This is a genomic window from Sporosarcina sp. SAFN-010 (assembly GCF_059415065.1).
Map to the genome: position 1 here is coordinate 57,672 of NZ_JBPFDS010000002.1, position 95,885 is coordinate 153,556.

At 42.6% G+C, this 95,885-nt stretch carries 81 protein-coding genes and 2 pseudogenes (1 of these 83 only partly in view); 13 read left to right on the forward strand and 70 right to left on the reverse strand.

Features of this window, described 5'->3' with window-relative positions:
* Positions 1-1,312: the 3' portion of an S-layer homology domain-containing protein gene (locus tag ACR65F_RS03235; protein ID WP_440503263.1), read on the forward strand. 356 nt of this gene lie to the left of the window's left edge; the window shows 1,312 of its 1,668 coding nt (coding positions 357-1,668); its start codon lies beyond the left edge, outside the window; its stop codon occupies positions 1,310-1,312.
* A 609-nt stretch (positions 1,313-1,921) separates the two neighbouring features.
* Here the strand turns inward: ACR65F_RS03235 and ACR65F_RS03240 are convergent.
* From ACR65F_RS03240 to ACR65F_RS03265, 6 genes and pseudogenes are all read right to left on the reverse strand, one after another.
* Positions 1,922-3,376 carry an S-layer homology domain-containing protein gene (locus tag ACR65F_RS03240; protein WP_440503264.1) on the reverse strand — a complete coding sequence of 485 codons (1,455 nt, stop codon included), beginning with the start codon at positions 3,374-3,376 and terminating at the stop codon, positions 1,922-1,924.
* 153 nt (positions 3,377-3,529) lie between these two features.
* Positions 3,530-4,390, reverse strand: a complete 861-nt coding sequence (locus ACR65F_RS03245) for an immunoglobulin-like domain-containing protein (protein ID WP_440503265.1) — start codon at positions 4,388-4,390, stop codon at positions 3,530-3,532.
* A gap of 785 nt (positions 4,391-5,175) precedes the next feature.
* The gene (locus ACR65F_RS03250; RefSeq protein WP_440503266.1) at positions 5,176-5,703 is read right to left on the reverse strand and encodes a hypothetical protein; all 528 of its coding nucleotides are present in this window, start codon (positions 5,701-5,703) and stop codon (positions 5,176-5,178) included.
* A 446-nt stretch (positions 5,704-6,149) separates the two neighbouring features.
* A pseudogene (locus ACR65F_RS03255) lies at positions 6,150-6,649 on the reverse strand (transposase); the annotation flags it as partial.
* 209 nt (positions 6,650-6,858) lie between these two features.
* On the reverse strand, positions 6,859-7,302 hold the full coding sequence (locus tag ACR65F_RS03260) for a hypothetical protein (protein ID WP_440503267.1): 444 nt from the start codon (positions 7,300-7,302) through the stop codon (positions 6,859-6,861).
* A 1,040-nt stretch (positions 7,303-8,342) separates the two neighbouring features.
* Positions 8,343-9,422: a hypothetical protein gene (locus ACR65F_RS03265; RefSeq protein WP_440503268.1), complete on the reverse strand. Its 1,080-nt coding sequence runs from the start codon at positions 9,420-9,422 to the stop codon at positions 8,343-8,345.
* Positions 9,423-10,775: 1,353 nt separating this feature from the next.
* Here ACR65F_RS03265 and ACR65F_RS03270 point away from each other — a divergent pair.
* From ACR65F_RS03270 to ACR65F_RS03280, 3 genes are all read left to right on the forward strand, one after another.
* Positions 10,776-11,156, forward strand: coding sequence for a hypothetical protein (locus tag ACR65F_RS03270; protein ID WP_440503269.1), 381 nt, complete (start codon positions 10,776-10,778; stop codon positions 11,154-11,156).
* Between the two features lie 564 nt (positions 11,157-11,720).
* A complete protein-coding gene (locus ACR65F_RS03275) occupies positions 11,721-13,097 on the forward strand; it encodes a gluzincin family metallopeptidase (RefSeq protein ID WP_440503270.1) in 1,377 nt (458 codons plus the stop codon).
* 12 nt (positions 13,098-13,109) lie between these two features.
* The gene (locus ACR65F_RS03280) at positions 13,110-13,991 is read left to right on the forward strand and encodes an ATP-binding cassette domain-containing protein (protein WP_440503271.1); all 882 of its coding nucleotides are present in this window, start codon (positions 13,110-13,112) and stop codon (positions 13,989-13,991) included.
* 787 nt (positions 13,992-14,778) lie between these two features.
* Here the strand turns inward: ACR65F_RS03280 and ACR65F_RS03285 are convergent.
* The 7 genes and pseudogenes from ACR65F_RS03285 to ACR65F_RS03315 form a co-directional block, all read right to left on the reverse strand.
* Positions 14,779-15,456, reverse strand: coding sequence for a hypothetical protein (locus ACR65F_RS03285; RefSeq protein WP_440503272.1), 678 nt, complete (start codon positions 15,454-15,456; stop codon positions 14,779-14,781).
* Positions 15,457-15,507: 51 nt separating this feature from the next.
* Positions 15,508-15,678: pseudogene (locus ACR65F_RS03290) on the reverse strand (copper resistance protein CopC); the annotation flags it as partial.
* Between the two features lie 522 nt (positions 15,679-16,200).
* On the reverse strand, positions 16,201-16,932 hold the full coding sequence (locus ACR65F_RS03295; protein WP_440503273.1) for a hypothetical protein: 732 nt from the start codon (positions 16,930-16,932) through the stop codon (positions 16,201-16,203).
* A 14-nt stretch (positions 16,933-16,946) separates the two neighbouring features.
* Positions 16,947-17,852: a tyrosine-type recombinase/integrase gene (locus tag ACR65F_RS03300; protein ID WP_440503274.1), complete on the reverse strand. Its 906-nt coding sequence runs from the start codon at positions 17,850-17,852 to the stop codon at positions 16,947-16,949.
* Positions 17,853-17,903: 51 nt separating this feature from the next.
* Complete coding sequence (locus ACR65F_RS03305) at positions 17,904-19,724, reverse strand: DUF927 domain-containing protein (RefSeq protein WP_440503275.1); 1,821 nt, start codon at positions 19,722-19,724, stop codon at positions 17,904-17,906.
* Positions 19,725-19,782: 58 nt separating this feature from the next.
* The gene (locus ACR65F_RS03310; RefSeq protein ID WP_440503276.1) at positions 19,783-20,220 is read right to left on the reverse strand and encodes a hypothetical protein; all 438 of its coding nucleotides are present in this window, start codon (positions 20,218-20,220) and stop codon (positions 19,783-19,785) included.
* Positions 20,221-20,569: 349 nt separating this feature from the next.
* Entirely contained in the window at positions 20,570-21,448 is an 879-nt protein-coding gene (locus ACR65F_RS03315; RefSeq protein ID WP_440503277.1) for a tyrosine-type recombinase/integrase, read from the reverse strand.
* Between the two features lie 54 nt (positions 21,449-21,502).
* On the opposite strand from ACR65F_RS03315, the gene ACR65F_RS03320 reads away from it, so the two are divergent.
* The gene (locus tag ACR65F_RS03320; protein ID WP_440503278.1) at positions 21,503-21,661 is read left to right on the forward strand and encodes a hypothetical protein; all 159 of its coding nucleotides are present in this window, start codon (positions 21,503-21,505) and stop codon (positions 21,659-21,661) included.
* Between the two features lie 260 nt (positions 21,662-21,921).
* Here the strand turns inward: ACR65F_RS03320 and ACR65F_RS03325 are convergent, their stop codons facing one another.
* From ACR65F_RS03325 to ACR65F_RS03385, 13 genes are all read right to left on the reverse strand, one after another.
* Positions 21,922-22,326 (reverse strand): hypothetical protein, encoded by a 405-nt coding sequence (locus ACR65F_RS03325; RefSeq protein ID WP_440503279.1) that lies wholly within the window; start codon positions 22,324-22,326, stop codon positions 21,922-21,924.
* Between the two features lie 171 nt (positions 22,327-22,497).
* The gene (locus ACR65F_RS03330) at positions 22,498-25,023 is read right to left on the reverse strand and encodes a hypothetical protein (protein WP_440503280.1); all 2,526 of its coding nucleotides are present in this window, start codon (positions 25,021-25,023) and stop codon (positions 22,498-22,500) included.
* 839 nt (positions 25,024-25,862) lie between these two features.
* The gene (locus ACR65F_RS03335) at positions 25,863-26,624 is read right to left on the reverse strand and encodes a hypothetical protein (RefSeq protein WP_440503281.1); all 762 of its coding nucleotides are present in this window, start codon (positions 26,622-26,624) and stop codon (positions 25,863-25,865) included.
* A gap of 20 nt (positions 26,625-26,644) precedes the next feature.
* Positions 26,645-27,520, reverse strand: a complete 876-nt coding sequence (locus ACR65F_RS03340; protein WP_440503282.1) for a tyrosine-type recombinase/integrase — start codon at positions 27,518-27,520, stop codon at positions 26,645-26,647.
* Positions 27,521-27,616: 96 nt separating this feature from the next.
* Complete coding sequence (locus ACR65F_RS03345) at positions 27,617-29,473, reverse strand: DUF927 domain-containing protein (RefSeq protein WP_440503283.1); 1,857 nt, start codon at positions 29,471-29,473, stop codon at positions 27,617-27,619.
* Positions 29,474-29,613: 140 nt separating this feature from the next.
* A complete protein-coding gene (locus tag ACR65F_RS03350) occupies positions 29,614-30,273 on the reverse strand; it encodes a hypothetical protein (RefSeq protein ID WP_440503284.1) in 660 nt (219 codons plus the stop codon).
* A 91-nt stretch (positions 30,274-30,364) separates the two neighbouring features.
* Entirely contained in the window at positions 30,365-30,946 is a 582-nt protein-coding gene (locus tag ACR65F_RS03355) for a hypothetical protein (protein ID WP_440503285.1), read from the reverse strand.
* 382 nt (positions 30,947-31,328) lie between these two features.
* Entirely contained in the window at positions 31,329-32,207 is an 879-nt protein-coding gene (locus tag ACR65F_RS03360) for a tyrosine-type recombinase/integrase (protein WP_440503286.1), read from the reverse strand.
* A 475-nt stretch (positions 32,208-32,682) separates the two neighbouring features.
* Positions 32,683-33,024: a hypothetical protein gene (locus ACR65F_RS03365; protein ID WP_440503287.1), complete on the reverse strand. Its 342-nt coding sequence runs from the start codon at positions 33,022-33,024 to the stop codon at positions 32,683-32,685.
* Positions 33,024-33,431, reverse strand: a complete 408-nt coding sequence (locus tag ACR65F_RS03370; protein WP_440503437.1) for a JAB domain-containing protein — start codon at positions 33,429-33,431, stop codon at positions 33,024-33,026. The genes ACR65F_RS03365 and ACR65F_RS03370 overlap by 1 nt, the downstream gene beginning before the upstream one ends.
* Before the next feature lie 277 nt (positions 33,432-33,708).
* Positions 33,709-37,053 carry an S-layer homology domain-containing protein gene (locus ACR65F_RS03375; protein WP_440503288.1) on the reverse strand — a complete coding sequence of 1,115 codons (3,345 nt, stop codon included), beginning with the start codon at positions 37,051-37,053 and terminating at the stop codon, positions 33,709-33,711.
* A 285-nt stretch (positions 37,054-37,338) separates the two neighbouring features.
* Positions 37,339-38,616 (reverse strand): nucleotide sugar dehydrogenase, encoded by a 1,278-nt coding sequence (locus ACR65F_RS03380; protein WP_440503289.1) that lies wholly within the window; start codon positions 38,614-38,616, stop codon positions 37,339-37,341.
* Between the two features lie 5 nt (positions 38,617-38,621).
* On the reverse strand, positions 38,622-39,365 hold the full coding sequence (locus ACR65F_RS03385) for a WecB/TagA/CpsF family glycosyltransferase (RefSeq protein WP_440503290.1): 744 nt from the start codon (positions 39,363-39,365) through the stop codon (positions 38,622-38,624).
* Between the two features lie 494 nt (positions 39,366-39,859).
* Here ACR65F_RS03385 and csaB point away from each other — a divergent pair, with 494 nt between their 5' ends.
* From csaB to murJ, 3 genes are all read left to right on the forward strand, one after another.
* Positions 39,860-40,981, forward strand: coding sequence for a polysaccharide pyruvyl transferase CsaB (csaB, locus tag ACR65F_RS03390; RefSeq protein WP_440503291.1), 1,122 nt, complete (start codon positions 39,860-39,862; stop codon positions 40,979-40,981).
* Between the two features lie 3 nt (positions 40,982-40,984).
* Entirely contained in the window at positions 40,985-42,160 is a 1,176-nt protein-coding gene (locus ACR65F_RS03395; protein WP_440503292.1) for a glycosyltransferase family 4 protein, read from the forward strand.
* Between the two features lie 85 nt (positions 42,161-42,245).
* A complete protein-coding gene (gene murJ, locus ACR65F_RS03400) occupies positions 42,246-43,754 on the forward strand; it encodes a murein biosynthesis integral membrane protein MurJ (RefSeq protein WP_440503293.1) in 1,509 nt (502 codons plus the stop codon).
* 99 nt (positions 43,755-43,853) lie between these two features.
* Here murJ and ACR65F_RS03405 read toward each other — a convergent pair whose 3' ends face one another.
* The 19 genes from ACR65F_RS03405 to ACR65F_RS03495 all read right to left on the reverse strand — a co-directional run bounded on the left by ACR65F_RS03405 (position 43,854) and on the right by ACR65F_RS03495 (position 69,221).
* Positions 43,854-45,893, reverse strand: a complete 2,040-nt coding sequence (locus ACR65F_RS03405; RefSeq protein ID WP_440503294.1) for a glucosaminidase domain-containing protein — start codon at positions 45,891-45,893, stop codon at positions 43,854-43,856.
* Positions 45,894-45,911: 18 nt separating this feature from the next.
* On the reverse strand, positions 45,912-46,901 hold the full coding sequence (locus ACR65F_RS03410) for a C40 family peptidase (RefSeq protein ID WP_440503295.1): 990 nt from the start codon (positions 46,899-46,901) through the stop codon (positions 45,912-45,914).
* 177 nt (positions 46,902-47,078) lie between these two features.
* Positions 47,079-49,004 (reverse strand): S8 family peptidase, encoded by a 1,926-nt coding sequence (locus ACR65F_RS03415; RefSeq protein ID WP_440503296.1) that lies wholly within the window; start codon positions 49,002-49,004, stop codon positions 47,079-47,081.
* 101 nt (positions 49,005-49,105) lie between these two features.
* Positions 49,106-50,602 carry an N-acetylmuramoyl-L-alanine amidase gene (locus tag ACR65F_RS03420; RefSeq protein WP_440503297.1) on the reverse strand — a complete coding sequence of 499 codons (1,497 nt, stop codon included), beginning with the start codon at positions 50,600-50,602 and terminating at the stop codon, positions 49,106-49,108.
* Positions 50,603-50,784: 182 nt separating this feature from the next.
* Positions 50,785-53,004: a 5'-nucleotidase C-terminal domain-containing protein gene (locus ACR65F_RS03425; protein ID WP_440503298.1), complete on the reverse strand. Its 2,220-nt coding sequence runs from the start codon at positions 53,002-53,004 to the stop codon at positions 50,785-50,787.
* Between the two features lie 214 nt (positions 53,005-53,218).
* Entirely contained in the window at positions 53,219-54,661 is a 1,443-nt protein-coding gene (gene panF / locus ACR65F_RS03430) for a sodium/pantothenate symporter (protein WP_440503299.1), read from the reverse strand.
* The gene (locus ACR65F_RS03435; protein WP_082003268.1) at positions 54,658-55,014 is read right to left on the reverse strand and encodes a YhdT family protein; all 357 of its coding nucleotides are present in this window, start codon (positions 55,012-55,014) and stop codon (positions 54,658-54,660) included. The genes panF and ACR65F_RS03435 overlap by 4 nt, the downstream gene beginning before the upstream one ends.
* 177 nt (positions 55,015-55,191) lie before the next feature.
* On the reverse strand, positions 55,192-55,791 hold the full coding sequence (locus tag ACR65F_RS03440) for a 3'-5' exonuclease (RefSeq protein WP_039041511.1): 600 nt from the start codon (positions 55,789-55,791) through the stop codon (positions 55,192-55,194).
* An 88-nt stretch (positions 55,792-55,879) separates the two neighbouring features.
* Complete coding sequence (locus ACR65F_RS03445; protein ID WP_440503300.1) at positions 55,880-56,644, reverse strand: ABC transporter permease; 765 nt, start codon at positions 56,642-56,644, stop codon at positions 55,880-55,882.
* The gene (locus ACR65F_RS03450) at positions 56,641-57,537 is read right to left on the reverse strand and encodes an ABC transporter ATP-binding protein (RefSeq protein WP_440503301.1); all 897 of its coding nucleotides are present in this window, start codon (positions 57,535-57,537) and stop codon (positions 56,641-56,643) included. The genes ACR65F_RS03445 and ACR65F_RS03450 overlap by 4 nt, the downstream gene beginning before the upstream one ends.
* Positions 57,521-57,748: a PLDc N-terminal domain-containing protein gene (locus ACR65F_RS03455; RefSeq protein WP_440503302.1), complete on the reverse strand. Its 228-nt coding sequence runs from the start codon at positions 57,746-57,748 to the stop codon at positions 57,521-57,523. The genes ACR65F_RS03450 and ACR65F_RS03455 overlap by 17 nt, the downstream gene beginning before the upstream one ends.
* Entirely contained in the window at positions 57,748-58,845 is a 1,098-nt protein-coding gene (locus tag ACR65F_RS03460; RefSeq protein ID WP_440503303.1) for a helix-turn-helix domain-containing protein, read from the reverse strand. The genes ACR65F_RS03455 and ACR65F_RS03460 overlap by 1 nt, the downstream gene beginning before the upstream one ends.
* Before the next feature lie 551 nt (positions 58,846-59,396).
* Complete coding sequence (locus tag ACR65F_RS03465; RefSeq protein ID WP_440503304.1) at positions 59,397-64,364, reverse strand: S8 family serine peptidase; 4,968 nt, start codon at positions 64,362-64,364, stop codon at positions 59,397-59,399.
* Between the two features lie 81 nt (positions 64,365-64,445).
* The gene (locus tag ACR65F_RS03470; protein ID WP_440503305.1) at positions 64,446-64,877 is read right to left on the reverse strand and encodes a hypothetical protein; all 432 of its coding nucleotides are present in this window, start codon (positions 64,875-64,877) and stop codon (positions 64,446-64,448) included.
* A gap of 70 nt (positions 64,878-64,947) precedes the next feature.
* On the reverse strand, positions 64,948-65,568 hold the full coding sequence (locus ACR65F_RS03475) for an exonuclease domain-containing protein (protein WP_039041517.1): 621 nt from the start codon (positions 65,566-65,568) through the stop codon (positions 64,948-64,950).
* Between the two features lie 229 nt (positions 65,569-65,797).
* Positions 65,798-67,081 carry a permuted SH3 domain-containing protein gene (locus tag ACR65F_RS03480; protein WP_039041518.1) on the reverse strand — a complete coding sequence of 428 codons (1,284 nt, stop codon included), beginning with the start codon at positions 67,079-67,081 and terminating at the stop codon, positions 65,798-65,800.
* Entirely contained in the window at positions 67,081-67,770 is a 690-nt protein-coding gene (locus ACR65F_RS03485; protein ID WP_440503306.1) for a hypothetical protein, read from the reverse strand. The genes ACR65F_RS03480 and ACR65F_RS03485 overlap by 1 nt, the downstream gene beginning before the upstream one ends.
* Before the next feature lie 473 nt (positions 67,771-68,243).
* Complete coding sequence (locus ACR65F_RS03490; RefSeq protein ID WP_039041520.1) at positions 68,244-68,708, reverse strand: hypothetical protein; 465 nt, start codon at positions 68,706-68,708, stop codon at positions 68,244-68,246.
* A gap of 129 nt (positions 68,709-68,837) precedes the next feature.
* Positions 68,838-69,221, reverse strand: coding sequence for a hypothetical protein (locus tag ACR65F_RS03495; RefSeq protein WP_039041521.1), 384 nt, complete (start codon positions 69,219-69,221; stop codon positions 68,838-68,840).
* 161 nt (positions 69,222-69,382) lie between these two features.
* Between ACR65F_RS03495 and ACR65F_RS03500 the strand changes: the two genes are divergently transcribed.
* The 3 genes from ACR65F_RS03500 to ACR65F_RS03510 all read left to right on the forward strand — a co-directional run bounded on the left by ACR65F_RS03500 (position 69,383) and on the right by ACR65F_RS03510 (position 74,292).
* Positions 69,383-69,877, forward strand: coding sequence for a helix-turn-helix domain-containing protein (locus ACR65F_RS03500; RefSeq protein ID WP_440503307.1), 495 nt, complete (start codon positions 69,383-69,385; stop codon positions 69,875-69,877).
* 96 nt (positions 69,878-69,973) lie between these two features.
* A complete protein-coding gene (locus ACR65F_RS03505) occupies positions 69,974-71,554 on the forward strand; it encodes a hypothetical protein (RefSeq protein ID WP_440503308.1) in 1,581 nt (526 codons plus the stop codon).
* Entirely contained in the window at positions 71,551-74,292 is a 2,742-nt protein-coding gene (locus ACR65F_RS03510; protein WP_440503309.1) for a DEAD/DEAH box helicase, read from the forward strand. Before ACR65F_RS03505 ends, ACR65F_RS03510 begins: the two co-directional genes overlap by 4 nt.
* A 59-nt stretch (positions 74,293-74,351) precedes the next feature.
* On the opposite strand, the gene ACR65F_RS03515 is transcribed toward ACR65F_RS03510, so the two are convergent.
* Together ACR65F_RS03515 and ACR65F_RS03520 are read right to left on the reverse strand one after the other, a co-directional pair.
* Positions 74,352-74,513, reverse strand: coding sequence for a hypothetical protein (locus tag ACR65F_RS03515; protein WP_197054060.1), 162 nt, complete (start codon positions 74,511-74,513; stop codon positions 74,352-74,354).
* A 332-nt stretch (positions 74,514-74,845) separates the two neighbouring features.
* Positions 74,846-75,295 (reverse strand): single-stranded DNA-binding protein, encoded by a 450-nt coding sequence (locus ACR65F_RS03520; RefSeq protein WP_440503310.1) that lies wholly within the window; start codon positions 75,293-75,295, stop codon positions 74,846-74,848.
* A gap of 260 nt (positions 75,296-75,555) precedes the next feature.
* Between ACR65F_RS03520 and ACR65F_RS03525 the strand changes: the two genes are divergently transcribed.
* Complete coding sequence (locus ACR65F_RS03525; RefSeq protein ID WP_039041525.1) at positions 75,556-75,981, forward strand: YwpF family protein; 426 nt, start codon at positions 75,556-75,558, stop codon at positions 75,979-75,981.
* 48 nt (positions 75,982-76,029) lie between these two features.
* Here ACR65F_RS03525 and ACR65F_RS03530 read toward each other — a convergent pair whose 3' ends face one another.
* The 8 genes from ACR65F_RS03530 to ACR65F_RS03565 all read right to left on the reverse strand — a co-directional run bounded on the left by ACR65F_RS03530 (position 76,030) and on the right by ACR65F_RS03565 (position 81,177).
* Positions 76,030-76,425 carry a hypothetical protein gene (locus tag ACR65F_RS03530; RefSeq protein ID WP_440503311.1) on the reverse strand — a complete coding sequence of 132 codons (396 nt, stop codon included), beginning with the start codon at positions 76,423-76,425 and terminating at the stop codon, positions 76,030-76,032.
* A gap of 71 nt (positions 76,426-76,496) precedes the next feature.
* The gene (locus ACR65F_RS03535; RefSeq protein WP_440503312.1) at positions 76,497-76,883 is read right to left on the reverse strand and encodes a hypothetical protein; all 387 of its coding nucleotides are present in this window, start codon (positions 76,881-76,883) and stop codon (positions 76,497-76,499) included.
* Positions 76,884-77,031: 148 nt separating this feature from the next.
* Positions 77,032-77,463, reverse strand: coding sequence for a 3-hydroxyacyl-ACP dehydratase FabZ (gene fabZ, locus ACR65F_RS03540; protein ID WP_039041528.1), 432 nt, complete (start codon positions 77,461-77,463; stop codon positions 77,032-77,034).
* A gap of 37 nt (positions 77,464-77,500) precedes the next feature.
* Positions 77,501-77,947 (reverse strand): DNA-directed RNA polymerase subunit beta, encoded by a 447-nt coding sequence (locus ACR65F_RS03545; RefSeq protein ID WP_440503313.1) that lies wholly within the window; start codon positions 77,945-77,947, stop codon positions 77,501-77,503.
* 20 nt (positions 77,948-77,967) lie between these two features.
* Positions 77,968-78,795, reverse strand: coding sequence for a flagellar hook-basal body protein (locus ACR65F_RS03550; RefSeq protein WP_440503314.1), 828 nt, complete (start codon positions 78,793-78,795; stop codon positions 77,968-77,970).
* Positions 78,796-78,831: 36 nt separating this feature from the next.
* Complete coding sequence (locus tag ACR65F_RS03555; RefSeq protein WP_440503315.1) at positions 78,832-79,668, reverse strand: flagellar hook-basal body protein; 837 nt, start codon at positions 79,666-79,668, stop codon at positions 78,832-78,834.
* Positions 79,669-79,718: 50 nt separating this feature from the next.
* Positions 79,719-80,714: a rod shape-determining protein MreB gene (gene mreB / locus ACR65F_RS03560; protein WP_039041531.1), complete on the reverse strand. Its 996-nt coding sequence runs from the start codon at positions 80,712-80,714 to the stop codon at positions 79,719-79,721.
* 175 nt (positions 80,715-80,889) lie between these two features.
* Positions 80,890-81,177 (reverse strand): sporulation transcriptional regulator SpoIIID, encoded by a 288-nt coding sequence (locus ACR65F_RS03565; protein ID WP_039041532.1) that lies wholly within the window; start codon positions 81,175-81,177, stop codon positions 80,890-80,892.
* Positions 81,178-81,453: 276 nt separating this feature from the next.
* On the opposite strand from ACR65F_RS03565, the gene ACR65F_RS03570 reads away from it, so the two are divergent.
* On the forward strand, positions 81,454-81,669 hold the full coding sequence (locus ACR65F_RS03570; protein WP_440503316.1) for a hypothetical protein: 216 nt from the start codon (positions 81,454-81,456) through the stop codon (positions 81,667-81,669).
* Positions 81,670-81,921: 252 nt separating this feature from the next.
* On the opposite strand, the gene ACR65F_RS03575 is transcribed toward ACR65F_RS03570, so the two are convergent.
* The 15 genes from ACR65F_RS03575 to upp all read right to left on the reverse strand — a co-directional run bounded on the left by ACR65F_RS03575 (position 81,922) and on the right by upp (position 95,345).
* Positions 81,922-82,581, reverse strand: a complete 660-nt coding sequence (locus tag ACR65F_RS03575) for a M23 family metallopeptidase (protein WP_039041533.1) — start codon at positions 82,579-82,581, stop codon at positions 81,922-81,924.
* A gap of 32 nt (positions 82,582-82,613) precedes the next feature.
* Positions 82,614-83,561: a stage II sporulation protein D gene (gene spoIID / locus ACR65F_RS03580; protein ID WP_039041534.1), complete on the reverse strand. Its 948-nt coding sequence runs from the start codon at positions 83,559-83,561 to the stop codon at positions 82,614-82,616.
* Positions 83,562-83,731: 170 nt separating this feature from the next.
* Positions 83,732-85,033 carry a UDP-N-acetylglucosamine 1-carboxyvinyltransferase gene (gene murA, locus ACR65F_RS03585; protein ID WP_039041535.1) on the reverse strand — a complete coding sequence of 434 codons (1,302 nt, stop codon included), beginning with the start codon at positions 85,031-85,033 and terminating at the stop codon, positions 83,732-83,734.
* Between the two features lie 364 nt (positions 85,034-85,397).
* Positions 85,398-85,631 carry a DUF1146 family protein gene (locus ACR65F_RS03590; RefSeq protein ID WP_369795167.1) on the reverse strand — a complete coding sequence of 78 codons (234 nt, stop codon included), beginning with the start codon at positions 85,629-85,631 and terminating at the stop codon, positions 85,398-85,400.
* A 107-nt stretch (positions 85,632-85,738) separates the two neighbouring features.
* Positions 85,739-86,137, reverse strand: coding sequence for a F0F1 ATP synthase subunit epsilon (locus tag ACR65F_RS03595; protein ID WP_125102525.1), 399 nt, complete (start codon positions 86,135-86,137; stop codon positions 85,739-85,741).
* A gap of 21 nt (positions 86,138-86,158) precedes the next feature.
* The gene (gene atpD / locus ACR65F_RS03600; protein WP_039041538.1) at positions 86,159-87,574 is read right to left on the reverse strand and encodes a F0F1 ATP synthase subunit beta; all 1,416 of its coding nucleotides are present in this window, start codon (positions 87,572-87,574) and stop codon (positions 86,159-86,161) included.
* Between the two features lie 43 nt (positions 87,575-87,617).
* A complete protein-coding gene (atpG, locus tag ACR65F_RS03605; RefSeq protein ID WP_039041539.1) occupies positions 87,618-88,475 on the reverse strand; it encodes an ATP synthase F1 subunit gamma in 858 nt (285 codons plus the stop codon).
* Positions 88,476-88,523: 48 nt separating this feature from the next.
* Positions 88,524-90,035, reverse strand: a complete 1,512-nt coding sequence (gene atpA / locus ACR65F_RS03610) for a F0F1 ATP synthase subunit alpha (RefSeq protein WP_039041540.1) — start codon at positions 90,033-90,035, stop codon at positions 88,524-88,526.
* A 27-nt stretch (positions 90,036-90,062) separates the two neighbouring features.
* Positions 90,063-90,599, reverse strand: a complete 537-nt coding sequence (locus ACR65F_RS03615; protein WP_025785599.1) for a F0F1 ATP synthase subunit delta — start codon at positions 90,597-90,599, stop codon at positions 90,063-90,065.
* The gene (gene atpF, locus ACR65F_RS03620) at positions 90,596-91,147 is read right to left on the reverse strand and encodes a F0F1 ATP synthase subunit B (RefSeq protein WP_082003270.1); all 552 of its coding nucleotides are present in this window, start codon (positions 91,145-91,147) and stop codon (positions 90,596-90,598) included. Before atpF ends, ACR65F_RS03615 begins: the two co-directional genes overlap by 4 nt.
* A gap of 258 nt (positions 91,148-91,405) precedes the next feature.
* The gene (atpE, locus tag ACR65F_RS03625; RefSeq protein ID WP_116019578.1) at positions 91,406-91,630 is read right to left on the reverse strand and encodes a F0F1 ATP synthase subunit C; all 225 of its coding nucleotides are present in this window, start codon (positions 91,628-91,630) and stop codon (positions 91,406-91,408) included.
* A gap of 64 nt (positions 91,631-91,694) precedes the next feature.
* On the reverse strand, positions 91,695-92,405 hold the full coding sequence (gene atpB, locus ACR65F_RS03630; RefSeq protein ID WP_125102529.1) for a F0F1 ATP synthase subunit A: 711 nt from the start codon (positions 92,403-92,405) through the stop codon (positions 91,695-91,697).
* Between the two features lie 29 nt (positions 92,406-92,434).
* Positions 92,435-92,806 (reverse strand): ATP synthase subunit I, encoded by a 372-nt coding sequence (locus tag ACR65F_RS03635; RefSeq protein WP_125102530.1) that lies wholly within the window; start codon positions 92,804-92,806, stop codon positions 92,435-92,437.
* 764 nt (positions 92,807-93,570) lie between these two features.
* On the reverse strand, positions 93,571-94,674 hold the full coding sequence (gene wecB, locus ACR65F_RS03640) for a non-hydrolyzing UDP-N-acetylglucosamine 2-epimerase (RefSeq protein ID WP_440503438.1): 1,104 nt from the start codon (positions 94,672-94,674) through the stop codon (positions 93,571-93,573).
* A 41-nt stretch (positions 94,675-94,715) separates the two neighbouring features.
* Complete coding sequence (gene upp / locus ACR65F_RS03645) at positions 94,716-95,345, reverse strand: uracil phosphoribosyltransferase (RefSeq protein WP_025785593.1); 630 nt, start codon at positions 95,343-95,345, stop codon at positions 94,716-94,718.
* Between the last annotated feature and the right edge of the window lie 540 nt (positions 95,346-95,885).

Below are 95,885 nucleotides of genomic sequence, written 5' to 3' on the forward strand. Positions count from 1 at the left end.
GAACATTTGGCCGGAAGGTGTAATGCAGAGGAACTTCTCTTTCCTTCCTAAATTCACACCTGCAGGAAACAATGAAAAAGAACCGAATAACGTAATGGAACAGGCTGAATTATTACCACTTACGAATTTTCCAATACGCGGATTTTTAAGTTGGTCTGACCCTGTGGATTATTATAAAATCCAATTGGATGAAGCTGGAAAATTATCTTTCGATTCCAATATGTTCATTCGGGATTGTGTCATGACGTTACTAGACGAGACCAGTGCGACTATTATTCAAAAGCATTTCATTAAAGGTAACGAATTCTCCCCTGAAAAGTATTCAGACTCAATCTATTTAGAAGCAGGAACGTACTATATTAAAGTTGGTGAATCTTCTAAACGCCTTTTTAATGGTGTCTACACGTTGCAAGCACGCTTCGATGCAGCAAATAGTCATGATGTCGAGCCCAACAACTCAATTGAGCTTGCGCAAGTAATGCCTATAGGAAAAGATTTTACCGGTCTAATGAGCTGGAATGATCAAGTCGACTACTACCAATTCGTTGCCTCAAATACTACGTTCTTCACGTTGTCAGCAATCTTCTATTTCAATGATTGTGAAATTGAAGTGCGCAACTCGGACGGGACACGGTTGCTCAACAAATCCATTTATGGCAGTTCTGAAAAGAATCCACAACAACTGGAGACAAGCTTAGATGTAACAAAAGGGACCTATTTTATTAAAATACAAAAATCTGCTGGTTCTTCAAAGCCTGGCCTCTATAAACTTTCAATTAAGGATCCTGCTGCTAGAAGAAACTTTACAGACGTATCCTCTGCCTATCAGGATGCTGTGGACTACTTAGTCAATAATAATATTGCAAAAGGAACATCCCGAACAACATTTGGCATTTCCGATAATGTCAAACGAATCGATGCAGCGGTGATGCTTGCCAAAGCACTTGGCATTAACGGTTCAAAAACAAGCACATTACTATTCAAAGATGTTCCTAGCCGTGCTACTGGTGCAGTGAAAGCATTGTCTGAACAGGGAATCATGAAAGGAAAGTCCGCTACATCATTTGGTTCTAATGATCAGTTAACACGCGGAGAAATTGCACTTATTTTGACACGTGCCTATAAATTAGACGGGAAGGGTACAAGCACAAACTTCACTGATGTCTCAGCCACTTACAAACCTGCAGTCGATGCACTCGTGAAAAATAAGATTACTCAAGGGAAATCTCCTTCCACGTTCGGGACGACTGATCCAATTACGCGTGGAGAAATCGCGATTTTCTTATATCGTGTGAGTCTCCTCAAACAATAAAAAACTAACTCAACAACTGTAAAAGCGTAGAGTCTTCAAGCATTGACTTAAGTTAATGAAACAAATAAAACATCTTTCGTTGAAAATAGTGTATAAACCTTATTCAATCAATGTGGAGGTGTTTTTTCTTATGGGGAAACGAGTAAGTTATCCTGCAGAATTTACAATGGAGGCGATTAAAATGCGTTTGGCTGGAATACATACATATTTCTATACCGGTGAAAAGACATGGATTTTTCCATAGCTTATCATATAACTTCAATATGTTTTCTCTTTCACAATACATTTTCTCCACTAATGTCTCCTCTTTATCAGGCAATTCATCAAGCTTAACCTCATGGATATTTTAAAAAAATCATCTCATTCTTAATAGGAAGTTAAAAGGAGTATTTTACAGGTATTAACAATTTTATAACCAAAAGGTGTTTCATAAAAGAATCCCCTATTCACCACTTTTGTTAGTCTTTTTTCTAGGTAAAAGAAAAAAAGCCCTCCAATCGATTGCTCGACTAGAGGGCTACCTCCTTCAATCACACAGCATCCTTTATAAATAGAGTGACACACGTGTTTAAAGAATATTAGAATTGCATTTTGACCAAGACTCCCAGACTAATTAATGTAAGGAGAGGCAATAAAACCAGATTGATTTTTACCATTTTTCACCGTTTGAGCTGGGTACCAAACAAACTGGTTCTTCGAATTTGAAGGTTCATTGTAAACTGGTGCGCCCAAAATCGTTAGTTTGTCCATTGAAGTTGTTGGTAATAGTTTTGATGATGTATTTGGATTCGACCGCATCCCTGTTCCAAAATAAGTAACGGTATCTCCTGTTTTCAATAACTCCTTAGATGTTGTAGCTGCTTTTGTCATATCGAAAATCATTTTATTAAACTGTATCGTATGATTCGTAGATTCTCCATAACTGAAGTCTTCTTTTATCATTCCAATTGAATTGATATTCGTATTCAATAGGCCATTTTTACGGAGCTCAAGATAAACTTTTTCTTGATAGGCATTCGGGTTTCTTTCGCCAGTCGATTGATAGAATGGGCTATTTACTGACTTTGTTCCATTATACGCCATGACCGCAAAATACCAGTGCTCCAGTTTTGCTGAATTATGGTCTGCAATTTTCGGTAAATCCTTTCGGTCGAAATTTGTTCGAAGGAAGTCCAAGCCTGCCTCAATATTGTACATTAAATCATATTTTAGCCGTGCCACATCATATCCAGTGGTGTTCGTGATTTGCATAAGCCCAATGCCACCGTCGTTACTAATAATCGGTTCGCCTTTTTCAGTGAACTGTTTCCAGCCATTACTTTCTACAGACACAAGTGCCTTTACAATTTCCGGCGGTATCTGAGTTTCCGCTTGTCTTGCAGCTTTCGTAAGCAAACAGTTCATGGTTTGCCGATCAGGATTTTCTCGACTTTCGGGATCATATCCGCACACATACACGGTTAAACGAAGCTCATCATTTAACGCTCGCGCTAGAAATGCCGAGAACTGAGCACGTGTTAACGACCTCGCTGGTTGAAAACGTCCGTCTGAATAGCCTTCGGTGACACCAAAAGTGATCACTTTACGAATATCTGAATAGCTACTGGAACTAATTGGTACATCATAAAACGAAAGCGCTTCTTCTTCCTCGAGTTTAAATGCACGTGCTAAAAAGCTCGCCATTTGTCCACGAGTCACCACTGCATTCGGACGAAATGCCCCATCTGTATATCCGTTAATGATTCCTGCTTCACTTGCCGATTGAATAGCCCCTGAAGCGGCACTTTGGTTACTTACATCCGAGAAAACAGTGTCCCTTTTTTCTGTTTTCAAATCGAGGGTTCTTGCAATCATCAAGGCTGCATCGCCGCGAGTCACATCATTATCCGGTGCAAACCGATTATTCTCAAACCCTCGAATTATACCTTTATCATACAAAAATCTCATGTGTTCAGCAAAAGGATGTTTACTATGTACATCCGAAAAACCTTCAGCCTTCACTGATCCTACATTCCCCAATAGAATTAAGGCAACTGATAAGAATAAAACGATTGCTTTTTTCAAAACCATCCCCCCTACCAGTAGCTTACTATAGTTCAAGTGTTTTGCAAAAAAAATTGGTTTTTATTGGTGATTTGGCGAAGAAAGGAAACTCGGTATACGCATCGTCATCCGGCGAAAAGTGGACACTCGATGATTTTATTTGTTTACAGTCCTTCACTTGACCTGAAAGGTATCTTCTAATGTATACGGATGTTTCGCAGAGCCTACTTGAATTTTCAATTTGTATTCCCCTTTTTCCAATTCGTACCGATCTAATACGATGCTGCGATTTTCCAGCGGCATGATTAAGTCTTCATCTTTATCCAGCTTCAGATACGACATGGACCATGCCGTTTCTATTTTTAATGGCATAGTTACAAATCCAGAATCCTCTTTTCTGACCACTTTTACCCACTCATCCTCTTTCTTTTTAAAAACTTCCAGATCCTTACTGTAGGAAATATAATTCGGACCCCAGTTCTCGATGATGAATGTAATGGTTTCGTTCTTTTTGTAAACATCCTTCATAACCTTCATAGCCATATTATACTGATCGAAAGTAGTAAAGAGCGGATCGTATCGAACATCCTTTACTTCGTTGTTTGCATCTCTGACTTTCACTGTATATCTATACAACTTACCAGACTCATTGGGAATCTTGACTTTTGACTCGTCCAGATTTGTCGTAGTGATTGAAAAAATCTCTTTCGCCTGTTCTGCATGCCTATTCACTTGCTCTAATGTTATTTCTGCGGTATACCCCTCTTTCAACTTTTTGGGCATGTCTGGTTCATAAACAGAACCGGGATACACTTCAATGGCTCCATTGAGACGGTAGGGATCATGAAGTCTAAAAACATTTCCTTGACCATAACGTTCCGTTCCAGCATTCACAACAGTTGCAAAGTTTTGGACGTATAAGTCTTGATAGGTCCCTTCGTAATTTTTTGTTTCCTTTTCTACTTCTATTTCTTTAGAACCGGTGCATCCCATAAGAAAAATACTTAACGTACTTATCGCAATAAGCCTCTTCATCATTTGCTCCTCCAATCTCTTATTTAGTTAGTCGTTCCATAATTGGAATAGTTTCACTTTGCGAAAAATTTTTATAGTAGGATGTAATAGTTAGTTTCTACTTAACAGTTTTTTTCATGAGACAATGCAACTTATTTAACTGGAATCTAAGAAAGCCTCTAACCGATTTCTCGATTAAAGGTCTTTTCCATTTATTCACCTATGGCCAATTCTGATTCATGTCTGATTTATACAGTGACTCACCTCTTTCTTCACAATTAACTTCAATGTCTTTTCCTATTTCCATTATCTAAGTTTAAGTTGGTCGTTCTCCCCTTCTCTAAACTCTTGTCAGTAGGGCAAAATGGTAAGGGATAGCTTTCGTGTGGATTCGTGATACAGCGCATGATTACATAGTAATAGGTACCTGACCGCCAGTCGTTTTTGCGTCGGGTAATGTTTGACGCTTCCTCAATAGCTGCACCATAGAGAATTGCTGTTACATCGAGATCTGCAATTGTCCGTCCAATACGGATAAGTTTCACCTGAGTGAGATTGATCCATATGATAGTGCCAAATGGATGGAAGAGCTGTTTTGGAACTTACCCGAAAGAAACAAAGATGTACCACCTGTGTGATTTGTTTCGGGTATCTCTATCACCACCCACCTCAACTACTATTACATAAACTTGTAACGTGCAAAACGTACACTAATCCACTTAACAATTAGTGTACTTTTCGCTATCAATTCATTCCGATATTCCCATAACTGCGTGTTGAGCAGGTACAATTAACTAATAAATAAACTAATTATTGTTCTCCTTTATATCATAATCCGATAAATTTTCATTAACTAATATACCGAACAACTTTTCTGAGTTCGCTTCATTCAAATCCGTGTATAAAACATGATTAGAATCAATAAGTTTAACTGTTTTACCATCAGGATTTATTGAAAGATAGTAATTCGTTGATACTCGATCCTTATTATCTATACTCTCAATACGAAATTCCCCAGAATTACTAATCGGTTCTTCTGGTTTTTCCCAATTTGCATTATCCATAATATCTTTTACTTTTAGGTAAATCTCTGAGTCATTTAACATTCTATATGCTTTATAGTCATCATTCCCATCATTGATGTCAATAATAAGATCGCCATCAGACTCAATGATCCCAATATCTATGTCATTATAGCTTTCTTCGCCTATACTATCTTTATTTACCTTCTTTTGTTCGGTGTTGTCAGCTTGTTTCTGTCCGTTTTCACTACAACCCGCAATGAATAAAACCGGCAACACAAGACCCCACATCAGTATTTTTCTCATTTTCATCGCAATTATCCCCATTCTCTAATTTAGTGTATCTTGCAAAATCACAATACAGAAGATTGAAATAGCAACTACACATAGATGCAACGTGACATGGAGCCTCTGCGGGCATTAGTACCAAGCCGGGAAGACTGCCATATCAAGGGCGGGCTTTGCCGAGGAAGGATATCATCCCCACCACTCCATGTAAAGTTCCAACGCCGGGTTTGGTTGCAATACTATGTACTTTCATTTTGCACTATACATTTAGTTAGTCCATCCAGGAATGGTATAGTTACATTTTTCATTGAAAATTTTGTAAAACAAGATAAATGAATCTTTTCCCACATATTTTTTTCATAAGACCTTGAAGTTTATTTAACTGAATGAATCAATTTCATAATTACTCTTTTTAGAAATACAAGGGGTTTCTCGATTTTTAATTTGTATTTCAAAAAACAGGAATTATGCTTTTTTTGTTCGAGTAACTTTGCGTTGATTCGATCTTCTGCTAGCTTTGATGCGTTGTAAATCAATACAAACAAATCGAGATGGACTTTTGCTCATTTTCTGGTTCGATATATGACGTTATTCTGGTGATAGAATTCTTTCAAATCCGCATTAACTCGCTCTACAGCTGTTCGGCGCTTAAATATCTTCTTCCATACTTTTGATCCTCGTGCGTCGCTGTGTTTTTACGAAGATCCGTCGTAATTCTGACTTTGTAGACCTTTTGACATTGGCCTTGGTTCAAAAGAGGACAGTCCTTACACTCAAGATGTGACGTATATTTCAAGGTTTCATAGATAGGTTCGAAATCATATCCTGCATCCAACGTATGATCGCGAATGAAAGGCAATTGGAACTGTTCCAGTCCTTTCAGTAATGGAATCTCTGCTTTTCCATCATTCAAATTACCCGAAGAGAATAAGGATTGAAGGATATATTGGCTGGAAGCACCTAACGCTAAAGGCACTCATGATTTCTTCGTATTGTCGGGTAGGTTCCATCTCATATAATTCTTGGATGCCAAATCTGTTGTCGTATAGTGGTCAAAGGGAGTAACACCAGTCTTTTGGGTTGTTTTAGTCGACATCCTTATACTAGACTTGGGGAGGTACTTCTTTATCAATGTCTTTAAACCCTTGGTGTGTAAGGGCTGAGAATCAGTAAATCCACTCAATAAGTTTCATTTTTATTCGGATATACCCTTTCCAATATTGCCTTTCTTCTTTGTTTACTACCACGAATACAAATATCACTATTAGGTTGTTTTTGTAAGATGGGTTTATACTTGTTGATAAATTTTAGTTCTTTACTTTTCCAACTACTTTTCTCATCAACATTATCATCTATAATCACGATACTAATTCTCATCTTGCCACTTTTCAATTCACAAGGGAGTATTCCAAATAACATTTCTGATTTTGTAGCTAAGTTACCAATATGTTCCCACACTCTCTTAAACATAGAAGTGTCAGATTTTCCTATATACAGATATTCCTTTTCATTTAAGACAAGCCCATATACTCCTGGTTTTTCAAAATCAGATAAAAAATCTAAGTTTGATAATTGATATAATAATTCACCTGGAATTTTGGTATGGTTAGATTTGCTTTCCATTTCTCCAACATCCTTTGCTCGTTTTTTCATTTCGCTTGATATTAAGTATAATGCTAATTCAAGTTTTACTCGATTTCTTAATAGGGAATGATTTTAAATGTAAAACTATTAGAATTTGCTATACCCCCAACATTGAACTCTCCAACTTAAAAGATTTGGTCATCGACTTCTGAGAAAATTATTTCATTTGCTTTCTCAACCGTCAACTTAAGTTCAAGACCTAAGATTAACTATACATTTCATTTTTTTCTTGTTAAAAGAATTCGAATATCCTCTTAGTTTTGTTCACTTAACCCAGCAAAATGTGTTTTAGAGAATATCAACTCCTTGTAACCCCAAATGGCAGAAATAGGTTCCTCATTATTTCCATAAAAATCAAAGTACCACTGTTTAGGTACATTTTTATCAATAACTTTAAATAATTCTAAGGGATACCAATAAGCCATATCATAATCATATATAGTAGATATTTTAGTCCATTTTCATAAAATACTATTCCACAAACATTATATATTATACCAACTTCTATCTCATTATAAGTTGTTTTTAATCTAACACCCTCTTCTACTTTTTTGGGCTGAACATATAACCTTCAATAGATATGCATTTAACTTTCATATATAGTACCACCTTCTATAAGTGTCGATGTATCAACGGTTTTGGCCTTATCAAGGGTGCAAAAAAATATTATTGCTACGATGAAATTCCCGTTTATAAATCTAGTGTGCTAAATTGAGCCAGTCTTGGCCTGCTAGTTTAATGCCAATGATGACACCTGACTTATCAAATGCTTTCATTGCCACAAGTAGCTATCCGTAAAAGGTTTCAAATCTTTGTATAGATTGATGGACTATGATTGACTTTTTCAGAAGCTGCCTATTCGCCCACCATGTAGGCGAGGCGGGGGCGTTTCGTGATATCCATTCCAACGCCGAGTGTTTAGGTAGCAATGTGAATAATTTTAGCGTTTTGAGCAAAATTAATAATTTGGTCATTTTTATAATTTCATGTCTAGGGAAATAATTGAATGGTGCACTCAATTAGAGCTTTTGACTAATTTTAAGCCACATAATCGGACTACTGAGGTCTGTATTTTCCGTTGCAAATTCTACAGAGAGATTATCAATTTCATAATAATAACTCCAAAACGTTTCATAACTGCTTAGTAATTTATAGTGTGGCTCACCTAGAACATCTTCTACTTTTTTTATTGAAAAAGAGCCATCCAACTGCAAATCGATTGAATGGATGAAAGTATCTTGACTGTATTTGCAAAGTTTATATTCATCATACCATGAGCAAATAAACAGATCTTCCAACACCTCAAAATCCGAATCATCTAATTGATTTTTAGTTTTCTCGTAATCATCTCCTATCTTTACATGGGAATTCATAAATGAATGTTGCGGGATTAGTTTCATCAAAATTTCTTTATAAAAATTCTCGCTTCCTCTCAAATATTCTTTGCGCTCTCCGCTTACCAACCACTCTGTTCCTTCAAAGTTATATGTATACGGTACCTGACGAATAGCTAGTGACAACTGATTATTTTCAATTGTTATATCTGGGACTTGGTCTGCAGAAATTTTCGCTAAATCCTCAAGATTTTCACCTTCAGTAGTTTGTTCATACAAATACACTTGATTGCTGACTGAGCCTGCACCTGCTGTTTCTTCTCTCATAACGAGTAACTCTTTTCCATCTACCTTAGTTAATTTCCCTACGCCTTCATAGGCAAGATACTGTAGGTTTACATCTGCTTGTTTGTGATTCTGTTCCATTACCCATTCGTCTTGTTCTTCGTCATATCTTCCAAGTATAAAACCAGATATTCGGTTAGACTCTTCTAACGACGTAACATAGGGTACAATAATTTCAGGGAGTCCGTCACCTTGGAAATCCACCGCAATCCGATCCATAGTCACTACTGTTTCCTCTAAAGTATTAGCAGCCCAGCTACTTTTTTTCGAGAAATCTATCCATTCGTTATCATTTTTAGGAAGATTCACTACTTTTTCAACCGACTTATTTGGTAATTTCGTAGTTATTGTTGAATCCTCATTCTGACACCCAACCAATACAAACAGTACCATGCATCCTATAAAAAACTTCCTCATCATACACACTCCTCAATCTATGTTTTCAAATTCCTCCGATTCATTCATCAAAACAGTCTCTATTGCACGACAAGTTAACTCATTATGTGACAGACTATACTCTAAATCTTGCTGTAACATGAATTTTTTATCGATATTTCTCATGATTACCTAGACTGTAACAAACTATCTATTTTCGTATATGAAAATTGCATATTTTCAAACTTCTAAGCCCATTACTCTTCCCCAAAAAGGTACGCATTGTATTATTTAAATAGTTAAACCTATACTCCCATTCTATTAGGAAGTAAAACACAATATCTTTTGATTTCCTTACTAAGTTGAAGCTATGTATCTCTTTCGCTTTCCTCTCATGAAATCAGTCCTAATATTAATTTGTATAAATATTGCTCTTTAATAGGTATTTTACATTATACACAAAGAATACACGCATGTCTATATGACTATAATTATAATAGAAGCGTTTAATAGAATTTACGTAGACTTCCCCATTTCCTCGGAATACCTGACTTCTTACTTAAGCATCTTCTATCAGTTTACTTTTGTCGTCAGTTTATCTGCAATCATGTCGTGAGTTCAGTCCATTGGTACTCGCAGCCAGCTCATCATGCGCGGACTAGAATCCCTTGATTGGATAAGTTTGATTGGGAATCAGAGCTCTGTATGAGTGATGTTTCTGATGCCTGCTGAGTTTTCATGTACTGGTAAGTTTCTTTCATAGTTTCTCCTCCTAAATTAGAAAACGACCTCATCCGGTTGAATGGATGAGGTTGTTTCCAGTATCAATTTTATGATATATATTTGTAATTCGTGTTGGTGCAGTTGAGAATACAAAAGAAAAACGCTCTAACCTATGGTACCGGGATGCTTTTATCGTTGAATACAAGTAAAAACCATTTAAGGTGATTTATAGTAACTAGTAGATTTATTCCTGAAAACTCGGAATGCCTACCAAGATTACTGTACACATGTGTCTAGGAACATCTTCATTTGTAAGAGCAGTTCGAATAGTAGGGGGTTACTTTTAGTAGTAGAGTTTTTTAAATTCTATTGGGTTACAAGCACAGGGGAAGTAAGACTAGGTTATTTTTATATACAATTCCTAAAAATTGTTATTTTTATGGTGAATTAGAATATATCGTGTCGTGAAAAATCTGTTTCTGAAGATTTTTGTGGTTATTTAATAATTAATATTTTTTCATTTTGTAAAACTTTGTAATCATTTTACACTTTTTTGCCAAATTATATACATAAATTTCCCTGGTATGTTATTGTTAAATGGTCAATTGACAATACATTCGGTAAGTTCTTACGCGCGTAAGAATTACAAAATATCATTAAGAAAAGAGGTATGTTATGGATATCAAAGCAAAAATTTTAACAGTCGGCTTAGCCGCTGCAACTTTATTCTGTTCTGTTTCAGTATCCGCTGCAACTTGGACTACTAAAGAGGTAAGTGGTAAGAGCTATACATCTCCATTATTAAACTATGGTGATGGGGAAAGATTCCTACATGGTCGAGGCATCAAGGATACAGGGACTGTCAGAGTCGTAGAAATAAACTCACTCTTTCCAAATATCACGAAGGCAACGGTGAAAACAAAAATTGGCGTAACCGATACAGACAACTGGTTATCTAAATCAAAGACAAATAAAGGTACACCACAGTCCTATCAATATATTTGGACGGGAGATACTGCTAGTGCATCTGCAAACATGAGGATATCCGACTACTAATTCAATATGATTTATTGAATATCATTTTGAGATGAACGGTAGATACCTAGAAAACAGCTTAAAACGATTAATCAAGTACCGTACGATAGGAATGTCCTTTAGGCGAAGAATATATGTGTTTCATATATCTTTAGTTAACAAATATAGTCAAGGGTACTGCCTAGGGTACCCTTGATTATATAACTTTTCTACATAGTTTCGGACAAAACAGCACACCAAAAGCGATTAATTATAATACACCCCTAGAGGGATTTTTAAGTTGTCTAAAGTATGTAACTTGAATTTACAGTTTTTATAGATCTAGATAAAAGGGTGGAAAATATTGCTATCGTGAAAATCTGTTCATCTAAATTACTTCGTTAGAGGGGAGACAAGTAGTCAAAAAAGGCTACTCAACCTAACATGCATATATATACTTTTTATACAAAAATAATCACGAAAAATTTGTTGTTTCTTTTCACAATACTTTTTATGGGATTTATAACTTATAAACTATCTTTCGCAATACATATATCTACTTCTTTTTTCATTTCAATATACGCTTATAGCTTTATAGGATTTAATTTGTTTTTATTAACTTCATCAACATATCTAATGCAAAATCAATCAGTTGTTTTGAGCTATTTAGAAGGGGACAAATTAAAAAAACAGTACTCACTTCTTGTATCTTCTTTAATTCTTTCTATCATTTTATCACTTGTTCCTATTTCACTTATTCTTACATTACAAAATAATTTAACTCAACCTATGTTTTTAGTAAAAGATATTTCTCACTTTCTTATTATTTGGGTATTATCGAGTATCCTTGCTGCTGTAATCGGAAGCTCAGTGAGTATCTTAATGAAAAACAACTTTTCTTATTTAGTATCTTTTTTAATTTATGGCTGGTTTGTCTGGAAATCTAGGGACCTCCCAGTCAATCCAATTAATAGATATTTGAATATATTTGATGATAATACTTATATTATGTCTAATACCATTTCCGGTCCCTTATTTAACATGAATTACCTATTAGACAAGCTATTTGTTATATTAGTAATTGCATTTTTCATATCTATAGTTCGTATTTCTGTTGGCGTTTCATTAAAAAAGAAATTCACTAATCTTAGTATGTCACTATTCTTCTTAGGCTTTATTATCTATCTTCCTTACTTGAACACGATTTCCAATGCATCTACAAGCGTGGAAAATAAACAAAGCAGCAACTTTACTTATCAAATAACAAAGTATGAGATGGATTTAGATTTGGTAAATAGTTTGAAAAACACCGCCATCTTAACAATTAATTTCATGGAACCCACTGAAAATATTTTTTTGAATTTGGATGATACGTTTTCAATAAAAAGTATTGAAATTAACAACGAATCTACTACATTTACTCACGAAAATAATCTAGTTCGTATACCTTCCAATTACAAAAGAGGGGATACAATTTTAGTAACAGTACAATATGAAGGCACTGTGGAGTTAGTAAATAATCTTGGTTTTACCACTTATTATGTATCGGGAAATGCTGTCAACTTACCTGGTACATTTTTCGATTGGTATCCCACTATGGAAAATAAGAATGCTGTCGATTTTGACATTACTGTAAATTCAAATGCAGATATATATTCCAATATTGATTGGACTTCTACTAAGAAGAACAAATTAATAGGGACAACTACTAGTTTAGATCTGTTTGCGGGACAGTATCAGCAACTCCAAAAAGATGGAGTGCAATATATTATACCAATTAGTTATAATGCCAATGAATTTGTATCAGATTTGCAAACCTCGCTTAAGGGTCTCATAGAGAGTGGGAATTTGTCTAAAGATGATTTATTGAACTTAAAAAACAAGAGGTACAGACAAGTCATTGTTACAATCTGGCCATTAAATGCAAGTGATAGTTACATTCAAATAAATGGTGATACGATTTTGATTAACTACAATCAGTAGGAGCGATTGAGAATGAAAAACAGTTTAACGGTGGATAATGTGAGTTTTTCCTACGGTAAAAATAAGGTGTTGGATAACATCTCTTTCACCGCAGAAAACGGGATAATTGCGCTTTTAGGAAATAATGGTGCTGGAAAAACAACTCTAATGAATGTATTGACCGGACTAAAACCTGCACAATCTGGTCAGATAACTCTAAATGGTTTGGATTTGTTACACACTAAACAATATCCAATCAGCAAAGTAGGCTACCTACCTCAAAATTTCAACATTTATAATAATATTAATGGATATGACTTTCTTTCTTACGTATATGATCTTAAAAATACTAAAGAAGGTAGTAAAGAAGGAAATAAAAAAAGCCATATAGGAGAAATTGTAGATAAATTTAATTTAGGACCAGTAATTAATCAAAGGGTGGGGAAATATTCGGGAGGCTATAAAAGAAGGCTCGGCATAGCACAAGCAGTTTTAGGACACCCTCAACTTGTTATTATTGATGAGCCAACAGTTGGTTTGGACCCTGAACAGCGGATTGAGTTTAGAAACCATTTATCTGAAATCAGTAGAGATACAATTACAATCATATCAACCCACATCATTGAAGATGTCGAACTATTTAGTGATAAAATATTAGTTTTGAAAGATCACTCAATCTTATTTGATGGCAATGTTGAAGAAATAATATCAACGTGTCGTTCAAAAATAAATGTAATTGAAACAACCAGAGAAGTACTGACTGAGCTTTCAAAAAAAGTTACGATTATAGAGGAAAAAAGGGTAGATAACGACACAATAAAAGTAAAGTTTATCGGCAAGGACGTAGAATTATCTAGCAAATTAGATAAGGAGATTACTTTAGAGAATGCCTATGTATATTTACAAAAGAAATAAGGATAAGACTCATTTAAATCTAGATATATTCGATAAGAAACAGAGAAAATTAACGTTTGTTTACCTATTTGTAGGATTTTTATTATTAATTTCTATTTTATTTCCGGCACCCAGTGATTACCTTCTTGCAATTCAAGAAGGCTATAAGCTAAAAGCTGTTGATAATCTCTATGATTACCTAGTTCCTTTAATCACCTCATTTATAATCTTTTATGTATTTTTTGATGATTATCAAGATAACGTTTATGAGATACTTACGTTTTACACCACTCGCACGTTTAATTTTACAATGTTTCAAAGATGGATGACCTACATACTGCCAATTTCACTAGGGTCTTTCTTCACATGCATGATTTATTATAGAAATGTTTCGTTTCTCGACTTAGACAGTCTCTTGTTGGGTTTGTGTTTTGTACCTAACGTCCTTTTCTTGTCGTCCTTATTACTCTTTATTACCGTTTTTTCTAAAAATAGCTATACCGGACTATTTGTTACGCTAGTGTATGTTGTTACTGACTATTTATCTGAGAGCCAGATGTTCAAACTATTTGCATTTGGCGTTAATTCCAATAACCTCAGTTACTCTAGTTCTCCTGGATATTATTTTCTCAATCGAATACTACTACTGTTTTTGAGTATACTGTTTTTATTTTTGGCTTGTAAACGATCTTCTAAGTTATAAATGTAACTTTCAAGTTGGGAATTAAAGTTTATAAAACAAAAATGGAAGATCTTGGGCTGTGCTTGACATCAAATACTAGTGTGCATAATCTCTTCGATGGGAACTTTACCGTCTGTCTGGAATATTAGATACATTTACTTTATATGATGTATTTTTACCAGTTGTAGTCGAAATTAAAGTAATTTGGCTTTCACCAGCTTTAACATTGTTATTTGCTGGCTTGTTTAATTGTAGTGCAAGTTGCTTTTTGCCATCAATTGTTAGTACTTCAAACGATGGCTTTGTAGCAGTACCATTCGCAGCTACAACTGTTGGGTTAGTCTCTGATTTAATCAGACCATTGTCTGCTGTTGTTTTATCTAAAATCGCATTGCCATACTGATCTTTCACATCTACTAATAGATAGAATTTATCAGTTGTTAATACAGTATCCTCATTAAGAGCTTTACCATCTTTATTATAGATACCTGAAACTGTTACATCAGATGCTGCTGCTTTTGCTGAAACAGTAACTACTTTAGTTGCAGATTTAGCACTTTCAGTATGTACTAAAGCAATTGCAACTTTCTTATCTCCCGCTTTTGCAGCAGTTAAAGTAGCACCTTTGATAGTAACAAGTCCAGTTGCTGGATTAGCTTTTACATCAGCACTGTTTTCAGACAAGTTAGTTGTTTTTGTAACATCTTCACCGTATTGGTTTTTCACTTGGTAAGCAACTGTAGCTTCATCTTCTGTAGCATTTAAAACAGCAACATCTGATAGAATCTCAATAGATTCAACCATTTCGTCTTGAACTGTAACTGAAGCAGTTAGCTTCTGGTCAGAAAGTCCAGTAACATTTACAGTGTACTCACCTTTTGTAAGCTTTGTTGAAAGCTCAAGTGTTGCAGACTTACCGTCAGCAGCCCATGTAGCTTTAGAAATGTTTTGCTTGATGTTTGATTTAACAACTTCAAGGCTCGCTTTAGAAGTATCTACTGCTTGGTTAAATGTTACTGTAAGAGTTTTAGCGTTAGTCGCCTAATCATAATTGGATTTCTCCATCCCTTTCAAACCACCAAGAACCCAAGCACCGCAAGCATTCACGCAATTCCCTAAAAATGTAGCTTAATAAAAAACGAGAGAAAAAAGAAGTGATTTCGAAAGAGATTAGGAAAAGACGAGTGAAAGCTGAACGAGAAAAAAGAAAAGTCCCGACAAAACCGAAGAAACCCTAAACGGAAAAAGTAGAATTTGAAAGAGAGACCTAAAAATCCCGTAATACCCAAAAACCCGGTTGAAAAATAAAATTCTAGGAATCACTCAACAAGTATAAAGTGAATTCATTTCATTCCTACTATCCTCCATACACCTATATTTCCTCGCACTACACCTTTCCAATACTGTTAACTCCCTATCTCTCTACAAATGATTCACTACATTCATATTCCTTTCTCTCTATGCCTACTTTCTAGCGGGCTTTCGGGAACATCGGGAAATGCCTGTGTAGCCTACAAAAAAAACGGGGATGGTTAACCCATCGCCCCGTTATGATAACAACACCTGATTCAATTGTTCCTCAAAACCGTATCCCCTGAAGAAATCTGCCAGTGCCACTTCAATGATGTCTCTCTGTGTAACGTTAAATTCACTGCTGAAGTCTGCTAACAAAGACTGTAGGGAGGTTGGCAATCCTAGTGTTTTGTTGGCTTTTGCTCCCTTGAATGTGTATCGCGGCAACGTCTTCTTACTCTCCGGCTCCAACAATTCTGCCAAGCGGTGTTTCTTTGACATTAGGAATCGCAAGAGTTGTTGAACTTCTTCATTTCCCTCTGCAAGTGTTTCAAAATTGAAGGTACTGCCCTTAGTCTCTTCTTTCTGCATGGTTGTTACATCATATTCATAGTTGTTTAGCTTCGCATCCCAAATGTAACCATTTGCCTTCATGTATTGTCCTAAATCCTCAACGTTTGAAAAGCCATTCTTGATGGCGATTTGTCGGATGTCTGCCTGTTTAACACTTAATAGTCGAACGACTTGAGCGTCTTTCGTTTGGATGAATCTCGCTTCTTCTGTTGCAGCGGTGGATGGTTCCTGAATCGGAACATAGGTTGTCTTATTCCACCGGAAACCTCTTCTTCTGAAGTACATATCAATGGGTGCCCAATTCTTATTACCAAAATGTTTTACGATGTCATCTTTACTTTTTCCTGCTTCAAGCATTGCTAATGTTTCTGAGATTTTAGGGTCATCAAAGACCGCTGAGTTGAAAGGTGTCATGGTTGTCTCTCTCCTTAAAAGTCAATTCGATTTACTGCATCCTGCATGTCTTCTTGTCGAACATGTAAGTAAACGGATGTGGTTTTTAAGCTCGCATGCCCCAGCAATCGCTGAATGACTGCAACGTGGGTGTCTTTCTGAACTAGGTAGCTCGCAAACGAATGGCGTAAGAAGTGACTGGTGACATGCTTTTCAATACCTGTTTTCTCACACGCTAGTTTCAGAGTTCGATTGATGTATTGCGCACTGACTGTTCCTGTTTTCTTCAAGGCAAAGAAGAAGAGAGAATCGGTCTGAGGACGATGTTCAGCTAAATAGATTTGAAGCTGCTCTTTCAATTTTAGGTTCATAGGAACCACTCGATTCTTACCTCCCTTACCGTTTATCACTCTCACACAGTTCGCATCAAAATCCACATCGTCTTTTGTCAGATTGATGCATTCATTTACTCGTATCCCGGTATATGCCATCGTCATGGTGAAATAGTGAATCACTGGATGGTCAATTGCCCCAATGATACGTTCAACTTCATCTTTACTGAGGAAGGTTCGCTCTATGTCCGGCACTTTCATCCGTTCAACGTCCTCGGCAGGATTCTCCAATAGATATTTCTTCTTCACCATGCATTGGAAGAATACTGACACTACATTAATTTTCCGATTCACACTCCTTGGCAGACAGTTTCGTTCCTTGGAGAGATAGTCAACAAACCCCTCCAAGCGCTTTGTGGTAATTTCATCTATTAAGACAGGTCCATTGGAATTCATGGCAAGCCAATTGCTGAATTGACGGATATCCATGTGATACCTCCGCACAGTTTCTGAACTCAGGCCTCTACGTGACAGCCAGTCTTGGAATTCTGGGATGGCTTGGTGTATGAGTAAACTGGACTGTACAGATGCTTGTGGTGATGTTTTCATGTGTAATTCCTCCTTTTTGGTGTAAGAAAAGACAAAGGTTAGCCCTTTGCCTTAGAGTGTGAAGCGACTCGTTGAATCAGTTAGTTGTGGTAGTTCTCTTGCCTCTAGCAATCCATCCAATGCGTCCAGTGGCAGCTTGAAGTTGTAGGTAGTATCTTGCAGTTTCTTAGGAACTGACGGTTTTTCTAGCATCTTCTGTCGTGCGTCTTGTTCGTTGGCATCAAAAATCTTTGTTCGCTTAGTGGCTCTATCTCCCTCTGTGAGAAGCACCCCTTTTTCCTTCCAATCTCGAATGACAATTTTCGGGTCGTCAAATCCACCTAACCGCAATTGTTGTTCTAAGACGTTTTTCAGAATGGCAACCTCTACACCATCTGCATGGAAAAATACTTTCCCCCAACAGTTCAGAGGTGGATGGAAGTCGGTTTCTTTGCGGAAGTTCGTTTGGTGTTGGATGATTTCTTGTGTGATGAAGTCGAATGCTTTTCCTCCAATGTCTCTTGCCGCTAGTTGTTCCTGTTCATGGTCAACAAAGAATGTTGCCACTTGTTCCAAGTTCAATCCAAGGTGAAGTGCTTCATTGGCAATGTCTCCAGCAGCAAGCAGGATGGCGTACTTCTTTGCGATTCTTGAACGAAAAGGACTGTCTGGCAAGGCTTCATTGAATCGTTTCTGCCAAAGTTCCCATTTCTCTTCAATGAGCGTGACGTCTTGCTGGAAAATGTACTGCAGGAACTGTTCCCCGACTCGTCCGTAGTGGTCTTGAATGACAGAACGAATGGCATCCGCATTTTCAGCGGAGGACGTCCACTCCACGTTTGGAAGTTCCAAGAGTCTTATCGAGAGTCCTGTGTTCTTGTTGGTTCTGACAGACATAGATTGTTCACCAGTGGAGATGAGGGTCGTTGCCCATGTACCTTGTTTCCGCTGTTTCATGAATTCATCCAATCGTGATTTATCCACTCCGTTGGTGAGCACGTACACTTCTGAAGTGAGCGAATTTGCATGACTCATGGAGAGTTCATCCAACACGATGGGTATGCCATGGTTCCCACTCAACTGGTTGATGGTGGCATTACTCGTTCCGTTCCATGTTTTCATGAGACCCATTCTCTTATTTGAAGGCTCTCCGAAGAGCGAAACCGCTAGTAAAGCCGCTGTAGTTTTTCCTTTTGTGCTATCTCCTACGATATGTATGAGTAGCGTACCGACATCACTGTACTTTCGTGACAGGAATCCAACCAGTGGAGCGGAGAATCCCATGCACACTGCCGCTTCGAGTGCGGTGTTGCCGATGACTTCTTGCTGAATCATGTCAAGGAACACGGACAGGTCTCCTTGCGGTTCCAAGTTGTACATCCCATCTTCGGTATCGTTTTGTGCAGGTGTCAGAAGGTGTGACGGATGGACACGATGATGCCGAAATATTAGGTTCTTTTCTCCATCATCATGCCAGCCAACTTCTCGATAGAGTTCTTTGTGCGGTGCTTGCTTCTGTTGTTCCTGAAGGAACGTGGAGACTAATTTCACTTGGTCATGTGTGACGTCCACGCCTTTACTCGACAGTCGGATGAGTTCGTTCGGAATGAGTTGAATGAGTCCAATGTTGATTTCTTGGAACTTGCCTTTGTATTTGTAGCACAATGTGAGATGGACGTCTTTGGTATCCAAATTCTGAACGGTCTGTTGGATGAACAACGGGTCACTCAGTTTTCTAGTGATAGGTTCTTCTGTTTTCTTATCAAGCATTGTATGGAAAAGTCCATCCGGTCTCAGCAGGAAACTCCCTAGTTCATAAGATTGACCTGCTTCTAAGTCATTCTGGTTTATGTTGAGCATTGTACTTCCTTGTGCTTTGTCTTGTTGGGTCATGAGGTTCAGCTCCTTATGGATTTGTCAGAGAATGAGAAGAGGAAGATTTCTCCCCCTATCATTCAATGTCGGTGCCACCAAAAATCGGGAATTCTTCTTCCAACGATTCTTCGGATGGTTGTTCGTCTTCTTCGACTAGGTCATGTAGTGCACAAACATCCACCACGTTGACGAACAAGCGGTCGTTCTGCCCTAGACGATGAGCGATTTCAATCCCACACCGATAATCAATCAGTTCCTCCAAGTCTACTAAGCCTTCTCCTTCTCTCATTGTGACCCCAACTAGCTTTTCCAATAGATGACTCACACCAGCTGCCATGAGGAATGAATGTCTCACGAGGTGTGAATCGTCTGTCAGGAAGGTCACGAACAATGTATCTGATTGCCCTACCACTGTATTCACTGGATTTCCCATTGCTAGCTTCTTTACGGTTGCGTTTGACCATCCTGTTGGTGCTACTGTTACCTTTGCATGTTGGTTGAATGTGATTGCCATGGTTTGTCTGTCTCCTTTTCGATTTCATGATTTGTAGTGATGTGTTTCGGTTAACCTTACAAGAGTTATCTTACTCAGTTGTACGGAAAACCTCAAATCAGCAAAACCCAATGATACCAATGGTTTAGAGCGTTTCTGAAATCTATTTCTTCCGACGTTTAGGCTAGGAGACCAAGTCTTGCCGGCTGGGAAACAGCTTGTTCACATCACGATTTTTCACTTTTTTTCTATTCCAACTTTTATAGCGAATGGATTCTGCTGGCGTACTTAGAGACTAAGCCTTGCCGGCTGACACATTTTAGACACATATGTTGTTGCGACCTCATTGCTTTGATTTTTGAAGAGCATCTTATAACCGGTTAATCGCATTCATTTTCTCTTCTCGTGTGGTTTGAATGTAGAATTTTGCGGTCATGTTGACAGTGGAGTGTCCTGCCAATTTACTGACGGTCGTCAAATCTACTCCTTTTTTCAACAAACGTGTACAGAACGTGTGACGGAATAGATGGGGATGGAGTTTGAATTTGAGGTCTGTGAAAATGTTCGCTAGCCAATCTCTTACCGCATCCCGGTGCATCTTTTCTGCACGCTGACTCACCAAAAGATACTCGCTTTGGTGGAAAACAGAGGCAGAACGCTCGTCCTTGAGGTACTCCCTTACCAACCGCAGCACTTCTGATTTCAAGCCGATTTCACGTCTCTTTCCACCTTTGCCGATGACTTGAAGATGACTCGTGAGGAAGTCAATGTCCCTAATCTTGAGACCGACCAATTCAGACACTCTAAGACCGGTGTAGAGTAGCAAGTAGACAATCAGCTTGTTTCGAGTGCTAACCTTGTTGCGGTTCTCGACAAAGAATAGTAGTTGTTCCACTTGTTCGTCTGACAGACTTGTGACAGCTGTTTCACTGCCGGTTGATGTATGTATTTTGTCATTTTTTAACATTATGATACTCTTACTTAGAACACCTGTGGTTCTTAGAAAATCGTTGTAGACTTTTAGGCTGTTTACCTTCTTGTTAATGGTAGCCACTGCAAAGTTTTTTTGTAGTAGGTGTTCTTTGAAACGGACAAAGGAGAATCGGGACAATGGTTGCTCTTCACTTGCTGCCTTTTCCTTCAGGAATTGTTGGAACCCTTTGACATCCGACACGTACGATTCTATCGTTCTAGGTGCACGCCCTTCTTCAAAGAGCCACTGTTCAAGTGCTTCTAATGTTGATTGCATGACTGTTCCTCCTCCATTAAAAAAAGACCATGAGTACCTCAAAGAGAGGCATTCATGGTCTATTTCCGTTTGATGATGATGACGAGCACTGTGACAATTAGCTCAATGACTGGTGCTGGAATCGTGCTGGGTAATTTCGGTAGCTTACTCATGACGATTTCCTTTCGGGTAGCTTCTTACTGGTTTCTTGAAATGAAGAGAGTTCCTTACTGACTTCCGATAGTACTGTTACTAATATGGCAAGTGCTGATTTTTTCCACATGAAAACATCTCCTTTGAATTTGAATGATAAGCAGTCGGATGAATAGTAGTGCAAAACAATAACTCACGCCAGAATTATATTTCTGTCGCGTCTTTTTAGCCTGTGAAAACCGTCGAATTATTATCCTAGCAACCTTCTTCTCCAATCCACTTGTTGAAAAGTAGAACGGTAGTGAGATTGCTAGGCTTATTGGCTAGTTTTGTCGTGAGTCTTAGTCGATGATTGACAGTAGTTTTCGAAGTTGGACTTCATCGTTTTTCGTGATGACTTGCAGACACCATTCTGGGGAATCAGGGTAGAATCCAACAGTTCCACACCAAACGTTCTCTTCGCTATCTTCTACTATCATCAACTCGTAGAGTAGTGTACTAGGGATGATTTCAAATAGTTCTTGTGGAATGAATGCCGCATCCACTTCGTCCATGCCTAATTCCAATCCTTCTGTGCTAACGTCTTGTGCAGTGACCTTTACTCCGTAGTCTTTTCGCAAGGTATGAACAAACCAATTGACTTCACTGGAAATGAGCTTGGCTGGAAGTGACTTGGATTGTGCAGACTGTGTGAGTGATGTTTCTGAGGTGTGTTGAGTGTTCGTGTACGGATTAGTTTCTTTCATAGTTTCTCCTCCTAAATTAGAAAACGTCCTCACCTGGTTGAATGGATGAGGACGCTTCGTGTATTCAGGATTATAATATCTATTTGAAATGCTAGTTGATACGGTTGTGAAGGCAAAAGAAAAGCCCTCTAACCGATTGCTCGATTAGAGGGCTTTTTGTCAAAACTAAGCTTAGTTTAATTTCAATGAAATTGGTGCATCTAGTTTCAATAGATTTCCAGCTGTATCAGCAATGTCTAATGTTGTTGCTGCTTTCAACTGAACGCCTTTAGCGAAGTTTTCAGTAGTCAACGCTTTATCAATTGTAACTTTTAGAGTTTTTGTATCAGTTACAGCTGATGTAGCTACAGTTGCAGTTACTTTTGAATTATCGATGAATAACTCGAAGTCAACAGCTGAACCTGGAACTACAGCTTCACTAAACGTTAATAGTACATCTGTAGAACCAGTTGTTGCAGGTACTGCAGGTACTTCTGCTGTGTAAGCTGATAAATCGAAAGTAACCTTGTCACCAGCAACTGCGCCAGTGACTCCACTAACTGAAGTGATAGCAGAATCTGCTACGGCTGCTGTATTAGACTTCCATACTGCTCCATCATACTCCAACTCTACTCCATTAACAGCTGCTTTAGAAGCACCAGTATTATATGTCGCAGAGTTTAGAGTTACAACTGGTGTTCCTGTAGCTACGCCAGTTGTAACAAGTTGAGCGTTAGAAACAGTTGCATTCACCGCTGGTACAAGTGCAGACCCTGTTGTGCTTTGAGTAACTTTTGTTACTTCTGATTTAGTTACTGTTGGACGAACGTTCTCTTTAAGAGATACAGTTGTGGATGTTTTAGGTTCCATTACTTTTGTAGAACCGGCAACTTTCACGTCTTTAACAGTGATATTTCTAACACCTGTGAACGTGTTTGAACCCTCTTTAAGTTTCAAAGTTGCTACTTGCGTTGTACCACTAGCAGCTGCCAAAGATACTGATTCAACTTCTGCACCAGCAATTACGTAGTTAGCTACATTAGTTGCTGTTGTTCCATCAAGTTTAGAACCAGATGGAATTGTGAATGTTGCAGTCACTGTATTGTTATCTCCACCTTGAGCAACAACTACAGCAGAAACGATATCAGTATTAGCACTTGCTCCATCTGTACCACGAGTGAATTTAGCAGTTGTATCTGTCATTTTCACTCCAGCAATACTTGTTACTGCCGCAGATGAAACTGTTAAGTCATAAGCTGCACCTTCTACAGCTAATGATGCTGCTGTCAATGGAACGTGTAGTACTTTTTTGTTAACACCAGTACCGTCAGCATATACAGCTGTTACTGATTCGCTGATTCCTGAAGTAGTAATATAGTCTTTAACTCGTGAACCGGCAACAGTAACAGCACCTGCAGTCACGTCTTTATCAAAAGTTAACTCGATATATTCTTTGTTATCTTTTCCTACAACTAGTTTGCTAGTCGCTTTAGGTGCCGTAGCATCTTCAGTGAATGTTACTAGCTTTGAAAGTGCCGCTGTATTTTTTTGCCCTGCTAAATCTACTGCTTTGTTAGCAGCTACTTCTACAGTTTGTAGGCCTTTCAAGTTTGTAGCTGTAGTGAATTCATACTCACTTGCCGAAACTTTTTTAACAGCAGTTGTAGCTACGCCACCTACAGTAACGTCTGCTGCAGCGATGTTGCCATCAAGGTCTTTTGCGAATTTGATTGCGAACTTCTTTGCACCAGTTTGTGTAACTGTTGAAATAGTTGGTTCAACGCCATCTGCTTGTTGCTTTACAACAGTGATTTCTGCTGGTTGTGGAGAAATTAAGTTTCCATCAGTGTCAGCTACACCATTGAATTTAACAGCGATGTCTTTGTCAACTTTAACGTCAGCATTTGAAAGGTTCAATACTAATTCAGAGACAGGTGCGCTAGCAGCAGATGTAACACTTCCTAGAGCTGTACTTCCAACTGTAATCTTTGAATTGTCTAAAGTTAATGATGTATCTGTATATTTAGCAGTAAGTGCTCCTGCAGCAAATACTACGGGTTCAGAGAATTTAACCTTAACTTGGTTTGAAGAGATACGCTCTGTAGCAGTAATTGTTGGAGCTACTGTATCTTTACCAAAATCAACGTTTTTAGCAACATATTTATCAATTACTTTACCAGCTTTATCTTTAGCACCGTCGACTGTTACATCATAACGGCCTTCGAATACTTCAGTACCTGATGCTTTAACAGTAAGTGTTTTTCCATCTTCAGAAAGTACACCTGTTGCTGAGTTCGCTGTAATTGTTTTAACCGGAGTTTCTAGTGATTTGAACACAAATACGCCAGCTTTCAATGTGCCAGCTGTTTCTAGTACTGATGCTTCATCAACAGCAGTAGCGAATTTAACTTCAACTTGTTTAGCGTTAATCGCCTTTACTGATTCAACTTTAGGCTCTACAACAACAAAGTTGAATGCAGCTTGCTTACCGTTAACAGAAACAGTACCTGAAGTATCTTTTAGGCTAGCGTGAGTGATTGTGTAAACTTCACCTTTTGCATCGCTTTCTACTTTAGTAGGAGTTACTTCTTTACCGTTTACAAGAACTGTAAAGTCTTTTGCTGTCAATTCTTTGTTAGCTACTTTAAGTGTAGCTGTAGTTGTTGTTTCGTTTACAACTGAAAAACAACCTGAAAAATGGTCCGATTCTAGTTTCAAAGAAGCCTAGCAGACCAAGCATTGGCGCCACTCATGTCTCCTGAAAGTTGTTGTTCAATAGAAAATCAAAGAACAATGTTGCAGTAGACAGGGAATCAAAAGAAAATCAAAAAAAGAGAACCAACAGGGAAGATGTCACCTACACACAACACCTTCTGAAAACCCCTTGGCAATCTCACACAAAACGGACGGAATCCCAAAAAATCTCTTCGAGCGCTCCATTGAACACAAGGAATCTCGTCAAAAACCCCAAAACCCCATCACTTCTTCGGTAGAGACTCATCTAAAAACTTTTGTTTTGTGTAACTACATCCTGCTAACCAATCTGACAAACTCAATCTTCCATCTGCAAAAAGTTCTCTACCTAATTGGCTCAGAAAGAATACCTTCTTCAAAAAACATCATTCGTTTCTCTAGGGATTGGATAGATGATTGATATTCCAAACAAATAACTCTAGTGCAATTAGACGTCACACTGTCTAAAACCTGCATCATCTTCTAATCTAAATGAATCTAAATAAATACGAACCCAATGAATCAATTTGTTTGAATAGCCTACCCTACCAACAAGTCATACACTAGAATCTTTGAGTGGATGAATGGTCTAGGAATGATAACCGTATATAAGAAAACAACTCATTCTGAAAAATCTTCTCTCTGTTTAGATGGTGTCTCTCTCCTCTGAAAAGGAAGGGGTTTCGGGGTTTTTCGTCACATCTCTTGTCCTGTATGGAGTTGCCTTCTCTCCAATCTGTGAATTTTGTGAGGTTGTCAATTATCCCTTCGTGGTTTTCTTTGTTTCGTCTTCGCACAAAAAAAAGAAGCACTCGTTCTGCTTCTTAGCGACCATTCAGTACTTGTACAACCTCTTTTTCATATCCGTACTTTCTGAAAAAGTCGATGAGCGCTACTTCAAATAGGTCTCTCTGCGACATGTTGTTTTCCTTCGCAAACTCACTAACTAGATTGGAGAGTGTATTTATCATTTGAACGGTTTTGGTCTGTGCAACACCTGCTATTGTGTAACGGGGGATACTCCCTCCTTTCCCGTATGGAATCAGTATCTCTGTGAGTCGTTCTTCGTTGTTCATCAGTAGCTTCAATATGGGGAGGTACGATGTGAGCTCAGTTTGCTCAACCTCTTGGACTTCTGCTGCTACAGATGTTTGCGGCATCTCTTCCATCAATTCATTTCTACTCGTTTCAATCTCCTGTGGTTTCCGTTCGTAATTATTCAATTCCGTGTTCCACTGGTAGCCTTTCACTCCCATGAAGTCGCCTAGTTCCTGCATGTCCTTAAACCCTAGTTTCTGACAGACAAGCATTGGCTCATCTGTATGCACTTCCAATAACTCAATGACACGGGTTGCTTTGGATGTACTGACGGGAATCTCTTGTTTCTCAATTTGCGGGACATAGTTCTTCACATGGCTATCATAGCGATATCCTTTTCTTCTCATGAATATATCTAATGACTTATAGGTGGTATGCTTCAATTCTACTGCTAGAGACTCCCGACTCATACCTCCTGCTAATCTCTTAATAATATGATGAACTCGCTCATCTTGCTTTGGCGATACCGTTTCGACTAGTTGGTTCATCTTCTTCAACTTCCTTTCTCTTATAGACTTAGTTGGTTCACTGCATCTTGCAAGTCAGACTCATCTACATGGACGTAGACTGCTGTTACCGTTCGGAAATCAGAATGACCCAGCAAGGCTGCAACCGTCGGCAATCCCGTTCCATTTTTGACAAGCTTGGACGCAAAACTATGACGGAGCGTGTGACAGGTGACTCTCTTGTCCCACTGGAGTTCTGTTGTCGCTTCTTTCAACAAACGATTGATGTAGACAGGAGAGATTTTCCCTGTTTTCTGTGTTGCAAAGAATGTGTCACTGCCTTGTATGAAACGTCTAGGTCCATTTTTGTACGCAATCAAGTACGGTTTTAGGTCTTGTGAGAGTGGAAGCGTCCGTGGTTTATTTCCTTTTCCATTCCGGACGTAGACGCGGTTCTTGTCAAAATCAATGTCCTCAAAGGTTAACGCCAAACATTCACTTATCCGTAATCCTGTGAAGGCTAGAGTTCGCACCACTAAGTTCCCCAGTGAGTGATTCATGGTCGACAACAACAATTGAATTTCTTCGACTGTTAGGAAATCTCGTCGTTCTTTGTGATTCTTCAATGTCTCTATGTAAGCCGTTGGGTCTTTATCTACAAATTTATTCCGCATGGCATACTTGAACAGATTGCGTAACCCATTCAATGTGACATTAATGCTGGATGGTTTGTAGCCTTTGGTTACTTTCAAGTCATAGAGGTACTCTTCAATGTCCTCTTCCTGTATCTGTTCTAAATACACTGGACGATTGTATTTTGTTTGAATGGCTTCTGCAAATCGCTTACAACTCATGATGTAGCTTCGGATGGTCGCAGGACTTTTTTCAGAATGAGTGAGCTGTCGTTCAAATCCTTCAAAACTATTCGTTAGTAGCATGATTCGTTCTCTCCTTTAGTCTCTCGTGTATTGGATGCTTATGAAACGAGACATGACTGAATCTACCTTTCTCATCCAGCCATGTCTTCTCAGGATTCAATCAAGATTTGGTAAATTAGCTTCTACTGGTTGTTCTGTTGTACTGAAAATGTTGGTTGGTGTGGGACTTGAAAGTGGAGTAGCCTTTGGAAGTGTACTGACTACTTCTAACAATTCGAATGGTAATTTAAGAACGTACACCGTTTGCTTAGAAGGCTTTCCTGCTTCTCCGACTACTTGTCGCTGACGGGTGTTCTTTCCTGCTTCGTTGTCGAGGATGCCTTCTTTTTTCAATCCTTTCAAAACCACTTGACTGCTCGAAAACCCTCCGTCTGCCAACCATGTATCCACGACTGTCTTGAGAATGGATACCTCTAAGTAATCTTGTTTCTTCTTCATTGCTCCGTAGCAAGCCGTACCGGAGAACCCCCTGTCACCCACATTGAACTTGGCTTGATGTTCAATGATTTTTTGTTGAAGGAAATCCATCGACTTCGACTCTAATGAACGTGTGCCGATGTTCTCTTGGTCATTTTCAATGATGAAATCAAGAAGTGAATCCAGTTGAATATCAAAGTCGAAACACGCATTCATCACTTGTCCTGTTAGGAGCATCACTGCGTACTTTTCAGCGATTCGCTCAGAGAATCCATCTTTGATGGTCATGGCTTTAACGACTGTTTTCTTCCACTTATCGAGTTCCGCTTCCCACGTCTCTTGCTCGAACGTGTCGATGACGTGTTGCACAAATTGCGGTCCAGCGTGACCGTAGTTGTTCTCTAGTGCATTCTTGATGGCTTCCGCATGCGCTGCGGATTCAGTCCACGCAATGTTGCCAAACTCGGGAAGACGCACTAGGAGTCCTGAGTTTTGATTGGACTTCTCTGTGAGACGATGTTCGCCTGTCGAGAGGAATGCACCAGACCACTTTTCCTGTTCGCGTAATTCAATATCCGAATTCAATCGATTTTTATCTCTACCTTCCGCTAGTTGGTAAATGACAGAAGTGAAGTCGGAGTTCGTTTTGGTACTTGATTCATCCAATACAATGGGAAGACCATGATTGCGTGCAATGACTTTCATCAGGGCATTAAATGTCGCATTCCAGTTCTTCAAGAGTCCATCAACGCTTGGCTTTCCAAAGCTACTAATCGCAAGTCGTGACGCCGTTGTTTTCCCTGTCGAACTATCTCCATAAATGTGAACTAGCAATACTTCCAATGGAAGGTATTTTGATAGCAAGGCATTGACCACTGCCGCAAATCCGTACACCAGTGCAAACTCTAAAGCAGGTCTACCTAGCACTTGTTGTTGAATGGTCTCTTTCCACACGGCGTACTTGCCTGTTGGTTGGATGGCTAACTGTCCGGTGTAGAGAGATGCTACTTCTTTTACGCGGATATCTTGTACACTTCCACTTGGTTCTTCTATCGTTTTTCCTGAGATACTATGATAATGGTAGTAGACCAATTCATTTCCCGATTGCTTCCACCCTAATGCCGTATGGAGATAATGCGTATGCCGGATAGTTTGTTCCTGTTGCTGAAGGAATCGAACAATTTGTTTGTAGTTATCTGCTCGGACATCTGCCCCTTTTTCAGTTAGCATCATGATATTCTTTTCATTGAAGATTTCTCGTGTTGTGGTCACTCGATGGTATTGTCCTCGTGAAAAGAAGATGATTTCCAACAACACCGTACCGTTGTCGAGTGTTCGATACACCTTATCTATCCAAACCAATTGGGACAGTTTAGACTTTATTTTTTTCCCCGTTTCCATATCTGTTTCTTGAACATACAAATAGTTTTTCGTTACAATATACTTACCAACGCTAACCTCTTCAGAAGAATTAGGTAGGGTTGTGACAGCTGAATCTGGAAGTAACTCGTATTTGTAGCTTAACTTTGTTGCCATGTCATTTCGGCACTCCTTTTGTAGACGTCAAGTGGTTGCAGCCAGTTGACGTCTTTTTCTTATTTTGATGGACTCGATTTATCTCTTTTACCACGCTCGTCCGATGGGATAGCTCTTTTGTAGGCGAAACATTCCGACACCTATTCAGCCAGTGGCTCCGAGGACTGCGTAGTTCCATTCTGTTCTTCGTTTTGTTCTTGTAGTTCTTCGCGCGGTGTCTCTTGGACTTCTTCCGCTAATCGAACACAAATCATTTTCGTTCCTTCTTCTTCTGTTACCGTCCATGTGCCAATGGAGTGAGACGTTCGGGAACTGTAGTCTAATTCAAACAGCGACGTTAAGCGTTCCACCAGCCCTGCTGAATACACCACGTTTTTAGTCGGCTTACCTGCTAGGTTGTGTGCGACTTCATCTGCTTGAGCCGCTAGTATGTACACTTCTCGGTCTTCTTCGTTCACTAGAAAACGGACAGCGTTCGGAGAATCCAGTTCAACAAGTATCGGAGTTGCAACCTTGACCCGTTTCCCATTCTTGTTGTTCACGATGGATAGAGCTGCTCCTTTGGTTGAAATGGTTTTAGTAGGCATGACTTCTTCAAACTTCTTCAAAAACTCCATTTTCTTTACCGTCTGTTTATCCACTAACGGAATAATGCTTTTAGGCGCTTCTATCTGTGTAGGTTTCTCACTTGCCTCTACTGATTCTGTGACGTGAGCATTTGTACTCGATTCGTTTGCATCACGCTCTGTTGACGTTTGGTTGCGTTCTAATTCTGGTGACTTAACTTTTCTTAGTGCCATTTTACTTCCTCCTTTTATGGTTCAATCATTTTCCGTTCAGTACGTATTCAATCGTTGTGGTTCTTCTTGACCACTACATTCTTTCTTCGGATTAAAAGCACACACCCACCCTAAATACCATTCGGTAATCTTCCATCTTCAACTTCTTTGCTCCTTTTTCAACAAAAGGTCCCAAATAGCAATTGATGCCTTTTACAATTTGTCCGATGGTATTCGCATCCCATGTTTCATTGAGGAAGACTTTGTAGCTCATTGTCTGCTCATCCACGTTTCCTAAGCAGGCTAAATCGAATACTTTATCAATGTCTTCTTCTGTAGGAAGACCTAGTTCATGTTTCGGAATCATCAACTCGTGTACTTGCATAGAATAACCAACGTACTGCCCCATGATAATAGGCTCTTCTGATTCACTGAAATCCAGTTCAACTGTAAACCGGTCATTGTGGATTCGCTCGTTGATTAAAGCCGTTACATTTTCTTTGCCGATGAACCTACTAGAATCCAAGAGGTTCACTTCATCCAGAAGATTTTGATTGATGAGCTTCTCTAGGGTGCGCGCTCCTAAGCCATAGATTGTGCTTACATGAAAATCCTTACTTGTTCCTTTCTGTCTTTCGAGGATAGTTGGTGGTCGTGTGATGGGTCCTAAAAAATCCATTTCGTTTGTGTCCATTTTCCTGTCTCCTTTTCGATTGTATGGTTTGTAATTCGTTGAGCTGTTTCTTCAACTTGTTATACAGTTAACCACACATTACAGGTTACATTCCACAAGAAAATCAACATTTCCTAAACTTCTCAAACGTTGGTTTAATGCAGTTTCTTCATCATTTCATTCTATTTTTATAACGTTTTTATGAGAGACTAAGCCTTCCCGATTGATTTTATGAGAACTAAGCCTTGCCGACGGAATATGCGGCAAGGCTAGTACACTAAGTCTTAAAGTCAATTATTCTCTAGACAGAATAGTGTACACAACTTTATTAACCTATCTTTATTTTGTCACATTTTGGACACACTTGCCTGACCACATTATGCTTTTGATTCTAAAGAGAATTTCATAGCCTGTTAATCGCATCCATTTTTTCCTCTCGTGTTGTCTGGATATAGTACTTCGCAGTCATCGAAACTGAAAAATGACCGCATAATTTACTCACAGTCGTTAACTCAACTCCAAGTCGAAGTAGTCTTGTCGCAAAAGTATGCCTGAAAATATGTGGATGTATCCAGAATCCCAATTTATCTGAAATCTTTGTTAACAAATTTCGCACCGCATCCCGATGCATCTTTTCTGCACGCTGACTTACCAAAAGATACTCGCTATGGTGGAAAACAGAGGCAGAACGCTCTTCCTTGAGGTAATCCCTTACCAACCGCATCACTTCTGACTTCAAGCCAATTTCTCGTCTCTTTCCGCCTTTCCCGATGACTTGAAGATGACTTGTGAGGAAGTCAATGTCCGTGAGTTTGATGCTGACGAGTTCACTCACTCGAACGCCTGTGTACAACAGCAAGTAGACAATCAGCTTGTTTCGAGTACTTACCTTGTTGCGGTTCTCGACAAAGAAGAGTAGTTGTTCAACTTGTTCTTCAGACAGACTCGTGACAGCCGCTTCACTTCCAGCTGCGATATGTATCTTATCCCGTTTCAATACGATGATGCTCTCACTTAGAACACCTGTGGTTCTTAGAAAATCGTTGTAGACTTTTAGGCTGTTTACCTTCTTGTTAATGGTCGCCACTGCAAAGTTTTTTTGTAGTAGGTGTTCTTTGAAACGGACAAAGGAAAATCGGGATAGTGGTTGTTCTTCACCTACTGTCTTTTCCTTCAGGAATTGTTGAAATCCTTTTACGTCGGACACGTACGATTCTATCGTTCTAGGTGCGCGTCCTTCTTCAAATAGCCACTGTTCAAATGCTTCTATCGTTGACTGCATGACTGTTCCTCCTCCATTAAAAAAAGACCATGAGCACCTCAAAGAGAGGCATTCATGGTCTATTTCCGTTTGATGATGATGACTAGCAGCGTGACAACTAGCTCAATGACAGGTGCTGGAATCGTGATGGGTAGTTTCGGTAGCTTACTCATGACGTTTTCCTTTCCGGTAGTTTCTTACTGGTTTCTTGAAATGAAGCCAGTTCCTTACTGACTTCCGCTAGTACTGTTACCAAGATGGCAAGTGCTGATTTCTTCCACATGAAAACATCTCCTTTAAATTTGAATTTTATTACTGACTGATGATGGATTCTGCAATTAGGCGAACTGACGACAGTATTATATTTCTGTCGTGTCTTTTTAGCCTGTGAAAACCGTCGAATTATTGTCCTAGCAACCTTCTTCTCCAATCCACTTGTTGAGCAGTAGAACGGTCGTGAGATTGATAGGCTAGTTGTCTAGTTTTGTCGTGAGTCTTAGTCGATGATTGACAGCAATTTTCTCAACAGAACTTCATCATTTTTCGTGATGACTTGTATACACCAATCAGGTGAGTTCGGGTAGAATCCAATCGTTCCACACCAAACGTTCTCTTCGCTATCTTCGACTATCATCAATTCATACAGTAATGTACTTGGAATGATTTCAAACAGTTCTTGTGGAATGAATGCTGAATCTACTTCATCCATCCCTAGTTCCAATCCTTCTGTACTAACGCCGTTTGCAGCCACTTTCACCCCGTAGTCTTTCCGCAAGGTATGAATGAACCACTGAACTTCACTAGAAATGAGCTTGCCTTGATTGAGTTGGTTTGTCATTACATGTACCCCTTTTCTTTTAATGAAACAAAATCGTCTTCACCAATGATGAGATGGTCAAGCAATTCGATACCGATTAGCTCTCCTGCTTCAACCAATCGCTTAGTGACTTCAATGTCTTCAGGACTTGGGCTAGGATTGCCGGATGGGTGATTGTGGGCGACAATAATGGAACAAGAATTCGACAAGATGGCGGTTTTCATCACTTCCCGAGGGTGCACAATAGAAGAATTAAGACTCCCCATATGACAGACATTCAGATGTGTGACTTGATTCTTCACGTCTAGACACATCAAAATGAAATACTCGCGGTCCAGCTCTCCTAGAAATTGCTTGAACAAGTGATAGCCGTCTTCTGGTGACTTAATTGACCGATTGGCGTACATCAAACTCTTTTCTTTCACCATCTTCAATGATACGATGTCGACTCGCTTGGCTGTATGTGACTTTGATTGTGCAGACTGTGTGAGTGATGTTTCCGAAGTGTGTTGAGTGTTCGTGTACGGGTTAGTTTCTTTCATGGTTTCTCCTCCTAAATTAAGAAACGTCCTCACCCGGTTGAATGGATGAGGACGCTTCGTGTATTCAGGATTATAATATCTATTTGAAATGCTAGTTGGTACGGTTATGAAGGTAAAAGAAAAGCCATCTAACCGATTGCTCGATTAGATGACTTTATTAAAATTACTTAGCTACAGTAACTTTAACTTCTGCTTTTTGATGATTTTTCTTAGTAGAGTTATCTGTAATTACAGAAGAATCTTTAGTCTCTACAGTGATATCTTTATCAAGGTCAAGAGTCACTTTAGAAGTAGCTCCAGCATCAACAGTCTTCACTGTAAACGTATTTCCTGCAGCAGCGCTAGGTGCTACTGTGAATGTAACGCCATCCTGAGTGAAGGTTTGGCCTGCACTTAAGTCAGCAATTACTGCTGAATCATCAGACGCATCTTGCAACTGGAGCAAAGTTTTTGTAGTTGCTACAGTAAATGTATCTGTATCAGCAGCACTGTTTGCGACTGTAAATGTAACGCCATCTTGCACAAATGTTTTAGTAGTAGCTAGGTCAGCAATTACAACTGAGCTATCTGATTGCTTCTGTAATTCTAAAGTACCTGCGTTATCTACTACATTGTATTGTACAGTTGAAGCAGCAGTAGCCGCTCCGCTAGTTGCAGAAACCTTAGCAGATTGAGCTCCAGTTAATACAGGAGCAGTTACTTTATTAGCAACTTTGTAGTTTTTAGTGCTTGACGCATTTGTAGTACCGCTAGTTTTACTTGCAATTCCAGCGTTTGTACCAGAAATTTCTGTTGAACCAGCATTTGCAGCTGTTTCATTTTTGTTGATTGTAATTCTAACTTTATTAGCGAATCCTGAAACGTTGTTAGCTTCTAATGAACCAGCTGAAGTGAAATCAATAGCAGTTGTACTACCATTCATGATAATGAAATCATTTTTGACTTCAGTATTAGAAAGTCCAGTAACCATAGCTTCACTATAAGTCAATTCAATAGTCTTATTATCAAGAACTTTCGCACTTTGTAGAACTGGCTTAGTATTATCTTTGACAGCTAATGTACCTGAATATGACTTCAAAGTCTTAGTTCCTGCTGTATTTTTAATATTAGCAGCTGTAAATACTGCATTAGCATCATCTTTAGCCACAGAGTCCGCAGGCATTTTGATTGTTGCAACAGTTTGAGCAGCCGGGCTAGGACCAGCATTCAAAGTGATAGTTGTTCCCGTTGGTAGTGGTTTACCAGCAAGTGTGTAGTTAGAAATATCTGTTGCTGAACCAGCTACAGCTCCACCTTTAACGGCTTCTGGGAATGTAACTGTGATTTCATTATTTGAATTTGCTGTTGGAAGTGAAGCTGTTGGCAATTCAAACTCAGTGTTAGTTTTTCCTTGACCAAAGTCAACTGTATAGTTGAACGCATTTGACTTATTAGCTCCTTGAGCTTGGTCTTGTACTAATTCATTTTTAAATGAGAATGCATATTTCCCATTAACTGCTTTAGCAGGTGTAGCTTCAAATACAACTTTAGTATCTCCTGCAGAAACAGCTTTTGCTACAAAGCTATCAAACGTTGAACCTTCAATAACGCCATTTTCATTTACGATAGATGTAGTTACATCAGCATGTGATAAAGCCTTACCAGTAGCTACAGCGCCTGCTACTAGACCTTTGTTAAAGTTCACTTCAACAGCTTTGATTTTACCATCTGCATCTTTAACTAGATTATATCCAGTAGCAGCTGGTTTTGTTGTATCTTTTGTCAAAGTTACTTTTTGTGATGTAGCAACAAGCTTATTACCAAGAGAATCCTTGATTGTATCAGCTAAAGCAACGTTTAATGTTCTGCTAGTGCGGTCATTAGTATATAGTCCAGTAGATACAGGAATAATAAACTGAGTACCATTGGAATCAGCAACTTCTGTAACTGTTCCTGTAGTAATAGCACCTAAAGCTTCATCTTTAACAGCACCGTTTGCAAGTGCAGTCGTTACTGATGAAACATTCATTTCTTTATTAAATGTTACTAGGATTTGTGAATCTTCTTTTTGAGTCAAAGTAGAAACAGGAGCTACAGAATCAACACTTACAGAGAAAGAAGCAGAAGTAGTAACAGTTTTGTTACCAGCTTTGTCTTCAAGATTGATTAACTCAAGTGTATGTGTTTTACCAGTTTCAAGAGAAAGACCAGTAATAGTAGCTGAGTTAGTACCTGCGAAATTCACAGAAACATATTCGCCATTCACTTTAGCTACCGCTGATTGAATTGGCTCAGATGTTTTAACCGTTAGTTCAGTAGCTTTTGTTCCGTTAGACTTTGCTTCAACACTAGCAATTGTAGGAGCAACTTCATCTTTGAAAGTTAAAAGCGAGATGAATTTATCAGTCATTACGTTAGCATCAGCTTTAGTTTTGATAGGGTTTACAACTACAGCAGCATTTTTCACATCAACAGCTGTACTTCCTGAAGTCATTGCAGCTGTTAAAGTAAGTGTTTTACCATCTGCAGAAAGTGAAGGGTTAGTTAATGTAACGCCTTCAATTGTTACTTTCCCAAGAGTTTGAGCATCAGCTTTGTCTACAGCTTGTGTAAACTTAACTTCTACTTGAGTACCGTTAATCGCCTTTACAGATTCAACCTTAGCTTCCACAACTACGAAGTTAAAGTCAGCTTGCTTACCATTTACAGAAACTACACCTTTAGTATCTTTAAGGCTTGCGTGTGTAATTGTGTAAACTTCACCTTTAGCGTCGCTTACTACACTAGTTGGTGTTACAGCAGTACCGTTAACCAATACTTTGAAGTCTGCAGCTGTTAGGTCTTTGTTAGCTACTTTAAGCTTAGCAGTTGTAGTAGTTTCGTTAACAACAGATACTGCGTCAACAATTGCTAGGTCAGCATCTGGATTTTCTGCACGGAATACGAACAATGCGAACTCTCCACGAGTTAGGTTGTTTGTTGGTGAGAATGTTGTCTCTGAAGTTCCGAGAGTAATTCCTGCTTCTTTTAGTGCTGAAACGTAGTCGATCCAGTTTGCGTTCACATCTTTGAAGTCTGCTTTAGAAGTAGATTTTAAATCGTAAGCATTCGCAAGCATTTTTGCCATTTCTTGACGAGTGATATACGCTGCCGGGTCGAACTTCGTTGCAGTTTTACCAGAAGCAATTTTAGCTTCAACGATTGCGTTTACTGCCCCTTCAACACGTGAGTTCAAATCTTGGAAACCAGCATCTTTTGCGTTTGCTGTATCAAGTTTCAATGCATTCGCGATCATTACCGCTGCATCTCCACGTGAGATGTTAGAAGTAGTGCCGAAAGTAGTATCAGATGTACCCTTTGCAATACCATTATCAACAAGATAATTTACTGACTCTTTGTAGTTTGAGCTGACATCTTTGAAGCTATCTGACGCAGCCGCTGATGCCACCGGTGCTAGTGCTGAAGCCACTAGAGTTGCTGTAGCAGCTGTTGCTACGAATTTTTTGTAAGCGTTTGGTTGTTTCGCCATTTTGTAGAATTCCTCCTTGAATGTAGGTAAATTAGTCCCAGTGCCTTAAGTAGCAATAGACATGGTTTAAATTCTATCGCAGTTTCACAAATTATTCAAATAATAGGTAGAATACGAGATTCAATCTATTCTTCTAGTAATCTGTTTAGCGTTATTTAAACTCATATCTATTATAGCAAACTATTAAAGAAACACAACTTAATGTTGAAAAAACTTAATTTTGTCCATACAAAAAACCGAGCTCACAGTAATTATGAGCTCGGTTTCCTTAATTTCACTGGGATATCACTGGTTTTTAGAATCTCCTAAAATGTGAACATCGAATCCAGCTTCCTCCCATTTTGAACGATCGATACAGTTTTTTGTATCAAAAATAATTCGTGCAGACATTTTGTCCGCCACTTCCTTCGGATTCAATCCCTTGAATTCGTCATGGTTTGTTAAGACTACAATAATGGAAGCGCCTGTCAACGCGTCATCCATTGTTTGGACTTGCTCATCAATATTGTTTACGTGTATGTGAGGATCATATGCTTTTACAACTAGTTCATGTGCACTCATTTCATCGATTACATCTATAGAGGGGCTTTCACGCATGTCGTCAATATTCCCTTTGAATGCTAGTCCGAGTACGGCAACTTTTCCACTCTCAGCTCCAGCTTGTTTCAAAATGTTTTTGGTAGTTTTCGCTGTATAAACTGGCATCCCATCATTCGTCTGACGAGCTAAGTGAATAATCTGTGCAAGATCCGGTTTGAGTTCAACAAGGAACCAAGGGTCTACTGCGATACAGTGTCCACCGACTCCTGGACCTGGCTGATGGATATTTACTCTTGGGTGGAAGTTCGCTAATCGAATCGCTTCCCATACATCCACACCGATTTCCCCTGAGATCTTCGCAAGTTCGTTTGCTAAGGCAATATTGACATCACGATACGTGTTTTCCATCACTTTGACTAACTCTGCTGTTGTGTCGTCTGTTTCATGCATTTGTCCTTTAACGAAAGAGCGATACAAGTCTGATGTCATACGCGAAGATTCTTCGTTAACGCCACCAATGATTCGGTCATTTGAAATAAGTTCTTCGAATACTCGTCCAGGAATGACACGTTCGGGTGAATGAGATACGTAAAGTTCCGTACCAATTTCAAGTCCTGAAGCTATGAGTTTAGGAATCACTACGTCTTGAACCGTACGCGGTGGAACAGTCGACTCAAGTACAACTAAATTGCCTTTTTCTAAATAAGGAACAATGGATTCACTCGCACTCTCAATGTATTTCATCTCTGCCGTCTTGTCAGCTTTGATCGGTGAGGGTACAGCAAGAATATAGACATCTGCTTTTTCCGGTGTTGTTGACACCGTCATCATGCCAGAGTCGATTGCTTCATTTAAACGTTCTTGTAATCCATTCTCTTCTATATGTAACTTTTTGTTACGGATTCCTTCTACAGCTTGTTCATTTACATCTACACCGTGTACGCGGTGACCGTGATTGGCAAACATGACGGATGTCGGGAGTCCGATATATCCAAGACCAACAACGCAGATTGACTTTTTCATGATTGTTATTCCTCTTTTCCATTCAATTCGTTCTTTTTGTCTGCAACTAGGACTTTCACTAGAAAACGCGGTAGGTTCACTTGTCGTTTGATGCGTTTTGGATCGCTGCAAAGCCGGTAAAACCATTCGGTACCTGTTTTACGGAATAGCGAAGGGGCTCTTTTCACATTTCCAGAGAACACGTCAAAGCTCCCACCGACTCCTTGGAATACTAAGACGTTTTCCAGTCTGTCCATGTTGCGGCGAATCCATAATTCTTGCTTTGGACTTCCAAGTGCTACGAACAGGATTTCAGCTCCGCTTTCTTGTATTCGTTGTACGAGCGCTTCCTCATCCTGTTCATACCCGTCTGTCAGTCCCGCAATCTCAATTCCAGGATTTTGTTCGATTATTTTCACCGCTGCTTGTTCCACAACTTCTTTTTTTGCACCGTAGAGATAGATCGGATGATGATCCTCTGCTGCAAACTTCAGCAAACGCGCCATCATGTCGACACCTGTCACACGTGAAGTGATGCTCCCTTTTTTCAACTTAGAGGCTAGCAAGATCCCAACGCCGTCTGCAATCTGGAACGTCGCCCCATTTATAAGTTCCCGGACTTGTGGATCCTTCTGGGCGGTCATGACTTTTTCAGGATTAACGGCTATAATTGTCGATTGCTCGCGACTCAACATACGCGCCCGAATTTCTTCAATAATGCCTTCATATGTCAAAGGGGATACGTTTACCCCTAGATACGATTCTTTCATGTGGATAGTCCCTCGTTTCCTTCACTTTCAATTGTATAAGTATATCAGAAACGACAACGGCTTGCACAGCCTGTTCACATAGTGCTAAAATTAGCCCGATAGTGTGCAGAACCGGGATAATTATTTACTACTATAATGAGACTACATTGGCACGGTTTTCCGGAGCTTATCGTCCGCTTTCCGCGGGCATTGCCTGAGCCTCCTCGTGCGCTTCGCTTCTGCGGGGTCTCAAGCTCATGCTATTCCCGCAGGAGTCGGACGAACGCTCCTACAAACCTAAGTGAACGACATAACGTCCTATACTAGTAATACCGTTGATTGGCGCAGAAGGCGGCGACTCCTGAGGGCTCAGTGTAGGTAACAACCTAAGTACGCGGCGTCCTGCCGCAACGGTTGCTTGACCTATATCCTGTAAGCCCGCGTCCGCCTGCCGCGCAAATCAACGCCGTTTGATTTTTATCTACAATTCACATAAATCTAAGGAGGATTTTCCATTGAAAATTGTACTGTCCGGCTTTTACGGATTAGGAAACACTGGGGATGAGGCGATTTTGAAGGCCATCATCGATAACTTGCGTGCGGAATTGGATAACCCGGAGATTACGGTGTTCTCGTTGTCACCGGAGAAGACGGCTTCTGACCATAGCGTTTCTGCTGTGTACCGTGGATGGCGTCATGGAAACAAGGAAAAAGTCAAAGCGCTTCGGAAAGCGGATTTGCTGATATCCGGAGGCGGTGGGTTGTTGCAAGACACGTACCCGACGAAGTTTCTGTTCGGTCCCCTTCCCTACTACTTACTCATCGTATTACTCGCGAAGCTATGTGGAACGAAAGTGATGTTCTTCTCTCAGGGAATCGGCCCTGTCACGAGTAACTGGGGTAAGACGTTAATGAAAGGTCTTGCGAATAAAGCAGACTTTGTAACAGTTCGAGACGAGTATTCGAAGACTTACTTAGAGAACTTGGGAGTTACAAAGCCTAAGACGGTTGTCACTGCTGATATCGTGTTTGCATTCAAACCGGATGAAGATACTTCCGCTTATGATTCACTCGACTTAACTGGTGACGAACGTTTAGTTGCGGTTGCGCCACGTCCTTGGTTCGAGCATGAAGATGCGTATATCGAGAAGTTAGCGTGGACGTTGGATGAATTGATCGAACAGCGAAAGGTTACGCCGGTGTTTGTACCGATGGAGCCACCATATGACACGAACGTATCTAAGAAAGTACAAGCTTTGATGAAGCATGCAGATCAAACGAAGATTCTCGGTGAGCACTTCACGCCGAATCAGTTCTATAACTTCATTGAACAGACGGACTTGACGATTGCGCTTCGCTTGCATGCGCTAATCTTCGCAGCATTGTCGAACGTCCCTCACGTCGGATTGAGCTATGATCGTAAAGTTGAAAGCTTCTTGAAGCGCTCAGGTATGTGGGAGCATTCGTTTGAACTCGGGTCATTCACAAAAGAAGGTTTGTTAGAACAATCAATTTACGCGCTCGACAACAGCGAATCCGTGAAACAAAAGATGGCACCGAACGTCCAAGTATTACGAAGCGAAGCAATCCGCAACGTGGATTTACTGCGGGAACAGTTTTTGAATGGAGGCCGTTAAACGGTGAAAATTTTACTGGCAACTGTATATGATTATCCTCATTTGGGCGGATTGTCCGTCCACTTAACTACATTAAAAGCAGGACTTGAATCACGCGGACATGAAGTCGATGTCGTATCGTTCACTGACGTCCCTAAATGGAAGCGTGACGGAATCGTCCGTGGCCCTGCGTTTTTACTTAACAAAATGAAACAAGGTAAAGGCTATGTCTGGACGCTTAAGCGTCGTCAGGACGAGCTTGCAATCCTGATTAAAGAAGCTGTGTCGAAGAAGGAATACGACATCATTAACGCTCAAGACGTGTTTACGACATTTGCTGCACTTGAAACGAATGTCCCTGTTGTGAGTACTGTTCACGGCTATTTGACGTTCGAAGGGATCTCGAAAGGAACTGTGATTGAAGGCTCTCCGGAAGCAGCAGAACTTCAAGAAGCAGAGCGAAAAGGCTATAAATCGACACGCGAAGTCATTACTGTCGATACACGTATTAAGGAATATATATTAAAAGAAACTGGCGTGACAGGCAATATGATTAAGAACTTCATCGACGTCGAGTCCTTTAAACCTGAGATTGAACGTCGTGCGGAGTTCCGAGATACATACGGATTCTCTCAAGATGAGCTAATTTTCTTTGTACCACGTCGTCTAACGAAGAAAAATGGCGTCATGTATCCGATTCTGTCACTCCCTGCTGTCGTCGAGAAGTTCCCGAATGCGCGTGTCGTATTTGCAGGAACTGGCGAAATGATGGAGCCGATGAAGCAGAAAGCTGCGGAACTTGGCGTATCGGATAACATTACGATGCTTGGTGCAGTTGATCACTCAGTGATGATGCAGTATTATGCACTCGCGAATGTGGCACTTGTGCCGTCTATCTATTCTGCAGGTGTTGAAGAAGCGACTTCGATTTCAGCGCTGGAAGCGATGGGGTCTGGCGTTCCTTTGATTGCCTGTGCGGTTGGTGGACTGAAAGAGATTGTTGATAGCGGAAAAGACGGCTTGCTTGTTGAAGAGCAAAACGTGGAAGAGTTGAGCGACGCGATGATCCGGTTGTTGGAAGATCCGGCATACGGGGAGCAACTTGCTGAAGCAGGTCGCACGAAGATCATTGAGGAATACTCACACTTTGCAGCCGCTGAGAAATACGAAGCAATTTACTTGAAAGCATTGAAACACTGATTGCGAAGCTCCCTGGTGCGAATCAGGGAGCTTTTCGTCATTTACAAAGCACGCGGTATATGATTCGCGTGATTGGAGGACTTTTATGGGGAAGTTAAAACAGGCAGCGCTTTGGACGGCCATGCTTGCTCTCGTGCTGAAGTTATCAGGCTTAGTACGGGAATCGATTGTCTCAACTAAATTCGGGGCCTCGCATGAAACAGATGCGTATTTCCTGTCATTTGCATTCATTACACTAGTCGTTGCAATGATTTCTACTGGATTCAATAATGTCTTTTTACCGATGTATATCAAGAATCGCAAGTCTGGTGAAGTAGGCGACCACAATGCGAATGCGCTGCTGAACTGGACGATGGTCATTTTTGTAGGGATCAGTTTCTTTGGCTGGTTCGGGGCTCCTTACTTCCTACCGCTGATCTATGGCAACATGGAGCCTGAAACAGCCGTCATCGCGTTACCAATGACGCAATTGTTCTTTGCGTTTATGACGGTCATTGCGTTGAGCGGATTGCTGGATTCCTATTTGCAATCTCGACGAATTTTTGTACCGTCCCAAGTGTCGAAGGTGCTCGCGACGTTGATGTCCGTTTTGTTCGCGATCCTTTTCAATGATCAATGGGGTATTTTCTCGTTGGTTTACGGATTCATCTTCGGGACGATTTTAGGTGTAATCGTTCAATTGTTCTACTTAGTACGTTCCGATTATAAATGGCGCTTGGAATTTAAGATGGATATTAAGTTCCGGAATGCGTTTCTATTGCTCATCGTTCCTTCCCTGTTGAACTCAGTCGTCGGTCAAGTGAACATGTTTGTGAACAAGGCATTTGCTTCAGGCATCGGGGAAGGCGCCGTGTCGTACTTGAATTATTCGTCGCTCATCGTCAGTATCCCGAATGCTATCTACGCCACGACGTTGGCCGCTATTATCTTTACATTGATGAGTGAGCAAACGGAAGATCGAGCGAAATTCAAAGAGACATTTTTCCGAGGCATGGAGATATCGCTTGTGACACTGTTGCCCATTGCGGCAGGGTTACTCGTAATAGGAGACTCTGTTATAGCGTTCATTTACGAACACGGGAAGTTTACGGCATACGACACGCATAAAACGCACATTGCGCTCATGCTGTACTTGCCGGTCATTATATTCCAAGGAATGCAGCTAATGCTTTCTAAGTCAATGTATGCACGCGGAAAAACCGCGGTGGTGTTCCGGATCAGCGTAACAACGATTTTAATCAACTTCCTGAGTAACTGGTTGTTGGTGGACCGGTATGGCTATCCGGCACTTGCCATTGCGACTTCTGTTGTGAGTATTTACTTCTTTGCGGTGTCGATGGTTGTCGTGTATAAGGATCTTGGCAAAGAAGAGTTGGCACGTTTCGGACGGATGGTTCCTCCAGTACTGATACCCACCGTGATTATGGGGCTTGTTGTTTGGGCTGCGAAGGAGTTTGTTGGACTGGGGTCACTCAGCCCAATTTTACAGCTTGCGACACTTGTTCCGATTGGCGTGGTTGTGTATGTGGGGATGCTGTTCGTATTCTATCGTGCTGGGTTCAAACGGTTTATATCTCTTTTAAAAAGATCTTAACAGTAGGTCTTCGATAGAACGCACAGGTTTCATTGTCCTATAACGGACTAAAAAGGATGTACTGGACGTCATCAATTGACGTTCGGCACATCCTTTTTGTTATTTCTTATTCGAGGAAACCGCGACAAGCTCACTTAGCACATATACGAATTCGGGTGTTGGTTTACCATTGTGCACCGGATTCATGTCATTCACAATTTTATACCACTTTTGACCGTCTGCTGCTGTTACCTCGTCTACGATGACGACAGGATAGCCAAATAGATCATCCTCACCTAATGGTTTCGGCTTATATGTGAACAACAAGTTTGAACCTGTTACTCCTGGCGATGTGCGGATGTTGACTCCGTTGTATTTATTATAATAATTGATGCGTCCAAGTGTAAGTCGTTTGTATTCCTTGCCGCCTAGCTTGCTGTCAATTGTATACAAGTGGCCCGCAATTTTTGCACCCCAATCTGGATCAGATGCATATCTTACATTTGCTCCTACACTTTTATTTCCTGATACCGCTCCATTTGAGTAGGCGCCTAGAGGGTTTAAATAGTTCTTGTTCATATAATCACCAACAAATGAATTCACACTATCTTCCGGCTTTGCAAACTTCGTCTCACATACTTTAGTAGACGAATCATATGCTTTAATGCCAAATAAGTTGTTACAAGTTAGTGCTTTTTCACTCACTCCGAAATCACTTTCGTGAATCGCTGCCGCCAGCATAAATAATGCATTCACGCGATGTTGACCTTCTAACGTTTTCAACTTAGCCCCAAGTCCGACTAACTTCGACTTCGTCGTTGCATTCGTATAGCGGCCACCCATTGCTTGACGTTCTTTTAAAAGTTGCTGAATTACGGCATCCAACTGTTGGGCAGTATAGACACTTGCAACACGTGCAGATAGGAACTGGAAGTACTGAAATTCGGTTGCCTGAACTCTTCCCGCTTCGTCAGTAAAGCGAACTCCATCATAGCTGTAATAGTCTCGATTCGGCACTAGGGTACTAGGAGTTGGACCAGTTACGTACGTCCCGTAGCTGTTTGATAAGTTATTGTATGTGGAGTGATAGAGAAGTCCATTTTTACTCATATAGGAATCCCGCCCATTAACGAGTTCTTTTGGAACTAAATCTATTTCGTTGTGCTTTACATACCCAGTACGCCCACCGATCTCAACGATAGCATAATTCGGCCCACTGCCTTTATGTTTCAACTCTCGACCTTTTTGTACATACGTAAATTGTTGTTTAAAAGCTGTATCTTCATAAATGATGGTTGTGTTTCCTGGAGTTGAAGCAGCAAATGCCAGCCCAGTTTTCATCTTAATAATGTCTTTGTTTTTAACAATGACACGCAAGTCATTCGAAGCAGAGAGAACTTTCAATGCCTCCTCGAATGTTTTGTATTGTGCAGACGTTTCGACCACTTTCCCATCTTGAATGGATCCCACTTTATAGGTATTGGGATCGTTCGGCAGTTCCGGTTCAGTTGGTGGCTTCGGTGGTTCAGGCGTCGTCATATTCTCTTCCAATTGGATGAACCGATAAAGGACAGCAGCAACTTGGTCGCGAAGTGAACTATCCTTCGGCTTGAAGATGAAGGATTTCGGTCCTTGTGTCCCGGATCCACCCTTCATAAGTTCGACGGACGCCAGCCATTGTGCGGCTGCAATCCCACCGCTCAATGTGAATAACTTTTGGTCTTCGATGATGATGTCCTGCCCTGTACGTGTGTAGTTATGTGCTTCTAGTACTCGAGACATTGTTAATGCCATTTCTTCTCTTGAAATGACTTTGTCCGGCATGAACTTCCCATCCAGGGTCCCTGTCATGAAGCCTGTCTTTTGAATCGCTCCGATTTCCCCTGCGACTGCTGCCGATTTGTTCACGTCTACAAAATTCGGGGTCTCATTTTGTAACTTGAGGGTTCTAGCTAGGAAGGCAGCGAAATCCGAACGCCGTACTTCGGCTTTCGGGTAAACCTTCCCACCTGTATAACCTTTGATGATCCCTCTGCTGATCATTTCCCGCATTTCCTTCTCCAGTGTCAGACCATCCAGCTCATCGGCATGTGAGCTAGTTGGAACGATTGTCCAAACTAAGACGATTGCTAGTAAACTAGCAATAATTTTTTTTAACATACTTATCCTCCTATCGGTTTAGTTAATCGCGCTGTAAACTGCTGCTGAAAATTCTGCACGTGTTGTCGGTTTTACCACGTCATACGTTGCGGTTTGGAATACTTTTGTACGATCTACTACTTTTAGTGCAAGAATCGATTTCGACATCCAGTGTGTTGCGGGAACATCTTTATACAAAGATGCTGTATGTACGTTGTTACCCGCCTTTTCTGTAAGTTTAAATGCCCGATCCATTATGACTGCGAGTTGGCCCCGAGTCAGTTCGTCATTAAAGCCGTATGTGGTCGCGTCATATCCTTTTAAAATACCAGCTTGGTTCATTGCCGCCACATGGACTGCAAACTGATGATTTGCTGGCACGTCCGTAAATTTACCGACGTTCGTTGCTTTCAATTTCAATACACGATTCAACATCGCCGCGGCTTGTCCTCGCGTGATGGAGAGGTCCGGACGGAAACTATCGTCTTGGAATCCAGAAATAATCGCTTTCTCAGTTAAATCTTGAACAGCTTCATACGCCAAGTGACTTTCTGACAAGTCTGTAAATTGTTTAAAAGGCAATACACGTTTTGCCCCTGCATAACGGGGGCCCCAGTAGGAATGCCCTGTTAACTTATCGACCGTGACACCTGAACTCGCAGCTGAAATGAACTGATTATTCCCTAAGTAGATTCCAGTATGGGAGATTCCAGGTTTATATGTATCTTTGAAGAAAACTAGATCTCCTGGCTGAAGGTCGTCTAGTGCAACAGGTGTTCCTACTTTGAACTGATCTTCAGAAGTCCTCGGAAGGGACATGTTAAAATGTGTGTAGACGTGAAGTATGTAGCCAGAACAATCGAATCCTGCTGGGGTTGTCCCTCCCCACAAGTACGGGGCCCCTTTAAATTTCAACGCGAAATTTGGTACATCTACTCTCATCGAGGCATGCGCTTCTTTTCCTAGACTAGATGGAACTAGCATAAGAAGTAACCCTAAAGCCATAAGCAGCGTCAGTATCTTTTTCAAATCATCCACCCTTTTCTCATAATCTATTAATCAACTTATGTCAATTCTATCACTCTTCTATTCCCATATGTTATTTATTTCGGAAGAATTCCTGCTTGTTACATCGAACTAATTACCTTCTTCAAATCATTTCTTCACTCGCATACATTTCTTTTTACTCATAAAAAAAAGCCCACCTCAAGAAGAGGCGAGCTTGAATAGATCATTTTGAGCACGTGATAGAAATACAGAGAAATCGGATCGCGTCATTTTTTCGTATGGTTTAAACGTACCATCCTTATATCCGGATGTGATTCCAGCATTCGCTAAACTCATAATCGCTTTGTAGGCTGCGATTGACGAGTTCACATCAGCAAACGATTTGTTTGAAGTCGCCGTCAACTGATATGCCTTCGAAATCATAATTGCCATTTCAGCACGAGTGACATTTGCTTCCGGGCGGAACGTTCCATCTGTAAACCCTGATATCACTTTCGCTTTTACAGCTGCGTCAATGTACCCTGATGCATAGGAAGATGGGGACACATCACTGAATTTTGTTTTAGTTGGAGTTCCTGAGTACCCTAACGCTCTGCCAATTAGAACTGCCGCTTCCCCGCGGTTAATGGCCGTGTACGGTCGGAATGTCCCGTCTTGGAATCCTTTGATTTGTTTTTTTCCCGCCAGATAGCCAACTGAGCCAGAAAACGGCTGTGAGTTTTTCACATCAGAGTAAGCAGGTTCTGAGAATTCTACGTACTGACGCTCTATCGTTTGCTTTTTTTGAGCGTCTACAGAAGTTACAAAAATTTCTTTTTTTCCTTTTACTCCGTAAATCTCCATTTGGCCATCTTTCAGTTTGAGCGACTTGCCATTCATGACCACTTTCAAAAGTTTCGAATCAGTTGTGGACAAAACGACTTTCCCTGTTGAGTTTGTTTTAGTGAAGCTAACTGAGTAAGGCAGTTCAGGCATGTATTGAATAAGACCAAAACCATATAAATTATCTCGACCTTTGACCCCGAGATCCTTTGCCGTGCTTGTGATAAGATTTCGCAATTCAACATTCGTCATCTTTGGAAAGCGCTCTTTATAAATCGCAAGTAAACCAGCAACATGGGGCGCCGCCATTGACGTACCCGACAGTCGCGTATAACCATCCGTCCGACCATCTTCGTAATCCCATTCGATCGGGAATGTGCTCAATATCGAATCCCCAGGTGCTACAAGTTCCACCTCCGGACCAACGGCACTTTCAGGCATTTTTGTGAGATCATTTTTCACTGCCCCTACACCAATAACTGAACTGTATCTAGCTGGATAGAGAACTGCTTTGTTCGTTGTCTCTCCGTTATTCCCTACTGAAGCGGTAATGAGGATTCCTTTGTTGTATGCAGTTTGAAGTGCTGTCCGCAGAGCCACATCATCTTCATCTGTTGTAATGCTCATATTAATAATGTCCATTTTGTTCTTAATCGCCCACTCTATTCCAGACACCAGGCTATCTGTAGACCCTGAACCAAATGCATTCATTGCTTTAACACTGTATAAGTCAACAGATGGTGCAAGTCCAACTATCCCTGTGTTGTTTTTCAATGCTGCCAAAATACCTGCAACGTGTGTACCGTGTCCGTTATCATCTGTATAAGGCACATCCGGAGCACATTCAAATGCTAGTGAACAATAGCCACCTTTCACTTTCAAATCGCGGTGGTTTACATCAATACCTGAGTCGAGGATAGCCACCTTAACACCAGCTCCTGTATATGGTGAAAGAAGGGATGGGGAGGCCCCAAGTACTTTTGCTGACTCCAGTTCATTGTCAGTTGTTTGCTCATATTCTATATTTTCTTGAGTGTGCAACTTAGGGAATTTATTTTTTAATTGAGCGAGTTCGTCAGCAGAGAGCTGAGCTGAAATGATTGGAAATGCGCTGTAAATTTCTTCAATTGTAAGATTTTCGCTTTTCATATAGGAGACAATTTCCTGTTGGTTTTGATCGACTAGCATATAGTGTTCTTTCAGAGCTTCTGAGGTTTCAGAAGCTTCTGCGGCTAAAACAGAACCACTTCCTATTAAACTAAACATCACTATGAACAATGCTCTTTGTACCAGACCCCTCATCGCATTCATCCTCTCTCTATTTAGTTTCTATTGTACAGGTTTTCTAGTAAAAAAGAAGTCCTGGTCACACGAATGTGATGCCCGGACTTCTTTTTTTGAAATTAGTGATATCTAGGAGAGGGAGATGAGCCAAATTGTGAATACAATCCAGCCACATCTTTAAGTCCTTCATAATTGTAATAATAATCTAACGTTCCAAGCACTATCGCTTTAGCCATTGCCTCACGATAAGTTGGTGATTTCAAGTACGAGTTGTCTTTTGCAGTATCAATGAATCCAAGTTCTAATAGAACTGCAGGCATCGAATTTTCACGTGTTACATGGAGAGATTTGTTTTTCACACCACGGTCTTTAAGTCCCCAAGCTTGGAGCATTCGTTTTTGCATATACGTCGCAAGTGCTTTGGATTCTTTTTCTTTTGGGTTATTTCCAGCTGCATAGTAATACGTCTCTGTACCAGTACCGCCACCTGCATTTGCGTGAACACTTACGAACAAGTTTCCTTTTTGCTGTTTCGCAAAATTCACACGCCCTGGGAGGCTTGGATAGGTATCCGAAGTTCGCGTATAACGAACCGCTAAAGGTGTTTTATCGAAATACTTTTGAGTTCGCATGGAGACGTTCAACGTAATCTCTTTTTCAACAAGTCCAAGAGCAGCTGATCCCCCATCAGTTCCACCATGACCCGGGTCAATAATGATAGTTTGACCCACTAGGGACCCCCCTCCAGAAATTCCGGGTGAGCCACCGATAACTGGGGGTGGTGCTAAGTCAATCGGATCTTTTACTGAACTAACACTAGGCTTGGAAGACGATATGTACGCTGTATGGACAAATCCATAAGCACCATCTGCTTTCATATATACCCAATCCCCAACTTTATAGTAGGCCTCTACCGGATAACCTTTAAACAGTTTCTTAATGGCCAAGTAGTCTGTTGTAGGACCTGTGCGGAAATTCAGTGAATCATTTTCCGATACATTTACGTACATTTGTGAGCTTTGTAATGGCGCTGCTCCTTCGCGATATTGTGCATTAATGGCACGTGTTAAGAAAATTGCAAAGTCGCCACGCTTCATGAGTTGCGCCGTCCCAAAGTTTCCTTTGCCAACACCTTTAGAAATGCCTTTTGAGATTAATTCATTCGCAGCAGCTGTTGTCGTATTGGAATTGTATCCGAACGCGCGACTTATTAAAACTGCCATTTCTCCACGATTCAGCGTTTTGTCTGGTCGAAATGTTCTATCTGAATACCCCTTAATAATACCACGTGAAACTGAATTTTCGATATATCCAGATGCAGGGTGGGATGAGGGTACATCAGTAAATCTAGTTTCAATCTGTTTACCGCTAAGTTGAACAGCTTCGCCAATCATGGAAGCTGCGTGAGCACGTGTCATAGGCTCGTCCGGTCCAAATTTAGTAGAATTCTCATTTGATAAGATATTACTTTGCGACAAATAAGTAATTTCTTCGTACGCTCTATGATGGGTTGGAATGTCCGTGAAATAAGAGGAAGCGTCTGCTTCTTGAGGCGGAATTGATAACAAGGATAAAAGTAACAGTGAGCCGGCGGAAAGTAGTCCAATTTTCTTCAATATATAAACTCCTTTATCGTTTACTGTAGTTTTGAGTATAACACTAAATTTACCAGTTTTATATGTTCCTTATGTACTAATTTACTATTTTACGGGGTTTTTCGAGTTTATAAGACTAGCAAAAAGGGAAAACTGCTATCCCTGTATATGTATATCGACAGGAATAGCAGAATGATTAGGACTTATTCTGTTATTTTATAACCATTTTGTTGAACATCGAGAGATACGTCGATGATACGGCCTTCGACTTTAGGATTAATTTTCCCACCCATGCTTTGAAGGTATTCAATCATATTTTGCGTGTCCGAGAAACCTGGATCGGTTACCCGTCCAGCTGCAGAGGCTTCTTTAAACACGTCATATCCATCTCCGCCACGCGCTGTAAAGGAGTTCGTTGCGATGAAGTAAGTCTTCTCTTCGTCCAACGCTACATACTCTTCACCTTCAAGAACCATTACGTCTTGTACGCGTTCGCCAGCTTTTTTCGTACTGTCGAACGTGAACTTCATTCCACCTACGTGAAGGAATCCACCATACTCCTGAAGTCCTTTTCCGCCTTCGATCGCATCCGCTTTGACACTGTTTTCAAGTGCACGTTTAATGTCTTTTCCTGGTGCTTCTACGATTGCTAGCGGATTACCGAAAGGCAAGACTTTTACAATTTCACCTACTGTAATCGTCCCTTCATCAACAGAGGTACGGATTCCACCACCATTTTGCATGGCGATGACCGTTTTCCCTTGCAGAGATGGCAATGTTTTCGCTTTCCAAAGCATGGCATCTGCTATGAGGTTTCCAAGGTTCGTTTCGTTATGTCGGACACTCGACGTTCCTTCGTTGCTCGAATCACGCTTTGCATCCAATACTACTTCAGACTCTACTCCGATAGATTCTTTCTTCAATTCTTCCACACCAAGTGTGAATGGCGCTAGAATACCTGCTGCTTTCTTATCAGGCTTGATTTTCTCTTTGTCGATCACGATGAGCTCCCCGTGATTCGAATACATCTCACCTTTAGGGTTGAATTTCACATCGAGTGTTCCAAGGTTTTTCGCATACTCCCCTGTTTGGACGATGAGTGTTTTACCGCCCGCATTGTTTGCTACTGTAATCGGCTCTTTCAACTCTGTGTGACTGTGGCCCCCGACGATGACATCGATACCCGGGACGGCTTTCGCCAGTGATTGGTCACTTCCATAAACGGATGATTCATGAACACCAATATGAGTCAGTGCAACGATCTTGTTGACGCCTTTTGCTTCGAATGCTTCGACTGTCGCTTTCGCACGTTCGATATAATTTTCAAGTTTAACTTTGTTAGGGGAAGCGATATCTGCTGTCTCTTCTGTTGTTAAACCGAACAGACCTATCTTTTCACCATTCACTTCGACGATTGTTCCGTCGTAAACGCCGCCACCTTTAGCGTTTTCCACAACACCACGTGTCTGAAGTGCAGCGAGTTCCGGCTCTGCAGAAAGGTCAATGTTGGCACCTAATACAGGGAACGATGCACCTTTGACATAGTTACGCATTGCGTCATGAGATCCGCCTTCATCAAATTCATGGTTACCGAAAGTGACTGCGTCGAAGCCAAGGTAGTTCATCATCACTGTGTCTGCTTTTCCTTTGTATTTGCTCCAATAGAGATCGCCTGAGAAGACATCTCCCCCGTGGAGAAGCAGGTTGTTCTCATGTTTTGCACGCAACTCATTGACCACCGTTGCTACATATGGGAACGGCTCCAAGTATGCATGATGGTCATTCATATGCATCACCATGAGGTCGAAGAAACCGAAGTGTGCGTTCCCGCGGTTCAAGAAGAGTGCTAGTTCGCCGCGGGTTACAGGTAATGTTGCCCCGAACATTGCGCCTGATTTACCACTTGCGATTTTTTCTTTTACAAGTGCTTGTACATATGGAGCGAAGTTTCCGTTCACATCTTTGAATTTTGTTTCCTTTATGGATTTATCCACTTCGAGTTCTGCAGCTTTCACGATCATTGCAGCTGCTTCGTTGCGTGTTAAGTGTTCGTTGGATCCGAATAGCTTATCGGTTTTCCCATTTACCACTTTTTTCTCAGCTAACGCATCGACTGCCCATTTTGCGTGGGCGGGTACGTCTGTGAATCCCGAGTCCTTGTAAACGCCTCCTGGTTCAAGACCCATGGTTTTTGCGATGAATACAGCTGCATCAGCACGCTTTACTGCAGACGTTGTATCGAATGTGGTTGAAGTTATGCCTTTTGTAATATCATTTGCCCAAAGGAAGTTGACCGCGTCTTTGTAAATTGCGGAAACGTCGGTGAATTTCGAGGAATCGGCTGATGCGCTTGGTACCGCCAGTGCAGTTGCGACCGCTGTCGCAGTGATAGCTGTTGCCATGAATCTAGTCTTCTTCGTCATTCGAAATTGCCCCCTAGAATAGTAGTTTGGACATGCATGTCTATCATATCAGTTTCAGAGTGTTACGACTAGTTGTATTTGGATTTATTTGAATAAGGGGCTAAGAGGACGGCGTCTCACTTCGTTCAACAGGGTGTGGTGAGACAGATATTAACATTGTAGATAGAAAGAATAGAGAAATCCCTCGGGGCTGTGGTGGCTCCGAGGGATTTATTTAGAAACGGAAGGGTTCGCGTTTAATAGCTAGGCTTCCTAGTAGGTATGCGAGCAGGGATAGGACTACTGGGATGGTGACTGTGTGGACGCCCAGTAGGTTGCCGTATTCCTGGTTGTAGAAGTGGATGGCGATGTAGCTGCCGATTCCGGTGAGCATGGATAGAAGCGCGCCGTATTTGTTGCCGTGTTTCCAGTAGAGTCCTAGGACGATTGGCCAGATGAAGGCGGCTTCTAGTCCTCCGAATGCGAATAGGTTTAGGAAAATCAGTAGGTCCGGCGGTTGTAGGGCGAGTAGGAATACGACGATTCCGAGTACGCCTGTGATGCCGAAGCTGAGTATTTTGACCTTTTTTTCGGGTGCGTCTGGTTTGATGAAGTTCAGGTATACGTCCTTGACAATCGCTGAGCTGACGAGCAGCAAGAGCGAGTCGACGGTGGACATGATTGCGGCCATCGGCGCAGCGAGAACGATGCCGGCTAACCATGGAGGCAAGACTTCCAGCGCGATGAGAGGGATGACTTTATCCCCCACTTCGATTCCTGGTAGGACGGGACGCGCAAATATGCCGATCAAGTGCATGTTGAGCATGATGAAACCAGTGACGATTGTACCGATTGCGAGTGCGCGGTGCATGGCACGGGAGCTTTTGTAGCTCATTGTCCGGATGACCATTTGCGGGAGTCCGACGACACCAACACCGACGAGTATCCAAAAACTTGAGACGTAGGCGGCTGTGAGGCTACCGTCTGCTCCGAATGGCGTCACGAGGCGCGGGTTTTCATTCAACAAATCTTGCATGATGGCCGGAATTCCGCCACCCGCGATGATGACGCCGATGAGTAGAATGAGCGTTCCCACGACCATGATAGCGCCTTGGACGGCGTCGGTGAGTGCGACGGCGCGGAATCCACCGATTGTGACGTAAACAAGGACGCTGACCGCGAAGATGAAGAGCGCCGACGTGTAACTAAGGCCGGTGAGTGATTCGATGAGCCGTCCGCCGCCTACCCATTGCGCTGTCATCGCGGAAAATAGGAAGACGATGATGGCGATGGCTGAGAGTATTGCGACCGCTGGGCTGTTGTAACGCGCTTTCAGGAAGTCTATCATCGTGACAGCGTCGTAGCGACGGCTCAGGATGGCGAACTTTTTACCGAGTACGAGCAGGACGAAGTAGCCAGTTACGACTTGGGTCATCGCGAGAAGCGCCCAGCCGAAACCGACAGTGTATGCGGTTCCGGGACCGCCAAGGAAGCTGGATGCGCTTCCGTAAGTTGCAACCATGGTCATCGCGAGGACGAAGCCGCCGAGTTCACGGCCGCCCAGGAAGTAGTCTTGCAGGAAACTGCCGCCACTGCCCATTTGCTTGGAGGCAATGAACCCGATGGCGAATATTGCGATCAGGAATATGATAAGCGGGATGAGTACGCCGATGTTCATGATTTCGGTCCTTTCTGTGCGGGTTTATCCGAAAAATTAGGTGGATTTGGATGGTACGTCGGGTCGTCGTCAAGCGGCATGTCGGTGAGGACGAATTTCGCGAGGACGACGGTAATGATGCTCATGAGTATGAATCCTACGACGCAGCTCCAGAAGAACCAGTCGGGCAAGCCGAGTATATATGTATATTCTTCGACGGGGCGACCGCCAAGTCCATAGGCAAAGCCGAACCACCAGATGAAGTTGAAGATGGCTAGTGCGACGCCAATCCATGCTTCTTTATGCGCGGTTTTGAAGCGCGGGTCTTGTTTGGGTTGATCAGATTGTGGTGAGTTGGGTGTGTCCGGTCGCATGGCGGTGCCTCCTTTTAGTGAGTGCTGGGTTTTTGTTGAGTATATCCTATTTTGTGGATGGGGGGTAGGGGGAATTTGTTGTGTTTGAGGGGATTCTGCACTTGCTTGAACTCCTGCGCCTGGGTTTCAGGGAAATCGCATACTCAAAACACACAAAAACCCTGCCGCAGCAGGGTTTTACTTGGTGCAGTATTGATAGATTGCGGCGGTTGCTAGGCAGTCGCCGATTGCGTTGTGGGCGTCGTGTTCGAGTTGTAGGTATTGTGTAAGTGTTGTGAGTTTGTGATTGGGTGTGTCTTTAATTTTTTGGCGTGCGATTTTCACCGTGTCGATGACGGTATATTCCGGGATGGAAATGCCATTTACACCTTCGAGCGCGTAAAGGAAGCCCATGTCGAATGAGGCGTTGTGCGCGATGATGGGCAGTTCCCCGATGAATTCGATCAGCTCACCTAGTTTTTCATCAATCGTTGGGGCTTCTTCTACCATTTCATTGGTAATTCCCGTCAGGCGGGTAATTGTTGGTGAAATGTAGCGCTGCGGATTGATGAGGACGTCCATCTGCTCATCTTTCCAATGGTCGAAATAACGGATTGCCCCAATTTGAATGATTTGATCGGCTCCTGCTCGTAATCCCGTCGTCTCAAAGTCGAGCACAACGTAATCGTTCACGGGTTTCGTGCTTTTTTTATATTTTTGTGCAGTTGTTTTGCGTGAACGATTCGGTTGCTCTGCCTTTTCCTGCAACAGCCTAATCGCTTTTTCATGGATATCCATGCGGTTGCTCCCCCTCTACGAACCTATTATGGCTAGTATACCCTGGAACGACCGCACAAAACAGCCACCATGTTTGAATAGCCGAGTGTTACAGACGTTTTTTATTGAAATGAAGAATAGTTCCTATTAGAAAAACGAGCAGTGACCCCATTGCGACTAGAAATGGGGTCAGCATTTCTTTCGGAGCAACATCTCCTGTTAACATCTGCGGTGGACCTGTCAGCAGTTGGAGTGGATTCCAAGTTGCAGAGTCCGGGAAAATCGCGATGATAAACAATGTGACCACTGCCACCACTGTCACCAAAAGACCTCCATATGCGGATGCGAAATAGGTGTTACCCCATAACGTAATTGTGAACAGTAGTAACCCCAATACATAGACGCAGCCCGCAGCGAGGATCACATGCTGGACGATGGTTTGATCCCAATAAAAGGCGGTGTAGCTATACGTGATGATAAATGTCAGCAGGAATGCGATCGTCCAATAAGCGAAGCCCATTGCAAATTTCGCAGTGATGACCGTACTCCTACGCAGCCCCTTTGTGAGCAAGATGACTAGTGTACCTTTTTCGAGCTCTTTCGACATCATCGTGCTGAACAATAAAATGAAGATGAACAGACCCATTTGCGGGAAGTTTTTGTAGAATTGCAGCCACGAATCAAGGGCGGTTGGTTCGGGTAGATTCAGGACCGTGCCTTCTGGCATGAAATTCTCCATGAGTGCAGGCGTGATTTTTGCGGTGAACGGATTTAAAATGCCGATTACAGAAAAAATAAGGATAGTAAGCAGCAGCTTGTAGGACTTCACACTCTCCGTCCATTCCTTCTTAAGAAAACCGAACCATGGGCTCATTTCAGCACCTCCAGCACGACTTGTTCGAGCAGTCTTGTGTGAGGATGCATCGATTGGATGACAAGGTTGTGATCCGTAAGTTCGCGCATGAATAGTAGGCGTTCACTCTCGCTTGATAACTGTACGATGAGTGTGTCTTCTTCTATATACATGTGGTGTTCGAGTTCTCTGAGCTGTGATAGCGCCTGTTCCGCCGATATGGTGAACGTAAACACATACTGATGTTCAACTTGTTGCTGAAGTGCAGCGAGTTCATCTTCAAAGATGATGGTGCCCTCGTGCAGCATAGCGACGCGGTCACAAATTTGCTCGGCGTCTGACAGAATGTGCGTTGAAAAGAACACCGTTGTTTCAGATTTTGCTGCTTGTAATATGGATAAAATCTGCGCACGTCCTACTGGATCGAGTGCCGATGTGGGTTCATCGCAAATCAGCAGTTTCGGGCGATTAAGTAGTGCTTGCGCAATGCCGAGTCGTTGTTTCATGCCCCTCGAGTACGTTCGGATCGGGGATTTAGTTTGGCTGAGTCCTACTAGTTCGAGTAATTCTTCGATGCGTTGCTTGCGTTCTGATTTTTGCATATTCGTGATGACGGCGCATAATTCAAGGTATTCGCGTGCAGTGTAATATGGATAAAATTCAGGGACGTCGGGTAAGTAGCCGATGTGTGCGTTCGATTTTGTTTGGCCGAATTTGACCGTTTCACCTGCGATTATGATGGTGCCCGTTGTGACCGGGAGTAGCCCTAACATGCATTTCATGAGTGTCGTCTTACCAGCACCGTTTGCGCCAACGAAACCAAAAATGGAGTGCTCTGGTATGGTGAGACTAACGTTTTTCAGGACTTCTTTTCCACCAAATTTCTTTGTAACGTTGTTAATGGACACGACCATCTTCGTCTCCCCTTCCTGCGATAAAGTAAATAAGTGGTCCGATGAATTGAATGAAAAGCACAATGAGTAACCACATTACTTGGTTGCCGAACCGGTAATGCGGGTGGCGGATGATGTGAATAACGGAAAAAATGGCAAGTCCGAATTGGAGCAGGGCGAGTGGTATTATGAATGGCAAATATTCCATGAGTAAATCCAAATCTGTGTTCATTATTTATCCTCCAATCCCCAACGTAATTTATCTTTCAGTGCACGCATCTCTTCGTCCTTTTGATAGGGCTCAAAAAATGGGGCGTTCATGACCTCGATGGCAGATTGTTTGATGAGGTCGTCGTTGCGAAGTGCATTTTTACCTAGATCCAATTGATCCAACCATCCTTCCAATAAATTAAAGTAGTCATCCCCACGGAGGGCGATTGGCCATAAATCATGGATGCATACGTCTACATAACTCTCTAAGTGTTGATAAAGTAGCTCTCGATTTTGAGTGTTCGCGGCCACTTGTGCAACGCTTATGTAAAATTGCAGGCAAATGTTGGGGTGCAGTTGCTTAAGTTCGTAAAGCTCGATTAATCCGTCTGTACGGCGGATGGTTTCATCAAAAGCTGATAGGTTTGCTGCCGTCAGTCTTAGATAAATAGGACTGCTACCGACAAGTTGGAGAATGCTTTGGTACATCAGCACTTGGATAACACGGGTGGCATCCTCGTTGTTGCCGATTTGTTCGTGAGCGGTAGCGAGAAGAACTTCGTCTCCAATACTAGGCTGAATAACCCCATCTAGAAGTTCGAGAGTTTTTTGTGGATCTTCTTGCATGAGCGCAACGTTTGCTAGCAAGGAGTTCACTTGTCTCAGCACCCAGACGTCATCGCTAACCTGACGAATTCGCTCAAGCCACTGGGTGATTTTATCCAAAATAATCGCGCTGTTTTCTGCAAGGTGATAATGATTGAGCATAAGAATACTCATTTGCAGAAGTAGCGATGGATGGTGATAGTGCGTTTTCACTTGGTTTTCGACCTCTTGAAACACGCTTGAAAATGATTCTTTCCCAAATTTTTGCGAGAAGTCATTATACAGCTCTTGGATTGTTTGCTTGGATACTTCTTGCTCGTAGCTGAGCAGGTCATCGACCGTGATATCAAAGTAGGCCGCGAGTTTCGGGAGCAATGTAATGTCGGGATAACTTTGTCCTTTCTCCCACTTCGAGACGGAAGCTTTTGTGACTTGGCAATGCGTGGCGAGTGTTTCTTGCGTAATGTTCATCCGCTGACGTTCACGAAGTATAATGGAGCCGATTCGGAGCATGGTGTCTCCCCCTTTTATGTTCTCTCTTCAGTATATGTTAATCGGTGGGAGATTCAATCTACTATTGGTTGATATACGGATTGGCGGGTCAACTGTTAGGCTACTTTCTGTGATGGGAACTGGTTGGTTTTTGGGGGAAACGGGCGGGTTGCCTCAGGGAACGAGCGGGTTGCCTCGGGGAACGAGCGGGTTGCCTCGGGGAACGAGCGGGTTGCCGCAAGGAACGAGCGGGTTGTTTCGGGGAAACGGTCGGGTTCATTGCCAAAGCGGTCGGGTTGCTCGGGGAAACGGGCGGGTATCCTTAGTTAGCGTTCGTTCAAATGGAAAACTTGGACATCCAAATCCTTCATACTCTCATTTTTCATCACTAAATGCGCAGCGTAGCGGAGCACACCAATTCGTCTTGGTTTTGAAATAGGGAGAGCTGGATTGGTCGCGAGTGTGGAAGTGGATTGGAGTGGGGATTTTTCCGCGGGAATGGAACGGTTAGGCAGACGATTCTATCGCTAGAACATGCAAAAAGGCTGCCCGAGGGAGGGCAGCATTTTCATTTATTTCTGTACGATCACGTAGCTTCCTGCAGCTTCAATCTCAAACTGCGCTTCGTTCTTTTTCACTTTGACTTTTGATGATTTGTTTGTGCTCAAGTTGAGGGCTTCTGCTTTCTTCAACTTTTTCGCTGTTGCTTCGCCTAGTTGGATGGCAACTGCGATTTCTTCTTCGAATTTATTGACAGCTGATTTTTGAGTAGCTGTCCCTTTAGCGAAGTCGATTGTGTAGACATCTGAAACTGCGTTTTTCACTGCGGATGATGACGATGTGCCGACCGTGATCACTGCGTCGCCGCCAGTGCGTTCCATTAACTCTTCCACAGCATCGTCTTCAAATGTGTACACTGCGTTACCTGCTTTTAGGACAAGGTCTTTTTCGGACTTCTCGATTTGCTTCAACAGTGCTTTCGAGAATTCCACGTCCATCGTGCCTTCAGCGGCAGGTACATCAATGATGATTTGCTTCGCTTTTTTGTCTCCGATGAATGAAGCAATCATATCTTCAGTCACCACTACCGCTTTCGGAGCAGCGGCTTCTACGTGGACTTTAACAGTCGTTGTGAAGTCGCCTAGAGTGACGCTGATTTCTGCGTCACCTGCTCCAATTGCCGTGATTTTACCTTGGGTTACTTTCGCAACGTCCGAATTATTGGACTGATACGTTGCGTCTGTTGTTACGTCTTTAGTTGTCGCCGTCCCATCCGCTTTCGTCGTTGTTTCGACGAGTTGGACAGAAGCTGTGTCCCCAGCTTTCATGGAGACACTGTCTTTATCCAACGAATACGTAATGATTGGAGCGGGCTCACCTTTTACTGTCAAGTAGACGAGTAGGCTTTCACCGTTCGGCAAGACGACTTTCACTTGCGTTTTACCTGGTGTGAGCGCGCTGATCAATCCTTTTTTAACTGTTGCAATTTTGTTGTTAACGACGCTGTAGCTACTTGCGCCTGTTACGTCTTTTTCAGTGATTTTGCCATCAGGCGTCACTGTTTTCTCAATCACCTTCAATTGCTTTTGCTGATTCACTTGCATCTTCACGTCGGTTTTATCCACAGAATACGTGACGATGTTTTGTGGAGGTGTGACGACTTCCAAATATACGAAGATCGTGTCTTCTCCTGGAATCATGACGCGGACTTGTGTTTTACCAGCTTTGTGCGCAGTTACGAGTCCTTTTGAAACCGTTGCGATCTTGTTGTTCACAACATTGAAGCTTGTCGATGGCGTGAAGTCTTGTTCAATCACTGTTCCATCTGGCTTTACTGTCGTCTTCAAAACAGTAAGTTGTTCTTGTTGACCTACACCTAATTTAAGAGTGTTTTTATCAACCGAATACGTCACAACGTCTTGTGGAAGATCTTTCACCTCTAGATAAACGAAGCGAGTATCTTGTCCAGGTATCATGACGCGGACTTGTGTTTTGCCTGCTTTGTGCGCAGTTACAAGTCCTTTGTGAACTGTAGCGACTGAATTATCCACTACATTAAAGTTTACTGTTGGCGTTACATCTGTTTTCACGACTGTACCGTCAGCTTTCACTTTAGTTTCAGTGATTGTCAGCTGCTCTTGCTGGCCGACACCAAGTGATAGGTTTTTCTTGTTAAGTGCATAGCTTACTTCTTCCTTCACAGGTTCAGCAGTTACTGTTACTGGAACCGTTTGTGTGAAGTCGTTGTATGTGACAGTGATGTCTGCTTTACCAGCAGCGACTGCTGTCACTTTTCCGTTTGAAACTGTTGCAACTGCTGCATCGCTTGAAGCGAATGTTGCTTCTGCAGTTACGTCGCGGTCAGTTGACGTGCCATCTGGCTTCGTTGTAGTTTCCGTGACGAGAAGTTGAGCTGTGTCGCCCACTTTCAAGTCAAGCGCAGATTGATCGACAGAAACAGAAACTGTGTCCACTGGCTCTTCGACTGCTGTGTAGATGACTTCTTCTGCTTTGTTACCAGCAGCGTCAGCATATTTCACAGTGACATTGTTTTTGGTTTTATCAAACGTTGAAAGGCTGAATGCGAATGAACCATCCTGTTCGAGTTTAACAGCACCAGAGTCAACAACTGTTTCCCCTACTGTCACTTCATATGTTGCTGCAAGTTTTGTGTTGATGTCGTAGCCCATTCCGAATTTCACGAGCTCTTTTTGGTAATCGACGTACTTGTCGATGATTTTACCCGTTGCTTTTCCGTCTGCAACTGTTCCTTCGATTGTGCCAGCTGTCGATTTCACGACCACTGGACCTACGTAATCAGAGATCACTGGTGGATTGCCAGACACGGTTTCCGCAGTGAAATCAATTGTATACAAACCATCTGGAATTTGTGCTTTCCCAGTGCCATCCCACGGTGTGTATTGCCCCGCAATCGGAAGCTGGTAAGAGCCTGAACCAAGTGAAGTGCTTGCATGCAAGTAGCCGATGTAGCCATCCGCGTATGCTCCACCCGTTGGGTCCATGATGTTCCAAAGCTCGATGAAGTTTGTGGCAACGTCACCTGTAATCGTGAAGTACATCATTGCGTCGTCATTCACGCCATCTCCGTTGAACGATAGATCTGTTTTCGTGATTTCCATATCTTGAATTGCGACTGCAGATGCGCCACCAAAGTCCGCTGCGAATGGTAATGAAAGATCCTGGCCATTTCCTTCGATGTGAATGTACCCGAGGATTTCATCCCCAGCTTTTGTCTCTGCCTTAGAAGCAGTCAGAGTTACGTTCAATAACTGTTCGCCATTTAGTGTGAACTCGGATTTGTCTACTGCGACTTTTGCGTCGCCAAATCCTTTTGTTACGTCAACGGAAACTGTGTAGTCGCCGCCAGCTGATTTCAAATCTTTCACTTTGATTTGCTTAGTGACGTTCAGGTTTTTATCCAACTTTTGAGGACCAAATGTAACGGTTCCTTTTAAGTTTTCTACTTCCGTTCCGTCGTTATTTGCTTTGTCAATCGCATAAGCAAGTACATCTGCGTGTGCCGCCTTGTAAGCATCAACGCGTCCTGCTCCTTGTGCAAAGACATCATATTTCGTCGTATCGAGCAATGTTGCCGTGTTTGAGAGAGCTACTTTCACGTCAAATGCGTTCCATGTTGGATTCGCTTGCTTCACAAGTGCTGCGATTCCAGCAATGTGTGGAGTTGCCATGGACGTACCTGTTTTACGTGAGTATGCTTCGCTGTAATCTGCTTCCGGGAAATCGTTCCCGTACATCGGAATTGTTGACATGATATTTGTTCCAGGCGCCGCAACGTCGGGCTTAATGTCGAAGTTCGGTGTGGATGGACCACGTGAACTGGAGTCATTGACTTCATCACCTGTTGTTTTAACGTTTGAGAATTGATCAAACGAAATTGTACCAGGTGCCGCCGCGAGTGCAGCGCGAAGTGCATCTCCGTCAGTTTGAGACATGTCAAATGTCGGGATGAATTCGAATGCATCGCCTAGGAAAACGTCGGATTTGTTTGGTGCATTTGTACCGCCAGCAAAGTTTTGGACGATAATAGCTGCTGCACCATTTTTCTTAGCCGCTGCGACTTTATCGACAAACGCGATTTCTCCACGAGAAACGAGTGCTACTTTGCCAGTTACGTCAAGATCAGCATAGTCTTTTTCAGCGCCGACTCCTGGGACTGCAACGAGGTCGTAGTTACCTGTCAATTCGGATTCTACGTTTTTACCGAACGTAGTTGCCATCAGATCATTCACTTTGTTGTATGTGAAGTCACCTGCCGTTACATTTACGTTTGCTTTGTAATGTACTTCCGGATTTGTTGTATTTCCTACTGCAATTCCGAGTCGTGATGTTGCAGGTGTGCCCATTGTGCCGCGGTTCGGACCTGAGTTGCCCGTTGCGATGACAGAAATCGTACCTGCAAGCATTGCGTTGTTGATGGCGAAGGATGCACCATCTGTTTCAGAGTTCGCGCCACCACCGAGTGATAGGTTGATAACGTCGATTTTCTCGATGACTGCTGTGTCGATCGCTTTGATGATGCCTGAAGTTGCACCACTACCGTAAGCGCCAAGGACGCGGTATGAGTAAAGATCAACTTTCGGTGCGATTCCTTTGATACCGAATTCGTTGTTACCTTGTGCGGCAATTGTACCTGCCACGTGTGTTCCGTGAGTCGTATAGAATGAGCTACCACGTTCGTTCACTTCCGGTTTGTTAGCCGGACGATCGAGTGGAGATGTTTCAGAACCATCGTCATCTGCGCGTGGACGTGCATAATCGCCACCTACGTGAGGAACGAAGTTTTTACCGCCTTTATAAACGGCTTTCAAATCAGGATGTGAAGCATCAATTCCAGTATCGAGGACTGCGACTTTGACACCTTGTCCCTCTATTCCTTCTTCCCATAGCTTGTTAATGCCTAGGAATGGAATGCTTGTGTCCATCTTAGCATCTACTTTTGGGTCCACTTTTTGAAGGCCTTCTTGTGCATAGACTGTCGCATCGGGTTCGACGTATTTCACGCCGCTTACTGTTAGGAGTTTCTTGAGGTCGTTCGCTTGAACTGTTCCGGAGAGACCATTGAGGACTGTATCGTATGAGTAAGCTTGGTCGAATTTGACGTTTTTGACCGTCATTTCTTTACGAGCTGCGTTTTGTTGAGTTTTGATTTTTTCTTTTTTGTTAGCGATTTCAGATTGTGTCATCTTCTTTCCGTTTAGCTTCTTGATCCCTTGTTCAAGACCCACCGCTTTTTCGGATAAATGAATGATGACGGGAACTTTTTGACTGCCAGTAAGATCCTGCAGATCCTTATGGAGCCGGGCATCCCCTTCCAGCAAGCTTGTCTGTTGTGCAATCGCAGCTTTTTGCTGGAGCGCACTGGCATCTTGCGGATTCGGCTTGAACGGCTGTTTCAACAGCGCTGCGTTTGCAGTACCGGAGAACGGCAGAACAAGCGAAAGAACCAAGATGAGTGTTAGAAATGTACTTAGAAATTTCGTGAATTTCTTATTGGCCAATTCCTCTTCCCCCTTTAAGTTTTTGTTGTCAGACTTAACTAAATTAAGTGACAGAATGACAATATCATAGTTTGGAAGATTTTAGAATGGCTTAACGACAAGGTTTTGACGATTTAACACTATTTTCTGAAAAATCGTTCGATAGGCATCTATTTGGGTCATGTGGAGTAGTCCGTTGGAAGGGTTGAGTACTTCGGATTCCGTGATGAATGGAGTGGGTTGTGGATGTAGGAAGTTTGACGGAGGTTGGTGGGTGTTGAATTGAGCGGGTTGGTTGATGAATTGATCGGGTTGCTCATGGAAACGAGCGGGTTGCTCGGGGAATTGATCGGGTCGCATGCTGAATCGAGCGGGTTGATCCCCGAAACGATCGGGTTGCTCGCGGAAACGAGCGGGTTTCCCGTCGAATTGATCGGGTCGCATGCTGAATCGAGCGGGTTGCTCGGCGAATTGATCGGGTCGCACACCCAATCGAGCGGGTAGCTCACCAAACCACCCAGAATCCCTCTCCAAAAAGAATCATCCCCACAAAAAAGACACTTCGCAAAATTACGAAGTGCCACAACCTTTATCCGCCAATCGCTTACTCACTTACCTCACAGCAATACTCATAGATACTTGCAGTGGCACGACAATCAGTTAAGCAACTCATTGAGTGTTCCTTCGCGCCTAGTAAAAACGCTAATTTTCTCATCTTTTCTACATCATTCAACTGGCTAGCCACTTTTCGTGCTAATTTACTTGTATCCACGACAGTATATTTTGGTAAAACAACTGACGAAAAGTCCTGAAGCGACTCTAAAAAACCCATTTCAAACGAACTGTCATGAATGACAATAGGGAACTCTCCGATATATGAAACAAGGTGCTGAATCACATCTTCCATAAGAGGTGCATTCTGAATTTCATCATTTGATAGCCCTGTTCGTTGTGTCACTTCTATTGGAATATGTCGTTGTGGATTCACTAGCGTTTCAAATCGATCCTGTTCGACATGATTTATATATCGAATCGCAAGCACATTAATTATTTTATCAGCACCTGCCCGCATACCTGTCGTTTCAAAATCCAATACTATATAATCCTCATGGCAATCTTCGGTGGTAATATAATTACTACTTTTCGATTGCTTTCTTACACGATTGTTTTTTTGCATCGGTTGCTGATTTAACAGTGTCTGAACTATCTTTCTCTGAGATTCCATTAGTTGCACGTCCCTTGTTATAAATAATAAATATCCTATTCCCTAATTTCTAAATAACATGCATGAATTCAAGATATTATCAAAAAACTTATTTTAATTACTCGTTTTGCACAAACTATCTAGCTGTTAGCATCACCAACATCAAATTTTTTAAGCAGAAAAAAACTGTCCGCTCGTCAGTCTTCACTGAAAATCCGGACAGTCTCCCCTTTAATCTCGCTTTATCAACTTAAGGTTGTTTTAACAATAATACTTTAAAGTAATTTTTCCAACCGAATGCTCTCCATTCCGCTTTTGTTGGCATGTCCAAAGGCATCGGGAGGAAAACACGCGGTGCACTTTCCTGATCACGGATGGATGTATCGTAAACAACTACATTCCCCGCTGCGAGACCCTCTGTGACAACCGAGCGATTGAGATACTCAAACGGCGTTGTAACATCTGTTGCTGCTGCATAACCATTTTCGTCAAGTCGCCATACGAAAGCTCGATCTTTGCCAGCATCCGTCAGCCACTTCGTGCGGACTGCTGCGGCGTTTTGAGCAACATTTGTTGTAATGACGGTATTCACATGAGTACCAAAAGGAGCTGGAACTTCCTCGTCATTCGCTTTCAAACGAACTTTGTAATATGCTAATGGATTGGTTACTTTCTTATCCGCAAGCACTTTGTAAGCATCTAAGAATTCGTTCGGGGTTGCAGGGACCTGATCAATCGATTCGATCGTACCGTCTAAAGTTCCTTCTGCGCCCTTCGCGTCCAGTACAACTGGATTTCCGTTCGCAAGCTTACTCCACTCTTCGTCTTCTGCATACGTTTCAACCACTTGCTCATTGCTATAAATGACGATTTTCGGCTGATCGCTCTCGCTAGTTATACGAGCAACGACGCCATCTGTTGGACTAACTAGTGCAGGACTTGATGAGTTTTGTTCCAACTGGGATTCGACTACTTTCAGACGACGTTCCGTATCTGCTAAATCACGCTCTGCCTCCGCGATTGCTTGTGCATATGAACCGGTCTGATTCACATCGACTTTTACATCTACATTCAGCTCTACTTTCGTATCGTCATCTGTCTTTGTGCGATCAGATTTCGATGAATTGGAGCTATTTGTTTTATCTCCTGTTTCAAGATCGGAAATTGTCGAACGGATTGTGCTTTGCTGAGTCTCCAGTGCTTCTTTTTCAGACTCCCAAACTGCACGTTGACCGTCAGCTTGCTCTGTCTGTAAAGTAGCGAGTTCTTCACCTGCTGTGACCGCATCGCCCTCACGCACGAGCCAACTATCGATTGCATTGCTGTCGTTCGTATAGACAGTAAAGGTTTCTGCTGGAGCAACCAAACCATCTTTAGGCATTACTTCTTTGTATTCTTTGACTGCCAACCGTTCGTAATTGCTCACATATACTGATTTTGGTATAACGCTTTTCTCGGAATACATTAAGTAGAGATTGAGTGAGACAAAGACGCTAACAACAATCGCGATTGCTACATTTGTAGTTTTATTCATTACGAAGCGCCTCCTTGCATGACATAATTGAAGAGGCGTTCAAATGGAATGTACCCGATCGCCGCTGTTAGTAAAGCGAACAAAATTTGCAGGCCAATCAAGACCGCGAGTAAACTTTTCCAATTCATTGTTTTTGTATATGAACGGATGAAACTAAATTGCAAGCTCACGATGAGCGCAGAGATGATTGTTAATTGATTGAGGAACATAACTAAAAACCATGTGTCCGAAAATGTTGCTGATAACGGACCGAATGATAGAAATGAAACGTTTGTCGTTTCTCCTTTTACAACAAACACAAGGAATACTAGAGCTTTTTCAATGAGGAGGATACCAGTTACCAGTAATTGCAAAGGTACAATACGGCGTACAGGGATCGATGTCAAAAGGCCAAGGATATAGGATACAAAAAACAAGTGAAAAGCTATGTAGACAACAGCCCATAATATAGAACCGACCACTGAGACAATCCGTGCAATCGTATAATCGCCATCTGTCGCAACAGTGAGCATTGGACTAAGTGATTCTGTTGTCATTCCCCATATGTCACGTAATGCATAGAGTACGATGCCCGAAAGAAAAAGGAAGACAATTCGTCGGTTAAATCCGCGCATTGCCGAATTTTGGTGATTTATCGCGAGCTGTGATGGATTCGTTACATAGCGCCAGAACGAAAAGTTGAAAAACATGGGATAATTCCTTTCTTGTCAAATATGGCAAACGGATTTCTATAATAACTTCCTATCCTCTACTTTAGCAAAATCTACAAGATTTGCAAAGAATACATGTGAAATTTATACAATCTTAGACAAATTAATAGACTACAAATTAAAAAGTAGTTTCTAAGTGACCTAAATGTGGGTAAAGAATAACTAAATAACAAGTTGACTAACCTACATAACATCGCTGACAAATCTTCTCGGAAATTTCTTGTTATTTCCCGGGAAATCGACAAAAGGAGCGGAGTACGATGGAAAATCATACACAAACTAAAAAGATGGCGTACATGTCTTGGCAAGATATTGCATTTGGACTTTTAGGTTCAGCACTATTTGTCGTGCTACTAATCATTTTCACATGAATGCAGTGTGCTTGATGCTTTCGAAACAACTTTAAAAAACACCTATCATGTTAACATTTGATAGGTGTTTTTTACGTGGCATTATTCAGTTTGTACATTCGGTGTGCGCAATCCTTCCGTCAGTTCAGTGAACAGTAGTTTATTATTGTTTTCCAGGGCGTAGTCAATCATTCTCAATCGATTTTCCAGTTCCAATTCCCCAATCAGTTGCTCGATCTCACGTGCTTGCGGTTCGGATAACTCCGGGGCTAAGTGGAAGATGCCTTCTAGTACACTAGATAAATGATGGTGCAAGTCTGAAATCAGCAGCAATTGATACAGCGGTAATCGGATGAACCGGCTGCCTCGCTGAAATACGAATACTTCACCTAAGTTTTCGACTTGTAAGCTTTTCATGTTGATGACGATTTCTTTTCCTTCAATCGGTACAAATTGAAAGACCTCTTGACCTTTCAGAATCGAAAAGTATTGATACGCAAACACTAATCGCAGACGGAAATCTTCTTTACTCGTATAAAATGGAGTCATTCGTTTAACTGATAGCATCTGGATCCCCTCCGAATTTGAATATTCCGATTATTTATAGTTTATCACATCCAAGCTCTTTTTGTGAATGACAAATGCCTGCTGTATAGAACTATATGTAACTGGAGCAGAAGCTATTTCACTAACTCATCACTCTATCGTTCGATTTGGTGGAAACATACAAAAAGACATGCTATGAGACGTGAACTCCTCAATTCCCAATTCTCGTAACGCATCTAACACAGCCTCCGCCATTTTCTTATTCGAGCGATCCACCTGGTTAAATGTAATGAGATTTTTTGCATAGTCCATTGTAATTGAATCAAAAAAAGATTCTCCTACAGTCGCTGAAATGACATACAATGTCTGACGTTCTCTCACATCTATGATTCCATCCGAACTTGCAGGTTGCAGTTTCGTCTTGAGTGAGCTAACTCGGTCGGTTACCATCTTTTTCAAACCTGGTATGTAGACTACGATTTGATGAGTTATAATTTTCGACTCCTCCCCTCTTTCCAGGATGATACTTTCCATATTCACCTTAAATTATGTAAAACTACTTATATTTTTACAGAAACTGTTTGGTTTTTATCCAAATCCAACGAAATGTTGAAAAAAATATTCACGTTTTGTTGGATTCTCCATTATCCATACTCTTCTACTTTACGGTAAAACAAAAAGTGGAGGGAATGGTCATGGAACGCAAGGATAGAAACTTTGGGAAGCAATTTAAAGAGTACCGAGAAGAATATTTGGAAATTAAACAATTGGAGGCCGCTGAGCGTCTATCCATCTCATCTTCCGCCCTATCCAACTACGAACGGACTGATCGGGATTTAACTCCCGATATGCTCGCTGAAATGAAACGTACCTTTGACATACCAGATGATTACTTCATAGCGATGCTGATGGGAGAGCCTTTGAGGGATGTCCGGTCAACTAATACTAAATCAGCTGGGAAAACGAGTGAGATAAGAGAGCACTATCGCGATCAATTTATCGAACATCATCGCGCGTTGTTAGAAGAGAGTAATGAACTACGTGAAATGATCGCAATTGCATCATCACTCTCTGCAAAACAGCGTCGCATCTATTTTAATTCGATGAAATCCAATATCGCAGTGTTTAAAAGTTTAGTCGCAAAAAGTGAGCAATCTGCTACTCCCCTTCACCCTTCTGCAAAGGAATGATGAAGGGTTTTTTCTTTTCCTGCATGTGATGATTTACGCAGGTCCCTGAACTGATGTATAATAGAAAGAATGCTTTGTCTAGGGAGTGGTTTTATTTTGCGCGTCGCTGCAGAACGTATTTCGTATTTGCATGAACGAGAAATCGAAAAGATGATGAATGATGTCCACTATACATTTCGCCCGGATAGTCCGGATCAGTCGGAGCTCATCCGAAACGCTATTACTGCTGTTCGAAGGGGTGCTATTTCTTCGTATCGTTATTCGCAAGATGACGGAGAAGTGCTCGCTCAACTCAATGATCGAGCTTCGGAATTTGTGCGGTTTTCGTTTGAAGAGCAAACCTTGAGTTGCACATGTGGTCGTAAGGGTCGGTGTGTTCACCAACTTACGGTCGTATTTGACTTATACTCACAGTTCCATTCATTAACGGAGTGGTTCCAAGAATGGAGAACGTCTGAAAAAGAGCAACTTGCTTTGAAAGTTACCGATCGCACACCAGAAGCGTGGGATGCCGTCTTGACTCGAGTGACCGCGCCTCTTCGTAAACTTACCTTATCGACTAACTCTTCTGTGTTCACATATGAATGTGCAGAAATTGAGAATCGCGTTAAACCACTCATGCCATTTGAATACGAGTGGAAGCCACTGTTCGAATTATTCTACCGTCTTCACCTAGTCGATGCGGCTTTCGAGTACGGTTCTTCAATACTTTCATCGAGTAACTCCCAGCATTCCTATGGAACTTGGCAAATCACCACATGGCTGAATGACCAAATTTCCGATATAGAAAAATTAGCGGGGACTTTCAGTAACAAACCGAAGTTATTTGAAACGGATCCCTTCATGAAACGTTTGAAAGAGCTCGTCCACTCTGTTTGTATCCATCAGACAGGCTTATTCCCTTATCGCTTCCGCATTTATGAAGCTATTTGGGGACAGCTTTTTGTTGATCGGAACGAGAGAGATGCAGAGAAACAGCAGCTAGCTCAAGACGCTTCTGCTGATGCTCGTCTGTTTGCAATGTATTTCGCGATAATCGAAGGACGCGGGGACGTGCTGGAAAGCGCTCTTGCTGAAGAAGAACAGCCTGATTTCGGAAGTTGGATGATGCTTGCGAAGTTTGCGTTGGCTGAGGCGCTTGCACCTACTGCCGCTTCGATTGCTCGTGGACTTTATCCCTCCATTGAAGGGTATTTCAGTCAAAAGAAAAGTCGGAGTGAACAGCTTGCGGCTGCACATGAAATCGATATGCTCCTTGCGAGCGGTGATTTTTCTGATGATGAGCGGGAAGCCGTGTTTGCGATGTACGGTAAAATCGGGATACCACGTTATTCCGATTTTCTGATCGAACGTCGAAGATATCAAGAATGGGCGGCACTTTTGCATCGGTATAACGTACCTTATGACAGTGTCGAACAAGCTGATTTAAAAATCGTGTTGGCTGAGCAACCTGTAGCTGCACTTCCTTTGTTACATGATTATGCTCAGCAATTCATAGCGGAAAAGAATCGATTGAGCTACCGTCGGGCTGTTAAACTGTTTAAACGTATGCGTACTGCTTGCAAAAAGAGTGGTCATACCGAATTTTGGAACCGCTATATTCGAACAGTGCGAGATAAATACCGTCGCCTACGCGCGTTAATTGAAGAAATGGAGAGGGGGAATCTTGAATTATGAGATCAGCACATCGACTTGCACGTGAGTTACAACTGACCATCCAGCCAACAGATCGTGGCAACTTTGCGATTTCAGCTGCAGATGACTACGGAACCTCCATACCTGCTGATCGCCTTGTCTCCTTTTTCTTCTTCGCCGATGATACGTCATTGTTCGGTTTGATGGTCCCTATTGAGGATGACACTGTCATTTTGCATCCCCATGAGTGGGTCCAAGCATTGAGCGGAAACCGCCACCCATTTATTGAGTTTACGGGCGCAACCGAACAGGACGTCGCTAAGTTAGAAGCAGCTGAAGAAGCTGCTTCACTTTGGCATTCTAAGGATTTGTGGTCCTATACAGAACCAGACGCGGAGGAAGTTATTCGCTTTGCCGGTGACGCAGCAGGAATGTCGGAATCCGCTGCTCTCTTGACAAAACAAGCAATTGCCAGCAAATTTCAAACGCTTGGTGTTCGTGCGGATATGGTACCTGCTTTGTTGCCTCATTTAAAAGCTTACGGCTGGCCAGGTGAGACAAAATCCGACATTCCAGTACGACCTGCACTCCGACTGACTGAACCTGATTCGGAGCGGACTGAAGATTGGTTACTGGAAACGGTTATATTGAATGAACGCGGAACACAATGGTTGCCTGCAAAATCGAAACTGAATACTTCTATTGAAAGTGCGCTGCCCGCGAAGTGGAAGCCATATGCTGCCGCCATTATGGAACAACAATCCGAAATGATTTCGTTTCTACAATCCATCGAGCCTGAGATTGAAGATACGTTTCTCCATATGCCGATGAGTGATCCCGAAGTCCGGATGTTCATCCAGCATGACTTGCCGTTATTCCAATCGTTCGGACTTGCAGTACTCCTACCTTCTTGGCTGAAAAGCGTGACTGAGACGAAGATGAAAATACGCACAGATGCAGGTGTTCAGTCATACAAATCTGCCGCCGGGTTAGACGAAGTCCTTTCGTTTAACTGGAGTTTCTCACTTGCTGGCAACGACATCGACCGGGATACGTTTCAGAAAATGGTGGATGAAAACCGTGAATTCATCCGTACTGGAGACGAATGGTTTCATATCGATCCGACTTGGTTGAAGCGGATTAAAGAGTTGATGGAGCAAGCGGATAATGGGGAGTGGACTGTGAAAGATTTACTGTTCCAAGAGCTCCCTGAAGAGATTGTGCCAAGCGAAGACGATGAGTTTGAAGAAGATCCACTACTTGCGTTCACAATGCAAAAGTCTCTGCGTCAATATGTAGATCAGGTAATGGATAAAAAGGGGTTACCCCACGTTCAAATTCCTGAACAGTTGCAAACTGAACTGCGCCCATACCAACAGGAAGGATTCAACTGGCTCATGTTCATGCGAGAGCAGCATTTCGGTGCTTGCCTTGCCGATGATATGGGACTCGGTAAAACGGTTCAGCTTATCAGTTATTTGCTTAAAGTGCATTCCCAACCGGACGCGACACCGTCACTCATCATTTGTCCGACCAGTGTGCTTGGTAACTGGCAAAAAGAATTGGAACGTTTTGCGCCTTCGCTAAAAGCGGCCATGCACTATGGACCCGGTCGCTTGAAGGAAGACCAGTTCAGCGCATTTCTAGCACAGGAAAAACCTGATGTCGTGCTGACGACTTACGGTACAGCAACTCAAGATAGTGATTTTCTCATTGAATTTCCTTTTGCGAGCATCACGTTGGATGAAGCGCAAAATATTAAAAACATGCAAACGAAGCAATCTCGAGCGATTCGGAAACTTCGGGGTGGTCATCATATCGCGTTGACGGGGACGCCGATCGAGAACCGACTTGCGGAGTTATGGGCAATTTTCGACTTCATCCATCGAGGATATTTCGGTAGTTTCCGGAAATTCACGGATGACTACATTATTCCAATTGAGCGGGATGATGACGAACGGACAAAAAGTCGTCTGCGTTCTAAAATCCACCCATTCTTGTTACGAAGAACGAAAAGTGATCCAGACTTACAGCTCAATTTACCGAAGAAGCTAGAGCAAAATGAGTATGTGCCACTTACAAGTGAACAAGCTGCAGTTTATGAGAGTTTTATTGAAGATACGAAGTTCAAGTTACAGACACTTTCTGGCTTTGAGCGGAAAGGGCTCATTTTGAAGATGTTGAGTAGATTGAAGCAATTGTGTAATCACCCTGCTCTGTTCTTGAAAGAACCTTTTACGCAAGCTGATGAAATGTTGTCGAGATCTGACAAACTGGAGCGAATTGTGAAATTGGCTGCTGAGATAGCTAGCAATGGCGAGCAATGCTTGATCTTTACTCAGTATATCGGAATGGGGCAACTCATACGACAATGTTTGGCCGAGCTTTATGGATACGAAGTACCTTTCCTGACAGGAAGTATGCCGAAGGGTCAGCGTGATCACCTGGTCGAAGCGTTCCAAAAAGGGGAATTCCCGATTTTCATCCTATCCTTGAAAGCGGGTGGAACAGGGCTGAACTTGACGGCTGCGAATCACGTCTTGCATGCGGATCGTTGGTGGAACCCTGCTGTAGAAAACCAAGCGACCGACCGTGCATATCGTATAGGTCAGGAGAAGTTCGTGCATGTCCATAAATTCGTGACCATTGGGACGATAGAAGAAAAAATTGATAAAATGCTTGAAGAGAAGGCCGCGCTGTCTGCAGATCTGATCCAGTCCAGCCAGTGGCTAACAGAGCTATCTGATCGAGAACTGGACGACTTACTATCATTCGGCTAACCTATACTTTTCATCCGCAAATCACACTGTGGTTTGCGGTTTTTTATGTAAAGACGCAGTTAGACGTGACTGATTCGCTTGATCTGCAATACCCTGTGTAGCTCATACTCTTTCTGTTCCTGCTCCACCACGTCTAACCGTTCGTTTAAATTTGCTACCAATCGGATTAGCTGTCCAATTTGCAATTCCATACGCAGAATTATTTTTTGTTGGGATTCCATATAATTCTCTCCTTTTAAGCAATTTCGCAGCCGGATCACCAAGAAGCGGTCTCTTCTGACCCGACGGCAAAATAGCGGTTATTTGATGGTTGAAACCACCACTCCTCTTACGTACTGCTGAGTTGTTAGTCGTGCCTGATCACTTTTAACAACCTTTGCTTAACTTACTATCGAGGGTCTAAAGGAATCCCCACTCCTCAAAAACCCCCTACTACCTAATCATTCTTCCCTCATCATTTGTACGAGCCGCTCTCCACGGGCACTGCGCGCACAGTTATCTAGTTATCATTCCTCCTATTCTGTCACATGTCCGATGTTTCTGGACAACCCAATTAGAAGATTGGTAACGTTTCTTTTTCGTTTTTTTGTGTAGGTAATTCAAAATGATCGGCAGCGGAGTTGCTTTGTGAATTCGCCAATGCTACTTGCGATTGGCTACTTTCCGCACGTACTTCCGAAGATGGTTTCTTCGTCACCAGGAATCGGACATCATCTCCCACTACTTCTGTTACAAATGCGCGGGTTCTGTCTTCACGCTCATACGAACGCGTTTGAATACGTCCACTTACACCTACCAGAGATCCTTTTCCACAATGTTTTACGGTGTTTTCTGCGGTACGTCCCCAAATGCTACAGAGAATAAAATCCGCATCGATGTCACCTTGCTGGTTTTTAAAACTACGATTGACAGCGAGAGTGAAGCTGGCTTGCATCCGCCCATCTCCTATCTTTCGAATATCTGGATCTTTCGTCAGTCTACCGACAAGTGCCACATGATTCACCTAGTTCCCTCCTCTCTTTGAATTGCTTTCATCATACGGACAAGCTCCGGATTAAACAAATGTACATTTCCCACATTTGGAGGTTATTCCATTGTTGAAATTGAAGTTTGAACTAGGAGGTTTTGTAAGTTCTGCGTGGAACCGCTTAGGTGACGGTGCTTTTGAATTGTGTTCATTTAATGATAATTCGGCTTTGCCCATATTTTTAAGAGATTGAACCGTCTGTGGTATACTGGGGAAAAAAGGGGGATTTGGACGGGATGAAAACGTTTAAAATGATTTCCTTCGGTCTGCTGACTGGGGATGTAGCAGATTATTTGCCCATGCTGGATGGTATCATTATTAACCAAGAGAACAGCCATCGCATGTGGATTTTAGAGATGTTTTTGGACATGGAGTATAAAGAACGCTTTGTAAAATTGAAGGATGAGGAGGCACTCATTGAAGCAAAAGTAGTAATTTCTTATCCTGAAAATGAACCTGCTGCCTTCGTTCTTGCAGTCGACACCGTTCATGAGATTGGAGATCGTGTTTCCGTCTTATTGAAAGGTCGATTAAAGCGTCAGCGTTCAGAATATGCTGAACAGTTACTGAGTGAGTTATTGGATCTCGGTTTTGAAGGGCAAGCACTGCTAGAACGATTCGAAAGCGACATGCGCGCAAGACCTCGTTTAAAAAAGAAATAACGACATGCAAAAACCACGGGAATGTTCAACCCGTGGTTTTTATTTGCATTATTTCTCGCCTGACATACCTTTATCATCTTTCTTTGGAGATCCACCGTTGTTGCCAGTTCCTGCGCTATTCCCGCCGCCAGGTGTGCTATTTTCTCCCATCGTACCGCCTTCTCCATTGCCAGTTCCTTCTAGCGTATTGTCTTCAACGCCATCGCGATTCATGACACCGTCATTCATCCCATCGTCTTCCAGTCCATCAAGATTCGGACCTGTCGTACCGTTAGGCGCATCGCCCTCCATATCCGGGGTCCAGTCACGTGCCCGCTCGTCCATACCGTCGTTCAAATCTTCCATCGGTGTCTCGTTTTTGTCTGGGATGTCGTCGTTGTTGGTACCACATCCAGCCAGTACGAAACCTGCAACAAGTGCTGCTGGCAATACTTTCTTCAACATGAAAAATTCCCTCCTTTCAAATAGCTATCCAACATAGCTTGGCTTGAAAAGAAGGAACTATCCATTATTTTTTATACGTTCTGACGTTTTTTCAACTCAGCTTCTACAAATGCAGCTTCAGCTTTACACTCATAGAAATATTGTGTGTTGAGCGTCTCCTGCAATTGTTGAATTGTCGCAATCTGCTCTTCAGAAGGCGGCTCACTTAGCACTTTTTGAATGACTTCATTGATACGAACTGCAATTTCCTCATGAAATTGAGTTGCGTGTTTGACGTCATCTGGAATTTTTTCATACCAAAGCGCTTTTTCTGTAATGTACTCGCTCCATCGCTTCATGAAGTCTGCCATGTCATAGCGGTCCGGGTTCCATTCGATCTCCGTCATGTATTGTTCAAAGGTCTGTGTAATGGACCTCGTGATGCTACTCTTTAGGTTGGGTGAAAGACTTTTGAACATTCTTGTTTAGTACCTCCCACGATGTACATGCTAAGGTATCTGCATGTTTGATTGGCTTTTTGTGCATAATCGCACTTGCCAAAGTGTGTAAACACAATATATAAAATTTTAGCGGATTTTTCTGCCAAATGCAACTTTTAACTAAAAATCACTCTTTTGCACCTAGTGCGAATGTGATTTCCGCTTCACAAGCTATCTCACCTTCGACAGTTGCTTTTGCTTTGCCTTTACCAATGGAACCACGCATACGTGTGATTTCCACTTCAAGTCGGATTACGTCTCCAGGAACGACTTGTCGCTTGAATCGGCAATTATCAATTCCTGCAAAAAATGCAAGACGGCCTTTATTCTCTTCTTTTTGCAAAATCGCAACGGCACCGACCTGCGCTAGTGCTTCTACAATCAGTACGCCAGGCATAACCGGATACCCCGGGAAGTGACCGTTAAAGTAGTTTTCGTTAATGCTTACGTTTTTTATCCCAACTGCACGCACGCCTTCTTCAACTTCAAGAATTCGGTCGACCAATAGGAATGGGTAGCGATGCGGAATGATAGCTTGGATTTGTTCAGCTGTCAGCATAGTAATTCTCCTTTTAGGTTTCCCTCTAGTCTATCGTTTACTTCTCTTTTCCACTCATGATATCAAAAATATGTGCCCACGTGTCTTTTTGGAAGATATCGCTTGCGGCACCGTCACCCAGGATGCTAAATCCAATAACCGCACCGAGGACTGCAGCAACTATCAGTAACAGAATTACTAAAATGACGCGCACATATATAGGAAGGATGCGGATTTGTACCCAGCGAACTGGTTTTGTCTCAGTCAGTTCTTCCGTTTCCATTTTCTCTTTACGCTTTGTCCGTGTTTTTTGTACAGCTTCTTCTTTTTTCACGGGTTTCTCTTCAGCTTTTCTCTTACTGCGCGTTACATGCTTGCTGTCCGATGCGGATTGAGCCGTTGCGGCATGGGTTGCTCGAGCGTCCGTCCGACTTTTTGCAGCTGGTTTATTCGGCTCGGAAGACGAATGGGACGGGATGTCTGTATTTCTTTTTTCATCTGTCATATCAATACTCCCCACTTAGCTCACCGGATATTATTGACCAGGCCGAGCATCTGATCAGCGATAGAAACCGTACGTGAGTTGAATTGATACGCTCGCTGGACATTGATGAGGTCTGTCATTTCTTTCTGATAGTCAACATTGGACCCTTCAAGAGCTCCTTGCTGTATACCGACTTCCGGGCCAGTAATTTCTGTTAAAATATCGGCTTCAGTTACATTTAATTCTTCCAAATTAGCTGGAAGTGTCAAATGTGTCGAGGACAGTCGTGTCATCAGGTTAGGTCGCTCAATTAGAGTAACTGCCAATTCAACTGTCTGGTCTGTTCCATTTGCCGAATTTGCAACCAGAGTGCCGTCCGATTTCAGCTCAACTGAATCTACAGGTCCATTGAACGTGATCGCATTGCCAGCACGATCTGCAACAGCATTTCCTTCGCCGTCAACAAGCGCCACTTGGTTTCCCTGACCTGGAGAAAGGTAGAAGTTCCCTTGACGTGTATACACCGTCTCAGGACCATCTGCGCCTTGAACAATTACGTTGAAATATTGTTTTGGTTCAGTGAGTGCGAAATCGAGATTTCTTCCTGTTTGTTGCAAGGTTCCCACTTTCCAGTTCATTTGCGTTTGACCCAGCATTGCGCCGACGCCGTAGCGGATACCTTCAGGTGATTGTCGTGGTGCTGTATCCGCTTTGTCATTGTTGAATTGCTGATACAACATCTCCTGAAAACTCGCCTGATTGGATTGGTAACCGTTTGTTCCTATATTGGATAAATTATTTCCGATGATATCCAGATTACTTTGCAGTTGGTTCATCGTATTGACAGCTGTTGTCATCGTACGAATCATTTAGTTTGACTCCTTTCGCTTATGCGAAGCTTGCGATTATCCATTGACACGACCAATTTCCGAGACCGCTTTTTCCATACTGCGGTCATAAGCTTGCAACACTTTCTGATTAGCTTCAAATGCTCGGTAAGCGGTCATCATATCCGTCATCGTTCGCGATGCATCTACGTTCGACTGCTCGATGAACCCTTGTTTAAATGCGTAACTAACCCCTTGAGCACCATTTGCGTCTGGCAAATCTTGCTGCGCATAAAACAGTCCGTTATCACGTTTAACAAGCGTTTCGGGATTCGCTGCGTAGCCGATTCCGAGAGTTTCTGCTACCATTTCACCGTATTTGATAATGCCGTCTTCCGTAACTTGGAAGTCATCATTTGGCAATTGGATGCGTTGACCATTCTGATCGAGCACATAATTTCCCGCAGAAGTCGTTAGAAAGCCTTCCGGATTCAAAGCGAAGTTTCCACTTTTCGTATAAGCACGTTCACCATCTGAACCTTCGAGCGTGTAGAAAACGGCGCCAGGTTGGCCCGTTTCAGGATTGACAGGTAAAGTTCCGTCGACAAGTGCGATGTCCGTTGTCAATTCCGTTTGCCGTAGTTGTCCCTGGGTGAATAGTGGCATGGTCTCTTGTAAATACGTCCCTGTTGAAAGGGCACCAATCGGATTCATGCCTTTCATTTGAAAGCTATTTTGGACTGGCACTTTCGTAGTTTCCAGGTTAGATAAGTACATTTCAGGAAATGATCTTATGGATGATTGATCTGTTTTAAAGCCTGGAGTGTTGGCATTGGCCATATTGTTAGAAAGTAATTCTGTTCTGCGCTGTTGCGCGATCATTCCAGATCCTGCTGTATAAAATCCACGGAACATGAGCCCCGCCTCCTTTTTAGGTGTGTTGCAAATGATCCAGTGGCTCTGCGTTAAGTTTTACTTCGTTTTTTGTCTAAGCTATTCAGCATAATGCCTGTCCCTTTAGCGACACACCCAAGTGGGTCATCTGCTATGAAAACAGGTACTTTCAATTCTTCTGCGAGCAGTTGGTCCAGTCCCCGAAGGAGCGCGCCGCCCCCAGTTAAGATGATGCCTCTATCAATGATATCTGCAGATAGTTCGGGTGGTGTTTTCTCCAGAACATTTTTAGCCGCGTGGAGGATCCAGGCAATAGATTCTTCTATCGCTTTTGTGATTTCCTTTGAATCGACTGTGACAGTTCTAGGCAGTCCTGAAACCATATCGCGTCCACGAATGTCCATCTTCTCATCGTGACTGTCCGGGAAGACGGATGTTACGGTCATTTTGATGGTTTCCGCAGTGCGTTCACCAATTAATAGCTTATGATTCTTTTTTATATGTTGGATGATGTCTTGATCGAACGTATTGCCTGCAATTTTAATGGATTCGGATGTGACAATGTCTCCCATGGAAAGAACCGCGACATCTGTTGTGCCGCCTCCGATATCGATAACCATGTTTCCACTAGGTTGATAAATGTCCATTCCGGCTCCGATTGCAGCCACTTTAGGCTCGGCTTCAAGAAACACTTGTCGGCCACCTGATTTTTGGACAGCTTCTTTAATGGCTTTCTGCTCCACACTTGTAACGTCAGTGGGACAGCAGATCAAGATGCGCGGTTTAGAAAACCAGCCTTTGACATTCAGGCGATCAATGAAACCTTTAAGCATTGCTTCAGTACTATCAAAATCAGCAATGACACCGTGTTTCAATGGTCGCATTACCTGGATATTACTAGGGGTTCGCCCAATCATCAGTCTCGCTTCTTCTCCGACCGCTATTAATTCACGCGTTTTAGTGTCGACTGCAACGACAGATGGTTCGTTCAGTAGAATCCCTTTTCCTTTTACATGTATTAATACATTTGCCGTTCCCAGGTCAATGCCGATATCTTTCGCAAACATCTCATCCCTGCCCCTTCCATTCTTTCAACAGTTTACATGCTCTCCTAACTTAACATTTTATCACAGTGTTCCGAAAAAGAACATAAAAAATCGCTATTTCCCGTGCTTTGTGACGGTTCGAAGCCGGTTAGTTCGGTTTTTATCAACGGCACAAAAAAACGGACTGCGTTAGTCGCTAGTCCGTTTCTGTTGCTGCTGATTCATTTAGTTTGCGTTGTTCAATTTTCCATTTTTGACGCGTGGCTTCACCGCCTCGTAAATGTCTTATCGATTTGTGATAGGCCAGGACTTTTGCAACTTCCTCAGATAGATGAGCATCTATATTAGGTAGACGCTCTGTCAGGTCTTTGTGTACAGTGCTTTTGGAATACCCCGTCGCTTTTGCGAGCGCTCTCACAGTGAGGCCAGTTTCGATGAGCAGGTTGCCGAGGCGAACGCAGCGCCTCCGAATTTGTTCGTGCACACCCTCTTCCTTTCCCGTCAGTCCATTTGTTCTTTCACTGTATGCGAAGGAACGGTGCGCTATTCCTTTGTATTTGAGGTCTTCTTAACGCCCGGGCATGTTTCTCGATCAGTTTTTGCGTTTTCTACGACACTTGGTTCAAGTTCTCGATCAAAGAGTGCACTTTACCAATCAATTCTTTGCACTTTTCTATCACATAGTAGAATCAATCGGAATAGGGACACGATTCAACTGTTTTCAGGAAATTCATTCCCACTATTTGTGGGATTCGGAAAGATGTTTAATGGAATCGGAATTACGTGGAGTGGAATCGGAATTATTGGGCGAAGAATCGGAAGGATGAACCGCACAATCGGCAAAACCAGAGAATTAATCGGAATCAAGACACAATTCAACTGCTTTAAAGGTTTTATTGGGTGGTTATTTCAGTTGGATCAGGTCTCAGGAGGGGTGTATGATCACTTTTCTGGAATTTATGAGCACTTCACATGAGTTATGATCACTTTCTCAGATTTATGAGCACTTTCCATAAGTTATGATCACTTTTCGAGATTTATGAGCACTTTCCACGAGTTATGATCACTTTCTCAGATTTATGAGCACTTCCCTCGAGTTATGATCACTTTCTCAGATTTATGAGCACTTCCCATGAGCTACAATCACTTTCACAACTCTCACCATCACTACCGATTTATGAGCACAAAAAAACCTGCCGGGAGGTGGCAGGTTGGCTCAACGAGTTATTTAAAAGGCCAAGAAGGAACGGGGATTCACAGCTACGTCGTCTTTTTGGACTTCGAAGTGCAAATGGACGCCCGCTGATGGGTTCCATTCGTTTTCTGCAGTTTGCGCTAAGGCTTCACCCTGCTGAATCTCGTCACCCTCTTTTACGAGAATGCCAGTGACGGAACGATAGATCGTTTTCAAGCCATCTTTGTGAGAGATGACAATTTCACTGCCTTTGAATGGATCCGAGACAATTTGTTCCACTTTTCCACTCATCGCCGCGAGTACTTCGAACGGTTTGCCGTCGACTGCAATCGTCACACCTTCGTTTGTAACGTATGTCTGTTTAAATACGAGTAGTGCGTTTTCACGACTGGATGCGTCAGCTTTTGCATCATAGAAGTCTTGAATAATTGCAACTTGGTCAAGAATTTCTTCGTCAAACGGATATTTCAGTTGTTCGTTTGATGCGTTTGTTTCCAACGTGACTTCTTCTTTAGCCTTTTCTTTGTCTACAGCTGCCTGCTCACCGGCGTCTGGTTTCGTCAATGCATTATATCCCCATACCATTCCAACGAACAACAGGGCGAAGCTTGCATAGATAGATGGCCAGAACCAGTTGCTTTTCGTGCTCTTGTTTTTCTGAGAAGGGGCGTTCGGTTTTTTTTCTTCTCTCATTTATGATCACCTCACTCGCTATTCTCTGCAAGTTAAGGATTTTTTAAACATTCCTCTTTCGATTTTTCAAAAGTTTTTATTTCTGTGCCGGTATAGTAGTGTTTCACGATCTGTTCTGCGGTCCATCCCTTTTTCGAATAAGCTTCAGCTCCATTTTGGCTCATGCCAACGCCGTGACCGTATCCTTTTGTAGTAATGTGGACAATTTCATTGGCCACATCGAATCCTATATTGAAGTCCGTAGATGGAAGTTTTAGTTTTTCCCGAACTTCGCGGCCGCTAGTTTCGAATGTGCCTGATAGTACGCTTTGTACCCGCCCCGTCTCATTCCTGACGAGCTGAAGCGCTCTGAAATCGTCTTCTTTCCATGAAGTGCCGAGCTTTTTATTCCACTCAGAAAGAGGCATATCGACTGTTCGTTCCACTTCTTTAGATACAGTTTGTTCGTCGGGGCTGTCTACACTTTGTAGATATGGAATTGAATTGCCTGTAAAATTCTCAGCAGTTTCAGTTTGACCGTTTGAAGTAGAGAAGAACATGGCAGTAATCATTTGTTCCTCATGTACGATTACGGAGCCTGCAGTTTCCTCCACGGCTTGGCGAATCTTTTTTTCGTTTTCTTTGAAGTTTTTGCCCCAACGTTCTTTACGATCTTTTTCATTGGAATAGACTTGTGCTGTGACATCCCGACCGATCGGTTTTGTGCCTTCTGCCGTTTCTTTGAGCGCATAGGTGCGTGCAGCAATCGCTTGTGCTTTAAGTGCTTCCAGCGAGTAAGCGACTGGCATTTCAGAAGCGACGACTCCGATAATGTACTCTTCGAGCGGCAGTGGCTTGTCCTCTCCTTCTACTGTAATTTCGGTCTCACAAGCTATTTCCTCGGGTGGCTTAGCGTCTAGTGGTCTGTTGTACTTCAAGTTTAGAAGTACAGGTATAAAAAATAGGAAAATGATGAATACTACTAATAGTCGTTTGTCCATGTTGCATGGTATGTTCTATATCTTTCAATTATGATGATGTTTTTGACTTTCACATAATTGGAGTCTCTCGATACACAACGACACCAAACGACATAAACTCCCATAATGCGAATCAAAATTAAATTAAACAAAAAAACTGCCCCTCGCAAAAGGGACAGCTCTAATCGATATTATGAATGCACGATTTCTGTGTCAGCTGTTTCAGATTCGCTAGAAACGCGGCTGATGTCTGCACCAAGTGCTTTCAGTTTCTGATGGAAGTTAACGTAGCCACGATCTAAGTGAATGAGTTCAGTGACTCTTGTAACGCCTTCTGCAACAAGTCCAGCAAGGATAAGTGCAGCTGCAGCCCGAAGATCGGTTGCTGCTACTTCAGCGCCTTGTAAGTTTGACGGACCATTCATGATGACAGAACGTCCTTCGATTTTAATGTCAGCATTCATGCGGCGGAATTCTTCTACGTGCATGAAGCGGTTTTCAAATACTGTTTCTGTTAATACGCCAGTACCTTCTGATTTCAACATAAGTGCCATCATTTGTGACTGCATGTCTGTTGGGAAACCAGGGTGCGGCATTGTTTTCAAGTCAACTGATTTTAACGGGTGCTGCGCTGTAATGCGAAGTCCTTCGTCCAGTTCAGTAATGACAACGCCCATTTCTTGAAGCTTAGAGATCAATGCTGCGTTGTGTTCAGGCAATGCGTTTTCAATCGTTACATCTCCGCCTGTGATTGCTGCTGCGACCATGAATGTACCTGTTTCAATACGGTCAGGAATAATGTTGTGAACTGCACCGACTAGCTTTTTGACGCCTTCGATACGGATAACGTCCGTTCCTGCACCGATGACTCTACCGCCCATTTCGTTGATGAAGTTCGCAAGGTCAACAATTTCAGGCTCTTTAGCAGCATTTTCAATCAAAGTCGTTCCTGTCGCGAGTGCAGCTGCAGTCATGATGTTCTCAGTTGCGCCAACACTTGGGAAGTCCAAATAGATTTTTGCTCCTTGAAGACCGTTCTTTGCTCGTGCTTCAACAAATCCGTGTCCAAACGAGATATCAGCACCCATTGCTTCGAATCCTTTTAAATGCTGATCAATCGGACGTGATCCAATTGCACAGCCACCTGGCATTGCTACACGTGCAAAACCATTGCGCGCAAGAAGTGGACCCATTACCAGAATGGATGCACGCATTTTACGCACGTATTCGAATTGCGCTTCACTCGTAAGCGTCTCAGTGGAATCAATGATTAGCTCGCCAATTTCAGGTTTATATTCTGTTTTTGCATATAAACTTTTAAGTACTTCATTAATTGTGCGAACATCCGAAAGATTTGGTACTTCGCGGATGACATTGACGCCCTCAGTAGCAAGCAACGCAGCCGCGAGTATCGGCAACACTGCGTTCTTGGCTCCTTCTACCCGCACTGTACCGTGCAGTTGTCGTCCACCATTAATAATAATTTTATCCAAAACAAGCCCCTCCGACTCAAAGTTATAATTCGTTCTTAAGCGTGACAAGGTTACATATCCAAAATTCATTAATTATACTAGTAAAAATCATCCAAACTCAGTCCATTGTACAACGACACGCCCCAGTTAACAAGCGCCATTGTGACCCTTTCCGACAAAAGATAGCTGTAATCTAAATTATGTACAGGTGGGATGTCCTGTGTGGGTATTTTACAATTTCTTTATGACTGCCATATTACAAAGAGGTTACATTCAACTTTGTTCCCCAGTGCTGAATTCAGTAAACCTGTCTCATCAAATTCTAATGAACTGATTCGTCTCATTGCCCCAGAGGCATCCGTTGTCTTTGCGGCGATAAGACGGATCATCCAAAGATGAAAGGAAGTCTCTCCGACCAATAGGATATGTCTAAAAAGAAATTTGATACCGAAGAACCGATGGCAATACTCAACAAAATAAATAATAATTGTGTTTGAAATACGCGATTTTTACGAATGATGGCTTGTGGTAAAATCGCCTGCAAGGCAAAAAATGATACCCCGATGAAAAAAATATGTGACCCTAGTGCTAATAATGGATTGACGCCAAGTGCGTCCATAGTCATCTACTCCCGATGCGTACTTCTAACGATGAAGTACGTTTTTGGTTGGCGTTAAAAAAAATCGGACAGAAGATTCTCCTCTGTCCGATTTGCTCGCGTCCGACTTACATGCCGGAAACTTTAATACGGTTAATGGCCCTACGTAAATTAAGTTCAGCCATTTGATGCTCCAGCTTGTTCGAAATCTGCTGGAGTTCAACTTCTGCCTTACGTTTCGCAAGTTCAGCACGTGCTACGTCAATGTGAGAAGCGAGTTCCGCACTTTGGGCAAGCACTGTGACAACATCCGGACGGACTTCCAAGAAGCCGCCGTTTACTGCCACATGTTCTGTTGAATTGCCGTTTTTCAGACGAAGTGCGCCGATGTCAAGTGGAGCTACCATCGCGATGTGTCCTGGTAAAATACCAAGCTCACCCGTTTCAGTAACTGCTATCACCATATCCGCTTCTGTTTCGCTGACAGGGCCGTCGGGAGTGACGATATTAACTTTTATCTTCATAATTTCCCCTCCTGGTCCCTTTTATTAGACTTCTACGCCCATTTCTTTTGCTTTAGCCACAACTTCTTCGATGCGTCCAACAAGTCGGAATGCATCTTCAGGAAGGTGGTCGTATTTGCCTTCAAGGATTGCCTTGAAGCCTTGTACAGTTTCAGCAACCGGCACGTACGAACCTTTTTGGCCCGTGAATTGCTCGGCAACGTGGAAGTTTTGTGACAGGAAGAACTGAACACGACGCGCGCGATCAACGATCTGCTTGTCATCTTCACTCAACTCATCCATACCTAAGATTGCGATGATGTCTTGAAGTTCACGGTAACGCTGCAACGTTTGTTGTACTTGTGTTGCGATGTCATAGTGTTCTCTACCTACGATATCCGCACTAAGAGCACGTGATGTCGAAGCAAGTGGATCCACCGCTGGATAGATACCCATCTCAGATAGTTTACGCTCAAGGTTCGTCGTTGCATCAAGGTGAGCAAACGTCGTTGCAGGAGCTGGATCTGTATAGTCATCGGCAGGTACATAGATCGCTTGGATCGATGTAACAGAGCCTTTGTTAGTTGAAGTGATACGCTCTTGAAGCTGACCCATTTCAGTCGCCAATGTCGGCTGGTAACCAACCGCAGATGGCATACGACCGAGCAAGGCAGAAACTTCAGAACCGGCTTGTGTGAAACGGTAGATGTTATCGATGAAGAGCAGAACGTCAGCGCCCTGTTCGTCACGGAAGTGTTCAGCCATTGTCAAACCAGTCAAGGCAACACGCATACGTGCACCAGGTGGCTCGTTCATTTGACCGAAGACCATTGCCGTTTTCTTAATAACGCCTGAGTCTGTCATTTCATAGTACAAGTCGTTACCTTCACGAGTACGCTCTCCAACACCAGCGAATACCGAGATACCGCCGTGTTCTTGTGCGATGTTGTTGATCAATTCCTGGATAAGTACAGTTTTACCTACACCTGCACCACCGAAGAGACCGATCTTACCACCCTTGATATAAGGAGCAAGTAAGTCAACAACTTTAATACCCGTTTCAAGAATTTCTACTTTTGTAGAAAGGAATTCAAATGATGGTGCTTCACGGTGAATCGGATCACGCTGGACGTCTGCCGCTAGTGGCGTTCCAAGGTCGATTTCCTCACCGAGTACGTTGAATACTCGTCCGAGTGTAACGTCTCCAACAGGTACTGAGATTGGCGCGCCCATATCTGTTACTTCTTCGCCGCGTCTCAAACCGTCTGTAGAGGACATTGCAATCGTACGTACAGAATCGTCTCCAAGGTGCAAGGCCACTTCAAGTGTGAGCGTTTCCGCTTCAGCACCTGGGCGATTGATTTGGACTTTCAGGGAGTTGTAGATCTGTGGAAGTTGTCCATCCGCAAAGCGAACGTCAACAACCGGACCCATTACCTGAAGAATTTGTCCTTTACTCATGCTTTTCCCTCCTGTCGTACTGGTACGTTCGTTTTCGTTACGCCTATTCGAGCGCTGCAACGCCGGCAACGATTTCCGTAATTTCCTGGGTAATCGCAGCTTGGCGGGCACGGTTGAATATGAGCGTCAAGTCATCTATCAAATCAGTAGCATTATCTGTAGCAGTCTTCATCGCAGTCATACTGGAAGCATGTTCGCTTGCTTTTCCGTCTAGGACCGCTCCGAAAATGAGGCTCTCCGCGTATTGCGGCAATAAGGATTCAAGAATCACTTCCGCAGAAGGTTCGAATTCATAAGATGAGCTCACTCCAGACGGTTCTAGATCAGTAAGCGGAAGCAATTTTCGTTCCGTCGCTTCATTGGAGATGGCGGAGACGAAATGGTTGTAATAAAGGTACAACTCATCGTAATTGCCTTCCGTGAACATGCCAACAGCTTTATTCGCGATGTTTTTTATCTCTTCGAACGAAGGGTGATCCGTAACACCTACAAGACTCTCTTCCACTTCGAAACCAAGACGGTTAAAGAATTCAGTTCCTTTACTTCCGATTACGAAGAGCACGACTTCATCTTTTGATGCGTGGCGTGCTTCAATTGCGCGTTTCGCTTTACGTAGAATGTGGGCGTTATATCCTCCAACAAGTCCACGGTCAGATGTGACGATGATATATCCCGTCTTCTTGACTGGGCGAGTTACGAGCATCGGGTGTCCAGAGTTTTGAGTGACAGAAGCGATAGATCCGACCACTTCTTCAATTTTGTCCATGTACGGTACGAATTTCTTCGCGTTTGCTTCCGCACGGCTCAATTTTGAAGCAGAGACCATTTGCATCGCTTTCGTGATCTTACGTGTACTCTTCGTCGATTTAATGCGCTGTTCTACCTCGCGTAATGAGGCCATTGGCTATTCACCACCTTTTAGTTTTAGTCCCGTAATCCGTTACTTAACTTATTGTCCAGAAACCGCAAAGTTCTTTTTGAACTCATTGATCGCTGCTGCAAATACGTCATCTGCAGGAAGACCTTTCGTAGTACGGATTGTTTCCAATACGTCAGTGTGGTTACTTTCAAGCCAAATCGTGATTTCACTTTCAAAGCGAAGAACATCTTTAACTGGGATATCATCAAGGAATCCACGAGTTAGTGCGTAAAGAATTACGACTTGGTGTTCAACCTTAACCGGTTTGTTCAAATCTTGTTTCAAGACTTCAACAGTACGGTGTCCACGGTCAAGTTTCGCTTTAGTTGCAGGGTCAAGAGATGATCCAAACGCAGAGAACGCTTCAAGTTCACGGAACGCAGCAAGGTCAAGACGCAGTGTACCTGCAACCTTTTTCATTGCTTTGATCTGTGCAGATCCACCTACACGGGATACGGAAAGTCCAGCGTTGATCGCTGGGCGTACGCCTGAGAAGAATAGATCGGACTGAAGGAAAATCTGACCATCTGTGATGGAGATTACGTTCGTCGGAATGTATGCAGAGATATCGCCTGCTTGTGTTTCAACGAATGGCAATGCTGTGATTGATCCGCCACCTAGGGAGTCGTTCAATTTCGCAGCACGTTCGAGTAAACGAGAGTGTAAGTAGAATACATCTCCTGGGTATGCTTCGCGACCTGGAGGACGGCGTAGCAACAACGAAAGCTCACGGTATGCAGCAGCTTGTTTAGAAAGATCATCATAGACGATCAAAACGTGCTTGCCTTGGAACATGAACTCTTCACCCATTGTAATACCTGCATAAGGAGCAAGGTAAAGAAGTGGTGATGGTTGTGATGCAGAAGCAGTTACAACGATTGTGTAGTCAAGCGCGCCGTTTTCACGAAGCGTTTCAACAACACCACGAACTGTAGATTCCTTCTGACCAATTGCTACATAAATACAAATCATATCCTGATCTGCTTGGTTAAGAATTGTATCGATCGCTACAGTAGTTTTACCTGTTTGGCGGTCACCGATGATCAATTCACGTTGTCCACGACCGATTGGTACAAGTGCGTCAATCGCTTTGATACCTGTCTGAAGTGGCTCATCAACCGATTTACGAGCCATAACGCCTTGCGCTGGGCTTTCGATCGGACGAGTTTTTGTTGTGTTAATCGGACCTAGTCCATCCACTGGTTGTCCAAGTGAATTGACGACGCGTCCAATCAATGCTTCTCCAACTGGAACTTCCATGATACGGCCTGTACGACGTACTTCATCGCCTTCTTTGATGTCTTTGTATGGTCCAAGGATAACGATACCTACGTTGTTCGCTTCCAAGTTTTGCGCCATACCAAGTACACCTGTGGAGAACTCAAGGAGTTCGCCGGCCATGACATTGTCGAGACCATGAGCACGGGCGATACCGTCACCTACTGCGAGAACAGTACCTACTTCGCTAACTTCCATCTCAGACTGATAGCCTGCAATCTGCTGCTTAATCAGTGTGCTGATTTCTTCAGCTTTAATGCCCATGTATGTCACCCCTCATCTTTCAAGATTTTAACCGATCAACGTACGCTCTAATTTAGCAAGCTTGTTGCTAATACTGCTGTCGAAGATTCGGTTTCCGATCTGAAGGCGAATGCCTCCGATCAATTTTGGTTCAATAATTGTTTGAATCTGAAGCGACTGTTTGCCAACTTTGTGAGCAAATGCGCTTGAAATTGCTGTTTCTTCCTGTTCAGTTAGTGGACGGATTGCATAGACTGTCGCTTCCGCAACACCGGATGCATCGTTTGCTAACTGGTGGAAGTCTTCGAGGACGTTGCTAAGTTCGTCCATACGATCTGCATCAAGCATCACGTATAGTGCATTGAGTAATAACTCTTGTGCACCTGGCAGGATGTTAGCAATCAATTCCCGTTTTTTGATCAATGACAGTTGTGGTAAGCTCATAAGTTCCCCGAAGCCATTGTTGTCGTTAAGCGCTGCTTGGAGCTCTCGAACGTCAGTATGAACTGCGAGTAATACGCCTTGTTCCTGAGCTGCTTTGAACAGCCCAGTAGCATAACGTTCCGCTACGATAGAACGGCTCATCGGCCTTCCCCTGCCTTCACAATCGTTTCTTCGATCAATGCGCGGTTATCCTCCTCGGATACTTCTTTGCCGAGTACTTTAGACGCTGCCATGATAGAAAGAGAAACGAATTCTTCGCGGACAGCCGCGATTGCTTTTTCTTTCTCTGTTGCGATTTCAAGCGCTGCGTTGTCTTTCATACGACCCACTTCTGCGCGTGTCGTTTGAATGAGTTCCTCACGCTGTGCTTCGCCTTGCTTTTTCGCGTTTTCAACGATTGACTGCGCGTTTGCGTGTGCTTCTTTTAAAAGAGCGCGTTGCTCTTCCAACAATTTTTGTGAGTCTAGACGGCTTTGTTCTGCCGCTTCGATTTCGTTTGCAATCATTTCAGCACGCTGATCCATGATCCCCATCAATGGGCCCCATGCGAATTTCTTCAAAAGAAGCATGAGAAGTGTGAAGAATACTACTGTTGCAATGATATCACCTAAGTTCAGCCGTTGGTTCAGGCTGGATAAGAATCCTGAGTCAGCATTGCTTGACAAAAGGACGAAGGTATCCAAAAACACGATTGTTTCACTCCCTTCAAAAACTTACGTTTGTTGCACAAACGTTTTGGTTAGAATGATTGGTTCCGAACGCAAGTTGCGCTCGATATCCGCTGACATAAACGAATGGCGAAGGATAAATCTTTTTCCATTCTTCGCCATTGTTTAACGTTCTTATAAAGTGGTTAGATAATAGAAGGAGTCATACAGGCTGGCAAGACCGCGTGGCAGCCCAGGCCCTATCCGTTTCATTAACTACCTGAATTAAATCTGTGTAAATTACTTGTTCATAACGATGAAAGCGATAACTGTAGCGATGATTGGCAAAGCCTCAACCAATGCAACACCGATGAACATTGTTGTTTGAAGAACGCCACGTGCTTCTGGTTGGCGAGCAATCCCCTCAACTGTCTTTGAAACGATTAAACCGTTACCGATACCAGCGCCGAGTGCGCCAAGACCAACTGCGATAGCTGCTGCTAATAGACCTAATGAACCTGTCATAGTGTTATTTCCTCCTAGTATTGTTTGGTTTGGTAGTGCGTGTTCCCGCATGCGGGATTTATGTTTAGTGGTCCGTCGACACTTTGTGCGACATATAAACCATCGTCAACATAACGAAAATGAATGCCTGGATTGCCCCGATGAATACCGAGAACCCTTGCCAAGCGAGTGCAGGAACGATTGCTCCGATGAATCCACCAAAGCTGCCCACTGCGAGCGATGCGAGAAGTCCAATCAGGATCTCCCCCGCAAAGATGTTACCGTAAAGACGTAGACCGAGTGTCAACGTATTTGCAAATTCTTCAATGATCTTGAGCGGTGCCAGGAAAGGCATTGGTTGAGCATACGTTTTGAAGTATCCTTTCACACCAAGCATCTTTACCCCATAGAAGTGCGTCAAGATAATAACAGTTGCCGCCAACGTCATCGCAATGACTGGATCGGCTGTCGGTGATTTCCACCAAAGTGCTCCATCCCATTTGATTGAGAATGGTAGACCAAGCATATTGGCAACAAACACGAACATAATAAGCGTGATGCCGAGTACGTGGAAACGGCCGCCTGTTTTCCAGTCCATGTTGTTTTTAATGATTCCCTTCACGAAGTCCATGATCCATTCCATGAAGTTCTGCATGCCTGTAGGTTTCATCTGCATTCTCCGTGTTGAAAGAACTGCAATGATGAAAACGATGAGACACGTGACGAAGAGCATCATTATGTTAGCCGGGTTGAAGCTTATACCGAAGAGGACAAGTTCCGGATTTGCATGTTCCACGTTTCGTTCACCTCCCTTTTGTGATCAGTTTAAGATTGATGCTTCACATGATAAAATATCCTATCGACCAACAATAGGGCATATGGAATCATCAAACCAATCACAGTACTGATCAGATTGAAGTTTTCTGGCATCGACATCGCGATGGCGGCCGCAGCCACTCCGGAAGCGAAACGCAATCCCGAACCGAGCGAAACCTTTTTGCCCTGATCCAGTTTCTTGTCGAATTGTTCCATTCTACGGATAAGTATCCAGAAATTATACAATCCGAAGATTAATCCTAGCAAAAGACCAGCAAAAATCTCCTTCGCTCCCGTAAAGGCCCAGCCTAATATCAGCAATGCGAGCAAAAAAAATAGAGCTCTCTTTTGCCTTGCGAAAATTTCCTGCATTGTCTGCATGGTAGGTGAGTCTCCTATTACGATAAGTTTAGTTAGAAACTGAAGCGTTCGACTTTCGTTTTACAAGTCGAACAACGAGCGGGTTCGCAGGTTGGTACGCATTGGCTTGTCCGAGATGTACGGCAACCACTTACTGATCAGATGTCTCGGGTAGACCGGGACTAAGAATGGTAAGAAAAGTGCCGCCTGCTTGGCATTCACCAGGACACGTTGTCCAACGTATCGCACAGATGCCCATATTTCCTAAGTGCGATAGGCTACGAGTGATGATAGAACTTAGCCAAAAAAATCAAGCGGTTTCAGCTGATTTATCTATGTATAAACCCTATCATTATTACCCTCTGTAAGCATACAATAGCGATATTTTGATGTCAATTGATTCCCGTGAAATTCTTCACAAACTAAAGGCACTGTCAAACAATCGTCACACTTTCATAGTAAATCGTTGTATTTCTGAAAATTAGGGAATTCCCTTAGTAGTTTCCTTTAAAAAGAGACTGGCTCACGGGTTTATTTCTGAATCAGATAGCCGTTTTCCTTAGGTATTGAATATGCATTTCCCTATAAGAAATCAATCGGTTGACCTATCCATTAGTAAATCCCCCCAATTTTATAGCAAGACTCTTATCAGTAAAGATCAGCTAAAAGACTTTGTTTTTAGTGCTAACTCTATAGAGTGTGGCAGTTAGGTAGAATTTTTATACTCGGTCAATCAAATAAAGCAGAGGCGTGTATGCCTCTGCTCTTCATGTGATCTATTTCGATTAGTTGTTTTGTTCGTTCAGATATTTCTTCAAAGCTTCTACGATTCGTTCAGATGCATGTCCGTCTCCATAAGGATTGGACGCTTTTGCCATGGACTCGTATGCAGTTTGATCAGACAGAAGTTCGTCTGCCAGGTTGAAGATTGTATCTTCGTCGGTTCCTGCTAATTTGAGTGTTCCTGCGTCGATCCCTTCTGGGCGTTCTGTTGTATCACGAAGGACGATGACAGGTTTGCCGAGAGAAGGGGCTTCTTCTTGGATGCCGCCTGAATCGGTTAGGATAATGTGTGAACGAGCTGCAAAGTTATGGAAATCCACAACTTCAAGTGGTTCAATCAAATGAATCCGATCGTTATTCCCTAGCAATTCATCCGCAACTTCACGCACCGCTGGGTTCATGTGAACTGGATAGATTACTTGAATGTCATCGTGTTTTTCGAGTAGGCGATTAATGGCGCGGAACATGTTGCGCATTGGGTCACCTAAGTTTTCACGACGGTGAGCTGTTAGCAAGACAAGTCGATCATCACCGAGCTTCTCAAAAATCGGATGCGTATACGTGTCATCGACAGTTGTGTGCAACGCGTCGATTGCTGTATTCCCTGTGATGTAGATTCGGTCTTCCGGCTTCCCTTCGTTAATAAGGTTCTGAGCCGATTTCTCCGTTGGTGAGAAATGAAGGTCTGCAAGGACGCCCGTCAGCTGACGGTTCATCTCTTCCGGATATGGAGAGTACTTATCCCATGTACGAAGACCAGCTTCGACGTGTCCGACTGCAATTTTGTTATAAAATGCCGCGAGACTGCCAACGAATGTTGTTGCTGTGTCACCGTGTACAAGTACGATATCCGGATGTGCTTCTTTCATAATCCCATCAAGCCCTTCGAGTCCACGTGTTGCGACGTCGATAAGAGTTTGACGATCTTTCATAATGTTAAGATCAAAATCGGGTTTGATGCCGAATGTTTTCAGCACTTGGTCCAACATTTCACGGTGCTGCGCAGTTACAGTTACGATCGATTCAATCTCTTCTTCATGCTTCTGCAATTCGAGAACGAGTGGAGCCATTTTAATAGCTTCCGGACGCGTTCCGAAGATCGTCATTACTTTCCATTTGCGTTTCAAAGTGTTCACGCCTTCCCCAATTATTTGGTTCCGAACAAACGGTCCCCAGCGTCGCCAAGTCCTGGTACGATGTAACCATGATCGTTGAGTTTTTCATCAAGTGCTGCGATGTAAACGTCCACGTCAGGGTGTGCATCTGTAAATACTTTTACGCCTTCAGGAGCCGCAATGAGACACATGAATTTAATGTGCTTGGCTCCACGTTTTTTCAATGAGTTGACAGCTTCTACTGCTGTTCCCCCTGTAGCAAGCATCGGGTCAACGACAATCAATTCACGTTCCGATACGTCAGACGGCAACTTCACGAAATACTCGTGTGGTTGAAGAGTTTCCGGATCGCGGAATAATCCGACGTGACCAACTCTTGCTGCTGGGATTAGTTTTAGAATTCCATCTACCATACCAATACCTGCACGTAAAATCGGTACGATTCCGAGTTTCTTCCCTGCAAGTACGTTCGATTTCGCCATGCAAACCGGCGTTTCAACGTCTACTTCCTGGAGGGGTAGTTCTCGTGTGATTTCAAAAGCCATCAATGTTGCAACTTCGTCTACGAGTTCGCGGAATTCTTTTGTTCCTGTGTTTACGTCGCGGATGAATGTAAGTTTGTGCTGTATGAGCGGGTGATCGAATACGTGTACTTTAGCCATTAAAATCGCTCCTTTTACTTTGTCCAATACAGTATAACAGAATGATGACGTGAACGGTTGTCTAGCGTGAAGTTTGGAATTTCCGGAACATTTACACGGTTATATCGTGCCGATTCCGCGTTGTAAATCACATGGTTCGGATTGTACGACACTCGTCATTGATTCTCGATCACGTAGTGCACTTTACCAATCAAATCTTTGCATTTCTTCTTCACCTAGGAGAATTTCTCGATAACGAGACACAATTCAACCGCGTTAAGGGAGTTATTGGTAGAGCTTCGCTTATGAGCTACCTCGGTGGCATATGTGAATCGGCAATATGACGGCGGATATCGGCAGTTTCTCGAGGTGAATCGGCACCTCCAGAGTAAGAATCGGCACTATCTCTTGAAGAATCGGCAACACGGAAGAATTAATCGGCATCGAGACACAATTCAACCGCGTTAAGGGAGTTATTGGTAGCGCTTCGCTTATGAGCTACCTCGGTGGCATATGTGAATCGGCAATATGACGGCGGATATCGGCAGTTTCTCGAGGTGA

Coding starts and splice junctions, on each gene's coding strand:
- ACR65F_RS03245 (WP_440503265.1), bottom strand. CDS start 4,390: ATGAAGAGGCTTATTGCGATAAGTACGTTAAGTATTTTTCTTATGGGA.
- ACR65F_RS03250 (WP_440503266.1), bottom strand. CDS start 5,703: ATGAAAATGAGAAAAATACTGATGTGGGGTCTTGTGTTGCCGGTTTTA.
- ACR65F_RS03260 (WP_440503267.1), bottom strand. CDS start 7,302: ATGGAAAGCAAATCTAACCATACCAAAATTCCAGGTGAATTATTATAT.
- ACR65F_RS03265 (WP_440503268.1), bottom strand. CDS start 9,422: ATGATGAGGAAGTTTTTTATAGGATGCATGGTACTGTTTGTATTGGTT.
- ACR65F_RS03270 (WP_440503269.1), top strand. CDS start 10,776: ATGGATATCAAAGCAAAAATTTTAACAGTCGGCTTAGCCGCTGCAACT.
- ACR65F_RS03280 (WP_440503271.1), top strand. CDS start 13,110: ATGAAAAACAGTTTAACGGTGGATAATGTGAGTTTTTCCTACGGTAAA.
- ACR65F_RS03285 (WP_440503272.1), bottom strand. CDS start 15,456: ATGGTTGAATCTATTGAGATTCTATCAGATGTTGCTGTTTTAAATGCT.
- ACR65F_RS03295 (WP_440503273.1), bottom strand. CDS start 16,932: ATGACACCTTTCAACTCAGCGGTCTTTGATGACCCTAAAATCTCAGAA.
- ACR65F_RS03300 (WP_440503274.1), bottom strand. CDS start 17,852: ATGAAAACATCACCACAAGCATCTGTACAGTCCAGTTTACTCATACAC.
- ACR65F_RS03305 (WP_440503275.1), bottom strand. CDS start 19,724: ATGACCCAACAAGACAAAGCACAAGGAAGTACAATGCTCAACATAAAC.
- ACR65F_RS03310 (WP_440503276.1), bottom strand. CDS start 20,220: ATGGCAATCACATTCAACCAACATGCAAAGGTAACAGTAGCACCAACA.
- ACR65F_RS03315 (WP_440503277.1), bottom strand. CDS start 21,448: ATGCAATCAACATTAGAAGCACTTGAACAGTGGCTCTTTGAAGAAGGG.
- ACR65F_RS03320 (WP_440503278.1), top strand. CDS start 21,503: ATGGTCTATTTCCGTTTGATGATGATGACGAGCACTGTGACAATTAGC.
- ACR65F_RS03325 (WP_440503279.1), bottom strand. CDS start 22,326: ATGAAAGAAACTAATCCGTACACGAACACTCAACACACCTCAGAAACA.
- ACR65F_RS03335 (WP_440503281.1), bottom strand. CDS start 26,624: ATGAACCAACTAGTCGAAACGGTATCGCCAAAGCAAGATGAGCGAGTT.
- ACR65F_RS03340 (WP_440503282.1), bottom strand. CDS start 27,520: ATGCTACTAACGAATAGTTTTGAAGGATTTGAACGACAGCTCACTCAT.
- ACR65F_RS03345 (WP_440503283.1), bottom strand. CDS start 29,473: ATGGCAACAAAGTTAAGCTACAAATACGAGTTACTTCCAGATTCAGCT.
- ACR65F_RS03350 (WP_440503284.1), bottom strand. CDS start 30,273: ATGGCACTAAGAAAAGTTAAGTCACCAGAATTAGAACGCAACCAAACG.
- ACR65F_RS03355 (WP_440503285.1), bottom strand. CDS start 30,946: ATGGACACAAACGAAATGGATTTTTTAGGACCCATCACACGACCACCA.
- ACR65F_RS03360 (WP_440503286.1), bottom strand. CDS start 32,207: ATGCAGTCAACGATAGAAGCATTTGAACAGTGGCTATTTGAAGAAGGA.
- ACR65F_RS03365 (WP_440503287.1), bottom strand. CDS start 33,024: ATGACAAACCAACTCAATCAAGGCAAGCTCATTTCTAGTGAAGTTCAG.
- ACR65F_RS03370 (WP_440503437.1), bottom strand. CDS start 33,431: ATGGTGAAAGAAAAGAGTTTGATGTACGCCAATCGGTCAATTAAGTCA.
- ACR65F_RS03375 (WP_440503288.1), bottom strand. CDS start 37,053: ATGGCGAAACAACCAAACGCTTACAAAAAATTCGTAGCAACAGCTGCT.
- ACR65F_RS03380 (WP_440503289.1), bottom strand. CDS start 38,616: ATGAAAAAGTCAATCTGCGTTGTTGGTCTTGGATATATCGGACTCCCG.
- ACR65F_RS03385 (WP_440503290.1), bottom strand. CDS start 39,365: ATGAAAGAATCGTATCTAGGGGTAAACGTATCCCCTTTGACATATGAA.
- murJ (WP_440503293.1), top strand. CDS start 42,246: ATGGGGAAGTTAAAACAGGCAGCGCTTTGGACGGCCATGCTTGCTCTC.
- ACR65F_RS03405 (WP_440503294.1), bottom strand. CDS start 45,893: ATGTTAAAAAAAATTATTGCTAGTTTACTAGCAATCGTCTTAGTTTGG.
- ACR65F_RS03415 (WP_440503296.1), bottom strand. CDS start 49,004: ATGAGGGGTCTGGTACAAAGAGCATTGTTCATAGTGATGTTTAGTTTA.
- ACR65F_RS03425 (WP_440503298.1), bottom strand. CDS start 53,004: ATGACGAAGAAGACTAGATTCATGGCAACAGCTATCACTGCGACAGCG.
- panF (WP_440503299.1), bottom strand. CDS start 54,661: ATGAACATCGGCGTACTCATCCCGCTTATCATATTCCTGATCGCAATA.
- ACR65F_RS03435 (WP_082003268.1), bottom strand. CDS start 55,014: ATGCGACCGGACACACCCAACTCACCACAATCTGATCAACCCAAACAA.
- ACR65F_RS03440 (WP_039041511.1), bottom strand. CDS start 55,791: ATGGATATCCATGAAAAAGCGATTAGGCTGTTGCAGGAAAAGGCAGAG.
- ACR65F_RS03445 (WP_440503300.1), bottom strand. CDS start 56,644: ATGAGCCCATGGTTCGGTTTTCTTAAGAAGGAATGGACGGAGAGTGTG.
- ACR65F_RS03450 (WP_440503301.1), bottom strand. CDS start 57,537: ATGGTCGTGTCCATTAACAACGTTACAAAGAAATTTGGTGGAAAAGAA.
- ACR65F_RS03455 (WP_440503302.1), bottom strand. CDS start 57,748: ATGAACACAGATTTGGATTTACTCATGGAATATTTGCCATTCATAATA.
- ACR65F_RS03460 (WP_440503303.1), bottom strand. CDS start 58,845: ATGCTCCGAATCGGCTCCATTATACTTCGTGAACGTCAGCGGATGAAC.
- ACR65F_RS03475 (WP_039041517.1), bottom strand. CDS start 65,568: ATGGAATCTCAGAGAAAGATAGTTCAGACACTGTTAAATCAGCAACCG.
- ACR65F_RS03480 (WP_039041518.1), bottom strand. CDS start 67,081: ATGAATAAAACTACAAATGTAGCAATCGCGATTGTTGTTAGCGTCTTT.
- ACR65F_RS03485 (WP_440503306.1), bottom strand. CDS start 67,770: ATGTTTTTCAACTTTTCGTTCTGGCGCTATGTAACGAATCCATCACAG.
- ACR65F_RS03490 (WP_039041520.1), bottom strand. CDS start 68,708: ATGCTATCAGTTAAACGAATGACTCCATTTTATACGAGTAAAGAAGAT.
- ACR65F_RS03495 (WP_039041521.1), bottom strand. CDS start 69,221: ATGGAAAGTATCATCCTGGAAAGAGGGGAGGAGTCGAAAATTATAACT.
- ACR65F_RS03500 (WP_440503307.1), top strand. CDS start 69,383: ATGGAACGCAAGGATAGAAACTTTGGGAAGCAATTTAAAGAGTACCGA.
- ACR65F_RS03510 (WP_440503309.1), top strand. CDS start 71,551: ATGAGATCAGCACATCGACTTGCACGTGAGTTACAACTGACCATCCAG.
- ACR65F_RS03515 (WP_197054060.1), bottom strand. CDS start 74,513: ATGGAATCCCAACAAAAAATAATTCTGCGTATGGAATTGCAAATTGGA.
- ACR65F_RS03525 (WP_039041525.1), top strand. CDS start 75,556: ATGAAAACGTTTAAAATGATTTCCTTCGGTCTGCTGACTGGGGATGTA.
- ACR65F_RS03530 (WP_440503311.1), bottom strand. CDS start 76,425: ATGTTGAAGAAAGTATTGCCAGCAGCACTTGTTGCAGGTTTCGTACTG.
- ACR65F_RS03535 (WP_440503312.1), bottom strand. CDS start 76,883: ATGTTCAAAAGTCTTTCACCCAACCTAAAGAGTAGCATCACGAGGTCC.
- fabZ (WP_039041528.1), bottom strand. CDS start 77,463: ATGCTGACAGCTGAACAAATCCAAGCTATCATTCCGCATCGCTACCCA.
- ACR65F_RS03545 (WP_440503313.1), bottom strand. CDS start 77,947: ATGACAGATGAAAAAAGAAATACAGACATCCCGTCCCATTCGTCTTCC.
- ACR65F_RS03550 (WP_440503314.1), bottom strand. CDS start 78,795: ATGATTCGTACGATGACAACAGCTGTCAATACGATGAACCAACTGCAA.
- ACR65F_RS03555 (WP_440503315.1), bottom strand. CDS start 79,668: ATGTTCCGTGGATTTTATACAGCAGGATCTGGAATGATCGCGCAACAG.
- mreB (WP_039041531.1), bottom strand. CDS start 80,714: ATGTTTGCGAAAGATATCGGCATTGACCTGGGAACGGCAAATGTATTA.
- ACR65F_RS03570 (WP_440503316.1), top strand. CDS start 81,454: ATGTTTAATGGAATCGGAATTACGTGGAGTGGAATCGGAATTATTGGG.
- ACR65F_RS03575 (WP_039041533.1), bottom strand. CDS start 82,581: ATGAGAGAAGAAAAAAAACCGAACGCCCCTTCTCAGAAAAACAAGAGC.
- spoIID (WP_039041534.1), bottom strand. CDS start 83,561: ATGGACAAACGACTATTAGTAGTATTCATCATTTTCCTATTTTTTATA.
- ACR65F_RS03590 (WP_369795167.1), bottom strand. CDS start 85,631: ATGGACGCACTTGGCGTCAATCCATTATTAGCACTAGGGTCACATATT.
- atpD (WP_039041538.1), bottom strand. CDS start 87,574: ATGAGTAAAGGACAAATTCTTCAGGTAATGGGTCCGGTTGTTGACGTT.
- atpG (WP_039041539.1), bottom strand. CDS start 88,475: ATGGCCTCATTACGCGAGGTAGAACAGCGCATTAAATCGACGAAGAGT.
- atpA (WP_039041540.1), bottom strand. CDS start 90,035: ATGGGCATTAAAGCTGAAGAAATCAGCACACTGATTAAGCAGCAGATT.
- ACR65F_RS03615 (WP_025785599.1), bottom strand. CDS start 90,599: ATGAGCCGTTCTATCGTAGCGGAACGTTATGCTACTGGGCTGTTCAAA.
- atpE (WP_116019578.1), bottom strand. CDS start 91,630: ATGACAGGTTCATTAGGTCTATTAGCAGCAGCTATCGCAGTTGGTCTT.
- ACR65F_RS03635 (WP_125102530.1), bottom strand. CDS start 92,806: ATGCAGACAATGCAGGAAATTTTCGCAAGGCAAAAGAGAGCTCTATTT.
- wecB (WP_440503438.1), bottom strand. CDS start 94,674: ATGACGATCTTCGGAACGCGTCCGGAAGCTATTAAAATGGCTCCACTC.
- upp (WP_025785593.1), bottom strand. CDS start 95,345: ATGGCTAAAGTACACGTATTCGATCACCCGCTCATACAGCACAAACTT.